This window comes from Agrobacterium sp. D14 (genome assembly GCF_001526505.1).
GTDB classification, from domain to species: Bacteria; Pseudomonadota; Alphaproteobacteria; order Rhizobiales; family Rhizobiaceae; genus Agrobacterium; species Agrobacterium leguminum.
In genome coordinates this window covers 114910-230252 of record NZ_ASXX01000068.1, presented here as the reverse complement: position 1 = coordinate 230252, position 115343 = coordinate 114910, and the positions used below count along the sequence as shown (strand labels likewise).

100 protein-coding genes and 3 pseudogenes (2 of these 103 only partly in view) are annotated in these 115343 nt (G+C 60.8%); 56 read left to right on the top strand and 47 right to left on the bottom strand.

Annotated features, from left to right (window positions below):
- From L901_RS25485 to L901_RS25435, 11 genes and pseudogenes are all read left to right on the top strand, one after another.
- On the top strand, positions 1-352 hold the 3' end of the coding sequence (locus L901_RS25485; protein WP_003521979.1) for an ABC transporter permease. It extends 527 nt beyond the left edge of the window; the window shows 352 of its 879 coding nt (coding positions 528-879); its start codon lies beyond the left edge, outside the window; it ends in the stop codon at positions 350-352.
- 12 nt (positions 353-364) lie between these two features.
- Positions 365-1158: pseudogene (locus L901_RS25480) on the top strand (ABC transporter permease).
- Between the two features lie 144 nt (positions 1159-1302).
- Positions 1303-2700, top strand: coding sequence for an NAD(P)/FAD-dependent oxidoreductase (locus L901_RS25475; protein WP_059761277.1), 1398 nt, complete (start codon positions 1303-1305; stop codon positions 2698-2700).
- Positions 2697-3944, top strand: a complete 1248-nt coding sequence (locus L901_RS25470; RefSeq protein WP_059761159.1) for an NAD(P)/FAD-dependent oxidoreductase — start codon at positions 2697-2699, stop codon at positions 3942-3944. Before L901_RS25475 ends, L901_RS25470 begins: the two co-directional genes overlap by 4 nt.
- Positions 3944-5389, top strand: coding sequence for an FGGY family carbohydrate kinase (locus tag L901_RS25465; protein ID WP_059761157.1), 1446 nt, complete (start codon positions 3944-3946; stop codon positions 5387-5389). Before L901_RS25470 ends, L901_RS25465 begins: the two co-directional genes overlap by 1 nt.
- A 142-nt stretch (positions 5390-5531) precedes the next feature.
- Complete coding sequence (locus L901_RS25460; RefSeq protein WP_059761155.1) at positions 5532-6347, top strand: DUF2189 domain-containing protein; 816 nt, start codon at positions 5532-5534, stop codon at positions 6345-6347.
- Between the two features lie 291 nt (positions 6348-6638).
- Positions 6639-7454 carry a cytochrome c oxidase subunit II gene (locus tag L901_RS25455; protein ID WP_059761154.1) on the top strand — a complete coding sequence of 272 codons (816 nt, stop codon included), beginning with the start codon at positions 6639-6641 and terminating at the stop codon, positions 7452-7454.
- 54 nt (positions 7455-7508) lie between these two features.
- A complete protein-coding gene (locus L901_RS25450; RefSeq protein ID WP_059761152.1) occupies positions 7509-9287 on the top strand; it encodes a cytochrome c oxidase subunit I in 1779 nt (592 codons plus the stop codon).
- Positions 9284-9988 carry a cytochrome c oxidase subunit 3 gene (locus L901_RS25445; RefSeq protein ID WP_059761150.1) on the top strand — a complete coding sequence of 235 codons (705 nt, stop codon included), beginning with the start codon at positions 9284-9286 and terminating at the stop codon, positions 9986-9988. The genes L901_RS25450 and L901_RS25445 overlap by 4 nt, the downstream gene beginning before the upstream one ends.
- Before the next feature lie 12 nt (positions 9989-10000).
- Complete coding sequence (locus L901_RS25440) at positions 10001-10726, top strand: heme-copper oxidase subunit III family protein (protein WP_003521989.1); 726 nt, start codon at positions 10001-10003, stop codon at positions 10724-10726.
- A 14-nt stretch (positions 10727-10740) separates the two neighbouring features.
- Positions 10741-11073 carry a cytochrome C oxidase subunit IV family protein gene (locus tag L901_RS25435; RefSeq protein ID WP_035239099.1) on the top strand — a complete coding sequence of 111 codons (333 nt, stop codon included), beginning with the start codon at positions 10741-10743 and terminating at the stop codon, positions 11071-11073.
- A 29-nt stretch (positions 11074-11102) separates the two neighbouring features.
- On the opposite strand, the gene L901_RS25430 is transcribed toward L901_RS25435, so the two are convergent.
- The 10 genes from L901_RS25430 to L901_RS25385 form a co-directional block, all read right to left on the bottom strand.
- Entirely contained in the window at positions 11103-12101 is a 999-nt protein-coding gene (locus L901_RS25430) for a 4-hydroxyproline epimerase (protein WP_059761148.1), read from the bottom strand.
- A gap of 12 nt (positions 12102-12113) precedes the next feature.
- Complete coding sequence (locus L901_RS25425) at positions 12114-12977, bottom strand: proline/glycine betaine ABC transporter permease (protein ID WP_059761145.1); 864 nt, start codon at positions 12975-12977, stop codon at positions 12114-12116.
- Entirely contained in the window at positions 12974-13822 is an 849-nt protein-coding gene (locus tag L901_RS25420; RefSeq protein WP_059761143.1) for a proline/glycine betaine ABC transporter permease, read from the bottom strand. Before L901_RS25420 ends, L901_RS25425 begins: the two co-directional genes overlap by 4 nt.
- Before the next feature lie 14 nt (positions 13823-13836).
- The gene (locus tag L901_RS25415; RefSeq protein WP_371259727.1) at positions 13837-14916 is read right to left on the bottom strand and encodes a glycine betaine/L-proline ABC transporter ATP-binding protein; all 1080 of its coding nucleotides are present in this window, start codon (positions 14914-14916) and stop codon (positions 13837-13839) included.
- A gap of 97 nt (positions 14917-15013) precedes the next feature.
- A complete protein-coding gene (locus L901_RS25410) occupies positions 15014-15865 on the bottom strand; it encodes a glycine betaine ABC transporter substrate-binding protein (protein ID WP_059761139.1) in 852 nt (283 codons plus the stop codon).
- A gap of 77 nt (positions 15866-15942) precedes the next feature.
- Positions 15943-17289, bottom strand: coding sequence for an FAD-binding oxidoreductase (locus L901_RS25405; RefSeq protein WP_059761137.1), 1347 nt, complete (start codon positions 17287-17289; stop codon positions 15943-15945).
- Positions 17286-18803: an aldehyde dehydrogenase gene (locus L901_RS25400; RefSeq protein ID WP_059761135.1), complete on the bottom strand. Its 1518-nt coding sequence runs from the start codon at positions 18801-18803 to the stop codon at positions 17286-17288. The genes L901_RS25405 and L901_RS25400 overlap by 4 nt, the downstream gene beginning before the upstream one ends.
- Positions 18796-19707: a dihydrodipicolinate synthase family protein gene (locus L901_RS25395; protein WP_059761133.1), complete on the bottom strand. Its 912-nt coding sequence runs from the start codon at positions 19705-19707 to the stop codon at positions 18796-18798. Before L901_RS25395 ends, L901_RS25400 begins: the two co-directional genes overlap by 8 nt.
- A complete protein-coding gene (locus L901_RS25390; RefSeq protein ID WP_059761131.1) occupies positions 19704-20414 on the bottom strand; it encodes a GntR family transcriptional regulator in 711 nt (236 codons plus the stop codon). Before L901_RS25390 ends, L901_RS25395 begins: the two co-directional genes overlap by 4 nt.
- 283 nt (positions 20415-20697) lie before the next feature.
- Positions 20698-21744 carry a GlxA family transcriptional regulator gene (locus tag L901_RS25385; RefSeq protein ID WP_059761275.1) on the bottom strand — a complete coding sequence of 349 codons (1047 nt, stop codon included), beginning with the start codon at positions 21742-21744 and terminating at the stop codon, positions 20698-20700.
- Positions 21745-21829: 85 nt separating this feature from the next.
- Here L901_RS25385 and L901_RS25380 point away from each other — a divergent pair, with 85 nt between their 5' ends.
- The 7 genes from L901_RS25380 to purU are packed head-to-tail and all read left to right on the top strand — an operon-like array spanning position 21830 to position 30556.
- Positions 21830-23083, top strand: a complete 1254-nt coding sequence (locus tag L901_RS25380; protein WP_059761129.1) for a sarcosine oxidase subunit beta family protein — start codon at positions 21830-21832, stop codon at positions 23081-23083.
- A gap of 10 nt (positions 23084-23093) precedes the next feature.
- The gene (locus tag L901_RS25375; protein ID WP_003504489.1) at positions 23094-23414 is read left to right on the top strand and encodes a sarcosine oxidase subunit delta; all 321 of its coding nucleotides are present in this window, start codon (positions 23094-23096) and stop codon (positions 23412-23414) included.
- Positions 23411-26401: a sarcosine oxidase subunit alpha gene (locus L901_RS25370; RefSeq protein WP_059761127.1), complete on the top strand. Its 2991-nt coding sequence runs from the start codon at positions 23411-23413 to the stop codon at positions 26399-26401. Before L901_RS25375 ends, L901_RS25370 begins: the two co-directional genes overlap by 4 nt.
- A 13-nt stretch (positions 26402-26414) precedes the next feature.
- Positions 26415-26969 (top strand): sarcosine oxidase subunit gamma family protein, encoded by a 555-nt coding sequence (soxG, locus tag L901_RS25365; RefSeq protein WP_059761125.1) that lies wholly within the window; start codon positions 26415-26417, stop codon positions 26967-26969.
- 17 nt (positions 26970-26986) lie between these two features.
- Positions 26987-28255 carry a serine hydroxymethyltransferase gene (gene glyA, locus L901_RS25360; protein WP_059761123.1) on the top strand — a complete coding sequence of 423 codons (1269 nt, stop codon included), beginning with the start codon at positions 26987-26989 and terminating at the stop codon, positions 28253-28255.
- Positions 28256-29650 (top strand): L-serine ammonia-lyase, encoded by a 1395-nt coding sequence (locus L901_RS25355; protein ID WP_059761121.1) that lies wholly within the window; start codon positions 28256-28258, stop codon positions 29648-29650.
- 21 nt (positions 29651-29671) lie between these two features.
- Positions 29672-30556, top strand: a complete 885-nt coding sequence (gene purU / locus L901_RS25350) for a formyltetrahydrofolate deformylase (protein ID WP_082710829.1) — start codon at positions 29672-29674, stop codon at positions 30554-30556.
- A 37-nt stretch (positions 30557-30593) separates the two neighbouring features.
- Here purU and L901_RS25345 read toward each other — a convergent pair whose 3' ends face one another.
- From L901_RS25345 to L901_RS25315, 8 genes are all read right to left on the bottom strand, one after another.
- The gene (locus L901_RS25345) at positions 30594-31343 is read right to left on the bottom strand and encodes a siderophore-interacting protein (protein WP_059761118.1); all 750 of its coding nucleotides are present in this window, start codon (positions 31341-31343) and stop codon (positions 30594-30596) included.
- A complete protein-coding gene (fhuB, locus tag L901_RS25340) occupies positions 31340-33310 on the bottom strand; it encodes a Fe(3+)-hydroxamate ABC transporter permease FhuB (protein WP_059761116.1) in 1971 nt (656 codons plus the stop codon). Before fhuB ends, L901_RS25345 begins: the two co-directional genes overlap by 4 nt.
- A complete protein-coding gene (locus L901_RS27785) occupies positions 33307-33540 on the bottom strand; it encodes a hypothetical protein (protein WP_245289695.1) in 234 nt (77 codons plus the stop codon). The genes fhuB and L901_RS27785 overlap by 4 nt, the downstream gene beginning before the upstream one ends.
- A gap of 113 nt (positions 33541-33653) precedes the next feature.
- The gene (locus L901_RS27780; RefSeq protein ID WP_245289694.1) at positions 33654-34196 is read right to left on the bottom strand and encodes an ABC transporter substrate-binding protein; all 543 of its coding nucleotides are present in this window, start codon (positions 34194-34196) and stop codon (positions 33654-33656) included.
- Positions 34196-36616, bottom strand: coding sequence for a TonB-dependent receptor (locus tag L901_RS25330; protein ID WP_082710828.1), 2421 nt, complete (start codon positions 36614-36616; stop codon positions 34196-34198). The genes L901_RS27780 and L901_RS25330 overlap by 1 nt, the downstream gene beginning before the upstream one ends.
- Before the next feature lie 116 nt (positions 36617-36732).
- Entirely contained in the window at positions 36733-37689 is a 957-nt protein-coding gene (locus L901_RS25325) for a FecR family protein (RefSeq protein ID WP_059761114.1), read from the bottom strand.
- Between the two features lie 151 nt (positions 37690-37840).
- Entirely contained in the window at positions 37841-38344 is a 504-nt protein-coding gene (locus L901_RS25320) for an RNA polymerase sigma factor (protein ID WP_020812324.1), read from the bottom strand.
- A gap of 303 nt (positions 38345-38647) precedes the next feature.
- Entirely contained in the window at positions 38648-39874 is a 1227-nt protein-coding gene (locus tag L901_RS25315; protein WP_059761112.1) for an MFS transporter, read from the bottom strand.
- Between the two features lie 121 nt (positions 39875-39995).
- Between L901_RS25315 and L901_RS25310 the strand changes: the two genes are divergently transcribed.
- The 10 genes from L901_RS25310 (at position 39996) to L901_RS25265 (ending at position 50553) form a co-directional block, all read left to right on the top strand.
- Positions 39996-40589 carry a TetR/AcrR family transcriptional regulator gene (locus tag L901_RS25310; protein ID WP_059761108.1) on the top strand — a complete coding sequence of 198 codons (594 nt, stop codon included), beginning with the start codon at positions 39996-39998 and terminating at the stop codon, positions 40587-40589.
- A 129-nt stretch (positions 40590-40718) separates the two neighbouring features.
- Positions 40719-41168, top strand: a complete 450-nt coding sequence (locus L901_RS25305; protein WP_059761106.1) for a DUF1801 domain-containing protein — start codon at positions 40719-40721, stop codon at positions 41166-41168.
- Positions 41169-41429: 261 nt separating this feature from the next.
- On the top strand, positions 41430-42479 hold the full coding sequence (locus L901_RS25300; protein WP_059761103.1) for an NAD(P)-dependent alcohol dehydrogenase: 1050 nt from the start codon (positions 41430-41432) through the stop codon (positions 42477-42479).
- Between the two features lie 389 nt (positions 42480-42868).
- Positions 42869-43753, top strand: coding sequence for an AraC family transcriptional regulator (locus tag L901_RS25295; protein WP_059761270.1), 885 nt, complete (start codon positions 42869-42871; stop codon positions 43751-43753).
- Positions 43754-43850: 97 nt separating this feature from the next.
- A complete protein-coding gene (locus tag L901_RS25290; protein ID WP_080820364.1) occupies positions 43851-44762 on the top strand; it encodes an ABC transporter substrate-binding protein in 912 nt (303 codons plus the stop codon).
- 71 nt (positions 44763-44833) lie between these two features.
- The gene (locus tag L901_RS25285) at positions 44834-46336 is read left to right on the top strand and encodes a sugar ABC transporter ATP-binding protein (RefSeq protein WP_059761101.1); all 1503 of its coding nucleotides are present in this window, start codon (positions 44834-44836) and stop codon (positions 46334-46336) included.
- A complete protein-coding gene (locus L901_RS25280; protein WP_020812316.1) occupies positions 46326-47303 on the top strand; it encodes an ABC transporter permease in 978 nt (325 codons plus the stop codon). Before L901_RS25285 ends, L901_RS25280 begins: the two co-directional genes overlap by 11 nt.
- A 38-nt stretch (positions 47304-47341) precedes the next feature.
- Positions 47342-48073 (top strand): SDR family oxidoreductase, encoded by a 732-nt coding sequence (locus tag L901_RS25275; RefSeq protein WP_059761100.1) that lies wholly within the window; start codon positions 47342-47344, stop codon positions 48071-48073.
- A gap of 89 nt (positions 48074-48162) precedes the next feature.
- Positions 48163-49770 carry an FGGY-family carbohydrate kinase gene (locus L901_RS25270; protein ID WP_059761098.1) on the top strand — a complete coding sequence of 536 codons (1608 nt, stop codon included), beginning with the start codon at positions 48163-48165 and terminating at the stop codon, positions 49768-49770.
- A gap of 57 nt (positions 49771-49827) precedes the next feature.
- A complete protein-coding gene (locus tag L901_RS25265; protein WP_020812313.1) occupies positions 49828-50553 on the top strand; it encodes an SDR family oxidoreductase in 726 nt (241 codons plus the stop codon).
- Between the two features lie 93 nt (positions 50554-50646).
- Here L901_RS25265 and L901_RS25260 read toward each other — a convergent pair whose 3' ends face one another.
- Positions 50647-50943: a PRC-barrel domain-containing protein gene (locus L901_RS25260; RefSeq protein ID WP_003522015.1), complete on the bottom strand. Its 297-nt coding sequence runs from the start codon at positions 50941-50943 to the stop codon at positions 50647-50649.
- A gap of 274 nt (positions 50944-51217) precedes the next feature.
- Here L901_RS25260 and L901_RS25255 point away from each other — a divergent pair, with 274 nt between their 5' ends.
- Positions 51218-52354: a polysaccharide biosynthesis/export family protein gene (locus tag L901_RS25255; protein WP_020812312.1), complete on the top strand. Its 1137-nt coding sequence runs from the start codon at positions 51218-51220 to the stop codon at positions 52352-52354.
- Positions 52355-52365: 11 nt separating this feature from the next.
- On the opposite strand, the gene L901_RS25250 is transcribed toward L901_RS25255, so the two are convergent.
- The 14 genes and pseudogenes from L901_RS25250 to tssA all read right to left on the bottom strand — a co-directional run bounded on the left by L901_RS25250 (position 52366) and on the right by tssA (position 71023).
- Positions 52366-53271 (bottom strand): protein kinase, encoded by a 906-nt coding sequence (locus L901_RS25250; RefSeq protein ID WP_059761096.1) that lies wholly within the window; start codon positions 53269-53271, stop codon positions 52366-52368.
- The gene (gene tagF / locus L901_RS25245) at positions 53258-54652 is read right to left on the bottom strand and encodes a type VI secretion system-associated protein TagF (protein ID WP_059761094.1); all 1395 of its coding nucleotides are present in this window, start codon (positions 54650-54652) and stop codon (positions 53258-53260) included. Before tagF ends, L901_RS25250 begins: the two co-directional genes overlap by 14 nt.
- Positions 54653-54732: 80 nt before the next feature.
- Positions 54733-58212 carry a type VI secretion system membrane subunit TssM gene (tssM, locus tag L901_RS25240; RefSeq protein WP_059761092.1) on the bottom strand — a complete coding sequence of 1160 codons (3480 nt, stop codon included), beginning with the start codon at positions 58210-58212 and terminating at the stop codon, positions 54733-54735.
- Positions 58209-59711, bottom strand: coding sequence for a type VI secretion system protein TssL, long form (tssL, locus tag L901_RS25235; protein WP_059761090.1), 1503 nt, complete (start codon positions 59709-59711; stop codon positions 58209-58211). Before tssL ends, tssM begins: the two co-directional genes overlap by 4 nt.
- A complete protein-coding gene (gene tssK, locus L901_RS25230; RefSeq protein WP_059761087.1) occupies positions 59708-61048 on the bottom strand; it encodes a type VI secretion system baseplate subunit TssK in 1341 nt (446 codons plus the stop codon). Before tssK ends, tssL begins: the two co-directional genes overlap by 4 nt.
- Positions 61038-62243: a type VI secretion system-associated FHA domain protein gene (locus L901_RS25225; RefSeq protein ID WP_059761086.1), complete on the bottom strand. Its 1206-nt coding sequence runs from the start codon at positions 62241-62243 to the stop codon at positions 61038-61040. The genes tssK and L901_RS25225 overlap by 11 nt, the downstream gene beginning before the upstream one ends.
- Before the next feature lie 4 nt (positions 62244-62247).
- Complete coding sequence (gene tssG / locus L901_RS25220; RefSeq protein ID WP_059761085.1) at positions 62248-63252, bottom strand: type VI secretion system baseplate subunit TssG; 1005 nt, start codon at positions 63250-63252, stop codon at positions 62248-62250.
- Between the two features lie 9 nt (positions 63253-63261).
- Complete coding sequence (tssF, locus tag L901_RS25215; protein WP_059761083.1) at positions 63262-65043, bottom strand: type VI secretion system baseplate subunit TssF; 1782 nt, start codon at positions 65041-65043, stop codon at positions 63262-63264.
- The gene (gene tssE, locus L901_RS25210) at positions 65036-65545 is read right to left on the bottom strand and encodes a type VI secretion system baseplate subunit TssE (RefSeq protein ID WP_059761081.1); all 510 of its coding nucleotides are present in this window, start codon (positions 65543-65545) and stop codon (positions 65036-65038) included. Before tssE ends, tssF begins: the two co-directional genes overlap by 8 nt.
- The gene (locus L901_RS25205) at positions 65538-66362 is read right to left on the bottom strand and encodes a type VI secretion system accessory protein TagJ (protein WP_059761079.1); all 825 of its coding nucleotides are present in this window, start codon (positions 66360-66362) and stop codon (positions 65538-65540) included. The genes tssE and L901_RS25205 overlap by 8 nt, the downstream gene beginning before the upstream one ends.
- A pseudogene (tssC, locus tag L901_RS25200) lies at positions 66359-67752 on the bottom strand (type VI secretion system contractile sheath large subunit). Before tssC (L901_RS25200) ends, L901_RS25205 begins: the two are co-directional and overlap by 4 nt.
- A 55-nt stretch (positions 67753-67807) precedes the next feature.
- The gene (gene tssC, locus L901_RS25195) at positions 67808-69289 is read right to left on the bottom strand and encodes a type VI secretion system contractile sheath large subunit (RefSeq protein ID WP_059761077.1); all 1482 of its coding nucleotides are present in this window, start codon (positions 69287-69289) and stop codon (positions 67808-67810) included.
- A gap of 101 nt (positions 69290-69390) precedes the next feature.
- The gene (tssB, locus tag L901_RS25190; protein WP_035263819.1) at positions 69391-69900 is read right to left on the bottom strand and encodes a type VI secretion system contractile sheath small subunit; all 510 of its coding nucleotides are present in this window, start codon (positions 69898-69900) and stop codon (positions 69391-69393) included.
- Between the two features lie 67 nt (positions 69901-69967).
- Positions 69968-71023, bottom strand: coding sequence for a type VI secretion system protein TssA (gene tssA / locus L901_RS25185; protein ID WP_082710827.1), 1056 nt, complete (start codon positions 71021-71023; stop codon positions 69968-69970).
- A gap of 220 nt (positions 71024-71243) precedes the next feature.
- Here tssA and tssH point away from each other — a divergent pair, with 220 nt between their 5' ends.
- The 11 genes from tssH to L901_RS26765 all read left to right on the top strand — a co-directional run bounded on the left by tssH (position 71244) and on the right by L901_RS26765 (position 81476).
- Entirely contained in the window at positions 71244-73898 is a 2655-nt protein-coding gene (gene tssH / locus L901_RS25180) for a type VI secretion system ATPase TssH (protein WP_059761072.1), read from the top strand.
- Positions 73899-73955: 57 nt separating this feature from the next.
- Complete coding sequence (locus L901_RS25175) at positions 73956-74432, top strand: Hcp family type VI secretion system effector (RefSeq protein ID WP_003504561.1); 477 nt, start codon at positions 73956-73958, stop codon at positions 74430-74432.
- A 109-nt stretch (positions 74433-74541) separates the two neighbouring features.
- Entirely contained in the window at positions 74542-74931 is a 390-nt protein-coding gene (locus L901_RS25170) for a Rap1a/Tai family immunity protein (protein ID WP_059761069.1), read from the top strand.
- Between the two features lie 11 nt (positions 74932-74942).
- Positions 74943-75443 carry a type VI secretion system amidase effector protein Tae4 gene (locus L901_RS25165; RefSeq protein WP_059761067.1) on the top strand — a complete coding sequence of 167 codons (501 nt, stop codon included), beginning with the start codon at positions 74943-74945 and terminating at the stop codon, positions 75441-75443.
- Between the two features lie 13 nt (positions 75444-75456).
- A complete protein-coding gene (gene tssI, locus L901_RS25160; RefSeq protein WP_059761065.1) occupies positions 75457-77820 on the top strand; it encodes a type VI secretion system tip protein TssI/VgrG in 2364 nt (787 codons plus the stop codon).
- A gap of 8 nt (positions 77821-77828) precedes the next feature.
- Positions 77829-78425 (top strand): DUF4123 domain-containing protein, encoded by a 597-nt coding sequence (locus tag L901_RS25155; RefSeq protein ID WP_059761063.1) that lies wholly within the window; start codon positions 77829-77831, stop codon positions 78423-78425.
- Positions 78422-78901: a hypothetical protein gene (locus L901_RS25150; protein WP_059761061.1), complete on the top strand. Its 480-nt coding sequence runs from the start codon at positions 78422-78424 to the stop codon at positions 78899-78901. Before L901_RS25155 ends, L901_RS25150 begins: the two co-directional genes overlap by 4 nt.
- Entirely contained in the window at positions 78898-79821 is a 924-nt protein-coding gene (locus L901_RS25145) for an HNH endonuclease (protein WP_059761059.1), read from the top strand. Before L901_RS25150 ends, L901_RS25145 begins: the two co-directional genes overlap by 4 nt.
- A 10-nt stretch (positions 79822-79831) precedes the next feature.
- Positions 79832-80362, top strand: a complete 531-nt coding sequence (locus L901_RS25140; RefSeq protein ID WP_059761057.1) for an SMI1/KNR4 family protein — start codon at positions 79832-79834, stop codon at positions 80360-80362.
- A complete protein-coding gene (locus L901_RS25135) occupies positions 80363-81151 on the top strand; it encodes a hypothetical protein (protein WP_059761051.1) in 789 nt (262 codons plus the stop codon).
- A gap of 22 nt (positions 81152-81173) precedes the next feature.
- Entirely contained in the window at positions 81174-81476 is a 303-nt protein-coding gene (locus tag L901_RS26765; RefSeq protein ID WP_080853669.1) for a PAAR domain-containing protein, read from the top strand.
- Between the two features lie 48 nt (positions 81477-81524).
- On the opposite strand, the gene L901_RS25130 is transcribed toward L901_RS26765, so the two are convergent.
- Complete coding sequence (locus L901_RS25130; RefSeq protein WP_059761049.1) at positions 81525-83498, bottom strand: bifunctional diguanylate cyclase/phosphodiesterase; 1974 nt, start codon at positions 83496-83498, stop codon at positions 81525-81527.
- A 341-nt stretch (positions 83499-83839) separates the two neighbouring features.
- On the opposite strand from L901_RS25130, the gene L901_RS25125 reads away from it, so the two are divergent.
- The 4 genes from L901_RS25125 (at position 83840) to L901_RS25110 (ending at position 88753) form a co-directional block, all read left to right on the top strand.
- Positions 83840-84679: an inositol monophosphatase family protein gene (locus tag L901_RS25125; RefSeq protein ID WP_059761266.1), complete on the top strand. Its 840-nt coding sequence runs from the start codon at positions 83840-83842 to the stop codon at positions 84677-84679.
- A gap of 60 nt (positions 84680-84739) precedes the next feature.
- Entirely contained in the window at positions 84740-85348 is a 609-nt protein-coding gene (locus tag L901_RS25120; protein WP_059761047.1) for a dual specificity protein phosphatase, read from the top strand.
- A complete protein-coding gene (locus tag L901_RS25115) occupies positions 85342-87027 on the top strand; it encodes a metallophosphoesterase (RefSeq protein WP_059761045.1) in 1686 nt (561 codons plus the stop codon). The genes L901_RS25120 and L901_RS25115 overlap by 7 nt, the downstream gene beginning before the upstream one ends.
- Before the next feature lie 82 nt (positions 87028-87109).
- Positions 87110-88753, top strand: a complete 1644-nt coding sequence (locus L901_RS25110; protein WP_059761043.1) for a Na/Pi cotransporter family protein — start codon at positions 87110-87112, stop codon at positions 88751-88753.
- A gap of 48 nt (positions 88754-88801) precedes the next feature.
- Here the strand turns inward: L901_RS25110 and L901_RS25105 are convergent, their stop codons facing one another.
- Positions 88802-89788 carry a LacI family DNA-binding transcriptional regulator gene (locus tag L901_RS25105; RefSeq protein WP_020811113.1) on the bottom strand — a complete coding sequence of 329 codons (987 nt, stop codon included), beginning with the start codon at positions 89786-89788 and terminating at the stop codon, positions 88802-88804.
- Between the two features lie 513 nt (positions 89789-90301).
- Between L901_RS25105 and L901_RS25100 the strand changes: the two genes are divergently transcribed.
- The 7 genes from L901_RS25100 to L901_RS25070 all read left to right on the top strand — a co-directional run bounded on the left by L901_RS25100 (position 90302) and on the right by L901_RS25070 (position 98431).
- On the top strand, positions 90302-92155 hold the full coding sequence (locus L901_RS25100) for an iron ABC transporter permease (RefSeq protein WP_059761041.1): 1854 nt from the start codon (positions 90302-90304) through the stop codon (positions 92153-92155).
- On the top strand, positions 92155-93288 hold the full coding sequence (locus L901_RS25095; protein WP_059761039.1) for an ABC transporter ATP-binding protein: 1134 nt from the start codon (positions 92155-92157) through the stop codon (positions 93286-93288). Before L901_RS25100 ends, L901_RS25095 begins: the two co-directional genes overlap by 1 nt.
- A gap of 33 nt (positions 93289-93321) precedes the next feature.
- Complete coding sequence (locus tag L901_RS25090; RefSeq protein WP_059761037.1) at positions 93322-94446, top strand: ABC transporter substrate-binding protein; 1125 nt, start codon at positions 93322-93324, stop codon at positions 94444-94446.
- Positions 94447-94461: 15 nt separating this feature from the next.
- Positions 94462-95610, top strand: a complete 1149-nt coding sequence (locus tag L901_RS25085; RefSeq protein WP_059761035.1) for an ABC transporter substrate-binding protein — start codon at positions 94462-94464, stop codon at positions 95608-95610.
- Positions 95611-95692: 82 nt separating this feature from the next.
- On the top strand, positions 95693-96781 hold the full coding sequence (locus L901_RS25080; protein ID WP_059761033.1) for an ABC transporter substrate-binding protein: 1089 nt from the start codon (positions 95693-95695) through the stop codon (positions 96779-96781).
- Between the two features lie 61 nt (positions 96782-96842).
- Positions 96843-97757 (top strand): inositol monophosphatase, encoded by a 915-nt coding sequence (locus L901_RS25075; RefSeq protein WP_120356992.1) that lies wholly within the window; start codon positions 96843-96845, stop codon positions 97755-97757.
- Positions 97758-97804: 47 nt separating this feature from the next.
- Positions 97805-98431 (top strand): dual specificity protein phosphatase, encoded by a 627-nt coding sequence (locus L901_RS25070; RefSeq protein WP_003522028.1) that lies wholly within the window; start codon positions 97805-97807, stop codon positions 98429-98431.
- 19 nt (positions 98432-98450) lie between these two features.
- On the opposite strand, the gene L901_RS25065 is transcribed toward L901_RS25070, so the two are convergent.
- From L901_RS25065 to L901_RS25035, 7 genes and pseudogenes are all read right to left on the bottom strand, one after another.
- The gene (locus tag L901_RS25065; RefSeq protein ID WP_059761031.1) at positions 98451-98672 is read right to left on the bottom strand and encodes a hypothetical protein; all 222 of its coding nucleotides are present in this window, start codon (positions 98670-98672) and stop codon (positions 98451-98453) included.
- A gap of 53 nt (positions 98673-98725) precedes the next feature.
- A pseudogene (locus L901_RS25060) lies at positions 98726-99810 on the bottom strand (ABC transporter ATP-binding protein).
- Positions 99807-100634, bottom strand: coding sequence for a carbohydrate ABC transporter permease (locus tag L901_RS25055; RefSeq protein WP_059761029.1), 828 nt, complete (start codon positions 100632-100634; stop codon positions 99807-99809). The pseudogene L901_RS25060 and the gene L901_RS25055 overlap by 4 nt, the downstream one beginning before the upstream one ends.
- The gene (locus L901_RS25050; RefSeq protein ID WP_059761027.1) at positions 100631-101533 is read right to left on the bottom strand and encodes a carbohydrate ABC transporter permease; all 903 of its coding nucleotides are present in this window, start codon (positions 101531-101533) and stop codon (positions 100631-100633) included. The genes L901_RS25055 and L901_RS25050 overlap by 4 nt, the downstream gene beginning before the upstream one ends.
- A 111-nt stretch (positions 101534-101644) precedes the next feature.
- Positions 101645-102877 (bottom strand): sugar ABC transporter substrate-binding protein, encoded by a 1233-nt coding sequence (locus tag L901_RS25045; RefSeq protein ID WP_059761025.1) that lies wholly within the window; start codon positions 102875-102877, stop codon positions 101645-101647.
- 62 nt (positions 102878-102939) lie between these two features.
- Positions 102940-103842: a sugar phosphate isomerase/epimerase gene (locus L901_RS25040; RefSeq protein ID WP_059761023.1), complete on the bottom strand. Its 903-nt coding sequence runs from the start codon at positions 103840-103842 to the stop codon at positions 102940-102942.
- Positions 103843-103853: 11 nt separating this feature from the next.
- Positions 103854-104888, bottom strand: a complete 1035-nt coding sequence (locus tag L901_RS25035) for a Gfo/Idh/MocA family protein (protein WP_059761021.1) — start codon at positions 104886-104888, stop codon at positions 103854-103856.
- Positions 104889-105027: 139 nt separating this feature from the next.
- Here L901_RS25035 and L901_RS25030 point away from each other — a divergent pair, with 139 nt between their 5' ends.
- Positions 105028-106062, top strand: coding sequence for a LacI family DNA-binding transcriptional regulator (locus L901_RS25030; RefSeq protein ID WP_059761019.1), 1035 nt, complete (start codon positions 105028-105030; stop codon positions 106060-106062).
- 19 nt (positions 106063-106081) lie between these two features.
- Here L901_RS25030 and L901_RS25025 read toward each other — a convergent pair whose 3' ends face one another.
- Together L901_RS25025 and L901_RS25020 are read right to left on the bottom strand one after the other, a co-directional pair.
- Positions 106082-106960 carry a hypothetical protein gene (locus L901_RS25025; protein WP_059761017.1) on the bottom strand — a complete coding sequence of 293 codons (879 nt, stop codon included), beginning with the start codon at positions 106958-106960 and terminating at the stop codon, positions 106082-106084.
- Between the two features lie 164 nt (positions 106961-107124).
- The gene (locus L901_RS25020) at positions 107125-107898 is read right to left on the bottom strand and encodes an SDR family oxidoreductase (protein WP_020811096.1); all 774 of its coding nucleotides are present in this window, start codon (positions 107896-107898) and stop codon (positions 107125-107127) included.
- Positions 107899-108035: 137 nt separating this feature from the next.
- Here L901_RS25020 and L901_RS25015 point away from each other — a divergent pair, with 137 nt between their 5' ends.
- The 3 genes from L901_RS25015 to L901_RS25005 all read left to right on the top strand — a co-directional run bounded on the left by L901_RS25015 (position 108036) and on the right by L901_RS25005 (position 110418).
- Positions 108036-108935, top strand: coding sequence for a LysR family transcriptional regulator (locus L901_RS25015; protein ID WP_059761015.1), 900 nt, complete (start codon positions 108036-108038; stop codon positions 108933-108935).
- A gap of 119 nt (positions 108936-109054) precedes the next feature.
- Positions 109055-110017, top strand: coding sequence for an ornithine cyclodeaminase family protein (locus tag L901_RS25010; protein ID WP_059761013.1), 963 nt, complete (start codon positions 109055-109057; stop codon positions 110015-110017).
- Positions 110014-110418: a RidA family protein gene (locus L901_RS25005; protein WP_059761011.1), complete on the top strand. Its 405-nt coding sequence runs from the start codon at positions 110014-110016 to the stop codon at positions 110416-110418. Before L901_RS25010 ends, L901_RS25005 begins: the two co-directional genes overlap by 4 nt.
- Positions 110419-110506: 88 nt before the next feature.
- On the opposite strand, the gene L901_RS25000 is transcribed toward L901_RS25005, so the two are convergent.
- On the bottom strand, positions 110507-111145 hold the full coding sequence (locus L901_RS25000; RefSeq protein WP_059761009.1) for an RraA family protein: 639 nt from the start codon (positions 111143-111145) through the stop codon (positions 110507-110509).
- A 61-nt stretch (positions 111146-111206) separates the two neighbouring features.
- Positions 111207-112523: an MFS transporter gene (locus tag L901_RS24995; protein ID WP_233283611.1), complete on the bottom strand. Its 1317-nt coding sequence runs from the start codon at positions 112521-112523 to the stop codon at positions 111207-111209.
- A gap of 547 nt (positions 112524-113070) precedes the next feature.
- On the opposite strand from L901_RS24995, the gene L901_RS24990 reads away from it, so the two are divergent.
- On the top strand, positions 113071-114321 hold the full coding sequence (locus tag L901_RS24990) for a Zn-dependent hydrolase (RefSeq protein WP_059761007.1): 1251 nt from the start codon (positions 113071-113073) through the stop codon (positions 114319-114321).
- Between the two features lie 143 nt (positions 114322-114464).
- On the opposite strand, the gene L901_RS24985 is transcribed toward L901_RS24990, so the two are convergent.
- A protein-coding gene (locus L901_RS24985; protein ID WP_020811089.1) for a LysR family transcriptional regulator crosses the window boundary here: on the bottom strand, positions 114465-115343 show its 3' portion. The gene runs 81 nt beyond the window's last position; the window shows 879 of its 960 coding nt (coding positions 82-960); the start codon falls outside the window, past its right edge — the gene reads right to left on this strand; its stop codon occupies positions 114465-114467.

Here is a 115343-nt window from a genome sequence, read left to right as displayed (position 1 = left end):
CTATATGATCCTGGCGCTGCTTGCCGGTTTCGGCAGGCTCGATCCGCGTGTCGAAGAGGCGGCGGAAACGCTCGGCGCGTCGCCGTGGAAGGTATTCTGGCGGATCATCGTGCCGCTCACCATGCCCGGCGTCGCCCTCGGTTGCCTGCTTTCCTTCGTTCTCGCCGTCAGTTCGTTCATCACCCCCAAGCTGCTTGGCGGCGGGCGCGTCTTCCTTCTGGCGACGGAAATCTACGATCAGGCCATCGTGACGCTCAACTGGCCGCTCGCAGCGACGCTGTCGATGATCATTCTCGTTATTTTCGGCGCTGCCCTGGTGCTCTATTCCCGGCTTCTGCGGGCCATTCTTTAAAGGAGATCGAAGATGGAAGAACGTCCCGCTCCGCTGGCGCTGAAAATCGTCGCCTTCATCATGTTCCTTTTCCTGCTGGCGCCCGTTGTTCTCGTCGTGCCGATCTCGTTTTCGGCCGACAGCTACATGACCTTTCCGCCCTCCGGCTGGAGCCTGCGCTGGTATGTCGATCTCATGCATAATTCCAAGATGATGGGAGCGCTCGGCACCAGCACCCTTCTCGCCATCATCGTCACCGCGCTCTCCATGCTGATCGCGCTGCCCGCCTCCTATGCCATCGTTCGCATGCGGGTGATCGGTGCGGATGCGCTTCTCGCCTTCTTCACCGCGCCGCTGCTGCTGCCGACCATCGTTCTCGGCCTCGCGATCCTGATCGTCTTCGCCGGTGCGGGCCTGCTCGGCACCTTCACCGGTCTGGTGATCGCCCATCTCATCATCGTGCTGCCCTATGCGCTGCGTGTTCTCACCACCTCGCTTGCCGGCCTGCCGCTGATCTTCGAGGAGGCCGCCTCCACGCTCGGGGCATCGCCGCTCACTATTTTCCGACGCGTGACCATGCCGATGATCGCGCCGGGCGTGGTGGCGACGCGGCACTTTCCTTTCTGGTGTCGTTCGATGAAGCGGTAATTTCGCTGTTCCTTACCGGCCCGCGCATCACCACGCTTCCCGTCGCCATGTATCAGCATGTGGAAACGCAGGCCGATCCGCTCGTTGCGGCCATTTCCGTTCTCTTGATCGTGCTCACCCTTGCCGTCGTCCTCATCGTCGACCGCACGGCGGGCCTGACCAAGACTTTCGTGAAATAAAGTCTCGGGGCCGCCCGCTGGTGCTGGCTGCCCCTACTGGCACAGGCGCGAATTTTACTCCCGTTTATGAACGCCGCTGCTGCATCGGCGCGATCCGTCGCGCCCGTTGATTTCGCTTTGAAAGACGAAGGCAAAGGGAAGCCCATGGCTGAAACCCCCTCCACGGAATTTGATGTCGCCGTCATCGGCGCCGGTGTGGTCGGTTGCGCGGTCGCCCGCCGTTTCGCGCTGGCCGGTGCGAAGGTGGTGGTCATCGAGAAAGGCCCCGATATCCTCTCCGGCGCCTCCAAGGCCAATAGCGCCATCCTCCATACCGGCTTCGATGCGCCGGAAGGCAGTCTGGAACTGGAACTGGTGAAGTCAGGCCGGGAGGAATATCTCTCCATTCATGGGCAGATGGGCCTCAGCCTCGTCGAAACAGGCGCGCTGGTCTGCGCCTGGAACCCGGACGAGGCGGAAAAACTGCAGGCGATCGCCGATCAGGGGCGGCGCAACGGCATCGCCGAGCTTGAGTTCCTTACGGCCGTGCAGGCCCGTGAAACCATGCCCGGCCTGTCCGACCGCCTTGTCGCCGCGCTCGACGTTCCGGGCGAACATATCATCGATCCTTGGTCCGCGCCGCTCGGCTATCTCACGCAGGCGGTGGCGCTCGGCGCGCAGCTGGTGCGCAACGCGGAAGTCCTGTCCGGTGCGTTCGACGGCGCGTGGCGGATCGAGACCACGGCAGGCACAATATTTGCCGCGAGCGTCGTCAACGCCGCCGGGCTGTTCGGCGATATCGTCGATGCGCGTCTGGGGCTTTCGCCCGACTTCGCCATCAAGCCCCGCAAGGGGCAGTTCGTGGTGCTGGACAAGGCTGCCCGCCGGCATGTGCCGCGTATCGTCCTGCCCGTTCCGACCGAAATCACTAAGGGCATCGTGGTTTGCCCCACCGCCTTCGGTAATGTTCTCGTCGGCCCGACGGCGGAAGAGCAGGAAGACCGGGAGCGCGCGACGGTCGAGACGGCGACGCTGGAAGCATTGCTGGAGCGCGGCGCGGAGATCGTTCCGGCGCTTGCTTCCGTTTCCGTGACCGCCGTTTATGCCGGTCTTCGGCCGGCGTCTGAAAAGAAGCATTACCGCATTTCCGCCCGGCCGGACCGACGCGCGATCACGCTCGGCGGCATTCGCTCCACCGGCCTCAGCGCCGCACTCGGTCTGGCGCAACATGCGCTGAGGCTTCACGAAGGTTTCGGCACGCATTTTGTCCCACCGCCCTCAGTTCCCGACGTGACGATGCCCAACCTGACGGAAACCTGCGAGCGGGACTGGCAGCGTGCCGATCACGGCGAAATCGTCTGTCATTGCGAACTCGTCACGCGCCGCGAGATCGAGGCGACCTTTTTAAGCCCGGTGCCGCCGGGCGATTTCGGCGGGCTGCGGCGGCGCACCCGCGCCGGCATGGGCCGCTGCCAAGGTTTTTATTGCAACGCCCGGCTGGCCGCGATGACGGGCGACCGCCTAGCGACCCCGCTTGCCCTTCGCGAGGGAGATAACCAATGAGTGCAGGGGAAGCTTTTCAGCAAAAGAGTGCGGATGTCATCGTGGTCGGCGGCGGCCCGGCGGGTGTGGCGGCGGCGCTGGAGCTGAAAGCGCGCGGCATCGCCCGCGTGATGATCCTTGACCGTGAGCCGGCCCTTGGCGGCGCGACCCGGCATTGCCTGCATTCGCCCTTCGGCATACGTGAATTCGGACGCGTTTATTTCGGTCCGGCCTATGCGCAACGCCTGCAGCGGCAGGCGCAGGATGCGGGTGTCGATATACGCACCGGTCGTTCCGTGGTGGAACTCGGGCAGGATGGCGCGCTGCTGGTGGCATCGGCGCGCGGCGTCGAGACGCTGAAGGCCCGGCGTATCGTGCTTGCCACCGGCGCGCGGGAAAAACCACGCTCCGCGCGACTTCTGCCCGGTGACCGGCCGGTGGGTGTGGTCACCACCGGCACGCTGCAATCCTATGTCGCCTTTCACGGCATCATGCCCTTTCGCCGGCCGCTTATCGTCGGTTCGGAACTGGTTTCCTTTTCCGCGCTTCTGACCTGCCTGACGCATCGCGCCCGGCCGGTGGCAATGATCGAGCCGGAACCGCATCCACTGGCGCGGTCGCCTTTTCAATGGTTTCCGCGATTGGCCGGGGTGCCCTTTCATTGTGGTGCGACACTCACGGATATTCGCGGACGCGGCCGGGTCGAGGAGGCCTATATCCGTCTGGCGGATGGTCGCATCACGACAGTTCAATGCGACGGTGTTCTGCTCACCGGGCGGTTCACGCCGGAGGCAGCGCTTCTCAATGCGTCCCCCGTGGATGTTGCGGCAGGCAGCGCCGGGCCGCTGATCGATCAGGACGGACGGATGCCCAATCCGATATTCTTCGCCGGCGGGAATGTCTTGCGAGCTGCGGAAACGGGCGGCTGGGCGTTTCGCGAAGGCCGTCGGGTTGGCGCGGCGGTGGCTGACGATCTCGCCCGGGAACCATGCGGCGCGCCGGGGGTGCCCGTCACCTTCGCCGATCCGCTCAAGCTGGCGGTTCCCGCCATGTTGCGGCCGGGTGGGCTCGACAGCCCCGCATTTCGCGACTTTCAGCTTCGCTTTACCAGACGCATTCAAGGCCGGCTTTCGCTTCATCTCGATGAAACGGAAGTGTGGAGCAAGACCGGCCGTTGGTGTCCTGAACGCCGTGTACTGGTGCCCATTCCCGGCGCTGCGTTTGAAGCGAGCCAGATTGCTTTTCACTTTCAGGAGACCAATTGATGCGCATTGCCGCAATCGATCAGGGAACGACATCGACCCGGTGCCTTGTGGTGAGCGATGGCGGCACGGCGGAGGTCGTGGCCAGCCGGCGTCACGCGCAATTTTATCCGGCCGCTAGCCATGTGGAACATGATCCGGAAGAACTGCTGGGCAACATCCGCGCGATGCTGGCTGCCGCCGGGCCGGTGGATGCCATCGCCATCGCCAATCAGGGCGAGAGTTGTCTGGCGTGGGATGCCGTGAGCGGCGAGGCGCTGTCGCCGGTCATCGTCTGGCAGGATGCCCGCACCGCCGAAGCGCTGGACGCCCTGCCGCCTTCGGCAACGGATCGTTCGAAAGAGATTTGCGGGCTGCCGCTCGATCCCTATTTTTCGGCCAGTAAACTGGCCTGGCTGGTCAGGCACAATCCAGCGGTGGCACAGGCACGCGCCGCAGGCCGTTTGCGGCTGGGCACCACCGATGCGTTTTTTCTGGACCGGCTGACGGGCTGTTTCCGCACCGACCTTGCAACGGCGTCGCGCACGGGTCTGCTCGATCTCTCAACCGGAGACTGGAGCCCGGAACTCTGCGCGCTTCACGGCGTGCCGCTGGATTGCCTGCCCAAAATCGGCCCTGTCGATGGCGGCTTCGGCGCGGTTGAGGGAACGCCCATCCGCGTTTCCATCGTCGATCAGCAGGCAGCGCTTTATGGGCATGGCTGCCGCAAGGCCGGCGATTGCAAGATAACCTTCGGAACCGGGGCCTTTCTGCTGGCCGTTGCCGGTAACGGGCGGCCTTTGACGGGAGAGCTTCTGCCGACCATTGGCTGGCAAATGCAGGGTGCGACTGCGGTTTTCGCCATCGAAGGCGGGATCTATGATGCCGGCGCGGCGCTTGAATGGGCGAAAAAGATCGGCCTCTATGCTGAAAATACCGAACTCGACGGTTTCGAGGGACCATCGGCCATTCGCCGCGGCCTTGTCTTCGTGCCCGCCCTTTCGGGCCTTGCCGCGCCCTATTGGGACAGGCAGGCCGTGCCGTTGTTCATCGGCATGGACCACGCGACCGAGCGGCGTGACATGGTGCGCGCCGTGCTGGAAGGTATTGCCCTGCTGACGGCGCGGTTGATCGAGGCGGCATCGGCCGTCGCTCCCATAGGCGCCACGATCTCCATCGATGGCGGCTTGTCGAACAGCCGCTATTTCGCTCGCTTTCTGGCCGCTGCCAGCGGCCGAACCATTTGCGTGCCCGCCATGCGCGAGCTGACGGCGCTTGGTCTGGCGGAACTGTGCGGCGTCGATGTTGCGGCCCTGCGAGGCGATGCCGAGATATTCGCCCCCGACGGATCGGTCGATGCCGAAGACCATGCCCGCTTCGCACGCGCCATAGACAGTGCACGGAGCTGGCAACGATCCAAAACCTGCACAAGTGCGGTTCTGTCGACCGTGCCGGCAACGGGTGTCTGATTTCTCCAATTTAAAGAACAGGCGACAAAGGCGACAAAATTTGATAAATTACAAAACAGCCGGTTGCGGTTTGGCGCGTCGATAGAAGTCACCGAGCGTTCCTGTACCGCCAGCCGGATCATGGCGCAGGAGGAGAAGTGCTATGACGGCATTCCATGTCATGGCCGGTGCGAGTGGTGAATTTGCCCGCCCGGAAGTCCGCAAGATTGGCATCCCGGATATTGTGGATGCGTTGAAGCTGGGACTTGAGGACTTTAAAGAAAAGCCGTCCCACTATGTTTTTCTCTGTCTTATGTATCCGATCGCCGGTGTTTTTCTGGTGATGTGGAGTTCCGGCGCCAATCTGCTGCCGGTTATTTATCCGCTGATGTCGGGTTTTGCACTGATTGGTCCGATCGCGGCCATCGGGCTTTATGAAATCAGTCGACGACGCGAGCAGGGATTGGATAGCTCCTGGCGGCATGCACTGGAGGTTCGTCACTCTCCGGCCCTGCCGTCGATCATTGCGGTCGCCGTCATGCTGTTCGTGCTTTTCGTCGTCTGGTTGATTGTTGCGCAGAGCATCTACACTGCGACTTTCGATGCGACCGGTCCGGTTTCGCTCTCCACCTTTCTGTCGGACGTATTGACGACCTCGCAAGGTCTCTCGCTCATCGTCTGGGGTAATCTGGCCGGTTTCGTTTTCGCGGTCGTCGTGCTGGCGACAACGGTGGTGGCGTTCCCGCTGCTGCTCGACCGGGATGTCGGCGCAGTCGCGGCGGTGGATGCGAGCATCCGCGCCACGCTTGCCAACCCGGTTCCGGTGGCGCTTTGGGGATTGATCGTCGCGGCCTTGCTCGTCGTCGGCACGATCCCGGTATTTATCGGCCTCGCGGTCGTCATGCCCATCCTCGGCCACTCGACCTGGCACCTCTATCGGAAACTGATCGTGTCCGATTATCCAAGCCGTACGCCCTGAATTCATAGAGGAAATCTATCCGTAGATCACCCTCCTTGCCGTTGCGGCCCCACTGAGGGGAGCCGCGGCGGTTGGGATGGCCATGGAGAGTGCGGGGATGCCATGTGGTATCGTTTTCTTCCGATCTGTCTGCTTTTCGCGATTGCCTTCCCGATTGAGGCCGTAGCACAGGAAGGGGACGCTGCCGCAGGCGCCACCGTAATTGCTCGCCCGATCAATTTATGAGATAATTCTAATATACTTCGCGATGGAGTTGTAAAAGTATTCGTGGCCGGGTCACGGGAGGAGACGATGGCTGTCGTTGTGATTCTCGTTCTGCTGGTGGTGGGATCGATCGTGTTCCACCTCTTGAGCCCGTGGTGGTGGACGCCGATAGCCTCGAACTGGAGCTATATCGACAATACGATCATCATCACTTTCTGGATCACCGGCTTCGTTTTCTCGGCCGTCGTGCTGTTCGTCGCCTATTGCGTGTTCCGCTTCAGGCACCGCGCCGGAAACCGGGCGGCATACCAGCCCGAAAACAAGCGCCTGGAATGGTGGCTGGCGGGCGGAACCGGCGTTGGGGTGGCTGCAATGCTTCTGCCGGGTCTCTTCGTATGGAACCAGTTCGTGACCGTCCCGGACGGTGCGAGCGAGGTGGAAGTCGTCGGTCAGCAATGGCAATGGAGTTTCCGCCTGCCGGGAGCGGACGGACGGCTCGGGCGGGCGGATACGCGCGCTATTGGACCCGGCAATCCGCTCGGCCTGAACAGGAACGATCCCGCCGGAATGGACGATGTCATCGTTGAAGGCGGCGAGTTGCATCTGCCCGCCGGCAGGCCGGTGAAAATGCTGCTGCGCGCGGTCGATGTCGTGCATGATTTCTACGTGCCGGAGTTCCGGGCCAAGATGGACATGATCCCCGGCTCGGTCACCTATTACTGGTTTACGCCGACCCGGACGGGAACCTTCGAGGTTCTCTGCGCGGAACTGTGCGGTGTGGGCCATCCGCAGATGCGCGGCACCGTCGTCGTCGATACCGAGGCCGATTATCAAGCCTGGCTGCAGCAGCAGCCGACTTTCTCGAAATTGCTGGCTTCAGCGGAAACGTCGGCGGCCAGATAAGCGCCGTGCATATCGGAAGGGAAGACCGCATCGGGGGAACAGGGAGGATGGAACATGGCCGAGATTGGATCCGACGCCGGGCAGGTCATTCAGCCCGCTGAAGTCGAGGACGTCGAGCTTTATCACCCGAAAAGCTGGTGGACGAAATATGTCTTCAGCCAGGATGCCAAGATCATTGCCATTCAATATTTCCTGACAGCCATCGCAATCGGCATGGTGGCGCTGGTGCTCTCCTGGCTGATGCGCCTGCAGCTCGCTTTTCCCGGCTATTTCTCCTTCATCGATGCGGAACATTATTATCAGTTCATCACCATGCATGGCATGATCATGGTGATCTACCTGCTCACCGCGCTGTTTCTCGGCGGTTTCGGCAACTACCTGATCCCGCTGATGCTCGGCGCGCGCGACATGGTGTTCCCCTATGCCAATATGCTGAGCTACTGGCTTTATCTCTCCGCCGTCCTTGTGCTGGTGGCCGGTTTCTTCGCACCCGGCGGGCCGACGGGCGCCGGCTGGACGCTCTATCCGCCGCAGGCGCTTCTTTCTGGAACGCCGGGCGGGCGCGACTGGGGCATCATCCTGATGCTGTCATCGCTGATCCTGTTCATCATCGGCTTTACTTTGGGCGGGCTGAATTACGTCGTCACCGTGTTGCAGGGACGCACGCGGGGCATGACGCTGATGCGCATGCCATTGACGATATGGGGCATATTCACGGCGACCGCCATGGCGCTGCTCGCTTTCCCGGCGCTCTTCGTCGCCGCCGTCATGATGTTGTTCGACCGGCTGCTCGGCACGAGCTTCTTCATGCCGGCCATCGTGGAGATGGGCGAACAATTGAAGCAGGAGGGCGGCAGTCCCATTTTGTTTCAGCACCTGTTCTGGTTCTTCGGCCATCCGGAAGTCTATATCGTCGCACTTCCCGCCTTCGGCATCGTCTCGGATCTGATCAGCACCCATGCGCGCAAGAATATCTTCGGTTACCGCATGATGGTCTGGGCGATCGTCATCATCGCGGCGCTGAGCTTCGTCGTCTGGGCGCATCATATGTATGTCAGCGGCATGAACCCGAATTTCGGGTTCTTTTTCGCAACCACGACGCTGATTATCGCCGTGCCGACGGCGATCAAGGTCTATAACTGGGTGCTGACGCTCTGGCGCGGCGATATCCATCTCACCCTGCCGATGCTGTTTGCGCTCGCCTTCATCGTCACATTCATCAATGGCGGATTGACCGGTCTCTTCCTCGGCAATGTCGTCGTCGATGTGCCGCTTTCGGATACGATGTTCGTGGTCGCCCATTTCCATATGGTGATGGGGGTCGCGCCGATCATGGTGATCTTCGGTGCGATTCACCACTGGTATCCGAAAGTCACAGGCCGGATGCTGAACGAGGCAATGGGGCACGTCCATTTCTGGATCACCTTTCTCGGCGCTTATGCCATCTTCTTCCCGATGCATTATCTCGGGCTGATGGGCGTGCCGCGCCGCTATTACGAGCTGGGCGAAACCGCTTTCATTCCAGATTCGGCGCACACGTTGAACATATTCATCACCGTAGCCGCGCTCATCGTCGGTGCGGCGCAATTGCTGTTCGTGTTCAATCTCGAGTGGAGCCTGCGCTGGGGCAAAAAGGCGGTCGGCAATCCGTGGCGGGCCACGACACTGGAATGGCAGACGCCGCAGACCCCGCCGGTTCATGGCAATTGGGGCAAGGAACTGCCGGTCGTTTATCGCTGGCCGTATGATTATAGCGTGCCCGGTGCGGCTGAGGACTTCCTGCCGCAAAACCAGCCGGCGGCGGCCGGGCCTTCCGAAAGGGCCCTGTCATGAGCGCCATCCTCGTCTTCATGGCCGGGATCGCCGGCATCATCGGCTGGTGGATGGCGCGGCAGCGGCTGGCCTCGAAGCCCTGGCTGGAAGTCGGTCTGGCAGGCGATGCGCCGGAGATGCAGGGATCGTCGGCGACGATTGCGAAAGTCGGACTTGGGATATTTCTGGCGGTTGTCGGCGCGTTGTTCACCTTGCTCATCAGCGCCTATCTCGGCCGCATGGGCGGCGCCGACTGGTGGGGTATCCCGATCCCCGGACTGTTATGGGTGAACACCGCGGCGCTTGCCGCCAGCAGTCTGGCGCTGCAATGGGCGAAAACCGAAACCCGTCCAGATCATCGCGACAGGCTGAACGCGGCTCTTGTGACAGCCTTTGCGACGGCTGTTTTCTTTGTCGCCGGTCAATTCCTGGCGTGGCGGCAACTCATCTCCGCAGGCTATATTCTGGCGGATAACCCATCGAACAGCTTCTTCTACATGATCACCGGCCTGCACGGCCTGCATATATTGGGCGGGCTTTTCGTGCTTGGTCGCACCGCAATCCGTGCCCGGAGCGAGCCCTTGTCGGCGAGGATGCGCCTGAGTGTGGAGCTGTGCGCCATCTACTGGCATTTCATGCTGGTCGTCTGGCTTATCCTTTTTGCGCTTTTCGCCGGCTGGGCGAACAGTTTCGTCGATCTCTGCCGTCAATTGGTCACCTGAGGAGTGTCGATCATGGCCGCATCCATGGAGGAAAGACCGGTAAGTGATCCGCATCTGCGGCCGGCGGGACTGCGCGGCGTCGCCGCCGATCTGTCATCGGACCAGCGGGCGTTCAAGAACGTCTCCTGGGGCAAGGCGATGATGTGGATATTCATCCTGAGCGATATCTTCATTTTCGGCTGTTTCCTGCTGGCCTATATGGCGGCGCGCATGTCGGCCACCGCGGCCTGGCCCAATCCGAGCGAGGTTTTCGCGCTCACGATTGCCGGCAGGCACATTCCGCTGATCCTGATCGCCATCATGACCTTTGTTCTCATCAGCAGCAGCGGCACGATGGCCATGGCCGTCAACTTCGCATATCGCCGCGACCGTCGCAAAACCGCCGCGCTGATGGTGGCGACGGCAGCGCTTGGCGCGACATTCGTGGGAATGCAGGCATTCGAATGGAGCAAGCTGATCGCAGAGGGCGTTCGTCCCTGGGAAAACCCGTGGGGTGCGGCGCAGTTCGGTTCGGCTTTCTTCATGATCACGGGCTTTCACGGCACCCATGTTTCCATCGGCGTCCTGTTTCTTCTCATCGTCGCGCGCAAGGTGTGGCGGGGAGATTTCGATGAGGAAAGGCGGGGGTTCTTCACCAGCCGCAAGGGGCAATACGAGATCGTCGAGATAACCGGGCTTTACTGGCATTTCGTGGACCTGGTGTGGGTCTTTATCTTCGCATTCTTCTATCTGTGGTGAGTGAGGATGGCATCATGGCACAGCAACAGTCACAACAGGGACAGCAGCATCCGATAAGACTTTACATGGTAGTCTGGGGACTGCTTTTCGTCCTCAGCGCCTTCTCCTATATGGTCGATTATCTCGGCATTCAGAGTTATCCGAGATGGTCTCTCATCATCCTGTTCATGATCCTGAAGGCGGGGCTGATCATGGCGATTTTCATGCACATGGCCTGGGAACGGCTGGTCCTGATCTACGCCATCCTGCTTCCGCCGGTTCTCGTGCTCGTCTTCGCAGCCCTGATGGCCTCGGAATCCAACTATACGGCTCTTACCCGGGTGACCTTCATGGGTGCCGGTTCTTGAGACCCATTTGCGCCGGAATGCGCGGGGCCTCAAACGATCTGAAATCCGTGGGCCAGCGGGTCGCGGTCATCCACGAATATCGTGTTGTGCCCGATAATCCGCGCCCAGCCTGAAACGCTCGGGACGATTCCCCTGAAGCCGCCGATTTCCGTGTCCTGCTCTATCCTGCCTTCGAAGATCGTGCCGATCAGGCTTTCCTGACGGAATGTGTCCCCGGTTTTCAGACGACCCTTGCCATGGAGTTGCGCCATGCGGGCCGAGGTGCCGGTGCCGCCGGGCGATCTGTCGATGGCCTTGTCACCGTAAAAGACCGCGCCCCGCCCATCCGCATTGGCGGAAATCGGTTGGTCGCACCAGATGGCGTGATGCACGCCGCTTATTCTGTCATTTTCTGGATGAACCGGATGGCAAAGCTCAGAAAGCGCGGTCCGCAGCTTGCGGCTGAGATCGACGATATCGCTGGCCGACATGCCGTCGAGACCGGGCCAGACGGCTTGCGGCTCGACCACCGCATAATAATTGCCGCCATAGGCGATATCGACAACGAGCCTGCCAAGGCCGGGGACCTCGACCTCCACGTCGGCGGCGTGAAGGTAGCTCGCCACATTGAACATGCGGACGGATTCGACGAATTCTCCGGGCTTCTCATATTCGATATCGACCTTTCCCGCAGGGGTCTCTATCGACAGTCTTCCCGGCACTCTCGGGGTGACGAGACCCTCCTCGATCGCCGCCGTCACAAGACCGATCATGCCGGCGCCGCACATGGGCAGGCAGCCGCTGACCTCGATGAAGATCACGGCGAAATCGCAGTCTTGCCGATGCGCCGGATAGATGATCGCGCCCGACATCACATCGTGCCCGCGTGGTTCGAACATCAAAGCCTGCCGGATCCAGTCATGGTCCCGGACGAATATGTCGCGACGCTCGGCTATGGGGAGATGCGGCAAGAGCGGTCCGCCGCCAGCCAAGAGGCGAACCGGATTGCCGCAGGTGTGGGCATCGATGCAGAAGAAGCTCTTGCGCATGGGGTGTTCTTCCTAGTGCGCGCCGCTTCCTGCAACCGATGTCCGGCGGCCTTGCAACGCCCCTCTGGACAGGCGGTCGAGGAAAATGGCGATGGCGACGATGGCAAGGCCGGCCCTCAGGCCCGGACCCATTTCCATGCGCGTCAAACCGCGCGTGACTTCAGCACCCAGTCCACCGGCTCCGACAAGCCCTGCGAGTACGACCATGGCAAGAGAAAGCAGAATGCACTGGTTGAGGCCGACCAGAAGTGTTGGCGTGGCCGACGGGATTTCGATCTTGAACAGGATGGACCGGGGTGAGGCGCCCGTCGCCTGCCCAAGCTCCAGAAGGTCCTTGGGCACCTGGTTGAAGGCGAGCGTCGTGAGGCGCAGCATGGGCGGGACCCCGTAAACGATGGTCGCGATAATTGCGGGAACACGGCCGAGGCTGAAGATCATGACGGCCGGGATCAGATAGACCCATGGCGGCACGGTCTGCATGATGTCGAGCACCGGGCGAAGGTAGGTTTCGAACCGCTTGTAGCGTGACGCCAGAATGCCAAGCGGGAAGGCGACCGATACCGAAATGGCCACGGCCACGGTCACCAGCGCCAGCGTCTGCATCGACTCCCGCCACAGGCCCGCGAAGAAGCAGAATGGCAGCGCAGACACCGTCACCATCGCGGCCTTGAGGTTGATGGCGAAGAATGCAAGCAGGGTCGCCGCAGCGATCAGGGCAAAGGCGGGCGGATAAAGCAGTGCGGCTTCGATTGCACCGAGAACCGCCTCGACGATATTGGTCACCTCTGCGAAAAACGGGTGGAAATTGGTGTTCAGCCAATCCACTGCGGGCGCGAGATAGGTGCCCGGTGAAAACCGGAAGAGATCGAAGTTCATCTTGCACCTGCCTTGACGCGGCGGGCCGCGCTTTGCGTGAGCCGGTCCAGCACCATGGTCAGAATGACGATGGCGATTGCGGCATTGATGGAGGTGGCGACATCCAGCGTGCGTACTGCCCCATAGATCGTCTCGCCGAGGCCGCCGGAGCCGACGATGCCGGCAATGACGACCATCCCGAAGGCCATCATCAGGCTCTGGTTGATACCGGCCATGACGCTTGGAATGGCGAATGGCAGGCGGATTTTCGTGAACATTTGCCACGGCGTCAGTCCGCTTGCGTGACCCAGTTCGATGAATTCCCGGGGCGTCATGCGGATGCCGAGCGAGGTCAGCCGGATGGCGGGCGGCATGGCGACGATGAAGGTGGCGATGAGCGCGGTCGCCGGCCCATATCCCAGAAGCGCGATTGCGGGCAGAAGGTAGATGTAAGGCGGCATGGTCTGGATCAGGTCGAGGACGGGTTCCAGCACCCTGTCCAGCGATTTGGCGAAGCCCGCGAGGATGCCGACCGGTATTCCGACCAGCAGCGCGAGAATTGTCGCCGTGGCGACGAGCGCCAGCGTGCTCATGGTTTCGGTCCACAGTCCCATGGTCGCGCAGAACAGCAGCGCGACGCCGGCAAGAATGCCGGCCGTCAGGTTGATCAGCCGCCAGCCGAGCAGTGCCGCGACAAGTGCGATGACGACCGGTGGGGCAAGCTGGAGAAACCAGAGGATGCCGTCATAGCTGCCCTCAAGCAACCGGCTGACGAAATCGAACAGCCCTTCGCCGTTATCGCCGATCCAGCCAAGCGCATCCTCCGTCCAGGTGTCGAAACGGTCCGTGATGATCGAGGTGTCCATTACCATCCCCCCGCCTAAGCCGCCGCGAATTCTTCGCCCGGCGTTCCGGCGACGCCGCGCAGCAAGCCGCGTGTCGTGACGACACCAATCACGGCATCGTTCTCGACCACCGCAACAGCATCCTGGTTAGACTGCATGGTCAGGTCGATCAGCGCCCCGATGTCGGCTTCCGGCGAGGCCTTGAGCAGCGTGCCGATATCGCATTGCGGCTGCGAGGCTGCGAATTCGGTGACCGGCTGCATGACCGAATGCGCCTTCACCAGATGAATTCTGGAGATGCCCGCGACGAAGTCGGCGACGTAATCGTCGGCCGGTTTGGTGACGATATCCTCGGCGGTCCCGACCTGCACGATGACGCCGTCTTTCATGATCGCGATGCGGTCGCCGATGCGGATCGCTTCCTCGAGGTCGTGGGTGATGAAGACGGCGGATTTGCCGAGCGATTTCGTCAATTGCCGGAACTCATCCTGCAACTGACGGCGGATGAGGGGATCGAGCGCGCTGAACGGCTCGTCCATGAGAATGATTTCGGGATCGGCGGCCAATGCACGGGCAAGGCCGACACGCTGCTGCATGCCGCCCGACAATTCTGCGGGATAGCGCGACGTCCAGTCAGCCAGCCCGACTTTCTCAAGCGCTTCGCGCGCCACGCGGTTGCGTTCGTCTTTCGCGACACCGCGCACCTCAAGGCTGAAACCGGCATTTTCCAGCACGGTTCGATAGGGCAGCAGCGCCACGCTCTGGAAGACCATGGCGATGTTGCGGGCGCGCAGCTCACGCAGTTCGGCGGCGTTGAGCCTGGCGATATCCTTGCCCTTGACCGTGATTTTGCCGACGCTCGGCTCGATAAGACGGTTGAGAAGACGGATCAGGGTCGACTTGCCGCTGCCTGAAAGCCCCATGATGCAGAAGATTTCGCCACGGCGCACCTGAAGGCTGGCGTCGGAGACGCCGACGACACAGTCGAAATCCTCCAGCACCTGCTTCTTGGACAATCCGCGTTCGGAGACGGCCTTGACGGCGGCCTGAGCACGCGCACCGAAAATCTTCCAGACGTTCTGGCAATCAACCAACACTTCGTTGGAATCATTCATCATAGCATCCATTGCGTTCCCCACGGGCCTGCTCGGGCCGGCCTTCAAGTTTTGGAAATCCGCGTGCGGGCCACCCTGGCGGCCCGCACGTTCAAGGTCATTCGCTCTTGATGTTTTCCCAGCGCTTCAGAAGATCGGCGTGGCTGTCGGTCCAGTCCTTGACCGCCTGATCCATCGTCTTGCCGTCGTTGACCGCGCCGTTGATCGCGGTGATATCGGCGAGCGGCACGTAGACGCTGGCGATCACTTCGCGGGCATGCGGATATTCCGCGGCGAAGCCTTTCTGGCCGATCCAGTAATAGCCCTGTGCCGGCGGGAAAATGCCCTTGGGGTCCTTCAGGAATTTCAGATCGTATTTGTACATCATCCAGGAAGGCTCCCAGATGGCGACGGCGACCCATTCCTTGCGGTCGATCGCCGATTTGAGCGCGGCGGTCATCGCGGCCGTGCTGCCTTCGACGAGGGGCAGTTTCAGACCGTATTCCTTCACGGCGCTGGCCGCATCCCGCATCAGGCCGGAGCCGGGCTCGATGCCGACGATCTTGCCGCCGAATTTTTCGGCATTGTCGTTCAACTGATCGATGGAATCGATCGTCACGTATTTCGGAACCGCAATCGCCTGATAGAGACCGTGCGAAACGGGAGAAATTTTCTCCAGACGCCGCTTGTTCTTGTCCCAGTAGTCCTGGGCGGCATAATCCGTCTGCGAGGCCATGATCTGGATGTCGCCTTTGGTCAGCGCGGCATAGGCGATGCCCCATTCTGAAAAGGAAACGACCTTGACGCTGTAACCCGCGTCTTCCAGTACTTTTTTGGTAATTCCGGTGATGGGTGTGAGATCCTCCCAGGACATCGTACCCATGGTAATGGTCTTTTCTTCCGCGTGAGCGGAGAATGCCGTCATGCCGACCATCGCGGCCGCACAAAGCGCCTTCCATAAAGTCTTCATTTATCTTCTCCTAGTTTTTGTTCCCATTCTTATCGAAGACCTGCCGCCGGCCCGGTCTTCCCATTGCGCGGGAGGGTTCATCCCTCGCGGCCTGCACGCAATTCCTGCAAACGGATCACCGAATTGATTCCCAGCCACGCGAACGGTTCCGGCGGCAGCCGGGACGGCTGAGGGTGATCCATGTATTCCTGAAGACGCCGGGAGGTGTTGCCGGTCGCCAGTTCCGCCGCCATCATGCCGGCGAGTGTGCTTTTCACCGTGCCGAGACCATTTTCGCAGCAGGCGGAAAAAAGCCCTTCCTCGATCTCGCCGAAAGCGGGCACGTGGTTGCGGCTGAGGCAGATGCGCCCGGCCCAGCTATGCTCGAACGCTATGCCCTTGAGACCGGGAAAGCGGGCGTCGAGCGAGCGCCGATGCGCGTCCACCATCTTCGAGAGCCGCTGTTCTCTCAGCGAAAGGGTGGTGTCGTAGGTATATTTCGTGCGGATTGCGATGCGCGACTGGCCGCCGGAGGTGATCTTCCTGACGGTCGCCCCCATGGCGTCGGCGGGAAGCAGCGCCCAATTGTCGTGTCCGGACGTCTTGCGGCCGAAATCCTCCGCAGGAAACGGCGCCGTCATCGAGGCATAGGCGAAGATGTGCATCAGCCGGCCCTGGAAATGGCCGAAATCATCGATGTGCCCGTTGACCCCGAGAACGACCTTTGGGGCGGTGACGCTGCCGCGCGGGCACATGGCGCTCCACACGCCGCCCTCACGTTTCAGGGCGGTCACCGGCGAATGTTCGAACAGGTCCACCCTGCGCGAAAGGCCGGCGGCGAATTCACGGATATAGTCCGCCGGCTGGATCAGCACTGCGCCCGGCGTATATAGCCCGCCGAGATAATAATCCGATCCGGTCAGCGCGCGCATCTGCGCAGCGTCGAGGAAACTGTGCTTCTCGCCGGCGTTTTTCAGCGACAGGCCGAAACTTTCATTGAGCTTCATGCCGCGTGCGGTTGCGGCGGCATTTATCTTTCCGGCCGGATCGAATGTCTGGTGTGACATTCCGTATTCCGCGGCGGCCTCCGCGGCGAATTTTATCGCCGAGCGGTTCTGTTCCATCTCGACTTTGGTGGCATCGGCAGCGCCGCTCGAATATTCACCGGATGCGAGATTATGCGGGACGTCGATCATGAAGCCCGAATTGCGGCCCGAGGTTCCTTTGCCCACCTCGCTCGCATCGAGCACGACGATCCTGTCGCCGGGGCAAAGCTCCAGCAAACGGCGGGCGGCGGAAAGACCGGCAAAGCCCGCGCCGATGATCAACCAGTCCGCCGTGACGTTGCCTTCCAGGCTGCGGACCGGGGACGAACGCTTGCTGATCGCCTCCCAGCCCGAGATGCCGTTTTCGACCGGCAAACGTTTGACGGACCGGCTCGTCATCTGACCGTCTCGTCCACCGAACGATCCGATATGTCGATCCAGATCGTCTTGAGTTCGCAATAATTGTCGTGCGCGAAAATCGACTTGTCGCGCCCGCCGAAACCGGATTCCTTGTAACCGCCGAAGGGCGTCGTGGCGTCGCCCTCGCCGAAGCAGTTGACGGTTACGATGCCGGCGCGGATGTCGCGCGACAGCCGGATCGCCTTGCGCAGGCTTGCGGTATAGACGGAGGCCGCAAGGCCGTAATTGGTGTCGTTGGCAAGAGCCACGGCCTCGGCGAGCGTGTTGAAACTCGTCACCGACAGGATCGGGCCGAAGATTTCTTCCTGGAAAAGACGGCTCGACGGCGTGACGTCATCGACCACCGTGGGTTCGATGAAGATACCCTTTTCGGTCTTGCCGCCGTGAACGATGGAAAGCTTTTCGGTCTTCACGTCGTCGAGGAAGGAATGGACCTTGTCGAAATGAGCCTTGCTGACCAGCGATCCCACACGGTTTTCTGGGTCGAGGGGGTCTCCCATCTTCCATTCGCGCATATAGGCGCCGATCCGCTGGAGCAGCTCGTCCTTGACTTTCGCATCGACGATCAGCCGCGAGGAGGCCGAGCAATTCTCGCCCATGTTCCAGAACGCGCCGTTGACGACCTGTTCGGCAACGAGATCGAGGTCTTCGGCATCGTCCAGCACCACGGCCGGGTTCTTGCCGCCGCATTCGAGCACGACGCGCTTGAGGTTGGAATCGGCGGCATAACGCAGGAACCGTCGGCCGGTCGGTGTCGAGCCGGTGAAGGCCACCATGTCGACATCCATATGCATGCCGATCGGTTCGCCGACTTCTTTGCCACCGCCGGTGACGACATTGAAGACGCCGGCGGGAATGCCCGCCTCATGGGCCAGTTCGGCGACACGCAAAGTCGTCAGTGTCGTTTCCGCAGCCGGCTTGACGATGACCGAGCAGCCGGAGGCAAGTGCGGGGCCAATCTTCCATGCCAGCATCAGCAGCGGGAAGTTCCATGGCAGGACACAGCCGACGACGCCGACGGGTTCGCGCACGATCATGGCAAGTGCATTGCCGGTGACCGGGGCGGTATTGTCGTAGAGCTTGTCGATCAATTCGGCATGCCAGCGAATGGTATGGATAGTATCGGGAATATCGACAGTCTGGCACTCGCGGATCGGCTTGCCGCTGTCGAGGCTTTCCATGACCGCCAGTTCGTGCCGGTTGCGCTCAAGCAGCTTGGCGAATTCCAGCAGGATTTCCTTGCGTTCCGCAGGTGCGAGCTGACGCCAGCGGCCGTCTTTGAAGGCTTCCCGCGCTTTTGCGACTGCGTGGTCGACATCGCTTGCGTCACAGGCTGCGATATCGGCCAGTTTTTCGCCGGTGGCGGGGTTGGTCGAGATAAATGTCTTGCCGGATTTGGCCGGCACGAAAGCGCCGTCGATGAAGGCGTTGGCGGGCAATTGAAGATCGGCGGCAATCGCCCGGTATTCGGCGGCGGTCAAAGGTTCATGCATGATTGGCTCCCGACGTGATCTGGGCAACGGTGCGCTTCAAGGTGGCGACGACAGTCTGGAGAGTGCGTTTTTCCTCGGAATTGAGCGGCCTGAGCGGCGCGCGGACGGGACCTGCCTTCAGGCCGATGATTTCGCAGCCGTGCTTGATGGACTGCACGAATTTTCCGCATTCGAGGAAATCCATCAGCGGCAGCATCGCGGTCATGATCGCGCGGCCCTTGTCGAAATTCTTTTCCAGAACGCAGGCCTCATAGAGCGCCACATGTTCGCGCGGCAGGAAATTCGAGCCCGCACAGACCCAGCTCCGCGCGCCCCAGGCGAAGAACTCCAACGCCTGATCGTCCCAGCCGCAGGAGAGCGCGATATGCGGGAACTTGCGGGCGAGGCGATGCAGATTGCCCATGTCGCCGGAGCTTTCCTTGATGGCGACGACATTTCTCGATTTTCCGACGCGGGCGAAATAGTCCTCGCCCATCATCACACCCATGCGGGCGGGGTAATTGTAGAGCATGATCGGCAGGTTGGCGGCGCGGTCGACGGCAAGGGCGTGGACCGCATTTTCGCGCTCCGTCGGCAGGGCATAGGGCGGGGAGGAGACGAGAATGGCGTCGGCCCCGATGTCCTTTGCGGCCCTGGCATATTCGATGGAATCCTCGGTGCGCGTGGCCCCGGTGCCGACGATCAGCGGCAGCCGTGTGCCGATAACGTCCTTTGCGTAAGCCGCAAGATCGAAGCGCTCCTGCGCCGTCTGCGCGTAATATTCGCCCGTGGAGCCGCCGACGATGATGCCATGCACCTTCGCTTCGATCAGCTGTTCCAGAACGGCTGCAAAACCGTCACGGTCGATCTGCCCTTCCGGCCCGAGCGGCGTGATCGCCGGGGTATATATGCCTTCGAACTTCAAGACGATTTCTCCATCGCTGCAACGGGCACCTCGACGAGGGCATCCGCCTTCATTCCCTGTGGTGCGATGAACATTTCCATGTTCTCGCGCGACAATTCCCAATGTTCGAAGACCAGATCGACGACGGCGTCCTCGTCATGCTTTTCAATCGCGGCGATGAAGCCGTCATGGTGCTCGACGGCGAGTTTCAGGCGCTCGCGCATGTCATCGTTGCGCGGCCGGTAAAAGGTGTGGCCGATGCGGGCGTGATCGATCAGCAGGCGGCCGAGGCTTGCCTGAAGATAGACATTCCCGGACATGTCGCCGATCAGCGCGTGGAAATGGTTGTTTTCCACCACCATCGACGGAGCATCGCCCGTTGCGCTCGCCTTGCGGAACCGTTCCTGCGTGTCCTTCAGTTCACCCAGCTGTTTCGGCCGGAAATTCTGCACGGCGAGGCGGCCGATCGCGGCATAGATCATCGGGGCGACGAGAAAGAAGTGTCGCAGAGTCTGGTGGTTCATCGGAATGACACGCGCACCGCGATTGGCGCGGATATCGATATAACCTTCACCCTCGAGACGGCGGAAGATTTCCCGGACAGGGGTGCGCGACAGGCCGTAGCGCGCGCCGAGGCTTACCTCATCCAGATCCTGGTCGGGGTCGAGTTCCATCGTCAGAATCTGGTGCTTGATATCTTCGTACAAGCCATTCTTGCCGTTCTTCATCCAAACCTCCTGCCCAAACCGGTGCGGGCGCATTCCATTCGTGTCGACGATGAAAAGCTGGCACGGGTCGCCGGATGAGTCAATGAAATTGTATAATTTCGTTATACATTGCTTATAAGAAAATTATTCATTTTGGGAAAATCGCACATCGGGAGACGTGCAATATATTGAATATATTTCGCTTTAAAGAATGTTCGTTGTTTGCGAAAGCTCGATGATCCTGCCCCGTTGCACCCCCTGCCGTGCGGCAGAAGGCTTGTTCACACGGGTGACTGAAGGATGTTCAGGATTGTGGAAGCAGCACGCCGACGGCGAATTCTTCGTCGGTTGCGACGTGGCCGGCCTGAGTCTTGCGATATTCGCTGGGGGTGAAACCGCGCTCGGCTCGTAGCGTGCGGGAAAGGTGCGGCGCATCGCAAAAACCGGTGGCGAGCGCAATCTGGGTGATGCTGTCACGCGTTGTGCGCAGGAGCGACAAAGCGCGATCCAGCCGCAGTTCGAGATAGACCTTCGAAGGCGTTGCGCCCAGGTCGGCGAGGAAACGCCGTTCGAGGCTGCGGCGGCCAAGACCGAGATCATTCGCCAGTTCCAGCACGGTTCTCGGAACCTCGATATTCTGCTGCATCCGCAGGATTGCTTTTTTGACGAGGGGATCGTTGGCTTTGCGCGCGCTCTGCTGGCCGGGTTGAGGCTTTTCGCCGCTCAGCGCGCTGTCGATCATCATGATGTTGAGGCTCTTGATGGCGGCGGACTGGCCGACATGACGCTCGACGAGGAAGGCTGCCAGATGCGCGGCGCCGTGGCCGCCGGAACAGGTCAGCCGGTCGCGGTCGATGACGAAGATCTGGTCGGAGATCATCTGGACGGTATCGAAACGGTCGAGAAAATCCTGATGGTGGAACCAGCTCACGCAGCAGCGATAACCATCGAGCAGGCCCGCTTCGTGCAGGATGAAAACGCCGGTGCACAGCCCGACGATGGGAACGCCCGCCGCCGCCCTTTCTTTCAGGAAGCGCAGCGCCTCCTGCGGCAGGGCGCTGTGATCGCTGATCAAGCCGCCGACAACGACGATGTAGTCGTAATGCCCGGCGTCCATCAGCCGCGTATCCGGCTGCACCTTCACGCCGCAGCTCGACTGCACGCTGCTCATGGTCGCCGAAAGCACCGACCATTCGCACAGGATAGGCCGTGAACGGTCCGCCTCATCGGCCGCAAGGCGCAGCACATCGACGAAATTCGCGAAGGCCGACAGCGTGAAGCGGTCGGCAAGCAGGAAGGCGACGCTGAGGCGTTTTCTGGCGCGGTGTGAGGTCATGACGCAAATATTCATGCAAACAGACGCGATTGTCCAGCCGGCGCGCGGCAAATGCTCCTAGCTTTTGCGACACGAGATTTTCCAACCATCGGGTCCGCTCATGACGCGTTTTAATGCCTTCAATCTTTTGCGGAATGCCCTGACCGGCCACAAGAACTGGGACGAGCAATGGCCCGACAGTCAGCCGAAAGCCGAATATGACGTGGTCATCGTCGGCGCCGGCGGCCATGGTCTGGGCGCTGCCTATTATCTGGCCAGCCAGCACGGCATCACCAATGTCGCTGTCATCGACAAGGGCTGGCTCGGCGGCGGCAATACCGGCCGCAACACCACGATCATCCGCTCGAACTATCTCTATGACGAGAGCGCGCGTCTTTACGATCACGCCGTCGATCTGTGGGAGAACTTGAGCCAGGAGCTGAATTACAACGTCATGTATTCAAGGCGCGGCGTGCTGATGCTGGCGCATAATGTGCATGACGTGCAGAGCTTCAAGCGCCACATCCACTCCAACCGTTTGAACGGCGTCGACAATCGCTGGCTCACCCCGGAAGAGTGCAAGGAATATTGCCCGCCGCTCAGCATCGCGCCGAATGCCCGCTATCCGGTCATGGGCGGCGCGCTTCAGGAACGGGCCGGCACGGCCCGCCATGATGCCGTCGCCTGGGGTTATGCGCGCGGCGCCGCCGCCCGCGGCGTCGATATCATCCAGAACTGCCCGGTCACGGCCATTCGCCGCAACGCCGACGGCTCCGTCGCGGGCGTCGAGACGGCGAGGGGCTTCATCAAGGCGAAGAAGGTCGCGGTTTCGGCCGCCGGCCACACCTCGGTCGTCATGGACACGGCCGGCGTGCGCCTGCCGCTCGAAAGCTATCCGTTGCAGGCGCTGGTGTCGGAGCCGATCAAGCCGATCTTCCCCTGCGTGGTAATGTCGAACGCGGTTCACGCCTATATCAGCCAGTCCGACAAGGGCGAGCTGGTGATCGGTTCGGGTACGGACCAATATACCTCCTATTCGCAGCGCGGCGGCCTGCCGCTGATCGAGCATACCATCGCGGCCATCGTCGAGATTTTCCCGATCTTCAACCGCATGCGGATGCTGCGCAAATGGGGCGGCATCGTCGATGTGACGCCGGATCGCTCGGCCATTCTCGGCAAGACGCCGGTTGACGGGCTTTACGTCAATTGCGGCTGGGGCACGGGCGGCTTCAAGGCCACACCGGGCGCTGCCCATACCTTCGCCTGGACCATCGCCAAAAACGAACCGCACCCGATCAACGCGCCGTTCACGCTGGAGCGCTTCCGTTCCGGCCGCCTGATCGACGAGGCCGCCGCCGCAGCCGTGGCGCACTGAGGATAGAACCATGCTGCTGATCCGCTGCCCCTATTGCAACGAAACACTGCCGGAAGCCGAATTCACCTATGCCGGGCAGGCCCATATTACCCGCGCCGCCGATCCCTCGTCGCAGACCGATGAGCAATGGGAAGAATTCCTGTTCATCCGCGAAAACGTGAAAGGTCCGCATTTCGAGCGCTGGCGGCACCTGCATGGCTGCGGCCGCTTCTTCAACGCCGTGCGTGATACGGTGAGCGACCGTTTCCTCACGACCTATCGGGCCGGCGAGCCGCGTCCTGAACTTTCTTCCCTGACCCGTGCACCAGCCAGTTCCGAGGTGTCGAAATGAACTCCTATCGCGTTTCCGGCCGTGGCCGCGTGGATGCCGCCCGCTCCGTGAGCTTCACCTTCGACGGCAAGACCTATCGCGGCGTGAAGGGCGATACGGTCGCCTCCGCGCTTCTCGCCAATGGTGTGCATCTGATGGGCCGCTCGTTCAAATACCACCGCCCGCGCGGCCCGGTGGCGGCGGGTTCCGAAGAGCCGAATGCGCTGATCGGCACCCGCCGCAGCGCCGGACGTTTCGAACCGAACACCCGCGCCACGGTGCAGGAAATCTGGAACGGGCTGGAAACCACCTCGCAGAACAAATATCCGAGCCTGAAATTCGATATCGGCGCGGTCAACGACATGGCCTATATGCTGTTTTCGGCGGGCTTCTATTACAAGACCTTCATGTGGCCGAAGAGCTTCTGGAACAAGGTCTACGAGCCCTTCATCCGCGCGGCTGCGGGTCTCGGCGTTTCGCCGACGGAGGAGGACCCCGACACCTATGCCTCGCGCAACCTGCATTGCGATGTGCTGATCGTCGGCGCCGGTCCCGCGGGTCTCGCGGCAGCGCGTGCGGCGGCGGTCGATGGTCTGAAGGTCGTGCTGGTCGATGAAAATGCCGAAGCCGGCGGTACGCTTCTGTCCGAGCCGCAGGCGAAGATCGACGGCAAGCCCGCATGGAACTGGCTGGCGGATGAGTTGAAGGCGCTGAAAGAGCGCGGCGTCAGGGTCATGACCCGCACGACGGCGATTGCCTATTACCACCAGAACATGATCGGCCTCTGCGAAAAGCTGACCGACCATCTGGAAACCGTGCCGAAGGATACGCCGCGCGAGCGCCTGTGGCGGGTGCGGGCCCGCCAGGTGGTGCTGGCGCAGGGCGCGCTGGAAAAGCCGCTGGTCTTCCACGGCAACGACCGGCCGGGTGTGATGCTGGCGGGCGCTGCCCAGACCTATCTCAACCGCTACGGCGTCAAGGTCGGCAACCGGCCGGTGGTGGTGACGAGCCATGACAGCGCCTGGTATGCGGCCTTCGATCTTCATGGCGCGGGCGCGCGTGTTCAGGCCATTGTCGATACCCGCGCCAAGGTGCGCGAGGAACTGGTGAGCGAGGCGCGTGCGCTCGGCATTCCGGTCAAGCTGTCGCATACGGTCACGGCGACCTCGGGCCGGCTGCGGGTCAAGTCCGTCCGAGTCAATGCGGTCAATGGCGCGTCGGTCGGTGCGGGACAGGAAATTGCCTGCGACGCGGTGCTGATGTCGGGCGGCTGGACGCCGTCGCTGCATCTCTTTTCCCATACGCAGGGCAAGATCGCCTGGGATGATGAACGGACTACGTTCCTTCCTGCCCTCACCAACGAGGATTGCGTGATTGCCGGGGCCGGGCGAGGGCTGTGGGGCATCGAGGCCGCGCTGAAGGACGGTGCGGAGCGGGGCCGTGAAGTTGCCGCCGCACTCGGCAAGACTGCCAATAGTTCCAGCCATGCGGTGGAACATGACCGTACCGGCAGCGGCGTCTCGCACACGGAACTGCCGAGCGACCGTGATGCCGGCAAGGCCAAGGCTTTCGTGGATTTCCAGAACGACGTGACCGCCAAGGATTTGCGGCTGGCCGTGCGCGAGGGCATGCGCTCCATCGAACATGTCAAGCGCTACACCACCAACGGCATGGCTACCGATCAGGGCAAGATGTCCAACATCAACGGTCTCAACATTGCTGCGGAAGCGCTGGGCAAGCGCCAGCCGCAGGTGGGACTGACCACCTTCCGTCCGCCCTATACGCCAACGACCTTCGGAGCGTTTGCAGGTTATCACCGCGGCGCCCATTTCGAAGTGACGCGCAAGACGCAGATTGACGGGTGGGCTGAGGAGCATGGCGCGGTCTATGAGCCGGTCGGGCAATGGCGTCGCGCCTGGTATTTCCCGAAGCCGGGCGAAGACATGGATGCGGCGGTCAGCCGTGAATGCCGGGCTGTGCGCCAGAGTGTGGGTATTTTCGATGCCTCGACGCTCGGCAAGATCGAGGTTGTCGGTCCCGATGCGGTCGAGTTCATGAACCGCATGTATACCAATCCCTGGACGAAGCTTGCCGCCGGCCGCTGCCGTTATGGCCTGCTGCTCGGCGATGACGGCTTTATCCGCGACGATGGCGTCATCGGCCGCATGACCGAGGACCGTTTCCATGTCACCACCACGACCGGCGGCGCCGCCCGTGTGCTGAACATGATGGAGGATTACCTCCAGACCGAATGGCCCGATCTCAATGTCTGGCTGACCTCGACCACCGAACAATGGTCGACCATTGCGCTGAACGGCCCGAACGCGGCAAAGCTGCTTGCGCCGCTGGTGGAAGGTGTCGAACTGACGGAAGAGACCTTCCCGCATATGTCCTGTGTGGAATGCACCGTGGCCGGCATGCCGGCGCGGCTGTTCCGCGTCAGCTTCACCGGCGAGATCGGCTTCGAGGTCAATGTGCCGGCGCCGCTCGGCCGCAAGCTCTGGGAAATCCTGTGGGAGGCCGGCCAGCAATATGGCATCACGCCTTACGGCACGGAAACCATGCATGTGCTGCGCGCCGAAAAGGGTTACATCATCGTCGGCCAGGACACCGATGGCACGGTTACGCCCTATGATGCGGCGATGGGCTGGGCCGTGGGCAAGAACAAGCCCGATTTCGTCGGCAAGCGCGGCCTTGCCCGCCCCGATCTCGTCGCCAAGGGCCGCCGTCACCTCGTCGGTCTTCTGACTGAAGACCGCTCGAAGCTGGAAGAGGGCGCACAGATCGTCTTCGATCCGAAACAGCCGATCCCGATGAAAATGGTGGGTCACGTCACGTCGTCCTATCACTCGGATGCCGCAGGCCAGCCGATTGCGCTGGCGCTGGTTGAGGGCGCTCATGAGCGGATGGGCGAGACCGTCTATATTCCGATGCTGGACCGCACCATTGCCGCGAAAATCACCGGGATGGTCTTCGTCGATCCCGAAAATACCCGCCTGAAGATTTGACCTGGAGATGACAATGAACATGCGCGTTTCCTCCCCCGTTCCCGGCACGCTGGCCGAGAGCAAAGCAGCCCGGGTCAGCATTCTGGCCGCGCAGGCGCGGCTGTCGCTGCGGGCGCGCGGCGATCTCGCCCCGCTCAACGCCGCCCTCGGACTGACCCTGCCGGACCGGATCGGCCTCCGCGCCGCTTCAGGCGACATCGAGGTCCTGCGCCTTGGCCCCGACGAATGGACCGTGCTTGCACCTATGAGCGCGGTCGACGGGCTGATCTCCGCCTGCGCAGGCGTTTACGCTAGCCATCCGCATAGTCTCGTCGATATTTCCGGACGGGAAGTGACGCTCCTGATCGAAGGTCCGCAGGCCGCCGAATTGCTGACGCTGGGCTGCGCCCGCGACATTGACACGATTGCCGTCGGCGAGGGACGCCGGACGATTTTCGACGGCGTCAGCGTGGTGCTCTGGCGCGATGCGGAAAACCGTTTTCGCATGGATATCTGGAACAGTTTCGTATCGCATCTTGGCCATCTGCTTGAAACCGGCTGCAAGGAACTTGCGGCGGACATCGCCTGATCTGGGAGAAGAAAACAATGCTCAACCGACTGTCGCATAATACCGTTTCGGACACGGTGATCGCCGACGCCATCGCCGAGGAACTCGATCGCCAGAAGACGCAGATCGAGCTGATCGCTTCGGAAAACATCGTTTCTGCCGATGTTCTGGCGGCGCAAGGCTCGGTGCTGACCAACAAATATGCCGAGGGCTATCCCGGCAAGCGCTATTACGGCGGCTGCGAATTCGTCGATAAGGTCGAGGCGGTCGCCATCGACCGGCTGAAGCAGCTCTTCGGCGCGGAATTCGCCAATGTGCAGCCGCATTCCGGCGCGCAGGCCAATCAGGCGGTGTTTCTGGCGCTGCTTCAGCCCGGCGACCGGATCATGGGACTTTCACTGGCCCATGGCGGCCACCTGACGCACGGTTCGCCGGTCACCATGTCCGGCAAATGGTTCGACGTCGTCTCTTATGAGGTCGACGCCGAAACCCATCTGATCGATATGGAGAAGGTGCGGGCACGGGCGCTGGAGACGAAACCGAAGCTGATCGTGGCGGGCGCATCGGCCTATCCGCGTCAGATCGATTTCGCCGGCTTCCGCAGAATAGCCGACGAAGTCGGCGCTTATCTGATGGTCGATATGGCCCATTATGCCGGGCTGATCGCCGGTGGCAAATATCCGAACCCCGTGCCGCACGCCCATGTCGTCACCTCCACCACCCACAAGACCCTTCGCGGTCCGCGCGGCGGCGTTATCCTCACCAACGATGCCGATCTCGCCAAAAAGCTCAATTCGGCGGTATTCCCCGGCAATCAGGGCGGTCCGCTGATGCATGTCATCGCCGCCAAGGCCGTGGCTTTCGGCGAGGCGTTGCGCCCGGACTTCGCGGATTACGCCGGTCAGGTCATCGCCAATGCGCAGGCGCTTGCCGCCGTTCTGACGAAGGGCGGTCTGGGTATCGTCTCGGGCGGAACCGACAGCCATATGGTGCTGGTCGATCTGCGCCCGAAAGGCGTGACCGGCAAGATCGCCGAAATCGCGCTGGAGCGGGCGGGCCTCACCTGCAACAAGAACGCCATCCCCAACGATCCGGAAAAGCCCTTCGTCACTTCGGGTATCCGGCTCGGCAGCTCCGCCGGCACCACGCGCGGCTTTGGCGTCGCCGAATTCGAACAGATCGGTGCGCTGATCCTGCGCGTCATCGATGCGCTGGCGGCGAATGCCGAGGGTGACGCCGCAATCGAGGCCGACGTGCGGGCGCAGGTCGCAGCGCTTTGCGACGCCTTCCCGATCTACGGTTCGTAAATGTTCCTGTCGGTCTTCGATATATTCAAGATCGGCATTGGCCCATCGTCCTCTCATACGATGGGGCCCATGGTCGCTGCCGCCCGGTTTCTTGACGATCTGCGCGGCGGTGACAAGTTCCCGGGGGCCGGAGACCTGTTCGGCCTGCGGGCGAGCCTGCATGGCTCACTCGCCTTCACCGGCACGGGCCATGCGACGGATCGCGCGGTCATTCTCGGCCTGTGCGGGCTGAAGCCCGATACGCTCGATCCCGACCGGGTGGAGGAGATCGAGGCGGAGGTGCGCAGGACCGGCCTCGTCGAGCCCGAGGGGCTGTCGGCGCTGCGGTTCGATCCGGACAGGGATCTGGTCTTCGATTATGGCCCGCCGCTTCCCGGCCATGCCAACGGGCTGGTCCTCATTGCCTGCGATCGTCAGGGCAACACCTATCACCGGGAGGTCTATTATTCGATTGGCGGCGGCTTCGTCGTCACCGAAACGGAGCTGCAAAGGTCGGCCGGGGGATTGAGCGCCGGCAAGCAGCAGCCGGTGCCCTTTCCTTTCAGCACGGCGGCGGAAATGCTGCGCATGGGCCGCGCGTCGGGCAAGACCATCGCTCAGATGAAGCGGGCGAATGAAGAGGTTGTTTACGGGCCGGAACTGGATGCGAGGCTGGACCGCGTCTGGGAGGTGATGGAAAGCTGCATCGAGCGGGGCCTGACGCAGGAGGGAATCCTGCCCGGCGGGTTGAAAGTGAAGCGCCGGGCGAAGGCTATCCATGCGCAATTGCAATCGGAGCGCGGGCTGAACCTCACCCAACCGCATCAGGCCAATGACTGGATGAGCGTCTACGCCATGGCGGTAAACGAGGAAAACGCCGCCGGCGGGCGCGTCGTCACGTCTCCCACCAATGGTGCTGCGGGCGTGGTGCCGGCGGTGGCGCGCTATTATCTCGACCATTGCGTCGGTGCGCACCGCGAAGGCATCCGTGACCTTCTGTTGGTGGCGGCGGCAATCGGCGGTCTCATCAAACACAATGCCTCGATTTCGGGGGCGGAAGTCGGCTGCCAGGGCGAGGTGGGTTCGGCGGCGGCGATGGCGGCGGCCGGGCTTTGCGCGGTTCTGGGCGGCAGCAACGCGCAGGTGGAAAACGCCGCCGAAATCGCACTGGAGCATCATCTCGGCATGACCTGCGATCCGGCGGCCGGGCTCGTTCAGGTTCCCTGCATCGAGCGCAATGCGCTGGGCGCCATCAAGGCCGTTTCTGCGGCCAGCCTTTCGCTGCGCGGCGACGGCACCCATTTCATGCCGTTCGACAATTGCATCACCGTGATGCGCGAGACCGGCCGCGACATGCATGTGAAATATAAGGAAACCTCGCAGGGCGGCATCGCCGTCAATCTGCCGGAGTGCTGATCCATCAAGGGGGAGCAGGATTTGACCACCTATATCATGAAAGTCGCGTGCCCGGCGCGCAGCGGCATCGTCGCCGCCGTATCCGGTTATCTCGCCCGGTCCGGCTGCAACATCAACGACAGTTCGCAATTCACCGACCAGGAGACCGGCCGCTTCTTCATGCGGTTGAGTTTCGTTTCCGAACAGGGATCGGGACGCGATGCACTGCTTGACGGCTTCGGTCCCGTCGCGGCGGACTTCGATATGGATTATGATATTCATGACCTTTCGCGAAAGACGAAAGTCGTCATCATGGTCTCGCGCTTTGGTCATTGCCTGAACGATCTGCTCTATCGTTCCCGCATCGGTGCGCTGCCGGTCGAGATCGTCGCCGTGATCTCCAATCATGTCGATTACCAGAAGCAGGTGGTGAATGAGGATATTCCCTTTCACCACATTCGTGTCACGCCGGAAACGAAGCCCGAGGCGGAAGCGGCGATCCTGCAGGTGGTGCGGGATAACGGGGCGGAACTCGTGGTGCTGGCGCGTTACATGCAGGTTCTGTCGGACTCGTTGTGTCAGGAAATGTCAGGCCGTATCATCAACATCCACCATTCTTTCCTGCCGTCTTTCAAGGGCGCCAATCCCTATAAACAGGCCTATGAGCGTGGCGTGCGGCTGATCGGTGCGACCGCCCACTACGTCACCGCCGATCTCGATGAGGGGCCGATCATCGAGCAGGATACGATCCGCGTGACCCATGCCCAGAGTGCGATGGATTATGTCAGCCTTGGCCGGGATGTGGAAAGCCAGGTTCTTGCGCGGGCCATCCACGCCCATATTCACCACCGGGTCTTCCTGAACGGAAACAGGACGGTCGTTTTTCCCGCGTCTCCCGGAGAACATGTGTCCGAACGTATGGGCTGAATGCGGGTTCTTGCGGAACCGTCATTTGCGTCCTTCCTCAGTGGCTCGTCGTCATGTCGTCCCGCCAGTAACAGGCGTTGAGATAACGTTTCTTGGACAGGACCGACAACTTGTCCCGGAAGTCCTGCCATTGGGAGAACGCATTGGCGAGCCACAGGAAATAATCATTGGTGGAAGCGGCTGTCTCCATCGCCGCCTCGCCAACATGTTCGATGAATTTTGCTGGAGATACCGTCGAGCGCGGCAACCAGCATATTTGCATGCCGGGCGGTGCGACGATGTCATATCGGCAATTCTCGGCCCGAAGGAAAATCTGGCCGTTAACATCCCTGGGCAGGTTCTCGCAGATGCGGGCGATGGCGGGTAAGGCCGTTTCATCCCCTGCCAACAGATAGTTTTTTGCCGGCTTCATTCCCAGCCCGCACGGGCCGGACATGCCGCAAAGCGCGCCGGGACGTGCATTCCGGGCAAAGGAACATCCCGGCCCCGCATCCTCATGCAGAACGAAATCGATATCGATAAAACCGCTATCGGGATCTATCGCCCGGATCGTGTAATAACGGACGTCGAAGGTATCCGCGGGTTCGGCAGCATTTTCCGCGGCGCGCAGATTGCAGTCGAAGCTCTTGTTCTGCTTTGAGAAATAAAGCCTGACATGGAGGTTTTTCAGCGTATTGAAACGGTGAAGCCCGGTGCCGGTAAAGCGCAGGCGCTGCATGAAGGGGGCGAGGTGCTGGCTGTCGACCACTGTCAGAATCCTGAAACTGTCATCCGCGAATATGGTCATGCGCGCCTTCCGATAAGTACAAGCAAAAACGGCCCGCCAACCACCGTCGCCAGGAGGCCCGCGGGTATCTGAAACGGGAAGATAAGGTTGCGCCCCAGCCAGTCGGCGATGAGCAGGATAAGCCCGCCGATCAGCGCCGCCGCCGGCAATTGCGTGCCGGCGCGCTGGAAACCAGCGAGCCGCGCCAGATGCGGTCCCATCAGGCCGGCGAAACTCAAGGGTCCGACGAGGATTGTTGCGCTTGCGGTGAGAATGGCGGAAAGCGAATAGAGACCGTTACGGCTTGCCACGACAGAGACGCCGGTATTTCGGGCGATATCTTCGCCAAGCGGCAGCACTTCCAGCCAGCGGCGAATGAAGGGGGTTAAGGCAAGCCCAACAGAAAGCAGGACCGCCGCCATGATGGCTTCGCCCGGCGCGACGGCATAGGTGGAGCCGGAAAGCCAGGCGAGAAGCTGACCGAGCCTCGGATCCTGCGATGTCATCAATACCGCCATGACGAAACCGGAGACGGAACTGAGCGCAATGCCGATCAGCAGTAGCCGGTCGCCGGAAAAACCCGGCTTGCGCGACAGGGTCAGCATCAGCAGCAAAACCGTCAGCGAACCCGCCGCACCTGCGAGGATTTGCGCGCCACGGGTGGGGGCGGCGAGTGTGAGAAGAACCAGAATGACGCCGAGCATCGCCCCGGAAGAAACGCCCAGCACCTCCGGCGATGCCATGGGATTGCCGGTGACGCGCTGCAGAATGGCGCCGGCAAGCGCCAGCATCGCCCCGCCGCTGAAGGCCGCGAGCGCCCTCGGCCAGCGCCAGCCGAGGCCATGCAGATCGTAAAGTCCCGATAAAAACCAGCCCTCCGTGTTTTTCCCGACTGAGAGTGCGACGCCGGCGGCGACGCAGAGAATGGTGATGAGACCGAGCAAAGCCGGAATGGGCGAGGCAAGGCGCGCTGCCGCCGGCTGCGCGCCCGGCTGCGGCGGGGCCGGCATCTTCAGCCGCCGGATCAGCGCAAACATCAGCGGCGCACCGAGAAGAGCGGTGACGGCGGCGGTCGGGAACAATCGATAGGTGACGGGAAAAAACAGGACGATCTGGTCGGTCAAGGTGAGCAGCAGCGCGCCAAGCGCTGCCGAATAACCGAGCTGCGCCGCCATTCGTCTTGCGCCGCAGGCGCGCGCCAGCGCGGGGGCGGCGAGCCCGATAAAGCTGATGATGCCGACGGAGGCGGTGACCACCGCCGTCAAGGCCGCCGCTACCACCAGCGTTAGCAGGCGGTAGGTGGCAAGCGACAGGCCGAGGCTTTTTGCATTGGCGTCCTCAAGCGTCATGATCGTCAGGGGGCGAAGAAGCAGCGCGACTGCAAGGACGAGCACGGCGAGACGGGGGGCCAGAAAGGAGACGGCGCTCCAGTCCTGCTGATCGAGATATCCCGCGCCCCATAAAAAGATGCTGACGAGAAAATCATGGTTGAACAGCACCAGAACGGCGCTCGCAGCGCCGCAATAAAGGCTGACGATCATGCCTGCCAGCGTGACGGTGACGGGCGATAGGCCTTTGCGCCAGGAGAGTGCGAGGATCGCCAGAAGCGACAGCGCCGCGCCCGCAAAGGCGATCCATTCCCGTGCGCCCATCCATTGCGGGAACCAGAGCGTGGCAACGGCAAGGAGCAGATAGGAACCGGCCGAAATGCCGAGCGTCGCCGGCTCGGCAAGCGGATTGCGCAGAATGTTTTGCAGGATCGCCCCGACAAGGCCGAGCGTCGCACCGGTCATCAGCGCCACCACGATCCTCGGCAGCAAGGTATTGTGCAGCAGCACCTGCGCCGTCATGTTGGGATCGGGAAAAAACAGGGCTGCAAGCGGCGTCCCATCGGGCATGCGCAGGAACAGGTTGAAGCCGGTAAGGCTGGCGCAGACGATGGCGAGCGATGTGATGACGATCGCGGATATGTTCGCCGTCCTCTTCATGGCGATGCCTCACCGGCAAGGGCTTCGGAGACGAGGCGGGCGAAACGTCTTGCCGGCGGCAATCCGCCATAAAACAGCACGTCCCTGATCCGCACCAACCGGTTTTCGCGAATGAAGGGCAAGCTTTTGATGACCGGCGCGCTGAGAAGCGTATCCAGCTTCTCGTTGCTGGTATCGCCGATGCACAGAAGCCGCGCCTGCGGATGGCGGGAAAGCTGGTCGGCCGTCACTGTCGTATGACCGTATTGCGAGGTGTAACCATCCCAGGCGTTCTCGATGCCGAATTGATCGAGAACATTCTGGAAGAGGCTGTTCCTGCCGAAAACCAGCAGTCGCCTGCCATCTATGACCGTCGCCAGCAGCAGAGGCCGTCCGTCATAGGTGGAGACCGTGCTCGTGCCTGCCGCATCTCCGCGTCGAAACTTTCCTGAAACGCGTCAAACCGGCCGGGATCGCCGATCCGCGCGGCGAGCGCGATGAGAGCGTTTCTGCCACTGACTAAATGGTTTTCACCCGCAGTGACGCCGGAATCGAAAAGGTGGGTGGGGGCGATGGCGGCAAGCCGGCCGGCAGCCATGGTGAAATCGTCGCTGTGCAGGATGAGGCTTGGCCGAAGATAGTCCACAAGTTCCAGATTGGGCTCGGACCGCAATCCAAGCTCGGCGACCGAGGGCGACAGCGCCGGTTCGACGACGAGGCTGCCATAACGTTCCAGTTCCGGCATGGCTGCGGGCTGCACGCCAAGCGCCAGCAGGTTCTGCCCGCTCACCCAGTCCATGGCGACGATGCCGCCGGAACGGGCGGCCGATGACGGCCGGTTTGTAAGGAAAAAAGCACCTGTCCCGCAAAGCAGCGCTCTGCGGGACAGGGAACTGCGCAGCATCATCAGAATTTCGCCTGAACCGAGAAGGAGACGGTTCTCGGCGCTCCGAGATAATAGCTGTTCTGCCAGTAGTTCTCATCGGTGATGTTGCTGACATTCAGCCGGAATGTCAGCGGATTGCCGAAGTTTTCGGTGGTGTAACGCAGGCCGAGATCGGCGGTGACATAGGAGGAAAGGCGGTCGTTGTTTTCGGATGTCGCCCATTGTTTGCCGGTGTAATAGAGGCCGCCGGTCAGGAAGAGACCATCGACGGTGGGAACCTCATATTCGGCATAGACCTTGGCGAGAACATTGGCGACATTCATGGGCCGCTTGCCGTCATAGGTTCCGCCTTCGACCTTGGCGTCGAGGAATGTCACGCCGCCGAGAATGGTAAGGTCGTCCGTCACCTTGCCGGTCGCCGTGAACTCGATGCCGCGATGGCGCTGGCGGCCGTCCTGCGTGTAGACATTGGCATCCGTCGTCAGTTCGTAGGCCTTGGAGATGTCGAACAGCGCCGCCGTCAGCAGCATGTCGCCGACATCGCCCTTGATGCCGATTTCCTTCTGCTTGCTGACCATGGGGGCGAGAATCTGCCCGCTATTTGCGGCCGTGTCCGGCGCGACGCCGCCCTGCTCGAGGCCTTCGATATAGCTGCCGTAGAGCGTCACCGCCTCTATCGGCTTGAACAGCAGCGACGCCGAGGGCGAGAGCCTTGCTTCATCGTAATCCGGTGCGGAGCGGGCGCCGCTGCTGTCCAGCGACTGGCTCTGGATCATGCTGTAATTGGCGCCGACGAGGGCCGACCATTGTTCGTCGAATTCGATCTGGTCGCCGACGACGAAGTTATGATTGCGCACATAGCCGGACTTGTAGAGCGTGCCGGTGTTTGGCGGGAAAGTCGGCTCGGCAATATGCCGGGGAGAAGACAGGGGGAAAGACGGCTGCCAGCCGGTATTGGGGTTGTAAGTCGTACCCCAGTCCTTGCCCTGATACATGTAATAGCCGGCGGTCAGCTTGTGGGAGACCGCGCCGGTTTCGAAGGAGACGTCCGCGAAAATATTCGCGGCGTCGAAGACGTTTTTTGTCCTGCCGGAGCGAATTGCGATCTGGGAATATTCCTCCGCGGACTGGACAAGATTCATCGTATGATCCTGAACCGGCCGGTCGATATATTCCCGCATATATCCGCCGCGCAGGGTAATGGCGTCGTTCACATCGTAGGTGAGCTTGGCCGAGTATCGTTTTTTCTCGATTTCGTCGTGAATCCAGGGCTGGCTCCAGTTCCTGCTGGCGTCGGGTGCATCGCCATGCAACACGCCGTCTGCGAAAGCCCAGTAGGAGTTGGCGGCGTCCAGCTTGTATTTGCTGTAGGAAGCATTGAGTTCCAGCTTCAGCCGGTCGGTAATGTTCCAGTCGAAAGCACCGCTTGCCAGAAAGCGGTCGACATTCTGGTCATCGATGGCGGTGTCGCCCGCCGAGCGGACGATATTGAGGCGATAACCCATGTCGCCTTCCGGATCGATGCGGCCGCCGAAATCGCCATGGACGAAGGCCTGCGCGCCGCCGTAATTACCGACCGTCACGCTGTTCAAACGCTCCTGCGTCGGGCGCTTGTAGACATAGTTGATCATGCCCGCGGGCGAGGCCGCGCCATAGAGAAAGCCCGAAAGGCCGGAAAGAACCTCGGTGCGTTCCTTGTCTTCCAGCACCGTCGCGTGGCTGTAGGAGCGGCGGAAGCCGTCTTCGGCGGTGTCATAGGTGGTGAAACCGCGAATATTGGCCATCGGTGCCCAGCCGGACATCTGCGGCGTCTGGCTGCGGATGGTCGGCAGGACGCGGTAGATGTCCTCCGGGGATTGCGCCTGGATATTCTGGATCAGCTCCCTCGGCGCGACGGTGACGGAAAACGGCGTATCGCGAATGGCCGTCTGTCCGAGCAGGCCGAGAGAGGACAGTGTCTCTGTCCGGTAGCCATCCTGCGCCAGTCCGTCCTGCTGCAATGCGGATGCGCCGCGCGTGCCCTGAACGGTAATGGGTGCGAGAAGGGTGGAGTTTCCGGCTGCCGCAGCACTTGCCGCGCTGACCGGCGCGGCGATGACGACGGAGGTGGCGTCGGTGAAGGAATAAACGAGGCCCGTGCCGCGCAGAAGCTCCACGATCGCCTGCTCGCGGGTTGTTGCGCGGCTGACGCCCTGCGAAAGTTTTCCGCGCGCAATCGAGGCATCGTAGGAAATCTGCGTTCCCGACAGTTTTCCGAAGGTTGCCAGCGATTTGTTCAGCGGGCCGGCCGGAACCGAATAAACCGCCTGCGCAAAGGCCGGCTGTGCCGCGATGCCGGCGGCGAGCGTCGTGGTCGTCGCCAGAAAGGCGAAAAACAGCGCGCCACGACCCTTACGACCCCTGTTTGTACCCTTATGAGCCGATGAGAACTCATTCCCCATGTGAAAGCCACTCCATTAAATCTGTCCCCGGAGACCGGCCGGCCTATGCTGGCGACGGGTTCTCTGAGGACAATACGAATGGCGTTCGAAAATTTTCCTCTTTTTCTCAAGTTTTCTTAGATGGAGGAAATAACGGTCAAAAACGGCGTGACTGTCCGCACCTTGCCGCCGAATGGCCGCACCACCGCATCGAGCGCGCGGATGGGGTCGGCAAGATCGAAGACGCCGCTGACGACGTTGTTTTTCAGGGCAGGGGTGGCGATGACCACCTTGCCTTTTTGCCAGCGGGCGATGCGATTGACCACCGCCGCGACCGTCTCCTTTTCGGCAATGAGCATGCCCGTGCGCCATGCCGCAATTTCAAAAGCCTCCCTGACGCCGCGATCCATACGGCGCGATGCCTGATCGTAGGTCAGCCAGTCGCCTGCAGCCAGTTTCTCGCCGCCGGGAGAGGGCAGATCGGGCGATGTGGCCAGAACCAGCCCATGATCGACGGAGACGGAGATGGAGAGATCGTCGCCCGAAACGTCGAAAGCGGTTCCGAGCGCTGTGGCGGTCAATGGTCCGTAGGCGACGGAGAAGGGGCGCGAGGCATCGGGCCGGACATCGAAATATGCCATGCCGGCAAGGAGGTTCACCCGTCTTGCCCGCTCGCCGAAATCGACGGCGATTGCGCTGTCCGGTCCAAGCGTGACCATGCTGCCGTCCTCGAGGGGAATTTCTCTGATCTCGGCCGTCGATGTCAGGTAGTCGGCGCGGGCGCGTAACGTCACATAGGGTGCCAGCACCGAACCGCCAGCCGCCGCACCGAGACAGAGTACGCCGCCGACAAGCAGAAGACGCCGGTTGGGGTCGAAGCCCTTTTGCGAGGAGCGGGCCTCCTCGGCCAGAATCTGGCCGGTCATGCCGTGGATCGCGGCGACCTTCGCCCAGGCGGCGGCATGGGCCGGTCCGCGCTCGACCCAGGCGCGTGCCGTTTCGATGGCGACGGGATTGCCGGGATCGTTCTGCAGGCGAATGGCAATATCCGCAGCTTCACGAAACAGGCGCCGTTCTTCCGACACTTCGTTCATAGGGAGCCTTTCAGGATTGCCGGAGACCGGACAATGTCACAGCCTTTGATATATACGAATGAGAGGCCGCATATTTCCGAATGAAAGAAGTTTAATGCGCAGGCCAGCGATTAAACGGCGATATCTGGGGCAAGACGACGGTTCCCGTCCTCTACAGACCGTTCAGCCGATCCTCTATGTGTTCGTAGGCGTCGCGGATCAAAACCCAGGTGCGGGTGGTGGACATGCCGAGCTTCTGCGCCACTTCGCTGATCGTCAGGCCGCCCATCCGGTGCAGCTGGAAGGCCTCGCGCACCCGCCGCGGCAGTTCCGCAAGCGCCTGTTCCACCAGTTGCAGCCGCTGGCGGTCATAGACGATGGTTTCGGCCGATGGCGACGGATCGATGATGGCATCGAAGGCATTTTGCGGCAGGTCGACACGGCGGAGGCTGCGTTCGCGGCGATAATGATCGATGCTGAGATTGCGCGCCACCGTATAGAGATAGGATTTGGGATTGTGGGAAGCGGCACTTGCCGGCGGCGGCGAGGCAAGCACCTTCAAAAACGCATCCTGCGCCAGATCGGATGCCGTTTCAGGATCGATGCCCCTGCTGCGCAGGGACCTGACAATGCCCTTCGCATATAGCCGGAACAATTCCTGCAGATCCCAACTCAAGAGCCTTGCCTTCCGGTAATCGACCCCGTGCCTGCCCGGTGAACGGACGGTCGGTGTGTCGAACGATGCAGCCGTCGGTCGATTATGTGCAATCGGTGCCGAATTCGAGAATATGCGAAGCGACGGCTTCGATAAGCAGGATCGCCCCGCAGGCATGATATCATCGGCCGTTGATGTTGCCGGTATCATGCTTGCGGGGCGACGGTAAAGTAAAACAGTCGCTGTACTATGGATTAGTCTGTGACCTTTTCTGCGTATATATCAATTGCCGCGACGAACGATGCGGACTGCGAGTAAAGGTTGTTATTCGGCGGGCTGCGCCACGGCTTCCATATCCGACCGTCCGCGATCTCCGGAGAGGCTGCGCTGGCCGAGCGCGATGATGGCGACTGTCGAAAGGCTTGCGGCGACGGACACCCAGAAACCGTTATCCGGGCCGAAATTGTCGATCACCCAGCCGGAGACGAAGGCGCCGAGCGCCATGCCGATACCGATGCCGGTCATCACCCAGGTCACGCCTTCCGTCAGCATCGATTCCGGCACGCGACGTTCGATCAGGCCGAATGAGGTGATGAAGATCGGCGAGATTGCAACGCCGCTGAGGAAAACGGCGAAAGCGAGAAGTGCTACCGAGGTGTTGGCGACAAGCAGCGGCAGGGCGGTGAGTGCAAGCACGCTGACGGCGATAAGCAATTGCCGTTGCAGCGGCATTTTGGGGTTGAGCGCGCCGAGGATGAGGCCGACCACGAAGGAGCCGATGGCATAGACGCCGATGACGAGGCTGGCGGCTTCCGGTTGACCAAGCGCCTTGGTGATTGCGACGGCACTTACCTCGGCCGTGGCGAAAGTGGAGCCGACGAAGATCAGCGCAAGCGTGATGATCTGGACCGGTCGCAGGAAGATGGCCGAACGCTGCCGGCGGCCGCTTTCAACCGGCCGCACCTTGGGCTCGGTCGCGCGTTGCAGGAGGAAGGCAAAGGTGCCGAGCGCCAGGAAGGTGGTGCTGATCATCATGCCCGCTTCCGGAAAGAGCGAAACCGCAAGACCAACGGAAAGCGAGGCGCCGGAGATATAGACAAGTTCGTCGGCGGCGGATTCGAAGGCGAAGGCGGTGTTCAGCTCCGGCCGGTCGCGGAAGATTTCCGTCCAGCGGGCGCGCATCATGGCGGGAATGCTCGGCATGGTGGCGGCGAGGAAGGCGGAAAGGAACAGCGTCCAGGCGGGCCATCTCTGATTTGTCGCGATAATCAGCGCCGCAAAGGCGATGACCGAGACGATGGTGGCGGGGATGAGGACCTTGCTCTGCCCCTTGCGGTCCACCAGCCGGGAGATTTGCGGGGAGAGGGCGGCATTGGTCAATGCGAAGGTTGCCGAGACGGCGCCGGCCAGCCAATATTCACCGTGAGTCTGGGAAAGCATGGCGACGATGCCGATCGGGGCCATGGCAATGGGAAGACGGGCGAAAAAACCGGCGGCGGAAAAGCCTTTTGCGCCTGGAGCCCTGAAAATTTCTCTGTATGGATTAGACATCGGGATGCACCTTGTTCTAAGGGTGTCCACCACATACATACGTGGCGTATGTGAATGAGATAATTGCATACGACACGTATGTCAACTAATATACGCGTCGTATGTAAAAAATGGAGAAGAAATGCGCAAACCTCGCAGCGAAATGATTGCCGAGACGCGGGCGAAGCTTCTGGCTGCCGGCCGAAAGGCCTTTGGCAGCATCGGTTATGCGGAAGCGTCGATGGACGACTTCACCGCTGAAGCCGGTCTCACCCGTGGCGCGCTCTATCACCATTTCGGCGACAAGAAAGGCCTGTTGCTGGCGGTTGTGGCCGAGATCGATGCGGAGATGACGAAGAGGCTCTGCGACATCTCGTCAAGGGCCGCGACCCGGTGGGAGGGTTTCGTCGAGGAGAATGTCGGTTATGTGCGCATGGCTCTCGAACCGGAAATCCAGCGGATCATCTTTCGCGACGGACCGGCCGTGCTCGGCGATCCGTCGCGCTGGCCCAATGCCAATGGCTGTATCTCGGCTGTCGCCCGAAGCCTGGATGCGCTCCGGGAAGAAGGCACCATCGGCGACATCGATCCGGAGGCATGCGCCCGCTTCATCAATGCGGCGAGCAGCAGCGCCGCCCAATGGATAGCCAATTCCGACGATCCCGAAACGACCTCGAAACGGGCTGTCGGCAGTTTCCGGACCTTTCTGGAGGGATTGCGGGTCAGGAAAGACTGACCCGCATAGCTGCCTATCTGTTATTCCGGGTCGGCTAGGCGATCATCACGGAAAATGTGTAGAGATATCTGGAATAGATACAGATCATGTTATTGGTAACACCTGTTTGACACCTCTGAGGTCAAGGTTATGGTCGACAAGCCGTCGCAAAAAGCGTCCGGAAGCGCGCCATCGGATCAATCGCCAAAGCTTCTTTCGGGCGGGAATCCCCAGATTGCAAAAGGATATGGCGACGCGCCGGTGCGGGCCTATATTGCCGCCATGCCGGGTTGGAAAAGTGCGGTCGGTGGCCGTATCGACAGGCTGATCGAAGGTGTCGTGCCCGGCGTGCGCAAGGCTGTGAAGTGGAATTCGCCTTTCTACGGCATGGAGGACGATATCTGGTTCCTCAGCCTTCACTGCTTTACGAAATACATCAAGGTGACCTTCCTTAACGGCGTATCCTTGCAGCCTTTGCCGCCCGGCACTTCCAAACATCCGAAAGTCCGCTACCTCGATATCCACGAGGATGCGTTTGACGAAGCGCAGTTCGTGGAGTGGGTGAGGCAGGCAAGCGTGTTGCCCGGCGAAAAAATGTGAGCGACCGGGTTTATCGGTGCCACAGGCTTTTAGGCACGCGATGATCGCGAAATGGGCCGGCGAATCATGCCGGTTTTCCTGCCTCTTAAGGATCGTGTCGCGCTGCGGATGATGAGAAATCGCGGGCTGTCCGATACAGTTTTTCCGGAGTGAAGAAAAACCGGCCGATCCGGCCGATTTCTGTTTACTTTTGCCGGGGTTGCACGCCATCACGCTTCACTGAATTCGCTGCCAGGCGTATCGCAAACCACGGAGGATGAGATGAAGGCATTGGTGCTGGAAGAAAAAGGCAAGCTCTCGCTCAGGGATTTTGACATTCCCGGTGGAGCAGGATCCGCTGAACTCGGGCCCAGGGATGTGCGCATCCGCACCCATACGGTCGGCATCTGCGGCTCGGATGTCCATTATTACACCCATGGCAAGATCGGTCATTTCGTCGTCAACGCGCCGATGGTGCTCGGCCATGAAGCGTCTGGAACGGTGATCGAAACCGGCGCCGAGGTGACGCATCTGAAGGTGGGTGACCGCGTCTGCATGGAGCCCGGCATTCCCGATCCCACATCGCGCGCCTCCAAGCTCGGCATCTACAATGTCGATCCGGCTGTCCGCTTCTGGGCGACGCCGCCCATTCATGGTTGCCTGACGCCTGAGGTCATTCATCCCGCCGCCTTCACTTACAAGCTGCCCGACAATGTGTCCTTCGCCGAAGGCGCCATGGTCGAACCCTTCGCCATCGGCATGCAGGCGGCGCTCCGGGCGCGTATCCAGCCGGGCGATATCGCTGTCGTCACCGGGGCAGGTCCGATAGGCATGATGGTGGCACTGGCGGCGCTTGCCGGCGGTTGCGCCAAGGTCATCGTTGCCGATCTCGCCCAGCCGAAGCTCGATATCATCGGTGCCTATGATGGCATCGAAACCGTCAACATCCGCGAACGCAATCTCGCCGAGGCCGTCTCGGCGGCGACCGACGGCTGGGGCTGCGATATCGTCTTCGAATGCTCGGGTGCAGCACCTGCCGTGCTCGGCATGGCGAAGCTGGCGCGGCCGGGCGGCGCGATCGTGCTGGTCGGCATGCCTGTCGATCCGGTTCCGGTCGATATTGTCGGCCTGCAGGCCAAGGAACTGCGGGTCGAAACGGTTTTCCGTTACGCCAATGTTTACGACCGGGCAGTTGCACTCATCGCCTCCGGCAAGGTCGACCTGAAGCCGCTGATTTCCGCGACCATTCCCTTCGAAGACAGCATCGCCGGCTTCGACCGTGCGGTGGAGGCGCGGGAAACGGACGTGAAACTTCAGATCGTGATGCCGTAGTAAAAGATCGCGTGCCGACCGCCGATGCCTGCCACCGATGATTGAGTGGCAGAGATGCTGCGGAAAAGTATGAGTGCGGCCTGCCGTTGTCCGGCGGTCCGCACTCCAAAAATTTACCGGATATCGCCTTCGGGTGAGCATTGTTTGAGCGGATCACGCCGAATTGTGCAAAAAAATCGGCGCGGCCGCCGAGTTTCTGGCCATCCCCATCCGGCGACTATTCAATTCCCGACAAAAAAGAGTCAAAAAAGTATCGGTAATTTCTTCGGCGTGATGTGGAAGCACAGATAGCGCACGCCATATGCTCCTCATCAACGCCTGGGACGAGCCATAAAGAGGAATGGCTCTGCTCCGCAAATGCGGCGGACGTGTCGATGGGAGGAACTATGATGCAGCCCGATCTGGAACTGGTGCACATCCGCAAGGGCGAATCCTTCGCCGCCTGGCGGCATGGCTATCCGTTCCGCACCGTGCGCTGGCATTATCATCCCGAATACGAAATCCATCTTGTCGTCGCCACGTCAGGCACGTTTTATATCGGCGATTTCGTCGGCCGTTTCGGCCCCGGTCAGCTCATCATGACCGGTCCCAATCTCCCCCAGAACTGGATCAGCGAGATCGAGCCGGACGAGATCGTGCCGACACGCTCTCTCGTGATCCAGTTTCCGGAGGCTTTTATCGAGGATGCCTGCGCTTCCATGTCGGAGATGGAGGTGGTGCGTGCGCTGCTGGACCGCAGCCGCCGCGGCATTCTGTTCGACGATGAAACAAGCGATCGCGTTCGTCCGCTGATCCTCCGGCTGATCGAGGCGCAGGGGCTGACGAGGCTCGCGCTTTTCTGGGAAATTCTCGATCTGCTGGTCAACGCGCCGTCTTCCGAGGTGCTGGCAAGCCTGAGCTACGAGCTGGACCTGACCGGCATCGGCGACAGCGGCATCAACCGCGCGCTGTCGCATCTGCGCCAGCACCTGACCGAGCAGGTCGAGGAAATCGACCTCGCCGAGATGGTGGGCCAGAGCCAGAGCGCCTTTTCCCGCGCCTTCAAGCGTCACACGGGAACGACGCTGGTGCGGTATCGCAATCAGTTACGCATCGATCTTGCCTGCCAGATGCTGCTGGCGGATCAGGAGGTCAAGGTGGCGGAGGTCTGCTATGATGTGGGCTTCTCCAATCTTTCGAATTTCAACCGGCATTTCCTGAAATTGAAGGGAATGTCGCCGTCGAGGTTCCGCACAATATTCGCAGCCCAGAAGGCAGCGGTCATGGCGGATTAAACCAGCGACACATCGCCGATTTTTTAGAATTCGGGCAGAGGGCTGTCCGGAAACGGGGTCTTGTTGCCCCAATTTTCCAACCGGGAGGAAGAGTGAGATGAAAATGAAGTCCAAGTTTCTGATGGCGACAGCCGCAATTGCAATGATGGCCGCTCCGGCGCTGGCGCAGGAAAAGCTGAAGATCGGCATGACCTTCCAGGAGCTGAACAACCCCTATTTCGTGTCGATGCAGGAAGCGCTGAAGGAAGCCGCCGCAAGCATCGGCGCCGACGTTGTCGTGACTGATGCCGGCCACGATGTGGCAAAGCAGATTTCCGACGTCGAAGACATGCTGCAGCAGAAGATCGACATCCTGCTTCTGAACCCCACCGACAGCGCAGGCATCGAAGCCGCCGTTCACGCTGCCAAGGCTGCCGGCGTAATCGTCGTTGCTGTTGACGCCAACGCCAACGGCCCGGTCGACACCTTCGTGGGCTCGAAGAACCGTGACGCGGGTTACAAGTCGTGCAAGCATCTCGGTGACGCGCTCGGCGGCAAGGGTGAAGTCGCCATTCTCGACGGCATTCCGGTCGTTCCGATCCTGCAGCGTGTCGAAGGCTGCAAGGCAGCTCTCGCCGAATTCGCCGACATCAAGCTGGTCGATACGCAGAACGGCCGTCAGGACCGCTCCGTTGCTCTCGGCGTCGTTGAAAACATGATCCAGTCGCGTCCGAACCTCGCGGGTATCTTCTCGGTGAACGATGGCGGTGCGATGGGCGCTCTGGCTGCTATTCAGGGTTCCGGCAAGGACATCAAGCTGACCTCGGTCGACGGTGCTCCGGAAGCGGTGAAGGCGATTGCCGAGGGTGGTCCTTTCATTGAAACCACCGCGCAGTTCCCGCGTGACCAGGTTCGCGTTGGCCTTGCCATGGCGCTCGCCCAGAAGTGGGGCGCTCGCGTCGTGCCGAAGGAAGTCCCGATCGACGTTATGGTCGTCGACAGCAAGAACGCCGGCGAGTTCAGCTGGTAAGAACTCCTCCCAGGCCCCGTCCCCTTCTCGTATGGGGGCGGGGTTAAATCCCGACCATTGAGGAGGGTGAAATGCTGGAACTGAATGGAATAAGAAAAAGCTTTGGCAAGATCGAAGTCCTGCGCGGCGTCGACCTTGAGGCGCGCGCCGGTGAGGTGCATGCGCTTCTGGGAGAAAACGGCGCTGGCAAGTCGACGCTGATGAAAATCCTGTGCGGCATTTTGCAGCCATCGGAGGGAACGATCCGCATTGACGGCAAGGATCGCCGCTTCGCCAATTACGATGAGGCGATTGCCGCCGGCATCGGCATCGTGTTTCAGGAATTCAGCCTGATCCCCTATCTCAATGCCGTGGAAAACATGTTTCTTGCCCGCGAGATCCGCGGGCCGCTGCGCCTTTTGAACAAGGGCGCGATGCGCAAGCGCGCGGCCGAGATCATGAGCCGGCTGGCGGTGGATGTACCGCTTGATGTGCCGGTGCATCGTCTTTCCGTTGCCCAGCAGCAATTCGCCGAAATCGCCAAAGCGCTGTCGCTGGATGCCCGTATCCTGGTGCTCGATGAGCCGACAGCGACGCTCACCCCATCCGAGACGGAACACCTGTTCAAGGTCATGCGCGAGCTGCGGCGTCAGGGCGTGGCGATCATCTTCATTTCGCATCACCTCGAAGAAATATTCGAGATTTGCGACCGCATCACCGTTCTGCGCGATGGCGAGTTGATCGGCTCCTGCCTGACGTCGGAGGTCGATAACGATCGTCTGGTCGAGATGATGGTCGGCCGGCGCATCGAAGCCAGTTTCCCGCCGAAGCCGCAGCTCGATCCTGCCGCCGCAAGCGTGATCGAAGTCGAAGAGCTGCAATTGAAGAAAGGCGGTCCCGTTTCGCGCTTTGCGTTGCGCAAGGGCGAAATCCTCGGCTTTGCCGGGCTTGTCGGCTCGGGCCGTACGGAAACGGTTCTCGCCATGCTCGGCGCGCATTCCGCCTCGCGCCGCAAGATCAGGGTTGACGGCGTGGACACGCGTTTTTCTGGCCCTGATGAGGCGCTGATGCGCGGCATCGGCCTGCTGCCGGAAAGCCGCAAGGAGGAGGGGCTGATTACCAGCTTCTCCATCCTGCAGAATATTTCGCTGAACAATTACCGCAAATACCGCAAGGCCCACTGGTTCCTCGATCTCAAAAAGGAACTGGAGCACACGACGAAGGCCATGGCGCAGGTGCAGGTCAAGGCGCAGGGACCCTTTGCCCGCGTCGATACGCTATCGGGCGGCAACCAGCAGAAGATCGTCATCGCCCGCTGGCTGAACCATGACATGCGCGTGCTGATCTTCGACGAGCCGACACGCGGCATCGATGTCGGCGCAAAGGCGGAAATCTACTCGCTGATGCGCGAATTCGCCGCCAAGGGCCATTCGATCATCATGATCTCCTCGGAGCTGCCGGAAGTGATCGGCATGTCCGACAGGGTCTGCGTCTTCCGTTCCGGCGGCATCGTCGCCACGGTCGAGGGGGAAGATATCAATTCAGAAACAATAATGACAAACGCCACCACCGGGAGAGTTGAACATGTCGCTTGATGCAAACACCGGCACTGCCGCGAAAACGGGCGGCTTCAGTCTCAGCGCCATGCTGCGTTCGCCGCTTGCCCTGCCTCTGGCGGGCCTGATTGTCGTATCGATCCTGATGGGGCTTGCGAGCGACAATTTCTTCAGCCTCAACAACATCATGAACGTGCTGCGGCAGGTTTCCGTCGTTGGCATTCTCGCCGTCGGCATGACCTTCGTTATCCTCACCGGCGGCATCGACCTGTCGGTCGGCGCGGTCATGGCGCTTGTCGGCACATTATCCGCCGGCCTGATGGTGAATTCGGGCCTGCCTGCCTCGGTTGCCCTGCCGGCCGGTCTCTTCATCGGTCTCGGCATTGGCATCTTCAACGGGGCGCTTGTCGCCTGGGGCAAGATGCCGGCCATCATCGTCACGCTTGCCACCATGGGCATGGCGCGCGGTCTCGGCCTCATTTATTCCGGCGGTTATCCGGTCAGCGGCATTCCGAGCTGGATTTCCTGGTTCGGCGTCGGTCGTATCGGCGTCGTTCCGGTGCCGGTCGTCATCATGGTGGTGATCTATGCCATCGCCTGGGTGCTGTTGCAGCGCACGGCTTTCGGCCGCCATGTATATGCACTTGGCGGAAACGAACTGGCGGCTCGTCTTTCGGGTGTGAAGACGCAGCGCGTCAAGCTCGCCGTCTACGGCATTTCGGGTGTCACCGCAGCGCTTGCGGCCCTCATCCTTACCGGCCGCCTGATGAGCGGTCAGCCGAATGCCGGCGTCGGCTTCGAACTGGACGCCATCGCGGCGGTCGTTCTCGGCGGCACGGCGATTGCTGGCGGCAGGGGTCTCATTCTCGGCACGCTGATTGGTGCGGTGCTGCTCGGCATTCTCAATAACGGCCTCAACCTGATGGGCATCAACCCCTATCTGCAGGATGTCATCAAGGGCGGCATCATCCTGCTGGCCATCTATATCGGGCGCGAATGGCGCTGAGCCGGCCCGGAAACATCTTCATAACGCAGGAGAATTAAATGTCTGAATCGCTGCAAGGCAAGATCGCGGTCATCACCGGCGCCGCATCCGGCATCGGGCTTGCCACCACCGAAGCGCTGCTGGAACAGGGCGCAACCGTGGTCATGGTCGACTGGAACGAGAAAGCCTTGAATGAACTCGCTACCAAGCTTGGCGACCGCGCCATTCCGCAGGTGACGAACCTTCTGGATGCCGACAGCTGCAACGCCATGATCCCCGAAATCCTCGGGAAGGTCGATCATATCGACATTCTCTATTGCAATGCCGGCACCTATATCGGCGGCGATCTCACCGAAACGACGCCTGAAGCCATCGACAAGATGCTGAACCTCAACGTCAACGCCGTCATGAAGAACGTCCATGCCGTCGTGCCGCATATGTCGGAGCGCAAGACCGGCGATATCGTCGTCACCTGCTCGATCGCCGGCCATTTCCCGACCTATTGGGAGCCGGTCTATTCGGGCTCGAAATGGGCGATCACCAGCTTCGTGCAGGGCATGCGCCGCCAGATGATCCCGCACGGCGTGCGCGTCGCGCAGGTGTCTCCCGGCCCGGTCGTTTCCGCACTTCTCGCCGACTGGCCGGAGGAAAATCTCCGCAAGGCCAAGGAGTCCGGCAGCCTCATCGATGCGAGCGAAGTGGCCGATGCCGTTGTCTACATGCTGACGCGCAAGCGCACGGTTACCATCCGCGACATGCTGGTCTTGCCGACCAACTTCGACCGCGTTTAAAAATCTCCGGAGCGGCGGAAAGACCGGAAACGGTCCCGCCGCTCGCCCCTGTTCAAGCACCGGATGATCCGCTCCGAGGAGTATCGCAAATGGCTTCCTATCTGATTGGCGTCGATGTCGGGACCGGCTCGGCGCGCGCCGGTGTCTTCGATGTCGCGGGAAAGCTTCTCGCCACCGCCAAACGCCCGATCGGCATGCATCGCGAGGACGGCGGCATTGCCGAACAATCGAGCGGCGAAGTATGGCAGGCCGTTTGCGACAGCGTCCGGGAAAGCGTTTCCCGCGCCGGCATCGATCCCGCCGAGGTCGCCGGCATCGGTTTCGATGCCACCTGCTCGCTGGTGGTGCGTGGACCGGACGATGAGACCCTGCCGGTGGGCGCACCGGATCATCCCGAGCGCGACATCATCGTCTGGATGGATCACCGCGCCGTCGAACAGGCGGAGCGCATCAATGCCGGCGAACACGCCGTGCTGAAATATGTCGGCGGCCGTATTTCCCCGGAAATGCAGACGCCGAAACTGCTGTGGCTCAGCGAAAACAAGCCGGACATCTATGCCCGGGCCGAGCACTTCTTCGACCTCACGGACTTTCTGACATGGAAGGCTTCGGGCGCGCTGGATCGCTCCGCCTGCACGGTGACCTGCAAATGGACCTATCTGGCCCATGAAAACCGTTGGGATGCGGAGTATTTCACTCGTATCGGACTTGGCGATCTCGCCGAGCAGGGTTTTCGCCGCATCGGTGAAAGCGTCGTCCATCCCGGCACGGCGCTGGGTAACGGTTTGACGGAAGACGCGGCAGAAGCCATGGGTCTGGTTGCGGGCACTGCGGTTGCGGCAGGTCTGATTGACGCCCATGCCGGCGGCGTCGGCACGGTGGCTGCGGGCGGCGATGCGTCGCGATGCCTCGGTTATGTTTTCGGCACCTCATCCTGCACGATGACGACCACCACCGAACCCGCCTTCGTGCCCGGCGTCTGGGGACCCTATTATTCGGCCATGGTTCCTGGCGCGTGGCTCAATGAAGGCGGCCAGTCTGCCGCCGGCGCGGCCATCGATTACCTGGTGCAGCTGCACCCGGCCTATGCCGAGGCGAAAGCTCTTGCCGCTAAGGAAGATAAAGCCTTGCCGGTATGGCTCGCTGACCGGGCGCTCAATCTTGCCGCATCCGCTTCCGCTGCCGCAAAGATCGCCGAGGATTTTCACGTGGTGCCGGAATTTCTCGGTAACCGCGCGCCGTTTGCCGATCCCCATGCCCGCGCCGTCATCGCCGGTTACGGTACCGAGACGGGCGTGGATTCCCTTGTGGCGCTTTATGTGGCCGGCCTTCTCGGCCTCGGTTATGGACTTCGCCAGATCATCGAAACGCAGGCCCGCAACGGTGCGCCGGTGGAAACCATCAGCGTCAGCGGCGGGGCGGGTGCGCATCCGCTTGCCCGGCAGCTGCTGGCGGACGCGACGGGGCTTCCCGTGGAACTGACTGAATGCGAGGAGCCGGTGCTTCTCGGCTCGGCCATGCTCGGTGCGGTTGCCGCAGGGACCTATCCGGACCTGATGGTCGCCATGCCCGCGATGTCGCGTGTCGGTAGCTGTGCTACGCCCGATCCAGATTTTCAGAAGATTCATCAGGCGCGGTACGACGCGTTTCTGGCGCTGCAAAATGCGGCGCGCGCCATTCGTGCCGCCAGCCATTGAACCACGTCACAAACTCATATCGTCCGGCCGTCATGGCCGCAAACTAAAGAGGATTCCATGCAGTTTTCCGGAAAATCCGTCATCATCACCGGCGCAGGAAAGGGCATCGGCCGCGCCTGCGCTCGCCTGATGGCCGCGCGCGGTGCGGAAGTGGTGGCGATCAGTCGCACCCAGTCCGATCTCGACAGCCTGAAAAGCGAAATCGGCGGCCGTTCGATCCGCGTCGATCTTGCCGATGTCGCCGCCACCCGCGCCGCCATGAAGGAAGCCGGCCCTTGCGATTTCCTCATCAACAGCGCCGGCATCAACGTGCTCGAAAGCGTGCTGGATATGAGCGATGCCGGTTATGAAGCCGTTCTCGGCATCAATCTGCGCGCGGCTTTGGTCGCATGTCAGGAATTTGCCCGCGCCCGCGTGGCGAAGGGCGGCGGCGGCGCCATCGTCAACATCACTTCCATCGCCGGTCACCGCGGTTTCCAGGATCACCTCTGCTACGCGGCCTCCAAGGCCGGGCTGGAAGGGGCGACCCGCGTTCTTGCCAAGGAGCTTGGCCCGCACGGCATCCGCGTCAACGCGGTTGCGCCCACCATCACCCTCACCGAACTGGCCGCGGAAGCATGGAACGATCCGGCGAAAAGCCAGCCGATGATGGTTCGCCATCCGCTCAACCGGTTCGCCGAAGCGGAAGAGGTGGCTCAGAGCATCGCGTTGCTCCTGTCGGATGACAGCCGCATGATTTCCGGAGCCGTATTGCCGGTCGATGGCGGTTTCCTCGCCGTTTGATGTCTTAGGGAAGTCTCAGGCGCAGGCGCCTGCCCGAAATAAAAGAACGCCCGGCAAACAGCCGGGCGCTCATCTTGATGAATGACAATGCTGTTAATGACGATGCTCGGGCATGTCCTTTAGCTGGTCCTTGGTCCATGAAGTGACCGCGTGGACATCGCCGTCCTCATCCCGCATGAAATCAAGATCGCTGAGCGGTACTGCGACCGGCTTTGCGCCGATACCAAGAAAGCCGCCGACATCGATGATGGCGGTGCTGCCGGCCCCGACGCCGTGGACATGATCGACCTTGCCGACCTTGTGATCGTCTGCACCATAAACGGTGGCGCCTTCAAGAACGGACGGCGTCAGTTCCGTTTCAACCAGGCGTACGTGATTGGTGTGATCCATTGTTCTTGCTCCTGTCTTGGTTTGCAGAAAACAAACTCCTCGACTGCAAAACCGTTCCATCGAACGTCGCTGGCCGGCGCCAGTCGGTGAGGACTGGTGATTTCTCATCGGTACATTGTTGGGGTTTGCGGCAGGCGGTTCCGAAAAGGTTGCGGAATGGTCACACCTTTTCTCCGGAAGACAAGTTTTCGCTAAATTGCAACCGCTAAAGTTGTTGCGATGACGTGTCTGGATGTTATCTCTGCGTCAGGTTGAATCATCAAGGGGATGAGGGATGAAAAAGTTGGGGGCGGTTTTGCTGGTGGCTCTTTTGAGCGCATGTGCAAAGCCATCTGACGGACCGACCGCAGGCAATATCCGATCTGCGACTTTCCCTCGAACCAACGAAAAAATCCCCGTCATCGAGCTGGCGAATGCGCCGGCGGCCACGGTTTCCGCCGGAAGCCTGCAGAATGCCTCCGGCCCCGGCCTCACAGCGCTTCGCAACACCGGTTACAACGCCCAGAGATTGCGTCGCGGCGACGTGATCGACATCACCGTGCTCGATACGGGCGAAGACGGGCTTTTCTCCCCGACGCAAAGCAAGACGCTCAATCTCGGACGCTTTACGGTGGACCAGAGCGGATCGGTGAATATCCCCTTCGTCGGCAAACAGAGGGTGGTGGATTCGACGCCCGAGGGGCTGCAATCGCAGGTCGTTGCCGGGCTCAAGGGATCGGCCGTGAACCCGCAGGCCGTCGTCACCGTCGTGGACAAGCCGACGAGCGCCGTCATGCTCAGCGGTGCGGTGAAAAACCCCGGAAAAATAACGCTCACCGCCCGTCAGGAGCGGGTGCTCGACGCGCTCAATCAGGCCGGCGGCCCGACCGTCGCTCCGGGCGCTGCCACGGTCACCGTCGTTCGCGGCTCGCACAGGGCCAGCGCGCCGCTTGACCGCGTGATGCGGGAAGACCGCCAGAATATCCGGCTGTCGCCGGACGATCAGATCATGATCGATGGCGATGCAGCGAGCTACACCGCGCTCGGCGCTTTCAAGAGCGCCGGCGAATTCCAGTTCGAAGCCGGAAAACTGACCCTCGCGCAGGCTGTTGGCCGCGCCGGCGGATTGCTGGATGACCGTGCGGACGCGCGCAATGTCTATGTCTTCCGCAACGAGATCATTCAGGTGCCATCGGCAACCGCATCGGGCGCGAAAGGCCCGGTTGCGACGGCCACGACCATGCGGCCGGTGATTTATCACGTCAACATGCGCGATGCTTCCAGCATTGCCCTCATGCAGCTCTTCCAGATGCAGAAGGGCGATGTGCTCTATGCCAGCAACGCACCGCTGGTGGATTCGGCCAAGCTCCTGACCGTGTTCCAGAAGAGTGTGCCGACGGCGGCAGCACCGCTTCCCGGCAGCGGCAACTGACCAATGAGGCGCTACAGAAGCTGTAGCGCTTCCATCGCGGATTGCGGTCGCGACGCGGGTTCGTCCTGGCAACAGGCGTCCGCAAAATCCGCCAGCCTTTGCGTTGTTCGAATCTCACTCGTAGCGAAAAGCCGCCGGGCGAGCCGCCCCACGGAGAATATATCCTGATCCGGCTTTGCGGTTGCGTCCCGCATCCGTTCCGGTGCTGCAAATTCGTGCGAGGCGGCAAAGCTCATGCCCCGGTCCGCGTGTTTTTGGCCGATCTCCAGCGCAATGCCGAAATCGCCAAGTCTGCCCGTTTCGAAATCGCCGTCCTCCAGTAGAATATTGGCTGGCGTGACATCGCAGTGGACATATCCCCTTGCATGCATGGCGCTCAGCCCTTCCAGCAGGCGGCGAAGGATTGTGATCGCCTGCGGTGCGCTAACCGGCGGCTGCGATGCAAGCGAGGCCAATGACCGCGGGAACCATGGCTGCAACAGGCCCGGCCGGCCATCGGCCAGTCTCAGCAGCGCCGATGTTTCCACCAGACACGGATGGCGCAATGTCAGGCCGAGCTGCGCCTCCTCGCGTAATCTTTGCAGCAGCGCCGCGTCGTTTCTCAACGCCGGCGGCGTGGTTTTCAGGGCGTGAAGGGAGCCGAGATCGCGGTGCCGCACCTGCAGCAGCAGCGTGTTTTCGCTTTCGTAGGCAATCCGTTCAAGGGCAAAGCTGTCGGCGATCCAGTCGGGTTTCGCGTCGGAAAAATGCGAGACTTTCCGGTCCAGCGCATTTCTGACCTGATCGATCAGGTCTTTCTGTTCTTCGGTGGGCCTTTCCCGCGTGCCGTCATGGCGGATGGTTTGCCACAGATCGGAAAAGCGCTCGGCGACCTGCGGGTAGGCAGGCCCATCGCCCGGTTGTTTACCCTTGCTCAAGCCGGTTTCCAATCACGATGGCGCTGACATTCTCGCGTGCGTCCTCGATCAGCGCTTCCTGGATCAGGGCGCTGGCGCAATCCTTGATCGGGGTGTTGCCGACAATCTCGGCAATGGCCCGCTCCTTCAGGATTTGTACCAGCGGATAGCTGCACAGGAGCAGCCTGTCCTGCGCCCCCCAGTCTTCCCCGACGATATCCGGCCGGAACTGCTGGGAAAGGCCGACACATTGCGAGAGCTGCCTTTTCATGCCGACAACGACGTGATCGCGCGAAAGCTGATGCATGGTTCCATTTTTCAGGAAATAGGCGCGCGCGTCGCCGGACCACAGGACACTCAACCTGCGGCCGATAATGGAGGCAATGATGACGCTTGCCATCGGCCTGCCGTCGGCGCCCATGGTTTGCCGGGACAGAAGCAGGCTGTTGACGGTGCCGAGCTTTCCCCTGATCTGCTGCGCCATCACCTCGGGGTTTTCGGCATCGGGCGTTTCGGCAAGAATATTTGTGGCCAGACGTGCAGCTTCCACGGCGCTGTGCGTGTCGCCCTGTCCATCTGCTATGGCGAAGAGGGCAGGGGTCTGGGAAACGAAAAGCGAATCCGCGTTCAGGGAAAGCCGTGTTCCGGGGTGCGTGGCATAGCTGTAGACGACCGATGACGGCTGTTCGGTTGCCGGCGCGGGCGCGGGCGGAGTTTTGTGTTTTGCACTTTCCTGCGCCTGTACGGGTATCGAGCCGTCCTCATCGCCCTTGCTTGCCATGTCGCTGAAGAGGCGCAGGAAATCGGAAGCTTTCGGTTTGCCGTCGAATTTGAGACCGCGGGCGCGGCGGCTGACGGGATCGATGCGCCACCAGAGGCTGGTCGGTGCACGGCTGCGCACCATTTCCGGCGCGTCATCCTCTTCCCGAGGTTTCGGCAGGCGCAGTTTTTTTACGGAGGTGTTAAACCGGGACATATCGAAATCGCCCGTCATGGATGTTTCGGCCAGCGCCTCGGCGGCCATGAACCAGGTGTCGTCGAGATAGAGGGTTCTCGGATGTTTCCGGAAGCTATTGAGCTGGGCAATTATGGCAAGAGGATATTTGCGTCCCACCCGGTCTGCACTGGGCACCAGCACGCCGGCATAGGCGCAGTTTCCCCATATGCCGCTTTCGATGATGAAGCGTATGGGCGGCGATGACGTAAATATTTCGGGCCATCGGCCCGAAAACAGGTCCGCGCAGGCATGCAGGCCGGATCGCATCCAGTCGTCAAATGTCCCGATCAGCTCCCGTTCAAGCCCATCGGAGATGAAGTCGCCATGGCTGGGGACCTTGCCGAAGAAACCGATGCGGTCGCTTTCCGCTGCGGTTTCCGCGGGCCTCGATGCCTGAGTGGCCATCAGTCGTTATTGACCGCGGTGCTTTTCGTCGTTGCTTTCATCATAGATCCCCTCCTTAAAAACGGTGCGCCGCCCCGCCGCTAAAATTGCGCGGGGCAGGCAAAGCCGGCGATGGCGTCCAGCTTGAACGGGTTGAGAACCGAGCCGAACTGAATATCGAATTCGGCAGCCTGAGCGCCATTCGCAAACCGCACCCGCAGCAGATCACCCGACTGGTTTTCGATGTCGGCGCCATCGAACAGCCGGAATGGCGACCAGTCGCCGTTTTCGGTTTTCGCCTGCTGCCAGCCGCCCGGCTGGAAAGCGATGCGCGACAGGCTCGCCGTGTTTTCACGCGATGGCCAGGTGATCGATTTTGCCTGAATGGGGCCGTGATAATAAACCACCCGCTCGCCTTCGATTTCCAGCATCACCGCGCTGGAGGCATTGGTGAGCGAAACGGGTTTGACATTGATCGACACCGCCGGCGTCTCGCTGCCATTCGGGAAAAAGGCGCGCGAAATCTTGTCGGCATTTTCGAACTGGGCGACGGCGCTGCTGGGAATGCCGGCGGCGCCGAAAGTGCCTTTCCAGCTCCAGGGGTTGGTCGTCCTGTCGACAAAGGCTTCCATTCGCTGTTTGAAGAAGGACTGGAAAACCCCGGTCGGCCCGAAGAGACGGGTGAAATCCGCGATGGCGACATCGCGGGAAGACGACCTGTCGAAAGGATAACGCCCGGTCACGATGGAAGAGCACAGGGATGCCGCATCGGCCGCCCAGAGTTCGGCAATGCGGCTGCGGGCGGATTTGACCGCAAGCGAGCCGACATCCGCCGCCACACCCGCCACCCACACATCGAGGGGTGCCGGCAACTCACGGGCCTGCTGCAACAGATCCTGATTGGCCTTGGTGAGCTGGCTGTCCACGTCGAACACCTTGGCGACCTCGTCGGAGGTGGTTGCCGAGCGGGCAAGCTGCTCGTTCAGCATCTTGAAATGCGCGAGCAACTGTTCCGATGGCGAGCCTCCGGCCTTGCCGCCATTGGCCTGCTCGCCCGTTGTGGCCGCGCCTTTCGCCGCCAGCATGTCCCGCAGTCTCGCATAGGGATCGGTTGCGTTCACCGTGGCGGCCAGAACGGCTGCGGTCGCGTCGCCTTCAGCGGCGGAGGCGAGGGCGGCGGGGTTTGCTCCGGGGCGCAGATCGGTCGCCTCCGCGATCGATCTGGCAGCCTCCACCACGATATTGCGTTCATTGGCAAGCGCGCGGGTTGTTTCCACCGCGTCGCCAAGGGTCTGGGACGGCTTGACCCGAAGGTCGGCCAGCGTATCGGCCCATTTTTTCTCGAAACGGTCGAAATAGATTTGCAGCGCGGCCTGCGCCACCTGCTCGACCGTTGCGCCACGGAGCGCATCATCGGAACCGCGCACCCACCCTTCGGAAAGTGCGATGCGCGCCGCATGGGCGACCTGCGGAATGACGACGCTGCGATATCCCTCCGCCGTGAAAAGACCTTCGATGCCTTCCGCCATCGGCGCTTTGCTGCGCCGCTCGAAGGCACGCTCTCCCAGCGGGCCGAAGGCCGTGGCGGGTGTCCATTCCATCAGTTCCCGCGCCTGCGGAAGGCCGGCGAGAATATCATAGGCGCGCGTGCCGACAGCCTGATTGCGGATGGTTTCACGGGCAGTGGCGATGAGCCGCGCATCGAGCTCAATCGGGGCGAGCACGCCGTCCGCGAGCGCTTTTGCATGCTGGTCGAGCGCTTCTCTGGCCGCCGCCCTTCCATCGCCGGGATAGAGGGATGCGAACATCTGGTGCGTCTGCACGGTCAGGAAATCGGGGTCCAGCGCACCCATGCCACCCAGCATTCCATAGAGCTTCAGCGAATTGAAGGTGCGCGTGATATCCTTTTCGTCCTTGAGCTGTTTCTGGAGCTGCACGATCATGCGCGGCAGGAGCAGGGCGTTGAGTGCGCGCTGATAGGCGTCACGCTGCCGTCCGGCGATCTTGTCTTCCTGATCGAGCCCGAAGCTGACATTCCACACTCTCTCGCGGGCAAAGCCGGAATTGACATCGCGCAGATTGTCGAGCGCCGGAAGGATGCGGAGAAAATCGGCGTCTGAAACATCGCGCACGGGAATGCCTTGAACGAGTTGTTCATAAGCGCCAAGTTTGCGATCCGCTTCGGCAAGCGCCTGCGTATTGGCGAAATAGGTGAAAATCCAGCCGGTGAAGACGATGGCGACTGCGGCGGCCGAAACACCATAGGCGATGCGCCGCACCAGCAATTGCCGTCCGGAAAGGCGCTTGTCGCGCATCACCAGCGCGGCTTCGGGGAAGATGACATCCTTGAACAGCCGCGACAGGAAGTAGCTTCGGCGAGTTCTGGCCGCTGCGGGAGACCTTTCCGTTTCCGGCTGCGTTCCCGAAGCGAGATAAACACCCCGCAAAAGCGGCGCTTCGATCAGCGGAGACCGTGCGCAAAGTTCGGTCAGGGCCTCATGGAGCCGGTCTTTCAACCGCGCAAGTTCGGCGGGGAAGCGGAAGATGCGGCCGCGCGTCTCGGCATTCTGCTCCTGCTGCAGGCGCTCGATCAGCATCGCATCGACCCGCTGTTGCAGCAGTTCGAACTCTTCCGTCAGGCGTTGCGGCAGGTTCTCGGCGGTATGGCTCTCATCCAGCTTGAAGGTCGTGCCCCACACCTGCTGGCGATCGGTCTTGTTGAAACCGTCGAAAAACTCCACGAAACCATGCAGCAGATCGGCCTTGGTCAGCACGATATAGACGGGAACGCGGGCATGCAGATATTCGTCCAGTTCCGAAAGCCGCTGACGTATGGAGCGCAGTTCCTGCCGTTGTTCCTCGGGATCGCGGGTGAGAAGATCGGGGATGGACAATGTCACCAGCGCGCCGTTGATCGGCTGCGAGCGGCGATAGCGTCTCAGAAGGCCGAGGAACCCTTCCCAGCCGGCTTTGGATGAGCCATCGAGGTCATCCTGTGTGGTGTAACGGCCGGCGGTGTCGATCAATATCGCCTCGTCGGCGAACCACCAGTTGCAGTTGCGCGTGCCGCCGATGCCCTTTACCGCGTTTTCGCCGAGCGCATCGCCAAGCGGAAATTGCAGGCCGGAATTGGTGAGTGCCGTCGTCTTGCCGGAGCCGGGGGCGCCGAAGATCACGTACCAGGGAAGGTCGTAAATATAACCGAAACGCTTTTTCGTGACCCGCCGCAGCAGCGCCAGCGCTTCCTTGAGACGCATCTGGATCTCGCCGACTTCGGCCTGGCGGTTGGCCAGGGCTTCGCGCTCGATACTGTCGACGAGTTCCTTGTCCTGCTTGCGCCCGCGATAAATGGTGACGGCGATATAGATCAGCCATATGGCGAGAACGATGCCTATGGCGATGAGCCGGGCCTGCGTCGTTCCCAATGGCTTGAAATCGCCCAGCGCGACCAGATAGCCGTAAAACCAGATGACGATGCAGAGCGCGACCACCCATAATAGCGACAGGAAACGGCGGCCGATGAGAGCGGCATAGCTCTCGACATAGGATCGGATCGTATAAAAATAGCTCAATGGATTCATGGCTGTGCCTCTTGCGGCTGCTGTCCCGAACTGTTCTGGATGGTCGGCGAGAGAATGCCGGCGTCGCTCAGTTTTTCATCGGGATTGGTCAGGACCATGATTTCCGTTCTGCGGTTGATCTGGCGGCCTTCCTCCGTTTTGTTGTCGGCGATCGGGTCGCTGTCGGCACGGCCTTCCGTCAGGATCGCTTCCGGGCCGGTGAATTGTGAAAGAATGTCCCCGACCGCCTTGGCGCGGGCTTCGGAAAGGTGCCAGTTGGACGGAAACTCCACCGTCTTGATCGGCACGGTATCGGTATAGCCGATGACGACGGCGCGGAATTTTTCAGCCGCAAGCGCGCCGCCGATACGCTGGATGAGATCGCGGAACTGCGGGCTGACATCGGCGCTGCCGGTGGAGAACAGGCCCGAATTGTTGATGCGAATGCGCAGCCGCCCGTTTACATCCGCCAGCGTGACAAGTTTCTTTTCGACTTCCGGCTGAAGGAAGGCCATCAGCTTTTCAAGCCGGGAGGGTTGCCTTGGCTCGACCGGCTTCGGCGGTTCCACGACCTTCGGCGTTTCGACCTGCGCCGGCGGCTGGGGCGGGCTTGCGATCAGCACGCTCGGTGTCTCGTTCGGCGGCAGATGGGCGAGCCTTTCGAAAGTGACATCGGATGCGTTGTTGAGCGACAGCGTGAAGAAGAGATAACCAAGCGCGAAGGCAAGCGCCATCAGGGACAGCAGGGTCCACAGCGCAGCCATCGTCCGCAATGGCGTATGACGGGCTTCCACGCCTTTCCAGTGCGGCGAAAGCTCCCGTTCGAAGGTGCCGTATTGGCCGATCAGCGTCTTGTAGAGGCTGTCGCGGATGCGCGAAAGCTCCAGCGCACCCTTTGGCGAAACGCGGGTGCGCCCTTCGAAAGCCAGCGACAGGCACAGATAGATCAACAGCAGCAGATCCTTGCTGGCGCCGGGCGACTGATGGAAATGGTCGAGAATGTCGAAAACCCGGTCGCCGCCGGTGACATCGTTGTGGAAGGTGGAGACAAGGCCGGAGCGCGCCCAGCCTGCCCGCACGCCCCAGGGTTTGCTCAGAACCACATCATCCACCGTGGCGCAGACGACATAATGCGCCGCCCTTGCCCGCTCGGGGCTGATGCGGGCGGAGGCGAGATCGCGCTCGTAGCGGGTGATCGCCTCAATGCAGGCGCGGCGAAGCTGATCGGGATCCGGTTCGGCATCGCTGAAGCGCAGGAGATGCGCGAGGTTGAGAAGGGGAGCGGCCGATTGCACGAGCGTCGGCACATCGCCGCCGCCGAAATGGAAACCGGAGAGCAGCTGATCGACCGGCATGGCGGCCGCGCCTGCCTTCGGTCGCCCGGCGGGGGCGTCGGTCTCGACAATGTCTTCGAGGATCGCCGCCATGTTGCGGGCGTTCTGGTTGCGTCTGCGGCTTTCCTCGGTGATTTCAACCACCGTCGGCAAATCCTGCCAGGAAGAGGGGTTTTCCTTGCTCATTCGCGTAACGCCCACATTTCCATCTCAAGCCCGGGGAACTCGCCCGCCAGATGCAGGGCAATCGCGCCGGAGGTCTCAAGCTGCTTCCAGAGGGGTGATTGCGTGTCGATCTCGAAATAGACGGTGCCGGACCGATAGGGCAATTGCCGTGGCAGGACCGGCAGGGAGCGCACGGGAATGCCGGGCAGCGCCACATTGACCAGTTCGGAAATCCGCTCCACCGGCCCGACCTTGATCTGTGCCGGCAGGCGGCGGCGAATGTCTTCGGCGGCCATATCCGCGCGCACGGCAAGCACGAAGCCGGCATCGCGCAGCAGCGTGCGGTCGTGGATGGTGCCGACGCGGACGCCGTGGCGGCGCTCCACCAGCTCGATCGCAACCGCTGCCTGTTCCAGAACCGCTGACAGCGATGTGCGCAGATCGTCGAAAACCGCCCCGAAGGTGGCTTTCAAGTCCTCGTGCCGATAGGGCGGGAAATCCGTCGCCCGCTTTTTGTCCGTGGTGAAGGTTGCAAGCTCGCCGGCAAGCTGGATGCAGTCTTCGTAAAAACGGATGGGATGAAAACGCGTGGCGTTGGCGCAGCGATGCGCCAGCAGCGGATCGGCCCGGTTGAGGATTTGCAGCAGGAAATAATCGCCCACTTCCGCCGTTCCCCGGATCGTCGGATCGCCGATGCGTTCGGCAATCGCCTGGGCGCGGTGGCGCACGATCCCCAGAAGCTCCGTCAGCAATTCGTTGAGGCGGGGCGCCGCCGCGCAGCTGAGGCTCGGAGGAATGAAATCCGGGTCCAGAATGACCGCGCGGTCGGAACGGACCTCAATGACCCTTGCAAGACCGATGAGATCGTAACCGGAAAGATCGTCGCCGGTTTTCAGGAATTTCAGGCTGAGACGACCGACATCGATGGGGGCCACGAAATCCGTCTCGATATTGGTGTCGGAGACCTCATAGCTGGAGGCCGTGAAGCGCACATTGTTCGCATCGTTGCGGCCGCTGGCGGACATGTCGGCCTTGCCCGGCTGCCGGGCCGGCAGGGCGAGATAGATAACGGCGTTCTTGACGCTTTCGTCGAGATCGAGCGGCGGCGGCAGGTCGGAATCCTCCGGTGCCTCGAAAGGCGTCCCATCGGGAAGAACGCCGCGCAGGTTCGACAGGGCGAATTGCCCTATCGACAGCGCGCTGCGGTCCACGCCGATTTCGGCGATGCCCCACGGGTAAGGCGAGAGGTTGCGCGTGGTGTTGCGCACCAGCCGTTCTGTCCAGCGGTCGGATTGCTGAAAATGCTGGACGCGAAGAAACATGCCCTCGCTCCAGGCAACACGGTTCTCATGTCTCATCGTGGTTGTTTACCCCCTTTGAATCGGCCGTTATCGCGTCAGGTTCCTGCGTGGGCGCGGCCTCACCGCGCGCTGCCCGCTGCAGGAACTGCCTGACCGGCAATGGATGGCCGTTTTCCTCAAATTGCTTTTTGTAAGTGGACCAGTAGTCGGTCTTCATGATCAGCCCCTGCCAGTCGCGGCGCTCGATTTTGGCACGAAGATCGTTGCCGGCATCGACGGAGGCTTCGAGAAGCCTCGGCTCGAGTTTTTGCGTGCAGCCGTGGATCAGGGTTTCAAGAGAGGCGGCGAGCCGCCGCTGCTGGCGGATGAGCGTTTCCACCCGCTCGCTCAGGGAGGCTGGCGAACCGTGGCCGGCGCGCTCACCTTCGATGTCGAGAATGGCCAGACAATCGGCGCTTTCCTGCTCCAGCGCGGTCAGAAGATCGCCGATCTCCAGCGCGGTCGAAGCATCGGCAGTTGATGTGTTCTCCAGGGTCAGGTCTTCGCCTGCTTCCGGGAAAACGCTGTCGAAATCCTCGTTACCTGAGGCCGAAACCGGGCGAGAGATCATGACTGGCGTGTTCAGTGCGTCGGTATGTTCGTGCTCGCTGCTTGCAACCGGCTCCTCGTCCCAGTTATCAGGCAGAACGGCGCCTATTCCGCGCGCCGCGGGCGGTTCGCTCCAGCCGATCTCGACATTTCGCGAAATGGATTTTGCCTTCCGCTTCGCGCCCTCGCGCCATGTTTCGGACCAGTCGTCGGCGGAGGCGGTGTTGCCCATCACGCCGCCGGCCGAACGGCCATTCGGAGCGATGTCGGCAAGGATCGCTGAAATGGTCAGCGGCTCGTCACTCATGCGCAGGGATGCGTCGGGATCGGAAAAATCCAGCTCGGCATCGCCGCTGATGGCGACCTGAAAAACCTGCCCGCCAATGTTGATTTGCGAACCGTCGCGGAGACGCGCGCTTTCGCCTTCCAGCAGCAAGCGGCCATCGACCAGCGTGCCGTTCGCGCTCTGGTCAAGGATCGTAAAACCTTCGCCATCGCGGCTGAGCGTGCAGTGCAGTTTGGAAACGCGCCGCTCATTGTCGTCGATCTGCCAGTCGCAATCGCGAGACCGGCCGATGACGCGGCGGCCGCGCTCGAAGCTCCACTGACTGGCTCTTGCGGCTCCGATATTTCGTGTGTCCTTGAGTGCAAGCTTCATATCCATGCCCTCACGCGGAAATCGCCGAGCCTTCCCGCTCGGTCACCACAGCATCGGCGCTGTCTTTTTCTGCGGGCGCCACGCGAGCCCAGCTATTCCAGCCGAGGCGGGCGGGGGCATCGGACTGGCCGAGGCGGCAAAAGGGAATGTCCTCCTTTTTCAGGATCACCTGCACATCGAAATGCAAGGCGCTTCCGACGAACAGGCGTGTCAGCGAAAATATCTCCGCAAGCCGCTTCGATCCGGGCGTCAGAGCCAGATAATCCGCGTAGGCGACGGGACCGATCACGATCCGGAAACCACCGCTCATATCTTCGACAGCGCTTCCCGCCGTCGTGTTCTGTCCGAGCCTCAGCCCGGATGCCTGTCCGAGCTGGCTTTGTTCGTGAAGCGGCAAAGCCACCCATCGCCGGCGAAACTGTTCGACATTCACCGGAAGTCCCGTGAATTCGCAAAGCATCGAGGTGAGGGCCGAGACATTGCGGTTGCGGCCGGCCAGAAGGCCGCTGAACCGCAGGAGCGCATCTTCGCTCACGCCTGCCTTTTCCACCAGACCGGCTGTGCGGAACCCGGTGAGTGCAAGCAGGGTTTTGCGAAAACCGTTCTCCCGCTGCTCGGCCGACCAGCGCAATCCCCTCGCGAGGCGGTATTTTTCCGTCGCGGATACGAACAGTTCGCTGAACCTTGCCGCGAACAGATTGAAGAAACTCGCCAGCGCGCCGGAGCGATTGCGCTCTTCCCGCTGCAGCAATTCGCCATAGGCCGGCGGCAGCGAACCTAGCGGCCCGACAATCGGCGCGAAGGCGGATTTCAGTTCAGCCTGCCCGCGTTTGCGGTTGAAACCGCTGATCGCCAGCGGGGTCGGCTGTGTTCCGCCATGAGCGCCGACGACAATCCCGTCATCCGCCGAAACCAGCTGGGCGACGCGAAACGCGGTGGCGGGCTCAAAACGGCCGGGATCGTCGCTGAGAAGCGCCGCCTGCCGGTCTTTCATGGTTGGCGTCTGCTGTTCCATCCCGGTCTCCTAGAGCAGCGGCCGGTCGGCCGCGCGGGCAGGCCAGCGGGCAATCGGTTTGGAGTGGCCGCGCATCGTCGCCGTCAGCCGCGTGAAGCTGTTGATCGAGGTGTAGAGCCCGAAGAAATGATTGAGGACATTGGCGAAAACAAATGCGGCAGGCCGCGCGATCAGCGCGGGGTCGAACTCCACGGTGATATCCGTTCCCGGTACCATCGCCGAGCCGATCCGGGCGTGGGAATTCTGCGCCTCGACATTGCTGATCGCCTCCACGAGCTGCCGGGTTTCCGGGCTGTCCCTGAAGGAATAGAGCGACAGAATGTCCTTCAGCGGCGCGCCGCCGCTGTCGGTGAGGGAGAGGTGGTTAAGGAGGAGATGTGAGATCAGCCGCCATTCACGCGCGGAGCGTTCGTTGACGCGGATCGCCGCCGTCGGCGGTATCAGCGCATGGATGGATTTCACCGCCTCGTTGCCGGTCGAAAGCTGCAGGAAGGGGTGGCCGCCGCCAAAGGGAAGCTGGCTTGGCAATTCGCGATTGATGCACAGCGTATCGATGCTCGCCACCATGTCGAGCGGTCCAAGCGGTCCGCGCTTCTGATCGACGAAGGCGATGTCCGTATCGGAAGAACCGTCGTCGTCGAAACGGCGCTGTATCTGCCAGAAAACGTTCGCGCCGTTATTGCGCTGGGTGCGGCCGAAAAACGGGGAGGTCTTTTCCGTCTGCCCGGAACGGCTGGTCAGTTGAACATTCTCGACGGCATAGATTTCACGGGTCCGCTGCCGTCGTGCATCCGGTAGCAGCCGGTATTCCGTGCGCGTGCCATCGAGGCTGAGCGGTTCGCAGCTTTGTTTGAACAGGTTGATGACCGGCGAGGCGTTCAACACGAAATCCCGGACCGACACCATGCGCTCAAGCTGCGTGTCCGCCGCATCCAGATAGATGTAGAGTTCGCAATCGCCGCTGCTCCATCTGCCCAGCCCGTCGATATCGAGGAAGAGAAATTTCTGCGGCAGCGCGAAGAATTCGGTGAGAAGCCGGTATCCGTCAAAACTGTTGGCCGGATAGGGCAACATGGCCTGATCGCGCGTATAACCCGATGGCGTGAGATTGCCGGCGGGCAGGAAAACGGCTTCCTTGTCCTCGGCGTGCCGCGCAAGCGCCATGCCCACGCAATGGTTGGTCAAAAGCTCGTAAAGCGCCGTGGCCTGCTGCCAGGCGGCAGACAGAAAAATCTGAAGCTTCGTCAGGCCCATTTCCGGGAAAGTGCCGCCGCGCGGCGCCGTGCTGCGCAGCGAAAGCCGCAGGCAGCTGGCGGCGCCGGTAAACGAGGCCGAAAAAGGCGCGTCGATCGGCTGGCCGGACAGCGTTGCGGCTGCGATTTGCAGCGGCGCGATTTCCACCGCCTGCGTGGTGCGAAAACGGCAGCTTTCACCACCCACCGGCTCGGCAAGGATTTCACTGTGCCGGGGAAGTGTCTGCACGGTTGCGAGCGCCGTGCTTGGGGTGAACTGAACCACGCTCATGGACGGGATCGGCGCAAGATAATGCGGGTAGAGCGTTTCCAAGAGGCTGTCCGACAGTTCGGGAAACTCGTCGTCCAGCTTCTGGCGCACACGGGCGGCGGAATAGGCGAAGCTCTGGATCAACCGCTCGACATGCGGATCGTCGGCGACATCGCCCGTCATGCGCAGCCTGCCGGCGATCTTCGGAAACGCCGCCGCAAAACGCGAGGCGCGTTTTCGGAGCGCGAAAAGCTCGTCATTGTATTTTTCGAGAAAGCCGTCAGCCATTCGTCGCCTCCACCAGGAAACGCTGTGTGGACGGATCGATCCGGGATTCGAAGCTGATCGGCGGCATGCCTTCCTGAAGGCGGAAACTTGCCTGTATGCGCATGCGAAGCGCCCGGTCGCCATCCGTGCGGTTTTTCAGGATCGTCACATGCACATCGCCAAGGCGGGTTTCGAACAAGGAAATTCGCCGCTCGATGCTGCGTGCGAGCCGCGCCTTGGAGGCATCCGTCACCAGATTGGCCGAAAGAATGCCGTCCACGCCATAGCTCACCAGCGCATCGGTAAGCTCTTTCAGCGCCGCCGGCGGACCGGCGGGGTTACGGCGGGTATTGAGCAATGCCTCGAGATCGCGGCGGATCACCTCGCGCATCTCGCGCGCCTGATCCTTCAGGCTGACGAGCATATCCGTTTCCGCATCCGGCGCGTCATCGAGCAGCCGGTCCAGAACGGAGCGCGACAGCGTTCTCTGCCGCGCGCGATATTGCTCGAGCGGATCAACCACGGGCGATCTGCCTTTCATCGTCGGAGGCGGCGGAAAGGGAACCGATCTCGTGGAACGGCACCACATCGTCGCCAATCAGCAGGCAGCGCTGGCCTTGCCCGGTTGCGAGAGGCTGGTCTTCCTCGCTCCATCGGGTTTCCCGGCCGAGGAGGAGGCTGACATCGTCCTTGGCACCGTGATAGATCGCCGGAAGCAGCACGGATGCGACCGCGCCGTCGCGCAACGTCAGCTCAGCCCCACGAAAAGCAAGATCGCGCGGGCGGCTCATCGGGTCGATGGTGAGGCTTTCTATACGACCGTAATCGATCCACAGGTAGCGGCCGCCATTGGTCAGCACCTCCAGCGCATGCGGAATCCGGTCGTCCAGATCGCGAATATCGCCGGCGCTCTTGCCGTTGCGGCCGATTGGTACATTGCCGCGTTTTTCATCGAGTTCAGCCAGTGCGGTTCTGGCGGCATCCGCATCGCCGCTGCGTGCAGTGATATTCGCCCGGATAGCCAGCTGATCGAGTTCGGACGGACCGCCGGGGAAATCCGGCACCGCGCCGGTTTCGAACCACGCATTGCGTGCGGCCATGGCGCGCAGCTGATGGCGAAAGAGAGAAAAGCCGACGCTTTCCTGCGGCGAGAATGTTGCGGCCAGATTGCATTGCGCATCGGCCTTCTCATAGTCGCCGGCAAGGACCAGCAGGTCGATATAGAAATGGCGGCCATCCTTATCGGTTGGCTTCGTTTTGACGTGTTCGCGCGCAAGCCCGATCGCGTCCTGCAGCCGGTCATCGTCGAGAAGGCGGGAAATATCGTCGCGCAGCGTCATGCGGGTATCCTTTGCGGCTCGGCCTGAGACCGGGATGCGGCGGCGGGCGGCATCATGGTTTCGGCAATGAGATGGAAGCTCGTGGAGACGTCATCAGCTGGAAATGCGGCTGAAGGCGCACGGTGCAGGAGAATGTTCCGGGCTTGCCGGGAACCTCGAAGACGTTGATCCCGGCGGAGCGCAGCGGGTAGCGCGTGCGCAGCGCCGCTTCCGCATCGTCATTGCCGAGCGTGTAGGAGGAAAGCCAGCCTTCCAGCTTGCGCTCTATCGTCGAGGCATCGCTCAGCTGGCCGATATCGTCGCGCATGATGACCTTGAGGTAATGCGAGAACCGGGAGGCGCACAGCACATATTGCAGCATGGCCGCGAGGCGGGCGTTCTGTCTTGCCGCTTCGCTGGAATAATGGCCGGGCGCATGCAGGGACTGGTTGGCGTTGAAGATCGCCATGCCGGAGAGATAGGTGGTGGAGACAGGCACGATGCCGAGATCGGAAAATTGCTGTTCCTGTCCGGTCGTCAGCTGCACCTCGACGGGCGGCTGCGCGGAAAGGCCGTTGCTCTCGATGCCGAGATCGAGCGGCGGCAATTGCCGGGAAGAGAGCATGCCGCCATCCACGGCATCCTGCGTCACACCGCGCAGATCCGCAAACCAGCCGGAATCGACGAAATTGCGCACCACCACCGTTGCAAAGGCAAAGGCGGCATTGCCCCACAGCAGGGTCTCGCCGCTTTCCGCCACATGCTCGCGGAATGGAAATCCGTCATCGCGCCCCCGCGCATAGGGCCTGTAGGGTGAGCGCAGCAAAACGCGCGGCGCGACAAGGCCGACGAAGCGGGAATCGTCGCGTGCGCGTAGCGCATTCCACCGCAGCCGCGATTTATCCTGCTTCAGCGAGGAAAAGTCGTGAACTCGGCTGAGTTCGGCGAAGTCCTGCAGGCCGACGGCGGAAGGTGCGGCCGCCGCGACGAAGGGGCAGAAGGCGGCCGCAGCCACCATGCCGATCTGCGACAGCGTGGTGATGGAATCGGCGCCCTGAAGATCGTCAGGGGAAAAGGCGTAGTCGCCGATCAACAGGCCGACCGGCTCGCCGCCCGGCATGCCGAATTCACGATTATAGACGACTTCGAAAAGATGGCTCTGGTCGAAGTCGGTGGCGCGTTCCGTGTTGCGGGCAAGATCGCGCCAGCTGGCATTCAGCATCTTCACCTTGACGTCGGCGCCGCGACCAGCCTCGCGAACGACCATGGCAAGCCCGCGCCATCTCGCTTCCATCGCCTGAAAATCAGGGTGATGGAGAATGGCGTTCACCTGGCCGGTCAGCGCATCGTCGATGAGGGCGATGAGCTGGTCGGCGAAAATGCGGGCGTCCGGAAAGGACTGATGCGCCATGAGCGGGCTCCGGGTGAAGAACGGGGCCGGGGTGGCGGACCACCCCGGTCCGGGTTCAGTTCTTGGACGGAATACGGGCGACCATGCGCAGCGAGGTCGTCAGTTCTTCCATCTGCAACCAGGGCCGCATCCATGCGACCGCATTGTAGGCGCCGGGTTTGCCCGGCACTTCCTGCACGGTCACCTTGGCGTCGCGCAGCGGATATTTCGCCCGGCTTTCTTCGCCCGCTTCGTCATTGGCGTTGACGTAGTTGGCGATCCAGCGGTTGAGCCAGACTTCGCAATCCGACGCTTCCATGAAGGAGCCGATCTTGTCACGGCCCATCACTTTGAGGTAATGCGCGAAGCGCGACGTGGCCATGATGTAGGGCAGGCGGGCCGAAACGGCGGCGTTGGCCGTGGCTTCCGGCTTGTCGTAAAGCTTCGGCTTGTGCGCGGTCTGGGCACCGAAGAACACCGCATAATCCGTGTTCTTGTAGTGGCAGAGCGGCAGGAAGCCGAGCTTGCCGAGTTCCGCGTCGCGGCGGTCGGTAATGCCCACTTCCGTCGGGCATTTCAGATCGAGATCGCCGTCATCGCTGGAGAAGACGTGCATGGGCAGATTTTCCACCCGGCCGCCATTTTCCGCACCGCGGATCGCCGTGCACCAGCCGCTTTTCGCAAAAGCGTCGGTCAGCTTCGTTCCCATGACATAGGCGGCGTTCATCCAGCAATATTCGTCATGCTGCAGGTCGCCATTCACCGCCCCCCTGGTTTCGTCATAGGCGAAATCGTCGATCGGGTTGGTTTTCGGGCCATAGGGCATGCGCGCCAGAACACGCGGCAGAGCGAGCGTGACGAAACGGGAATCGTCGCTTTCGCGGAAGCTGCGCCACTTGGCGTATTCCACCGTATCGAAAATCTTCTCGAGATCGCGCGGACGGGCGAGATCGCGATAATCCTCGAAGCCGAACATCTGCGGGCTTGCCGCCGAGATGAACGGTGCGAAAGCCGCCGCCGCAATCGATGAGACGCCCTGCAGCAACTGCACGTCATCGAAGGAATTGTCGAATTCGTAATCGCCGATGATCGCGCCGAGCGGTTCGCCGCCGGGTGTGCCGAATTCGTCTTCGTAGATCGCCTTGAAGAGGCGCGACTGATCGAATTCCACGGCCTTTTCCAGATCGCGCGCCAGTTCCCGCTTGCCGGCGTTCATGACGCGGATCTTCAGGTTGACGCTCGTTTCGGAATTCTTGACGAGATAGTTGAGCCCGCGCCAGGTGCCTTCGAGCTTGGCGAATTCCGGCGCCTGCATGATGGCGGCGAGCTGTTCGGAAATCGTCCGATCCAGTTCGGCAATCGCATGGTTGAGGGTGACGGTGAGGTTGCGGTCGTATTTGACCGTTCCCTTCAGCGCCTGATCTGTCAGCGTGCGCAGAAGATTTTGCGCGCGGTCCGGTTCGGTCTGGCGGGTTGCGGCAACCACCTTGGACAGCAGTCCCTGATCTTCGGCGGTCGTTGCCTGTGCTTCGTTTTTCAGCAGGCTTTCAGCGCTCATGTTTCAGTCCTTCCACATGCGGCTTTGAAAAAAAATGCCGCTTGAACAGTTGAAGCCCCGCAATCGGGGCCGTTCGGGGAGGTTTTCCTCCGCACAGGCGATTATTTGCTCGCGCCGTTCTTTTCCTTGAGTTCGGAAACTAGCGTTGCGAGATCGGTCTTGTTCTGCAGAATATCTTCCAGCATCCGCTCCAGATCTTCCGAACGGTCGGCCTTGGAAAGCAGGTCGCGCAGCTCGTTGCGGGCGTCGAGAAGCGCCTTGAGGGCGGGAACCTGCTGCACGACGGCGCCGGGTTCGAAATCGTCCATGCTTTCGAACTTCAGGTTGACCTGCATGTCCGTGCCGTCTTTCTGCAGCGTGTTGGCAACGGCAATGTTGAGGCCAGGCGTCATGCGGCGCATCACCTCATCGAAATTGTCGCGGTCGATCTGAACGAATTTGCGTTCGCCGAACGGCTTCAGCGGCTGGGTCGGATTGCCCGAGAAATCGCCGAGAACGCCGACGACGAAGGGCAGTTCCTTGACCACCATCGCGCCTTCGGTTTCGACTTCGTATTTGATGTGGACGCGGGGCTTGCGAACCCGTTCCAGCTTTTCGTGTACACTTGCCATTTCAACCTCCTTGATGCCCCTTGGCATGGCTGACTGTTACGGGACGGCGTTTCCGTCCCTTGCCTCGTTATTTTCCGTTGTTGTCTCCGCCGGGCTTGATCCCGGCGGCCGTTAGAACTGCATTGCGGGCCTGTGCCTCGGGCAGAAGCTCCGCCAGCAGTTCGGAAAAATCCATGCGCCCCCTGCGAACCAGCGTTTCGATGGAAAGAGAGATCGGCGAATGCGGTTCGGTTCGGCGAAAGTAACGCGCAACCGAAAGAAGAGTTTCAAACGCTTCGTCGCGCGACGATATGCCTTCCGGTGACGTCGTGGGTGTTCGTACCGCCGGTTGCCCGCTGTCGTTTGTTCCAGGAACCGCGGCTGCCGCCTGCTCGACCGGTGCCGGCTCCTGCTCGCGCCCGCCCAGCGTGCGGATGGCCGCAGCAGCTTCGATGAGCGTGTTGCGGATGTTGGAGCTGGGTGGCGCGGACTGGCCGCAGCGTTCGGAAAGAACCGCCATGATGGCATCGAAGCTGGAGAGACAGGCGTTGACCTCGGCCAGATGGGAAGACATGGCGGCAACGCCTGCTTCGGATGCCAGCCGATACAGTTCTTCGCGCCGTTTGCTCTCGTTCGGTCGCTGCGCCAGCTGGAAATCCCAGAGGCTGTGCTCTCCAAATTTTCCCCCGGGGATCAGCGGCGCAAGCCGGAGCGGCTGCACAAGCGTTCCCTCGGTGCCGATGCCGTTCAATCCCGCAAAAGGTGCAAATTTTTCCTCATCATTATCATCGCTGATGGAGCGCAATGAGTCCCAGTGGTTGTAAAAAAGATCGCCACAAAGCTCATAGATTTCTCGCAGTCCAGGAAAGCCGCGCAGCCGCAGGCTTGCTTCGGCAAGCCACGCCAATATTTCTATGTCCTTGCTTTCAGAATATATAATCTGCAATCCAAGATTGCTGACACTGTCCCAGCTACTGGAGATCTTTAAGTTATCCTGTGGGGACGCGGCGCGCTCTTCTGTGCGTGCCTGGTTTCTTTCATCCTTAATTCTATAGTATATTTCACGCGTTCTTGAATCGATGCGGATGTTTTCTCCGCAATCTCCAAAAAACTCTATATCTCTTTTAACATGCGGCGCGTTCAAGAGCAGTCTATCCCCAGAAAATAGTAATGGATTTTTTGTAGTTACTTCCCTTACGTAAGGTTATTCCTCAGACAGACTTATTCAAAATGTGTCTAAATTGTGGCGTCTACTGCCTAATCTAACCCGATAAAAAATAAACTTCGGGGTGGACAACCCGGTTTCATCATCATAGTTATTCCACGTCACGTTGTGGAATGAACCCGGGCAGGAGGCTCATTGCATGTCGCATATCGATCTCAATCGCCTCGTTGAAGCGCTTGAGCCTGACCTGCGCGTCACCCTTGAAGCTGCGGCTTCCGTTGCGGTGCGTATGGGGCACAGGTACGTGGATATCCCGCATTGGCTGCTGGCGGTTGTAGATGCCGGCATCTATGCGAAAACATTCGAGGAATTAAAAATTCCACTTCCGGTATTGCAGGCGGAAATCGGCCGCAGCCTGGAAGAGGCCGTTATCGGCGATGGCGAGGCATTGTCGCTCTCCCAGAACATTCTGACGGCGGGCCGCGAGGCATGGGTTCTCGCGTCGCTGGAGGCCGGGCGCGACCGCGTGACGCTTTGCGACCTGCTTCTGGCGATGGACGAGGAAACCTCGCTCCGCTCTTTCGTCCGCTCGGCATTTCCGTCGCTGAAGGCGATGGATCGCACGGCTCTCGAACGCCTTCGCAGTTCGGTTGAAGACAGCAGCGGAAGAGAGATCCCTTCCGCGGCGGCGGGTGCCGCGCCGGCCGCCGGCCAGAACGATTTTCTGCGCCTTTACACCCAGGACATGACAGCCGACGCCCGGAACGGCAAGGTCGATCCGGTGATCGGGCGCGATGATGAATTGCGCCAACTCGTTGATATTCTTACGCGCCGTCGTCAGAACAATCCCATTCTGGTGGGTGAGGCCGGTGTCGGCAAAACGGCGGTCGCGGAAGCGCTGGCGTTGGAAATCGCTTCCGGAAATGTGCCGGAAAAATTGCGCAACGTCCGTCTGCTCAACCTCGATATTTCGCTGCTGCAGGCCGGTGCCGGCGTGAAGGGCGAGTTCGAGCGCCGTCTTCATGGCGTGATCGATGCGGTAAAACGCTCGGCCGAGCCGGTCATCCTGTTCATCGACGAGGCGCATGGCCTTGTCGGCGCAGGCGGTGCGGCCGGACAGGGCGATGCGGCCAATATTCTCAAGCCCGCTCTCGCGCGCGGCGAAGTGCGCACCGTCGCGGCCACGACCTGGAGCGAATACAAGAAATACTTCGAAAAGGATGCGGCGCTGACGCGTCGTTTCCAGCCCGTGCATGTGCGCGAGCCGGATGAGACGACCGCGATCCGTATGTTGCGCGGTGTCGCCGACAGCTTCGTCAGCCATCATAACGTTATCGTCCGTGACGAGGCGATTGTGGCGGCGGTGCAATTATCGGCGCGTTACATGCCGGCACGGCAATTGCCGGACAAGGCCGTCAGCCTTCTCGATACGGCCGCGGCCGCCGTTTCGCTGGCGCGGCAAACCCTGCCGGAACGGCTGCGCGCCATGGAAAGCGAGCGGCGTCTTCTGACCGATGAGTTGAACTGGCTTCTGCGTGAACCGCAGGATGACGAGATGCAAAGCCGTATCCAGTCGATACGCGACGAAGTCGAGAAGCTCGAGAGTGGGATCGACGATCTGCGCGGCCGTTACGATGCGGAAATGGCTGAATTCGGCGAAGAGCAGCCCGTTGAAACCGGCGCGTCGAATGTGTCGCGCCTGCGGCCTGCGGCTGAGACCAAACCGGCAAATGCCGAAAGACTTGTGCCGACGGTGGTCGATCGTGAAGCGATTGCATCCGTCGTATCGCGCTGGACCGGAATTCCGCTCGGTAAGCTTCTGGCCGACCAGATCGAAAGCGCGCGCACATTGGATGCGCGCATGCGCCAGCGGGTCGTGGGGCAGGATGCTGCAATTACCCGCATTGCCGATGCCATGCGCACCGCCCGTGCCGGATTGTCCGATCCGCGTCGCCCGCCCGCCGTGTTCTTCCTCGTCGGCATGTCCGGAACGGGAAAGACCGAGACGGCGCTGTCGCTCGCCGATCTGCTCTATGGCGGCAACAGCCATCTGACGACGATCAACATGTCGGAGTTCAAGGAGGAGCACAAGGTTTCGCTGCTTCTCGGTTCGCCGCCCGGTTATGTCGGTTTCGGCGAAGGTGGCGTGTTGACGGAAGCGGTGCGCCGCCGGCCGTTCGGCGTTCTCCTTCTCGATGAGATCGACAAGGCCCATCCCGGCGTCCAGGATATTTTCTATCAGGTGTTCGACAAGGGCGTGCTCCGCGATGGCGAAGGCCGCGATGTTGATTTCAAGAACACCACGATCTTCATGACGGCCAATACCGGTTCGGAACTGCTGGCCGCGCTCTCTGCCGATCCGGATACGATGCCGGAAGGCGAGGCGCTGGAAGCGCTGCTGATGCCGGAGCTGACCAGACAGTTCAAGCCCGCATTCCTCGGGCGCACGATCATCCTGCCTTTCATGCCGCTCGGTGCGGAAGAGCTCGCAGGGATCGTGGATATGCAGATCGGCAAGATCAGGGAGCGTGTTCTCGCAACATATGGCGCCGACCTGACCCTTTCCGATGCCGCGCGCGACGCGCTGGTGGCGCGCGCCGGTGCAAGTGAAATTGGCGCACGCGCCATCGAAATCATGATCGGCAAGGATCTCCTGCCGCCTCTTTCCAGCTTTTTCCTCGAGAAAGTCATCGCGGGAGAACGCGTGGGCAAGATCGTTGTCGATTTTGGTGAAAACAGGTTCGGCATTCGTGCCGAAGCGGCTGGGGAAATAGATGAATTCGCCGCGTCCGAAGAGGGTGGGGTGGATAAAGTTGCCGCGTCGGATGGGGCTACCCGACGCATGCGGCATTAAACGAAGGGTAACGCGGCCTCGAAGCAAGAGGTCATTTCAGCTACAGGAGCTTACAGCATGCCAATTTATCTGCAGATTGACGGTATCCAGGGCGACGCCACGCATGAGGAACACCGCAAGTGGATGGACATCGAAGCCATTCACTGGAACGTAGCGCGCAACATGAACACGTCTGCCGGTTCTGCTGCAAACCGCGAAGCATCCGAACCGACCATTTCGGAAGTCATTCTGACCAAGGTTAGCGATTCTTCTTCCACCAAGCTTTTCCAGGAAGCCTGCGCCGGCCGCACTGGCAAGCTGGCAACCATCCATCTGGTGACCACGGGCAATCCGGGCAACACCTATATCGAGTATCTGCTGACGAACACGCTCATCGCCAGCTACTCGGTGGATTCCAGCGGTGACCGTCCGGTGGAAACCATCAAGCTCAACTTCACCAAGATGGAAGTGAAGTACACGCCGTTCGACGACAACAACTCGCCGCAGTCTCCGATGATCGCCTCTTACGATCTGGCGACGACGAAGGCCGCTTGATAGCGACGCGACCCGGTGCCGGCATTTGCCGGCACCGGAACGTTTTCATTGCAGTTTTGCAGCTCACGTCGTGATGTTTCTCATCCACGTTGGACGAGGCGGGTTTTTGATGCGCTCCCTATATGCGTTTTTTGTTTCCGTGCCGGTTGTTCTGGCTCTGTCCGGTCTTTCGCCGGCGGGTGCCGAGGAACGGACATGGATATTTTCCGGTGCCGAACTCAAGCAGGCCATCGAGGGCAAACTTGCCCCGGAAGTGTCTGATCCGGAAATGCGGCGGCTGGTTTCCGTCGCAAAATCGAGCGCCTATATCGCCGGTGTGGCCGATCTGACAAGCGGATCGGACTGGTGCGGTGCGGGTGCCGTGGCGCCCCATGAACTCACCGACCGGATCTACACCTATCTCGGCGATCTTCCTGCGGAAAAACTGGATGAACAGGCAGCCACTCTCGTGCGGGAGGCGCTCAAGGTCTCCTTTCCCTGTGAGCAGAAAAGTAACTAGTGGGACGAACCATGCGTGTTAACTTTGACACTCTCTATAAGAATTATCCGAGCAGCGACCCGTCGCATCCGAACTATCTCAGCCAGCGTGATCTGTTCACGGAAATCGGCTGGGACGATTTCATCGGCAATCCGAACTATCACAATACCTGCGCCATTCGCGTCAGCATCGCTTTCGTGAAGTCGGGCATCAACATCGTGCCCGCCTCGCACCGCATCCAGAAGGGCCCCTATGCCGGTAAGGGCATAGAGGTGAACATGCGCCGCCTTGCCAGCCTGATGAAGCGGACGAGCTATCTTGGCGAACCCGAGCCTTTCACCCCCGCGACGGCGCGAAACGGCATCGGCGCGCGCAATGGCGTCGTGGCGTTCAACAATATCCCCGGCTACACCGGCGGCGGTCATATCGATCTGGTGCGGGGCGGCTCCGAAGCCACCCAATGCGCTTCGGCCTGCTACTACAATTCGGAAACGATCTGGTTCTGGCCTCTGCAGTCCAGCCGCGGGTCCTGATTAGGAGTATCCCATGAACGACCAGCCGTCTTTTTCCGATTTCGTTCAGGCGAGCCGCGTTCTGAAGGTGTCTTCGCCACTCGGCGAAGACCAGCTTCTGCCAGAGCGCCTGTCCGTCGAGGAGGGCGTATCGCAGCTCTTCGACATTCGCCTGACCGTGCGGGCCAAGAAGGAAGCGGTCAAGCCCGAAGAACTGATCGGACGGCTGGTCGATATCTCCATCGAAATAAGCCAGGGCGATGGCGATGGCGGCGGTGTTCGCCGCCCCTTCAACGGCCTGGTGACGGAGCTGCATGAAGGCCCGCCGATCACACGCGGCATGCGCTCCTATGCGCTGACCATCCGCCCGCAAATGTGGCTGCTGTCGCGCCGGTCGGATTGCCGTATCTGGATGGACAAGACGGCGGTCGAGATCGTCGAGACGCTGTTTTCCGAACACGGCATTCCCGCCCCCGATACATCGGGCATCATTTCGCCGCCGCCTGCACAGCACTACAGCGTGCAATGGAACGAGACCGATCTCGATTATCTCACCCGCCGTTTCGAAGAGGACGGCCTGTTTTACTGGTTCAGCCATGAGGATGGTTCCCACAAGCTGCATGTGGCCGATAGCGCCAGCGGCTGGCTTGGGCCGTCGCCGGCCGCCCAGGGGGAGGGGACGGTGCGCCTGGCGCAGGGATCGTCGGATCGCAACCACATCAACGACTGGGCACGGCGTTTTTCCTATGTCTCGGGCCAGCGTGCGGGTGCCGACTGGAATTTCGAGACGCCGGGCATGGTGCCGGGCACGATGACGCCGTCGCTGGTGCAGATGCCGGATGCGACGAAGCGCGAGCTTTACGAATATCCGGCCCGCATCAAGACGGTGGAAGAGGCCGAGCGGGCGCAAAAACTGCGCACCCAGTCCATCGAAGCCGATCACGACCGGGTTTTCGGTTCGTCGACCTCGCGCATTCTGGAAGCCGGCCGCCGCTTCACGCCTTACGAGGTTGCCCATCCCGAACACGCCTATGAAGAGCATGTGATCATCAGGGCAAGCCACAATATCGTCGACCTCTCCTATGAGACCAATGGCAACGAGCCGGAATATCGCAACATCTTCGAGGCGATCCCAGCCCGTGTGCCGCTGACGCCGCACCGGTCAACAAAACGCCCGCGCATCGAAGGCACCCAGGTGGCGATCGTCGCCGGCCCTGAAGGCGAAGAAATCCATCCTGACCAATATGGCCGCATCAAGCTGTGGTTCCCGTGGGACCGCAAAGCGAAGAAGGATGGCACGGATACGTGCTGGGTGCGGGTCAGCCAGGCATGGGGCGGCGGCACATGGGGTGCGCAGGTCATTCCGCGCATCGGCATGGAGGTGATGGTCGCCTTTGTCGATGGCGACCCGGATAAGCCGCTGGTCATCGGCGTGGTCAACAACCCGGCCAATTCCGTGCCTTACGACCTGCCGGCCAACAAGACACGCATGGTGCTGCGTTCCAACAGCCACAAGGGCGACGGTTTCAACGAAATCACCTTCGAGGATGAGGCCGGCAAGGAGAACCAGTTCTTCCACGCCCAGAAGGACCAGACGACGCGGGTTCTGAATGACCGGACCAAGCGCATCGACCGGCATGAGGTCGCCTCGGTCGGCGGCAACCGCGCGGTGGAAGTTTCCGGCAACCAGAAACACGAGATCGGCGGCTCGGTAAACACCGTCGTCGGCGGAACGGGGCCGATGGCGATGATGGCCATGGCGGGCGTGCAGGCGCTCTCCGGGCAGACGGCCGGCCTTCTTTCGCAGGCCGCCCAGATCGCCGGCGGCGGTGGCCCCGGTGTCGCGGCCTTCGCCACCACGCTCGCCTCATCCGCACTCGGCTTCCTCGGCGCAGGCGGTCTTTCCTCGCGTGAGGGTGTCGTTTCCGGCTCAAGCCCGCGTGCGGATGCCGGTACGGCGCTTGCCGGCTCCGGCTCGGGCGTCGGTTCCGATGCTTCGGGATTGTTTCCGCTGCCGGGCATCATGAACACGATCGTCAGCACGTTCAAATCCGATAGCGTCGGTGTGGCGCGGGCTGAGCAGATCGGGGTCAGCAAGGTTACGAATGTAGGCCAGACGTCGCTGGAGAGCGTCGGAAAGACAAAGAAGACAACCGTTGGAGAGCGTTACGAAATAAACGTTGGCAAAGCCATTTTTACGCAAACTGAAAATCACACGGTGATCGTTAGCGACAAGATAGTGCTTGCGGCGCCCGGTGGCGTCATCGAGATCAACAAAAACGGGGTGTTTATCAAGGCAACCAAGTTCGAGGTCAAAGCAAATGCTGTGAACTTCAAGCGGGGCAGCGCCGGCAAAAGCACGAACAAACCTTTTGCTGAAGACTGCTCGAAGAAGTAGGGGTTGGCGTGGAACTCAATAGCGAGAAGAGGCAGGAAGTTCTTTCCAAACTTCGGGAGGAGCAGGGGAGTGGGGGAACTACTCGCCTTTATGCCGTTGTCGATGCGTCCCGGGCGCCCATGATTATTCCACCAGCACTTCAAGCCATGACGGACAAGGTCGCATGTCTTTACAGAGGCAACGCGCTTGAGGAGTTTGGAGACGATACGGCTTGGGTCGCAGAAATGACATCTGACGAAAGCGTATTGCAGTGGCTTATCGACAATGGCTTTGGCAAACGCTGGTCAATTTTTCTGCGAACGTCGCATGCATTGGAGGATGTTATTCGGCATTTGAGGAAATTTACGATGGTCAAAGATAGTGAGGGGACTATTCACTTCTTTCGTTATTACGACCCACGAACGCTGCGCCAATATCTGCCAGTCCTAACATCGGAGCAGGCCGCTGTTTTTTTCAACGGAATTGAGTGTTTTTATTGTGAAAACGACCTGAAGGCGGGAGAATTCCTCAAGTTCCGCTTTGGAAATGGCATTGTACATCGTGAGATCGTTTTGCCTTCCGGAGGCACAGGTCAGGCAAAGGCAGTTGAGAGGGCATTATCATGATCATTGAATTCGATCCGCGTCAGATGAATGCGATGCTGCACGATGACGACGATTTTACGAGTTATTTCACCAGAGAAGTGATGCCAAAGCATCTACCCAGTTTCGCTGATATGGCGGGGTCGCCCCAGGCTACCGAAATGACACGCTGGGGCAGACGCTATGCGGAGCATTTCGGCTTTTCCGACCCAGTTTATCAAATTCACTTTGTCGTTTTGATGTGGCGGATCGGCCCGGATTTCTTTCTCTTCGAACCTTATAAATCCATCCTTGCCGATCAAAACCAGACTGAGGAACAACGCATCGAGCGTTGTAACCTTGAACCGACCATGAGCCAGGAAGGGAACGCGATCGCGCGGAGCGACAATGCCTTCTGGTTCCCGCAATATATGAAGAACAACATTCTCGGCGTCCCTTATGACGACATCGAGGAGGAGTTCGAGCGTGAGCGTGCCGCCAAGGCGAGAGACGTTCAATGAGCCAGCACCTCGATGACCTCGTCAATGTTCCTGACACGCGCGAGCTTGAACTGGCCCGTCGTGATCTGGACATGCTGAACCAGCGCTACACCGAAATCGCGAAAGAAGCAGGTTGGCTGGCTGCTTCGTCCGTTCCCGTCGTGGGAGGTGTCGTGGATGTTGCGAGCGCCATTGGAAACGCCTGGACCGGCAACTGGGCAGATGCCGGGCTTGATCTGGTCGGTCTTATTCCTGTCTGGGGTGACGGGGCCAAGGCCGCTGCCAAAGGCACCAAGATTGCGCGGTATGCCGAAAAACTGATGAGTCAGGTTGCTGCCGCCCAGCGCAAGGTCAAGGCGCTCGAAGACCATGTACGAAAGTCGGCGGCGGCATCGAAATATTGGGCTTCCAAGCGCGGCGAAGCCTACCGGAAGCTTCAGGAAGATTTGAGAAAATGCAATACGAAGGCATGCCGTCAGAAAAAGATCGACGAATATAAGAACGGCGGCAAATACAAGAACATTCCACGGGAGGGGAAGTGGTCTGGAGAGCCGGGCAACAGCAAGTGGTCCCCTGAACCGGGGACACCGGCCGATAAGGCGCTGAAAGAATATGGACAGGATGGCGTTCAATACCGAAATGGTAAGCCCGATTTCTCGCCCTTCAGCCAAAAAGGCCCGGACGGCAAGCCCATCGAAGCACGAATCCCTGATATGCAGGGTAACCACGCCGCGCGAAATGGCGATTTCGGGCAAGCGAGAACAGCGATGAAAGAAAGGTATGGCAGCTGGAACGCCTCCAAAATGGAGGATGGTTACACATGGCACCACAATGAAGATACATCAACGATGCAGCTTGTTGATGAACGAATCCATGCCGTAAAGTCGGGCGGGGGTGCACATACCGGTGGCGCTTCAGCAGTAAAAGACCCTGCCTATTGAGGAAAATATTATGAGCGTTACTTTGGATGAAGCAATCGCCAGAATGCAGAAAACGGGCGATTGGTCTTTTGAGGAAGACTCTCTCTGGTCTGCCCAAGATATTCACGAATTTGAGGACTACACCTCATTGTCAGTGCCGGAGCAGCTTGTTGCAGTTCTCATGCGCTATGGCTGGAATGGCTTCGAACAACCCGATATCTACGCAAATTTTATTGTGACATATGAGGATGGCACGCGTTCTGCGCACGAAGTTCAAGTCCTGGTTTCTGGCAAGAAGCGGTTTTATGATCGACACGACATGTTCATAAGCAACTCCACGTGGCCCGACCAGTTCACCTTGCCAATGATATTCTTCGGCACCGCTGACGGTGGGAATTCGTATTTGTTGATGAATGGTCGGGATAAGACCGATAACCGAGTATGGCTGTGGGAACAAGCGTCGGATCCCTTCGGCACGGGAAATAACACGCGCGGCCTGGGTCTCGCAGCCCCGTCTCTTTATGAGTTTTTCTACAATCTTAAAAAGGCCGACGAGATATAAATGCTTGGTCTGCACGAAAAATGGCGAGCAACCTTCATCGAATCCTGGCCGGACGAAGTGTGCGAGTTGGGATTGCCCTTCGAGCAGTTGCTTATTTCGGAGCGGGATCGCGCCGCGATAGGAAGTAGAACTGCGGCTTTCCGCGAGCTGTTCGACATAGATGAACTCACTCAGCTATCAGATGAATTTCGCATAGGCATAGATGCCAAAACGGCGGTTTTCAAAGACGGCGCTCATTTTCGTCTCGGAGGATGCAGTTTCAAGCAGCCGGGACGTTATCAGGCGAGACCGATCTTCAACAGCGCCCAACTCATGTCTCATATATTGCGGGATAACCCCCGTGTGGCGGGACTTCTTGCCAGTTCACTTCAAGATAAATTTGACGTCTGCATGTTCATACGGCCTTGGAAAGACATTCCGAAATGGTCTGAGTTCAGGCTCTTCATGAAAAACCGGGAATTCCTCGGCGCTTCGCAGTATTTTCATACGGCTTTTTTTCCTGAGATAGAGGCAAATGCCAAATCCATCGCGGCAGCTCTGGTCGATTTTGCGGATCGTTTCAGGGAGGTCTCTCATATTGATGATGCTATCGTCGATATTTACCTGAAACCCGGCGATGTCGCCGGATTTGAAGCTGTGCTTCTGGATATTAACCCGCTCATCGTGCGGTCCGACCCGTGCCTTTTTCAATGGAGAAACGGGGGGGATTTTGACAGGGGGCTACGCTTCCGGGGCGGGAATAACCGAGTGCTCGCCATAGCACCGTTGCCTTTTGCACGTGCGGCTTGATTTAGTTGAGAAGGAGGAGCCAATGACCGCCAGCCCAGTCTCCCTTAAAGGCCACATGCATGTCTGCCCCAAGGTCGATCCCGGCCCAAGACCGCATGTTGGTGGTCCCGTCATCTCCACCCAACAGAGTTTTGTTACGGTTGAAGGAACGCCGGTCGCAACTGTCGGTGATACCTGTTTGTGCACGGGAGTTCCGACGACCGATACAATTACTGCCGGCTCGTCCTTTGCCGTTATTGATGGAAAGAAGATAGTGCGGCAGGGGGATGCATGCGCGCATGGTGGAAGATTGGTGCAGGGAACCTCCTGGATTACGTTCGAGTAATCTGAAATACGGTGCCGTGACGACAATCTGCCTCATGCAATGGTTTGACTAGCGGAGCCTGTTTCTGCGTTTGCCCATGGAAGCTCCGCTTCTAGTCGCCTGTCCCGAAAGAAACGCACCGACATCCTCTTCCCGAAGCGGCGGTGCATAGATGTAGCCCTGCACCAGCGTGGCGCCGAGGCCTTCGAGTGCGGTGAGCTCGGCTGGTGTTTCCACCCCTTCCACCACGCATTCCAGTCCCATGTCGCGGCTGAGGGTGAGAAGGGATTTCACGATTTTGTAGCTGGCTGGTTTTTCGTGCAGGTCCGTGACGAAGCTGCGGTCGATCTTGATTTTGGTTAGCGGCAGGGCATGCAGTCGCGTCAGGCTGGAATAGCCGGTGCCGAAATCGTCCAGCGATATGCCGCAGCCGAGACGGCGCAGCATTTCGACCGATTGCCTGACCTGTTCGAAATCATGGGCAAAAGCTGTCTCGGTAATTTCAAGGTCCAGCCGTCGTGCATCGAAACCGCTGTTTTCGATAATGCCGAGCAGGGAAAGCACGCCCTCATGGGAATTGAGGTCCTGGGCCGAAAGGTTGAACGACAGGCGCAGGGACGGTTCCCACTTGGCGGCGGAGGCGAGCGCCATCTTGAGAAGCGGCCGCGTCAGCGAACCGACGATGCCGGCCCGTTCCGCGATGGGGAAGAACTGGCAAGGCGGCACATGTCCGAGAACCGGGCTGTGCCAGCGCGCCAGCGCTTCAAACCCTGCCGTCCTTCCGTTGCGTATATCGACGATCGGCTGGAATACGACCGAAAGCTCGTTTTCCATATCCCGCTGTTTGAGCAGGTGCTCGACGCGGGCTTCGATATTGATCTGCTTTTCGTGCTCCGCATCGAACAGAACGGCATCGCCACGCCGGGTTTTCTTGGCGTGGTAAAGGGCATAATCCGCCCTGTCGAAAAGCTGTTCAAGCGTGGAGGCGAGGTTCGGAAACACGGCAATTCCCATGGAAGCGGAAACATGCACGGTGCCCTCCGGCATATGGTAAGGCGCCCTCAACTGCTCGGAGATCGCATTGGCATTTGCGACGAGTTGCGCGTCATCCGGTATGATCGGGGCGACGATGGCGAATTCGTCACCGCCCAGCCGAAAGGCCCTGCTGGCTTTCAGATTGGCGGTGAGGCGTTTGCTGACATTGACAAGCAGCCTGTCTCCCACGGAGTGTCCGTAAAGATCGTTGACGGGCTTGAACCCGTCCAGATCGATGACACCCAGCGCCAGCCGGGTTCCGTTTGCCCTGGCCTTTTCGAGCTCGGCCTCAAGATGGGCGAAAAAGGCGCGGCGGTTGGGCAGTTCCGTCAGGCTGTCGATATTGGCAAGCAGCAGGTTTTCGTTGCTGAGCGCTTCCGTGCGCTGTTGTGAAATGACCATGCGCTCGAAATTGCGGTAGTTGGTCAGCAGAATGGACATCATGCCGGTGCAGACCAGCAAAACGTTGATGGCGATGGCAACAAATGTCGGTTGCTGCGACGCCAGAAAGAAGGCGATGAAGGCGCCATTGACGATGAGCGTCACCATGAAGGCGGCCGAACGCACATACATCAGACAGAAAATGCAGGAAATGACGGTGATCGCCATATAGAAGGCGACGTGGGATTGCGTATAGGCATCCCCATAGGGCACCAGCAGGAAAGACCAGAGCGTGAATGCCATGGCGATGCCGGCAGCGAGGCGATTCGTGCGCCGAAGGGCTGCATGCGCCACCCGCGGTTCGGGATCCATGCCGCGCGTCCTCCACCAGAAGGCGACCCTGAGCGTGCAGCCGAGTGTGAAGAGGGCGGGAACTCCAACGGTGAGCCAAGGCGGCGCCAATCGCATATGCGTCACGGCAAGCGCCCATGTGCTTGAAAGCAGGATGAAATACATCATCGGCATCTGTCGGGTGAAAGCGCGGTACTGTGCTTTCAGCAGATCAGGATTGTCGGACCGGACGGACATGAAGTCCTGCAGTTTTTGTGTGGCGGTCAGTATTTTCATTCATGGCTCTTCAAGTACAGAGCGGCATTCGTAACATAATTCCCGTTACATCATTGGAAATACACAGGGTTAACCGACAGACAACTACATCAACCGCAAGATGCAGGCGCTGCGTTTCGCAACATTCCAATGTTTTCAGTATTAAATGTTTCCTGCGGGGATATTCCTGATGAGGGAGGAAGCCCTTTGCTTCATGCCACGTGTTGCGGCGAATCCATTGAATTGGCATGATCGGCCCGCCCGCTTCCAATGTTCATCAGCTCCGTTTCAACGCCCTTGAAAAGTTTGAACGCGCGTGCAATATGAACGCGTGTTCAAACTTTGAGAAATGGTTCTTGCGCATGGATTCGATCCACTATCCCGATACATTGGCGGCGCGTGCCGAATTGTGCCGCAGCGTTATTCTTTCCGCCGGGGAGCTGGTGCTGAAAGGTTTTCAGGGCGAGGCGACGCGCAGCTTTTCGATGAAGGGGCCGCAGGATTTTCTGACGGTGACGGATGCTGCCTCCGAAGCGCATATTCGCGGCGCGATCATGGCCGCTTTCCCGGAAGACAGTTTTTTCGGGGAAGAGGGCGGCGGCGAGATCGGTGAGCGCGTCTGGGTCGTGGATCCCATCGACGGCACCGCCAATTTTGCCCGTGGCATTCCGCATTTCTGCATCTCCATCGCCTATGTCGAAAACGGCCAGACCGAAATCGGGGCGATCTATAGTCCTGCCCTAGGCGAGCTTTATTTCGCCCGCCGCGGCGAGGGAGCGACGCGCAACGGGCAACCGATCCGGACTGCGGAAACGGAGCGCTTCGATGCCGCTTCGATCGAGATGGGGTGGTCCACTCGCATCGCGAATGCGACTTATCTCGATGTCGTCAGGAACCTGCTCGATATGGGCGCCAATGTCCGCCGCGCCGGCTCCGGTGCGCTGGCGCTTGCCTATGTGGCTGATGGCCGTTCCGATGGCTATCTCGAATTGCACATGAATTCATGGGATTGTCTTGCGGGGCTGCTACTCGTCAGCGAAGCTGGCGGCAATGTGTGCCCTTTTCTGGAGATCGGCAGTCTTCGGGAGGGCGGGCCGGTGCTGGCCGCAGCCGCCGGTGTTGCCAAAGGCGTCAGCCAGGCATCGAATATAGCTCTCGCCGCGCGGCAGCTGTCGGATCGTCCGCGGGCGGTATCGGCGTGATTTATGGCGGAGGCCCTTTCGCTGAGGGGGCCTCGTGCTTCATGCATGTGGAGGAATGAAATGGATGGACCCGTTTATGCCCGGCCCGCAATCAGCCTGATTGCGGAAGGGCTCGGCCCGCACAATGCTGCGCTTTACATTGGCGGCAGCGATGGTGCGAGCGATCTCGGGCTCCTGCGCCGGCATGGCATCACCACTGTCGTCAATTGCGCCGTCAATCTGGATATCAATCTCGTGCAGGCGGCGGAGGAAGAGGGCGACAGGCGCGCCGTGGGTTATGGCGATATCCGTTATTACAAGCTCGGCCTTATCGATGGTGAGGGCAGTCCCGACACCATGATGCTGGGCGCCTATTACATTCTCGACGGCGCGCTTCGCCAGACCATGCCGAAGCGGGAAACCTATCCCTTTGCAGATGGCGGCAATGTGCTCGTCAATTGCCGCAGCGGCCGCAGCCGTTCCGTCTCACTGGTGGCGCTTTTCCTGCACAAGCAGCAGCCGGATCTCTATCCGACCCTCGACGATGCGCTGGCCGTGATCCGCACGAAACGGGAATTGCGGCCTGACGAATGGTTCGAGACGCCGAAACCGATACTTTACGCCGCCGCCCGCCGTGCTTCCGACTGGATCGACATGGTCGAGGGCAGAAAGACCGCTCAACCATGCTGACACGCACGCTTCCCTCCGTTGCCGTCATCGCAGACGCGCATTTCCATGACACGGCAGCCGATTTCGGATTTCCCGGCATCGAAATCGACGGTCAGCGCCTCACCATGCGCAGCTGGTCGGATACGCGTGAATCCACCCGAGTTTTCAACGAAAGCGCCGATGCATTGCATGCGGCGCTGGAAGAGGTGCGGCAGCGCGGCATTCGCCACGTGGTACTGCTTGGCGACTATACCGATGATGGCCAACGAGTGACGACCGAAACGCTGAAGGGCATCCTGCAACGCCACAGCGACGCCCACGGCACGGCCTTCTACGCATTGCCCGGAAACCACGATATTTTCGGCCCGCGCGGCCGGCACCATACCAAGGAGTTCCTGACGGAAAACGGCAAATGCCTTTCCGTTTCAAGCGATGCGCGGCGGGCCGGTGAGCGCGTCGTCGTGAGCGACGGGATGTATTGCGAAGGCTATCCTGCAGGCCTTGGCCCGATGGCGGCTTTCGGCTATTTCCGCCAGCCGGATTATCTGCATTGGGAAACCCCTTTCGGTGTTTCCGATGCGCCGGAGGACCGGCTGTATGCGGTGCGCTCACCCGATGGGCGCAATGTCTACCGCCTGATGGATGCCTCCTATCTGGTCGAGCCGGAGCCGGGTCTGTGGCTGCTGATGATCGACGCCAATATTTTCGAGCCGCTCGATGGTGAGTTCGAAGCGGGCGAGGAGATGGCTTTCATCGACAGCACCTCCGGTGGCTGGAATGCGCTTTTGCGCTGCAAGCCCTTCCTCATCGACTGGATCGCCGATGTGCGCCGCAGGGCGGAGCTGCACGGCAAGACATTGCTCGGCTTTTCCCACTATCCGGCGCTCGATCCTTTCGATGGCGCAAGCGGTGCGGAAGGCGCCCTGTTCGGTGAAACCAATGTCGTGCGCCGCACGCCTCGCAAGGCGGTGGAGGATACGCTGTTACAGGCCGGGCTTGCCGTTCATTTCAGCGGGCACCTGCATGTGGAAGGCGTGACCCGGCGCGGGGAAGGCGAAAACTCGCTCACCAATATCGCCGTGCCGTCGCTCGTCGCCTTTCCGCCCGCCTTCAAGGTCGTCCACCCGTCGCGGCAGGAAATCCTTGTCGAGACGGTGGAGATGGCCGCGCTGCCGGTCAATGGCCGCATTTGCGATGGTTACGCGCAGGAGACAGCACTGGCGGGCGAGGCGAACGACCTGGCTTTTGCCGCCGGCAATTACGGTGAATTTCTGCTGGGCCACAAGCGGGCGCTGATCAGGCACCGTTATTTCCCCAAGGAATGGCCGGCCGAGGTCGTCACGGCAATCGCCGGCAAAAGCGTTCGGGAGGTTCTCGATCTGTTTGGAGGGGAAGGCCAATCTTCGTCTGATGCTGCTGTCCTGTCCTTGGACCTGCCGATGTTCGAACTGATTGCCGACTGGTATTGCCTGCGCCAGGGCGCAGGTCTGGCGCTGCCGCACATCGCGCCGCAACGGCTTTCCCTTTATCGAATGCTGGCGGAGCGCTTCGGTCGCGAGCCGGATCGTCACGATGGTTCGGTCGAAAGCTTTCTCGAAATCTTCTTCGGAGCCCTCGGCCTGTTTCTCGAGCGTGCCGAAGGCAGCCCACGCGATCTGGAGCTTGGGCTTGTACCGCAGCGTGAACGGATTGCGGTTTGACCTGAGGTGTTTGCAACAAGCGCGGCCGTCATGGTGGGGCTGAACCCGGACCGGCGGCGAGGATGACAAGCGGGGTGATCCGATGGAATCTGTCGTGGTCAGCATCAATCTGTTCGGCGCAGTGGCGCTGCTGCTTTTCGGCCTTGGGCAAATCAAGGACGGAATGTCGCGCGCCTTCGGCGCCCGGCTTCGCACCGGCCTTGCGGCCGGCACGCGGGGTGGATTTCGTTCTTTCATCGCCGGCCTCGTGGCGACAATCGCCCTGCAGAGTTCGACCGCTACGGCGTTGATGGTTGCCTCCTTCGTCGAAAAGGACCTCATCGCGCCGGCCATGGCGCAGATCGTGTTGCTCGGGGCCAATGTCGGCACGGCGATGACCGCCTGGATTGTGGCGCTTGGGCTTGGCTGGCTGTCGCCGATGCTCATCCTTGCCGGTGTTGTCCTGTCACGCGGAAAATCGGTGCAACGGCAGGGGGGCGGTGCGGCCCTCGCCGGTGTCGGCCTGATGCTGCTTTCGCTGCATCTTCTTTCGGCTGCGACAGATCCCATAAGGCAATCGCCGGCGCTCGGTCTCTTCATCGGCATGCTCGGCAATGCCTGGCCGGTGGCGCTGATCTTCTCCGCCGTATTGGCCGCGCTCGCCTCCTCCAGTCTTGCGATTGTCGTTCTTATCCTGTCGCTTGCCGCAAGCGGCGGGGTTGAAACGAGCCTCGTGATCGTTCTGGTGCTCGGCGCCAATCTCGGCGGCGCGGTGCCGCCGGTGCTGGCGACGCTGAAAGCGCCGGTTACAGCGCGCCGGGTGGCCGTCGGCAACCTCATCGTCAGGGCAATCGGCTGTCTCGCGGCGCTGCCTCTTGCCGGATATGGCGCTGCGCTGCTGGAGATGTCGCCTTTTTCTCACGCCAATCTCGCGGTCGATGCGCATCTTTTCTTCAACCTGGCCGTCGCCGCCATCGCCTGGCCGCTCTCACCGCTGTTGCTGCGGGTAACGACGGCGCTGCTTCCGGAAAAAGAGAAAAGCGAAAGCTATCGCAGCTATCTCGACAGCCACGATCTCGATCAGCCGGTTGCCGCCCTTGCCGGCGCGAGCCGCGAGGTTCTTCTGGTCGGCGATCTGATCGAGCGCATGCTGCGGCAGGCGGGCGAAGCCATGCGTGACAGCGACGTTGCGAAACTCAATGATATCAGCGCGCTGGAAGGCCGGGTCGACCGGATACAGCACGACATAAAGGTCTATGTCTCGAAGGTGGGGCAGGACGGCTTGAGCGGGAAAGACCAGAGGCGTGCGATGGATATCGTCGAATATGCCATCAATCTCGAACATATCGGCGATATCATCGAGAAAGGCATCCGCCCGGAAATCGCCAAGAAGATCGATCTCGGACTGCGGTTTTCCGATGATGGCAAGAGCGAGCTTGAGCGTCTTTTTACTGTCACTCTCGACAATATCCGCATGGCGCAATCCGTCTTCGCAACCCGCAATGCCGCGCTTGCACGCCGGCTGGTGGAGGTGAAGGAAGATGTGCGGCGCCTCGAAAAGCAGTCGTCGGAGCGCCATCTCCAGCGCCTGCGCGACGGGCGGGCTGACAGCATTCAGACCAGCTCGGTGCATCTCGACATGTTGCGCGATCTGAAACGCATCAACGCCCATATTGCCGCCGTCGCCCATCCGATCCTCGATGAAAGCGGCCTTCTTATCGAAAGCCGCATCAAGCAGGTCGGTTAGGGGATATGGTAAAGCCGCGTGACGGCTTATGCCCGGAATGCATTTGTTCTAGCGCGCGGTGATACGCTCGACCATGGAAACGGGTACGACCTGAAGCCGGGTTTCCGGCTCATCGCTATCGAGCGCGGTTAAAACCTTCTCGGTCAATGCGTCGAAGGATTGGGCAACGGTGGTCAGCTGGTAGCTTTTCCAGCCCGCCTGCGGAATATCGTCGAAGCCGACAATCGAGAGATCTTCCGGCACCCGGCGGCCCATTTCCAGCCGCGCGGCGTCCATGAAACCGAGCGCCAGCAGATCGGTCACGCAGAAAGCGCCGTCTATCGTCTTGTCGGATAGCAACTCGCAGCCGGCCTGATAACCGCTGTCATAGCTCGTCGGCCCGCCGGACCATGGAACGACCTCGATGCCTTCAATGGTCATGCGCTGGGTAAAGGCGGCGGCGCGGCGCAACTGTGCCGGCGTCTGGCTGCCGCTGGAAATGACCGCGACCTTTTTGCATTTCGCTTCCACAAGCCGCATGGCGGCAAGATCGGCGCCGCGGGAATCGTCGCTCAGCACCATATTCGTATCGGTGCGATCAAGACGCTGATTGATGAGAATGAGGCGTACGCCATTGGCGATGCATTCATCGACGATCGAGGCCGGCGGTTCGCCGGAGAGAACGACGATGGCCTGCGCACGGAATTCGAAGAGAAGCTCGATCAGCGGCGCAATGTCCTTGCGGGCATCCGCCGCATTCAGCAGCAGGCATTGCAGGCCACGACGCAGAAGGCCGATGCTGAGGAGATCGAGCTGCTTTGAAATGAAGGGGGAGCTGAGGTTGGCGCCGACGACCCCGATGAGGTTGGAGCGGTCATTGTTGAGGCCCTGCGCCAGCCGGTTGACGCGGTAGCCGAGTTCCTGCGCGGCTTTCAGTACCTTGCGCCGGACGGCCTTCGATACGCTGCCGCCGGGTGTGAAGGTACGCGAGACGGCGGAGCGCGAAACCCCGGCCTTTTTCGCCACTTCTTCGGCCGTCACGAACCCTCTCGCCATTCAACTCCCCCGTTGCGAAATCCTATGCCTGATATCACAGGCCATATGATGTCGGCTATTCCAATTGAAATTTTTCACCTGTGCTCGGCCACGCTGAGAAAAGGCCGCCCGCATTCCAGGAAAATGTCTCATCCGTTCCATTGTCGCCATGCAGGGAAAAAACATTTCCCACGCAAGCTCGTTCAAAAATTACAGTTTTGTGACAAAAAACCATTTTAAAACAAATAAATAAGTTAGTGATCACGTGTGCATTTTTTCATTGACAAAATGTCTTTTAAGACGGATCATGCATTCCAAGGTTAAGGAAGATATGGAATTTTTATTCTACATCGGCCTTGCCGGCGATGTTTTCGGGAGGAGCTGGATCATCGTTATTTGTGGGCTGGACGCCCGCTTGTGAAGCATTGACGCATTGCTGAAGGTCAACGCACGCGCCGCCTGTTCTGCTGGTCGCGCGAAGGCGGGTGCTTGCCGGCGTGTGGCGGCAATTGCGTGGCCATATGGGGAGAGATAATGGCTCTTTTAAGCGAATCGACGAAGGCGGAGGCGCTGGGAAGTCCCCCGGCGACCGCGCCTTCGGCATGGCAGGCCTGGCGGTATCGTCTCAAGGTCGCGCTCAGGGAACCGACGACGCTGATCGGCGTCCTGACGGCGCTGCTTTTCACCTATCTGATCGTCGTTCCGATCATTTCGATCATTCTCGACGCCGTCCGCGTCCAGTTCGGCCACGAACGGCGTCTCGGCAAGGATGTCGGCGGTCTCACGCTTTATTATCTCGACAGGGCGTTTTTTTCGCCTGTCGCATCGGATCTTTTCTGGCGTCCGCTCTTCAATACGCTGACCGTGGCATTCGGGGCGATTGCGCTTTCGCTCGTCATCGGCACCGTGCTTGCCTGGCTTATCAGCCGGACGGACATGTTCGGCCGTCGCTGGTTCGCCACCGCCTTGATCGTGCCCTATATGCTGCCGGCCTGGACCTTTGCGCTTGCCTGGACGACGCTGTTTAAAAATCGCACCGTTGGCGGTCAGCCCGGCTGGTTCGAGGCGATAGGGCTCACTCCGCCGGATTGGGTGGCTTATGGGCGTTTCCCGATCACCATTATCCTTGCCTTGCACTACACGCCTTTCGTCATCCTGCTGTTCGGTTCGGCGCTTCGCCGCTTCGACTCGCAGCTTGAAGATTCCGCCCGCATTCTCGGCGCCCATCGTTATCAGGTGGCGTTGCAGGTCATCCTGCCGCTGATGCGCCCGGCGCTGCTTTCTTCCATGGTGCTGATCTTTGCGAAGTGCCTCGGTGAGTTCGGCGTACCCTATGTTCTCGGGCTGCCCGTGAAGTTCGAAGTCCTGTCGACCTCGCTGTTTCGCAGCATCGCCTCGCGCCAGACCGGCGTTGCCGGCGTCGTTGCGGCCTCGATCATGCTCATCGGCATCATTACGCTCATGATCGACGCCCGGCTCGTTCGCGAAGCCCGCCGTTTCGTGACCATCGGTTCGAAGGGTTCGATGAACCGGCAGAGCCGCCTCGGCAAGATGCGGCTTCCGGCAACCGGCTTTGCGGCCGCCATCTTCATCCTCAGTGTCGGCTTGCCGCTTCTGACCCTGGCGCTTTCGACCGTCATGAAAATGCCAGCCCGCTTCACGTTCGACAACTTCACCCTCGATTACTGGATCGGCAGCAATCTCAACACCGTGGCTTTGCAGACCGGCGTGCTCCTGAGCCCCGATCTGTGGGCAGCCGCGAAAAACACGATGATGATCGTCGGTCTTGCCTCGCTCACATCGGGTATTCTCGGCCTGCTTGTCGGTTATGTCGTCATCCGCACACCGGTGCGGGCCCTGTCGGTCTATCTGCGACAGGTGACGTTCCTGCCTTATCTCGTGCCCGGCATCGCTTTTGCCGCCGCCTATCTGTCGCTCTTTGCCGTTCCGCGCGGGCCGATGCCGGCGCTTTATGGCACGGTGACGATCCTCATCCTCGCGTTGATTGCCGACCAGATGCCCTATGCCTCGCGCGCCGGCATTTCGGCCATGACGCAACTTGGAAAGGATCCCGAAGAGGCGGCCCAGATCGCCGGTGCGGGCTGGTTCCGCCGCATGATCTCCATCGTCATTCCGATCCAGAAGGGATCGCTGGTGACCGGGGTTCTCCTGCCCTTCATTTCGGGCATCAAGGGCTTAAGCCTCTTCGTGATCCTCGCCGTGCCGAGCACGGATGTTCTGACCACCTATTCACTGCGGCTGGTCGACTACCACTACACGCAGGCCGCCAACGCCGTGGTGCTGATCATCGCCGCCATCGCTTATTTCGGCACGCTGTTGGCCCAGAAGCTGACCCGCACAAATCTTGCAGAAGGACTTGGAAGCTGATGCCTACCATCAACCTGCGCGGTGCGCAGAAAAACTACGGTGTGAATTCCGCAAATGCGGTTTCCGATCTCGATCTCGAAATTCGCGACGGCGAGTTCATGTGTCTGCTCGGCCCTTCCGGCTGCGGCAAGACCACGACGCTGCGGATGATCGCCGGCCTTGAAAACCTCTCCGGCGGGGAAATCCGCGTCGGCGACCGGGTGATCGATTCCGTTACCGAAGGCATCTTCGTGCCGCCGGAAAAGCGTGAAATGGGTCTGGTCTTCCAGAGCTACGCTTTGTGGCCGCATCTGACCATCGAGCGCAACACGGATTTCGGCCTGCGCCTGCGCAAGCTGCCGAAAGCGGAGCGCGAAGCGCGGGTGGAGCGCGTCATGCAGGCGCTCGATATCGCCAAATATCGCGACCGCTATCCGTCGCAGCTTTCCGGCGGCCAGCAGCAGCGCGTGGCGCTCGCCCGCATGCTTGCGGTCAATCCGGGCGTTCTGCTTCTCGATGAGCCGCTCTCCAATCTGGATGCCCGGCTGCGGCTGGAAATGCGCGCCGAGCTGAAGCGGCTGCACAAGGAGTTCAAGACCACCATCGTCTTCGTGACGCATGACCAGTGGGAAGCCATGACGCTTGCCACCACCATCGCCGTCATGAACGAAGGCACGCTGCAGCAGATGGGCACGCCGAACGATATCTATGACCGTCCGGCCAATCGTTTCGTCGCCGAATTCGTAGGAAGCCCGCCGATCAACATCTTGACCTTCGGCCAGCCCGGCGTGTCGGATATAGCCGACAGGGCGGAAGCCTATTTCGCAACGCGTTATCCGCAACTGCGCGGCATCGCCTCGATCGGCATGAGGCCGGAGGCGATGGGTTATGCGATGAAGCCCGAGGATGTGCCGCAGGGCAGCTTCTCCGGCGAGATGACGGTGACCGGCGTGCTGCCGACCGGCGGCAGCTGGATTCTCGAACTCAGAAGCGAGAACCACACGTTGTTCCTGACCACCCATTCCCTGCCGCGTACCGACAGCGGCGACCGCGTGTTTTTCCACGTGCCGCCCGAGGCCCTGCACGCCTTTGACGTGAGGGGTCAGCGCATCACCGAGGCGGACGCCGTTCTGCGCAACAGCACCTACAACTGAAAACGCCGCCGAGACGGCTGAAGGAGAAGCAGTATGAAGCGGACAATGACGGGCCTGAGCCAGCTGTTATGCGCAACGGCGATCGCCGCAACGCTTGGCGGCGCGGCGAAGGCGGGAGAACCTTTCGACCTCAATGCCCTGATCGAGGCGGCGAAAAAGGAAAAGCCGATCACCGTCTATGACAGCACGGGAAAGATCGTCGAAATGGCGAAGAACTTCGCGGCAAAATATGGTGTCGGCGCAGAGGGCGCGAAGGTGAAGGCCTCGGCCCAGCTGGAGATGATCATCCGCGAGGCGCGCGCCAACAATATTCAGGGCGATGTCTCGATCATCAGCGACGCGCCTGCGGCGATGGCGCAGCTTATTCCGCTCGGTTTCGTCGAAAGCTGGCTGCCGCCGGATATGGCCGGCAATATTCCCCCGGAATATCAGGACCCGCTTACCGTCGTCACCAGCGCCAATGTCTGGGCCTATAACAGTGAGCTTTTCGACAAATGCCCCGTTTCCAACATCTGGGAACTGACCGACCCGAAGTGGAAGGGCAAGGTGGCGATGCAGGATCCGCTGGGCAAGGCCTCCTATGTCGACTGGTTCAACCAGATGGCCAGCCACGGCGACGGCGAGGTGAAGGCGGCCTATAAGGCGCTTTACGGCAAGAACCTCGAAACCGGGGAAAAGAGCGCGACTGCGGCCTGGGTGAAGGCGCTTGCCGCCAACGCTCCGCTGCTGACCGACGCCGATGCGGCCGCCGCCGAAGCCGTAGGCGCTCCCGGCCAGAAGGAGCCCTTCATGGGCCTCATCAGCTCGGCGAAGTTCCGCGACAATGCCGAGAAGGGCATGAAACTCGGCCTCTGCAAGGAGCTGAAACCCTGGGTCGGCTGGCTCTATCCGGGTGTCGGGCTGATCACCAAGGGCACGAACAGCCCGAACGCGGCGAAGCTCTTCATTCATTACATCATGACCGCCGAAGGCATCGCGCCGCAGGCGATCGACGGCAAGATGTCGACCAACAAAGAGGTGAGCCTGCCTGCGGATGAGCCGTCGGGTATCGGCGCCGTTCTCGATGACATTCTGCCCTACAGCATGGCGACCAGCCTTGACGACTGGGACGCGCGTGAAACCTGGCAGGACTTCTGGCGTGTGAACTACAAAAAATAACGGGGGGACCATCTGGTGACGATCACTACTCAGAACAAGAATGGCAATGAGCGCAGGTGGCGGAGGACCGCCTCCGCACTTTGCCTCGGCTTTTCGCTGGCGCTCAGCGGGGCCGCCCATGCGCAGGATGCCTTCAATCTCGATGCGCTCATCGACGCCGCGAAGAAGGAAAAGCCGATCACGGTTTATGCGGTGACCGGCAAGATCGTCGATACGGCACAGGCCTTCACCGCCAAATACGGCGTGCAGGCGAGCGGCAAGAAGGTGAACGAGGCAACGCAGGTCGAGTTGATGATCCGCGAACATCGGGCGGGCAATGTCGTCGGCGATGTCAGCGTGGCAACCGATGTCGCCTCCGCCATGGGCGAGCTTCTGCCGGAAGGCATCGCCACCAGCTGGACGCCGCCGGATCTCGAAGGCGATATTCCGCAAAAGCTGCGCGATCCGCTCGTGGTCGTCTCGGACCCGCATGTCTGGACCTACAATACCGAGAAATACGACACATGCCCGGTCACCAACATCTGGCAGCTGACGGAGCCAAAGTGGAAGGGCAAGCTCGCCATGCTCGATCTCTTCGACAAGCCGCTTTATGCCGATTGGTTCAACCAGATCGAAACCCATCACGATGCCGATGTCGCCAGGGCCTATGAGGACCTTTACGGCAAGAAGCTGGAGACGGGCGAAAAAAGCGCAACGGCGGCCTGGGTGAAAGCCTTTGCCGAAAATGCACCGCTGCTGACGGATTCGAGTTCGGTGGCGGATGCGGCCGGTGCGCCGGGGCAGGCCGATCCCTTCTTCGTCATCACTTCGGTAGCGAAGTATCGTGACAACGAGGCCAAGGGGCTGAAGCTCGGTCTTTGCAGCGGCGTAAAGCCCTTTTCCGGCTTTCTTTATCCCGGTTTCGGGCTGATTGCCGGGCAAACAAAAAGCCCGAATGCGGCGAAGCTTTTCCTGCATTACCTGATGACGGAAGAAGGCATCGCGCCGCAGACCGCTGACGGCAAGCTCTCCGGCAATATGAAAATAGCCCTGCCGGCGGATGAGCCCTCGAAGGTCGCCAATCATCTCGATGAGCTGATGGCTTTCGACGCCGCAACGGCGGCCGACGATCTCGACAAGCGCGAAGGCTGGCAGGATTTCTGGCGTGTGAACTACAAAAAATAAACGGAAGGCGGGTGCGAGCCCGCCTGTCTTTTCCTTGGGAGGGGAAACGATGCGAAGAACCAATTTGAGGACCGCTTCGGCCATGGTCGCAGCTGCAGCGATTATGGGCGTTTCCGTACTGACCGCGGCGGCTGAAGAGACTTTCGATCTCGAGGCTGTTCTTGCGGCTGCGAAGCAGGAGAAGCCGATCAACATCTATGACAGCACCGGCAAGATCGTTGAGATGGCCGATAAATTCAGCGCCAAATACGGGCTGAAGGCGACGGGAGTGAAGGTTTCCGCCAATAGCCAGCTGGAGATGATTATCCGCGAAAGCCAGTCGAACAATGTGCAGGGCGATGTGGTGCTGATCACCGATGCGCCTTCGGCGCTCGCCCAGCTTCTGCCGGCAGGTTTCGTCGAGAATTATCTGCCGGGCGACATGGCCTCGAAAATCCCGGCGCAGTTTCAAAACCCGCTGGCCATTTCCACCAATGCCAATGTCTGGGCCTATAATACCGAAGTCTATGACAAATGCCCGGTGACGAATATCTGGGAACTGACCGAGCCGAAATGGAAAGGCAAGGTCGCCATGGTCGATCCGCTCAGCAAGAGCACCTATACGGACTGGTTCAACCAGCTTGAAGCCCACGGCAATGAAAAGGTGGCGGCAGCCTACAAGGCCCATTCCGGCAAGCAGATGGAGGAAAAGGGCGCGGCAGCCGCCTGGATCAAGGCGCTGGCCGCGAATGGTCCGCTCGCCACGGATGGCGACGACCCGGTGGCGGAGGCGGTGGGCGCCCCCGGCCAGAAGCAGCCCTTCTTCGGCCTGCTGAGTTCGGCCAAATTTCGCGACAATGCCGACAAGGGCTACAAGCTCGGCCTCTGCACCGATCTCGATCCCTGGGTCGGCTGGACCTATATCAAGCTCGGCCTGATGGCCTCCAAGACCAGAAGCCCGAACACGGCCAAGCTCTTTATCCATTACGTCCTGACGGAAGAGGGCATCGCCCCGCAGATGAAGGACGGCAAGCTGCCGACCAATACCGACATCAAGATGCCGGATGACGAGCCTTCGGGGCTGATGAAGGTCGCCGACCGGCTGATGGGCTACGATTCCGCCACCGGTCTCGATGATTTCGACCGCCGCGAGGAATGGCAGGATTTCTGGCGCGTCAACTATACGAAATAACCCCGGCTGGCGCGGCCCGTGCCGCGCCGCCTCCTCCTTTTTGCGAACGAACGGACTGGACATGCCGATGCAGACCTCATTGAGCGAACGGAAACCTGGAGACGAGGATGCGTTTTCCCGCTCTGTGCGGTTGATGAAGATCGCTGAAACAGCGGTGCGTGCCGTGCGCGATCCGCTGCTGGCGGCGTTTCGGTCGGATATGGCGGTGGACTACAAGGTCGATCTCCACGATATCGTGACCATCCATGACAAGCGCGCCGAGGCTGCCATCCGCGCCGTCATTCTCGAACGGGAGCCCAATTCGGCGATCATGGGCGAGGAGGGCGGCCAGATCGGTAGCGGTGAGGTGCAATGGTATGTCGACCCCATCGACGGCACGGCAAATTTCGCCCGCGGCCTTGCTTTCTGGTGCGTGTCCATTGCTGCCGTCATAGGCGGAGAAGCCGTCGCCGGCGTGGTTTACGATCCCGTGGCGGACCAGATGTTCTCCGCCGATCTCAAAACCTCCTATCTTGATGGCGAAAGGCTGCATTCCCGCAGCGTTGCAGATGAGACGCGGGCGACGCTCATCACCGGCTATCCCGTCTCGCGCGATTTCCGGCTGGATGGGCGGGAAGCGGCGCTCGCCAATTTCGGCACTCTTGCCGAGACCTTTTCGACATTGCGCCGGCCCGGCAGCGCTGCGCTCAGTATTGCCCATGTCGCGGCCGGCTGGACGGATGCGGCCGCCGGTTTCGGCGTCAATGCGTGGGATGTGGCCGCCGCCATTCTCATTCTCAAAAACGCCGGCGGAACCTATGAGCCGCTGACCCTCGGAAAGGTGGCGGAAGGTTCCGCCGATTTCCTTTGCCCGGGCTATATCGCCACGGGTAAGGGGGCCAGCTATTCGACATTGCAGCGGGTGGCGCGATCCATATCCGAAAGCCGCATCGCCAATGCGGCGATCCGACTGAACCAGTCGGCCGCGAAGGCCTGAAGACGCAATAGATGACGGCGGCCGTATAACGCCGATGGAGACATGACATGCCGCAATCGCAACCGACCCCATTCCGAGAGCAGGAAACAGGCGAGCTGCCGAAGCTCAGCCGCATCTATGAGCAGCATCCGCTTTACGGCGTCGATCTCTTCATTTCCGGCAAGGAGGGGGCGAGCGACCTCAATCTTCTACGCCAAAACGGCATTACCACCGTCGTCAATTGCGCCGTCAATCTGGATTTCAATTTCGTGGAGCAGTCACAGGTCGTTTCCGATCATGAAGGCAGCGTCTATGGGCCGGGCGAAATCCGCTACTACAAGATCGGCCTGATCGACGGGAGCGGAAATCCCGATACCCAGATGGTTGCGGCCCATTATATCCTGCGAGCGGCGCTGGAGCAGATATTGCCCGACAAGCCCTCCTATCCCCGGCGGGAGCGTGGCAACGTGCTCATCAATTGCCGGGGCGGACGTTCGCGTTCCGTCGCCGTCGTTGCGCTTTTCCTGCATCTCACGCTGCCAATGGAGTTTCCGACGCTGGATGACGCCATCGGCTTCGTTCGCCTGAAACGCGAATTGCCGGAGAACGAATGGTACAAGGCGCCGAAACCGGTGCTTGCGGATGCTGCCCGCCGGGCCGCAGGCTGGATTGCCATGATCGACGCCGCGCATTGAAAGGCGGAAGACTGTCTGGTCAGTTTTGCGGTTCCAGCGCGCTTGCCGCGGCCTCGGCACGCGCGGCTGCCTCTTTTGCTTCCCGCTCGGTGCGGGAGGCCGCTTCCGGGTTGCTCGAACCGTCATAGTCTCCCATGGCGCGTTCCCCGATGGCGATGTGGACATCCTTGAGCTGGACGATGACGACACCGGCGAGGATAGCCGCGCCGATAAGGAATGCTGTTTTCCCGTTTATGGTCATTCGACTCCACGCTTCGTGTTTGTCGGGGAGGAAACAGCCGGCAAAACCGCCGCTCAGCGGGTCAGGAGGCCGACGCCTGTTTCCGCATCGAACAAATGCATATCGGAAGGGTCGATGTCGAGGCCGATCGTTTCACCGGCTTTGACTGCGCTGCGTCCCTGCACCGCGATGACCAGTTCGGTGGAGGTTCCCGTGGTGAGGAAGGTGGCCGAGCCGGTCGTTTCCACGGCGGAAACCGGCAGCGTCAATGCCGCCCCGCCTGCTGCGGCCGGCCGGATATGTTCCGGCCTGATGCCGACGATCACATCTTTGCCGGGCGGCAGGGAGGCCGGATTCCCGATCGATTGCTGCGATTCGCCTTCGCCGAAGCTGAGCTGAAGCGACGCGCCATCCGGGCTGACGGTCGCCGGAATGAAATTCATGGCCGGCGAGCCGATGAAGCCCGCAACGAAACGATTGACCGGGCGGTCGTATAGTTCCAGCGGTGTGCCCTGCTGCTCGATCACGCCATCGCGCATGACGACGACGTGATCGGCCATGGTCACGCTTCGATCTGGTCGTGGGTGACATAGACCGAAGTTGCATGCAGGCGATCGTGCAGCGCGCGGATTTCCTTGCGCATGTGGACGCGTAGCGCCGCATCGAGATTGGAAAGCGGCTCATCGAACAGGAAGGCCTGCGGATTGCGGATGATCGCCCGGCTCATGGCCACGCGCTGGCGCTGGCCGCCGGAGAGTTCGCGCGGATAACGCTTCATCAGCTTTGAAAGACCTGTTGTGGCCGCAACTTCTTCCGCCGCCTTGCGGGCCTCGGCCTTGGCGACGCCGCGCATTCGCAGCGAATAGGTGAGATTTTCCTCCACGGTCATATGCGGGTAGAGCGCATAGGACTGGAACACCATGGCCACATCGCGCTTGCGCGGCGGCACGCCGTTCATGAGCGTGCCGGCAATGCGCATGTCGCCGGCCGATATGGTTTCCAGCCCGGCAAGCGAGCGCAGAAGCGTGGATTTGCCGCAGCCCGACGGACCGACAAGCGCGACGAAGGTGCCCTTCTCGATGGAAAGGTTGATGTTCTTCAACGCATGAAAGGCGCCGTAATATTTGTTGACGCCGGAAAGTTCGATCTGAAGGGTCATTTGAGCGCTCCCGATGTCAGGCCGGATACGATGCGGCGCTGCAAGAGAATGAAGAGGGCAAGAATGGGCGTCACATACATGGTCGCATAGGCCATGATGTTGTTCCATTCGCTGGTATTGGGGCCCATGAAGGAATTGAGGCCGACGCTCGCCGGCTGCAATTCGGCCGCCTGGATCATCGATTTCGAATAGACGAACTCGCCGAAGGCCTGCATGAAGATGAGGATGGCGCTGACGAGAATGCCGTTTCTGGCAAGCGGCAGCACGATGTTGAAGAAGGCGCCGACCCGGGAATTACCGTCCACCAGCGCCGCCTCTTCCAGTTCCTGCGGCACGGCCATGAAAGTGGCGCGCACAAGCACCACGAAGAAGGGCATGCTTTTCGCCGCAATGGCGAGGATGACCGACAGGCGCGGATAATCCAGAAGCCCGAATTGCGAGAAACCGACGAAGATCGGCGTGATCATCAGCGATGCCGGCAGAACCTGCAGCATGAGGATGAGGAACAGGCCGATATCCACCCAGACATTGCGATAGCGCGCCAGCACATAGGCGCAGCCGACGCCGAGAATGGTGATCAGCAGCACCGCGCTCGAAGCGATCAGCACCGAATTCCAAAGGTATCGGCCCATGTTGCGGCTGTTCCAGACATAGGCATAGGTCTGCCACTGCGGGTCCGTGGGCCAGAAGGCGGGCGGATTGGCGAACATTTCCGAGCCGCTTTTAAGCGAGGTCAGATACATCCAGTAAAGCGGGAAAAGGTAGATGATGGCGAGCAGGATGGCGATGGCCAGCATCAGACGGTTGCGGGTCGTGATGTTCATCCGCGCACCTCATGCCGTGTGGAGCGCACATAAACGATGGAGGCCAGCATGACGAAAACGATCATGATGACGGAGATCGTGGCGCCCTTGCCGAAATCATATTGCCGGAAGGACAGGTCCCAGGCCCAATATTGCGCCACGTTGGAGCTGTTGTTCGGTCCGCCATCGGTGATGGCGGCGAAAAGATCGAATTGCTGCAGCGTGAAGATCAGCCCGAGCGAAACGATCGCACCGATGGTGGAGCGCATCATCGGCAGGGTGATGGTGTAGAAGCGCTGCCAGGCATTGGCGCCGTCCAGTTCCGCGGCCTCATAGAGATCGCCGGGGATGGAGGCGAGACCGACCGAAAGCAGGATCATGTTGAAGGAGGTGCCGAGCCAGATATTGGCGATGACAACGGCCCAGAGCGAAAAATTCGCATCGGAGCGCCAGAAGATATTGCCCGATATCAGGCCGCTTTCCCGCAGGAAGAAATTCAACACGCCGAAATCGCCGGAGAGGATCCAGTTCCAGATTGCGCCCACCACGAGGCCAGGCATGACCCAGGACACGAGAAAAAGGCCGCGCAGCCAGGTTGCACCGGGGAAATTGACCCAGAAGAACAGCGCCAGGCCGAAGCCGATGGCGAATTGCCCGGCAATCGAGGCCACGACAAAGGTGACGGTGTTGAAAAGGATCGGCAATGTTTCCGGCTGCCGGAACAGATCGATGTAATTCTTGAAGCCGACGAAGGGGCGCACGAAGGTGCCCAGACTGAACATGTCGACTTCCTGAAAGCTCATGACGATGTTGTAGATGAGCGGCAGCCCAGCCATGAGGAACAGGAAGCCCAAAGGAAAGGCGACAAGGACGATATCGAAACCGCGACCGTCACTGAGGCTGGAAAACAGTTTTTTCATGAAACATCCTCGCAAGCTCCAGTCGGGGCCGCCGCCGCTTGTCGCGGCAGGCAGCCCCACCGGGAGGAACCCCTTGGGTGGAGGCCGGAGAAACCCGGCCGCCCGCCCGGATCAGCCTTCGACCAGCTTTATCTTTTCAGCGGCCTGATCAAGCGCAGCTTTCGGCGTCATCTGTCCCGAAAGCGCACCCTGAATGGCATCCTGAATCGCCTTGGAAATCTTAGGCCATTCGGGCGAGGGGCCGCGCGGCTGCGCATATTTCAGCTGTTCCACGAAGGTCTTCAGCGCCTCATCCTTCAACGCATTGCCGGTCGGCGGAACCGGAATATCCGAGCGCGCCGGCAACTGGCCGAAGTTCTTGAACATGTCCTTGTCCTTAGAGGCGAAGAACTCGATTGCCTTGAAGGCCTCTTCCGGATGTTTCGTCTTGGAGAAGATCGCCCAGTTATAGTCACCCATGGCCGAAGACCGGGGGGCGTCGGGCGTGGGCACCGGCAGCAAAGCAACACCCCAGTCGAACTTGGCGTCCTTCAGCATGCGGTCGATTTCCCATGGGCCGGAAATGACCATGGCGGCGTTGCCGGCGTTGAAGGTGGCGGTGGAGTCCCACTGGCTGCGCGTCAGCGTATCCGGCGATGCCAGCTTTTCATCCAGCATTAGCTTCCACGTTTCGAGTGCTTTGACGGCACCCTCGGTATTGATGTTTTTGTAGGTCGCGCCTGCCATCTGCGCCCAGGGCAGGAACTGGAAGGTGCCTTCCTCATTCGCCTTGGCGCTGAAGCTGATGCCGTAAATATTCTTCGAGGGGTCGGTCAGCTTGCGGGCCGCTTCCACCAGCTCGTCCCAGGTCTGCGGCGCTTTTGCTGCATCGAGCCCTGCGGCCTTGAACAGGTCCTTGTTGTAATAAAGCGCAATCGTATTCGTCGCCTTCGGCACGCCGAAATATTTGCCGTCCCACATCACCGATTTCAGCGGTCCCGGAAAATAATTCTCCGTCTTGATGACATCCGACTTGGCGATCATATCGGTCACATCGAGAAAGGCGCCGCGTGCGGCGAACATGGCGTGGTTAGGGTTGTCTATGGCGATGATGTCGGGCGCATTGCCGGTGGAATAGGCGCGCATGGATTCGCTTACCACATCATCGAACTGCAATTGCCGGTATTCGATCTTGATGCCGTTGTTGAGCGCGTTGAACTCTTTGATAAGGTTCGGCGCGGGCTGGATATCGCGATCCAGCGACCAGAGGGTCAACGTCACATCTTCTGCCTGCGCCGCAATAGCGCCGGCGGACACGCCCGCCAGCAGAAATGCGCCGGCCATCATGCATTTCGCGATACCCATAATCTCCTCCTCTTGGTTATCGTCTCTGCAATTTTCGTAAACCTTCTCCCAAAAGGTTTCCGTTATGTCGGATCGACGACGAAATCGCCGCCGCGGCATTTCTTCAGATAGTTGAGACCATGCACCTGGCCCGTCATTTCCAGCGCGTCGCGATAGACGGGGTCATGCCAGCCTTCGATGTCGATGGAGCCGGACCAGCTGGCGAGGCGCAGTTCGGAAATAATGTCCGTCCAGTTGCTGTCGCCGAAACCCGGTGTGCGCATGAAGACGAATTTTTCCTTGCCGAAAATGCCGTGCTCGCGAATGACATCCCAGCGGATGGTCGCGTCCTTGCCGTGCACATGAAAAATCTTGTCCGCCCATTTGCGGATCTGCGGCAGCGGATCGATCAGATAGACCATCTGATGGCAGGGTTCCCATTCGATGCCGATATGCTCGTCCGGCGTTTCGTTGAAGATCAGTTCCCATGCGTCGGGATTGTGCGCGATGTTCCAGTCGCCGGTCTGCCAGTTGCCGTCCATGGCGCAGTTTTCAAAGGCGATCTTCACGCCCTTGTCGGCGGCGCGTTTTGCAAGCTCGCTCCAGATTTGCCTGTATCGGGGAAGGCTTTCCGGCAGCGGCCTGCCGCGCAGCCGGCCGGTAAACCCCGCAACGCAGGTCGCGCCGAAATGGTGGGCATTGTCGATGCAGTCTTTCCAGCCCTGCAATGTCTCAAGGTCGATGTCGGTTTCTTCCAGCGGATTGCCGAACATGCCGAGCGTGCTGATGGTGATATCGCGCTCACCGATCGCCTCGCGGCAGCGCTTGCCGAGTTCGGCAAGGTCCTGACCGTTGGTGGTCTGCCAGAAGAACGGCTCGAAGCTTTCAAAGCCGAGATCGGTGATCTGGCCGATGCGTTCGGCCGCCTGTCCCTTGGTGGCGCTGACCATGGTGCCGATGCGGATGGATGTTGCCGGATTGCTCACGTCTTCAGTCCTTATGCTGCAATGGAAACACGCTGGCCGAGGCGGGCGCTTTCAATCGCGCCGATCACCATGGCAAGGCTGTTGATGTTGTCGAAGGAGGCCGTTTCCGGCATCTCACCCGTGCGGATGGACTGAAGGAACGAGAGAATGACGCTGGCATGGCCGCGCGTGTCCTTCTCGGAAATGGCTTCGGAAACGTTTACGGTCCTAAAGCCACGCAGAAGCCCCTGTTCGTCGCCGGCCACCGAGGCGGAGAAATTGTCTTCCCCGTCCCAGAGGATCATGCCCTTGGAGCCGATCAGCCGCCAGCGCGCTTCCCAGCTAGTCCGCTCCCCTTCGGCGCACCATGAACCGCGATAGGTGAAAACGACATCATTCGAGAACTCGAAAATGGCGTTGGCGCTTGCGCCATGGGCATACCATGAGCCGGCCGGGTTCTTTTCCACGCAGAAGACGGAGAGGGGTTTTTCATTGGCGACGAAACGGGCCGCATCGAAGGTATGGATCGCCATGTCGAGAAGCAGGACGTTCTTCATCTCCTCGCGGAAGCCGCCGAAATGCGGCCCAAGGAAGAAATCGCAATGGATGGCCGTCAAATCGCCGATGACGCCGTCTTCCAGCGCGCGGCGCAGCCGCCGGATTCCCGCCACAAATCGCCGGTTTTGCACCACGGCATGAATTTTTCCGGCTTTTTTTGCCAGTTCAACCAGCGTGCCGGCTTCCTCCATCGAGCCGGCAAGCGGCTTTTCGCTGAGCACATGGCACCCGGCCTCGAGACCGGCCTCAACCACGGCGAAGCGCGCCTGCGGGATGACGATATCAAAAAGGATGTCGGCTTTCGTTTTAGCGAGAACCTCGCGCAGATCCGTGCCGATGACCGCGTCGGTAAGGGCGAATTCTTCGGCAAGCGCGCGGGCCGTGTTCTCGTTCAGATCGACCAGACCGGCGATCCTGATCGCGCCGGCGATTTCCGGCGTGGACTGAATGGCGCGCAGCCAGCCTTTGGCCATGGCTCCGCACCCGCATAAAACGGCATTGAAAGTCATCTCATCTCCCCGGACTCTTTCGCAAACTCCTCTTTGCGCAGAGTGTCGTAAACGTTTACGAGACTATGCCGATGATGTTAGATATGTCAAGACCGTTAAGGGGCGCGTCGATTGCGCGCCGGGCCTGGGAGGGGAGTGCATGAAAGGAATTCGTCAGCTTGCCGATTATCTGGAGATATCGATAGGCACTGTTTCCCGTGCCCTGAACGGCAAGCCGGATGTGAACGAAGAAACGCGGCGGCGTGTTCTGGAAGCGGCGGAAAAGCTGGGTTATGTCGCCAACCAGTCCGGCCGCAGCCTCAGGCAGGGAACCACCAATGTCATCGGCCTGATGACCGGCAGCGACGCGCAGACCGTGGAGAACTCCGACAACTTCTTCCTCGGTGTGACGGACGGTCTGCAAAGCGTGTTTTCCGGACATAATCTCGATCTCATCGTTCTGCCCTGTCCGGGGGAAGAGGATCCGGATGAATATCTGAAGCGCATGGTGGCGCGCCGCATGGTGGATGCGATGATCATTTCCGCGACGCGGCGGATCGACAAACGTGTGGACTTCCTGAAGCAGACCCGGCTGCCTTTCGTGGCGCTCGGACGGACCGCTTCCAGCGACACTCACGCCTGGATCGACCTCGATTTCGAGGGAGTCGCGAAAAATGCGGTCGACCGCCTTGCGGCTGCCGGTCATCGTTCGATTGCGGTTGCGGTGCCCGACAGCGATATCAATCTCGGTTATGTTTTTCTGGAAGGATACAGGCGCGCGCTGGAAGACAATGGCATCGCCTACGATTCCTCGCTGGTCATCCGCGCGAAATCGAGCGAGCAGGGCGGTTATCACGCCGCCAGCGAATGGCTGCAGATGCGGCCCCGGCCAACGGCGATTGTGCTGATCTACGAATTGATGGCGGTCGGGCTTTATCGCCGGCTTGCGGAAGTGGGGCTGAAACCGGGGCGCGATCTCGCCGTCATCGGCTTCCGCGATGGCCCGCGTGGCCAGTTTCTGGAACCGCGGCTGACCAGTTTCCGCATGTCCCTGCATGATCTTGGCGTGACGGTGGCCCAGACGCTGTTATCGACCATGCCGGCCTATGCGCCCTTTTACCCCGATCAGGCCCGCCATTGCGTGTGGCCCATGCTTCTGGTGGCCGGCGAGAGCGACCCGGCCCCCGCCCCATAGCTGCCGCTGCGCGGGAACGTCAAAGCTTGAAGCCGTCAATGCTCACGACGCCGAAAGGATTGAATTTATATTCGTCTTCCTCATACCGTTCGTCGTCGGTGAGGGTGGCGCGACGGTCCTTCAGGGCGGCTTCAACGCCTTCACGCGCCATTTGCTCGGCGACATCATCCATCAATGCGGCGATCTTTAACTGTTCGGCGTTCGTCGATGGCTGGTCTTCGTCTTTTTTGATGAAGCGAACCCGCACATCGGGCAAGCCGATCAGGTGAAACCCGATGCTCGTCATGCCTTCGGCATCGTCTCCTATGGGGCGGCGTGCGAAAGCCAGACGGCAGGTTCTGGCAAGCGCCATCCCGTCATTAGCGGCCGCTTCGCCACGCGACTGCTCGTAAAGCTGCTTCCAGCGCCTTGCGCCATGGGCGACGCCCGCACTTTCACCCTTCACGGCGACAGCGCCGTGATCGAGCATGTGCTGTACGAATCTGAGGGCCTTTGCGGATGTCTTCACGGCCGTTTCGGCATCCATGGACGGGCCGAGCACATAAAGAACCGAGCCGTGCGCGGCGACGGCTGCCTCATCCTCTGGCTCGTATGCATCGGGGTCGACGCGATCCCAGCAGACATTGAACGAGCGTTCCATCCGGTCGTCCGGCTCATCCTGTGAATAGTCTTCATCCAGGCTGAAATCCGGCGCAAAATCATCGACTGCGGCGCTTGCGCTCTTCTGAAGCGCCGCCAGGCCATTTTCCGCGCCGAGAAAACAAAGGACATGTCGTGGCTTGTAACTGGAGCGGGATGCGGCAAAGGCTGGGGGCTGGCTCGATGCCGCGCTGAGAGACGGCCTTGCCAGCACGAGGCCGCCCAGAAATGCGAGAACTCCACGACGCTCTGAATTCATCCGACACCCCCGGCTTCCATCAACAGGATGACAGGGTTTTACACCGGTGCGTGTAATTCAGGCCAGATGATGTTCGATATTTTTTGGTACTGCGGTTCCGGGACCCGTCTCATGCCAGGCGGCATCCAGCCGCCGGCCTGATCCGGTGTGCCGTCCGACGGCGACTATTTCGTGGTGTAACCGCCATTGACGAGAATGGTCTGGCCCGTCATCCACCAGCCGTCGGTGACAAGGAAGCGGATATAGGGAACGATGTCCTCGATATCGGTGAGACCGGTTTTCGAGAAGCCGGAAAGAGCGGCGGCGCTCTTGTGATAGGCCTGCGCCTCCGGCGTTTCCTGACCGTAGAAGAATGGCGTGTCCATCGGTCCGGGGCCGATTGCCGTCACGGATATGCCGCGTTCGCCAAACTCCTTGGCGGCCGCACGGGTGAAGTGTTCCACCGGGGCCTTGGTGCCGGCATAGCTGGCGTAAAACGGCGTGAAGGCGCCCAGGAGCGATGTCACGAGGGTGCAGATCTTGCCGTTATCGCTGACGTGGCGTCCGGCCTGCTGGAGGAAAAAGAAGGCCGACTTGGCGTTAACGGCAGTCATTTCGTCATATTCGGCTTCCGACGTGTCGAGGATCGGCTTTTTCAGCACCTTGCCGACGGTGTTGATGGCAATATCCGGGCGGCCGATGGCGGCGACTGTATCGGCAAACAGCTTTTCGACCGCACCTGCCGTGGTGAGATCGGCCTGAAGGGCGACGGCCTCAGCGCCGGCCGCCTTCACTGCGGCCACGGTTGCCTCGGCGTCGGCCCTGGTTGCGGCGCTGTTGTAATGGATGGCGATGGCGCGGGCGCCCTGACCGGCAAAATCGCGGGCAATCAATCCACCGAGATTTTTCGCGCCGCCGGCGATGATGACGGTTTTGCCCTTGAGGGAATGGTCTGTCATGGGTCGGCCTCCTTTTGCCGTGCTCGGCCACGCTGGTGGCCGCTTTCGTTGCAGCAGGATATCGTCTAGCTTTGCGCGATAAAGGCGCTTATTCTGACATTACTTGTCAGAAAAGCCGCACAATATGGTGTTTCCGGTTGGACCGTATCGACCTGTTCCGCATCTTCACACGCGTCGTTGACTGCGCGAGTTTCACGCGGGCCGCCGATACGCTCGGCATACCGCGCTCTTCGGTTTCGGCGGCGGTGCAGGAACTGGAAGGGCGTGTCGGTGCGCGGTTGCTGAACCGCACGACGCGCAAGGTCTCGCCAACCGAGGATGGTTCGGCCTTTTACGAGCGCTGCCAGCGGCTGATCGCCGATGTCGAAGATGCGGAAAATCTCTTCCGGCAGACGGCGGCGCAGCCTTCGGGCCGGTTGCGGATCGACGTGCCGGGCCGGATCGGGCGGCTGGTCATCGCACCGGCGCTGCCGGAATTTCTCGACCTTTATCCGCAGATCGACGTAGCTCTCGGCGTTACCGACCGCGCCGTCGATCTGGTAGAAGACAATATCGATTGCGTGCTGCGCGTCGGACCGCTCAGCGATTCCGGCCTGATCGCGCGGCCGATAGGCAAGCTGCCGCTGATCAATGTCGCAAGCCCCTCCTATCTGGCACGTCATGGAACGCCGAAAACGCCCCACGATCTTTCCTGCCACTGGGCGATCAATTACGCGTCGCCCTCCAGCGGGCGGGTGGAAAACTGGGAATGGGTCGAAGGCGAGACGCTGCATTCGCTTTCCATGCGCGGCCGCGTCACCGTCAACAATGCCGAGGCCTATATCGCCTGTTGTCTTGCCGGTCTCGGCCTGATCCAGATACCGGCTTACGACGTCAGGCCGCATCTGGAGAGCGGCGAACTCATCGAGGTCATGCCGGCCCATCGGGCCGAGCCGATGCCGATGACGTTGCTTTATCCCCATCGACAGCATCTGTCGCGGCGGCTGCAGGTGTTTGCGGAATGGCTGGAAGCCCTGCTGCGGCGACGGCTTCTGTAGCCCAACATGCCTGCTGTGGCGATGCTCCAGCCTATTTTTATCATAGCGAGATTCGGCGTTATAAAGTGCAGCCGCTTGCGCCATTTTGACCTCCGCCAGAAATCTGAAGGGAGGCGCATATGCTCACGATCAATTCACAGGAAACAGCCGGGTTTTTGCCGTTTGACGGGCTTATCAAGGCCCTTGCCGCCGCCTTTGCGGAAGGCTGCGAGATGCCTGTGCGGCACCACCACACGATCGATGTGCCAAATGAAGCCGCCGCGACACTGCTATTGATGCCCGCCTGGCACGGAACACGGCAGTCCACAGGTTATCTTGGGATCAAGATCGTCACCGTCTTTCCCGGAAACGCCGGCAGAAACCTGCCGGGATTGACCTCGACCTATATGCTTTACGATGCGCAGACAGGCATTCAGCTGGCCACGCTGGACGGTAATGTCATTACCGGCCGCCGGACTGTTGCGGCGTCGGCGCTTGCAGCGGATTATCTTGCGCGCAAGGATGCCAGCCGGCTTCTGGTGCTGGGCGCCGGCCGTGTCGCGAGCCTCATTCCCGACGCCTATCGGGCCATCAGACCGCTCGAGCAGGTGGCCGTCTGGGATATCGATCGTGGCAATGCCGAGCGGCTGGCGCAAAGCATCGAGGCGTCGGGACTTGCGGCCACGGTGGTCGATGATCTGGAAAGGGCGGTTGCCGAGGCCGATATCGTCAGCGCCGCGACGCTCGCCACCACCCCGCTCATCCGTGGCGCGTGGCTGCGCCCCGGCACGCATGTCGATCTCATCGGCGGCTTCACGCCCGGCATGCGCGAGGCGGATGACGAAGCCATAGGCCGTGCCTCGGTCTTTATCGATACGGAGGAAGCGCTGCACGAAGCGGGCGATCTCGTTCAGCCGATCGAAGCGGGCCTGTTTTCGGAGGAGAGCGTCAGGTCAACGCTTGCCGGACTTTGCAGTGCAAACCGGTTTGCGCGCAGTAGCGATGATGAGATCACGCTCTATAAGGCTGTCGGAACCGCGCTCGCCGATCTTGCGGCGGCCACCCTGGTTTATGAAGCTGCGACGCTGAACGGAAAAGGATGACAGACATGGCCAAACGCGAAATCCTTGAAGTGCCGGTGGTTTCAGAGGCGATCCGCCGGCTGGGCGCACCGACCTCGGCGCTTGTCCGCTCCGGCAACATCGTCGCCACCTGCGGCATGCCGCCCGTCGATCTTGAGACGGGCGACATCGTCAGGGGCGATATCGCCGCCCAGACACGGGCCTCGCTGGAAGCCCTGCGGGTGACACTGGCCGTAGCGGGTGCCACCTTCGAAGATGTGATCAAGACCACCGTGTATGTCACCGATGCAGCATTGATGGGAACAGTGAACGACATATACCGCGAATATTTCGCAGCCGGTTTTCCGGCGCGCACCTCGGCAACCATCAAACCCTGGTCCTTACCTTTCGATATCGAAATCGAGTGCCTTGCTGTCCTCTGAGGGCAGGCGGGCATAAAAAAGGGCGCGTCGGCCGGATCGGCTGACGCGCCCACACGCATTTCTTGGGGCGCAAGATTGCGGGCCGGTTTTACGTGGACTGCTCCAGCGGTGAAAGTCCATAAACTGCCACGATATCTTCCCCCTTTTCGAGCCTTGCGACGATGCCGGGCTCCTTTTCCTGAATGGCGAGAGCCTGCCGTGCTATTGCCAATGCCTCGCCCGGGGGCAGGATGCAGACACCGTTTTCGTCGGCCAGCACGATATCGCCGTTCTGAACCCTGACCCCGCCGCAGACGACCGGCCCCGCGACACTTCCCCGTCCTCCGAGCTTGGTGGTGATGGGCGAGCGTCCCCGGCACCAGACCGGCAAGCCGGCGCTGCGGATCGAGCCGATATCGGTGACATAACCATCGAGGATGACTGCAGTGACACCGCGCGCGAGCGCTGCGGCGGTCATGACCGCGCCCCAGCAGGCGTGCCGGTCGTCGCTCAGTCGCTCGATGACGAGGATATCGCCGGGCATGGCGCGGGAAAGGGCATGCGGAAGCGCCGTTCCGTCGTCTCCCGGCAGGCTGACGGTCAATGCGCGACCGGCGATGCGAACGCCGTCGATCACGCATTGCATCGCCGGATCCATAAATCCATCCGATCTGAAATGGCCGATCGTCGCTGTCTCGACGCTCCGGAGCAGTTCGAGCGCCTCGTTGATTGTGTCGGGACTTTCCATGGGTGTCTCCAAAAGAAAGACGCCGGCGCGGGGGCCGGCGTCTGTGATATGGCAATATGGATCAGTTGGTCTTGGCCAGATCGCGTTTCACGGTCTCGGTCAGCGCCAGCAGGGCGACGGCCGAGAGCAGGGCGGAGCCGATCATGTACCAGGCGACGGATGCGCCGCTGCCGGTGGCGGAAAGCAGCCAGGTGGTGATGACGGGAGTAAGCGCGCTGCCCAGAACCCCTGAGAGCATATAGGCGATGGACAGGCCGGAATAGCGGACTTTGGTGCCGAAAAGTTCGGCGAGGAAGGTGGCGATCGGGCCGTAATTGGCGGCAAAGGCCGTCATCATCAGCAGGTAGCCCGCAAGTGCGCCGGCAAAGGTGGCGGTATCCATCAACCAGAACATCGGGAAAGCGACGAGCGCTTCGGCCAGAATGCCGCCGAGAATGACCGGCCGGCGGCCGACCTTGTCGGAAAGCAGGCCGAAGAGCGGCAAAAGGAAAATACACGCCATGCAGGAAATCAATACGATCACCAGCATCTCGTTGCGGGAGATGTTGAGCGCCTGCGTGCCATAGCTCAGGCCGAAGGCGACGATGAGGTTGAAGGACGATCCGGTGGACATGGTGGCGATGCCGCCGAGAAGAACCGTTTTCCAGGATTTGGAAAGCAGTTCGAAGAAGGGCACGCGCACGGTCGCCTCTTCCGTCTTCACCTTGGCGAAGGACGGCGTTTCGGCGGTGTTGAGCCGAACATAGGCGCCAACGGCGACCAGAAGAATGCTGACGAGGAACGGAATGCGCCAGCCCCAGGAAATCAGGTCCTCGGGCGCCATGGTGAAACCGATGGCAAGGAAAGCGAGGTTGGCGATCAATGTGCCGGCCGGAACGCCGATCTGCACCCAGGAGCCATAAAGGCCGCGCCGGTTCTGCGGCGCATGTTCCACCGCCATCAGCACCGCGCCGCCCCATTCGCCGCCGAGCGCGAGACCCTGCACGACGCGCAGCGCCAGAAGCAGGATGGGTGCCCAGACACCGATCTGTTCGTAATTCGGCAGAAGGCCGATGGCGAAGGTTGCCACCCCCATCATGACCAGCGAGACGAGCAGCATCGACTTGCGGCCGATCCTGTCGCCGAAATGGCCGAAAAGCGCTGCCCCGACGATGCGGGCGAGATAGGCCGAGGCGAAGGTGCCGAAGGCCAGAAGCGTGCCGACGAGCGCATCGAAACTCGGAAAGAAGACCTTGTTGAAGACCAGCGCCGAAGCGGTGGCGAAGACGAAAAGATCGTACCATTCGACGGTGGTGCCGATGACGCTTGCGACGGCGATCCGCCGAACGCCAACCGGCTGTTTCTCGACGGAGCCCACGAGTGCGGTTTCCCCTTGCATGAACATTCCCCTTTATGTTGCTGTGAAGGAAAACGGGGAAACGACGAAGCGGAGCGGCCCCACGCCGAAGGCATGAGATGACGATAGCCATTTCCGGCGGAGCAACCGTTTTCGGTTCTCTCCGTCAGTCCGACATGCTGCGATGTTCCCCTGTTTTGCGCAATGATGGGAAAGCGGGAGGCTCCCGACAAATAGATAATGCAGATTTCTTCCATAGGGCCGCGCTATAGACCAAATCCTGGGCATTTTCGGGCATCTCGGCGCCGTCTATGGATTTTGAAATAGATAATAAAATCATGGCAATATCGCAGGCGCTGTTTTTCTTTGCCGCTCGGCTGCGCAGTCCCTGCCTGTCTTTTGACCGGCTGAAATTTCTTTTTCGGCCGCAAAGACCGCCGCTCTTATTCTAAGTATCGAATCTATCTATTTTTGAATTTTCCGGTTTGGTCTTATCCCCTTTGTCATTCCACGGACTGAAAAGAGGTCGTCTGCGGGCTGCCGGCTACGCCGGGGCATTGCTGCCGCGAGACCATAACAGGGGACCGAAATGAAGAGATTGAGCAATATCCGGCCGGACATGTCACGCCTTTGGGCGACGCTGATGCGTTCCGCCGAAATCGGCGCGACCGAAAAGGGCGGCCTGAAGCGGCTGGCGCTTTCCGACGAGGATGCGGCGATGCGGCACCAGTTCATTCACTGGTGCGAGGAGGCGGGCCTGACGGTCAGGATCGACGCGGTGGGCAATATCTTCGCCGAACGGGCAGGAACCGATGCGGATGCGAAGCCCGTGCTGGTCGGCAGCCATCTCGACACGCAGGTTCATGGCGGCCGCTTCGACGGTATTCTTGGTGTGCTGGCCGGGCTGGAACTCGTGCGCACGCTGAACGACCATGCGACTGCCACACGCCGGCCGATCACCCTTGTGAACTGGACCAATGAGGAGGGCGCGCGTTTCGAGCCGCCGATGATCGGCTCGGCAGTTTTTACCGGCGCCAAGGCGGCGGAATTCGCCTATTCCCGCAGGGATCGCGATGGCTTTACGCTTGGCGGCGAGTTGGAGCGCATCGGCTTCAAGGGTAAAGACGCGATTTCGGCGGAGGCTTTCGACAGTCTGTTCGAGCTGCATATCGAACAGGGGCCGCGATTGGAGGCAGCGGCCAAACAACTCGGCATCGTCACCGGCGCTTTCGGCGTGCGCGGTTTCGTGGTGGAAGTGCACGGCGAGACCGGCCATGTCGGCCCGACGCCGATGCCGGCGCGCAAGAATGCGCTGGTGGGTGCCGCTGAGGTGACGCTGGCGATCAATGAGATCGGCTGGGCCAATCACGAGACCGGCGGCAAGTCCACGACGATGCGCATCAGGGCGGAACCCAATCTCCTCGGTGCGCTGCCGAATTTCGTGGAAATGACCTGCGACATGCGCCACCCCGACGATGCCGTTGTCAGCACCATGTTCGAAGCCTTCAAGGCGAGGCTTCCCGAGCTGGAAGAGCGCTCGCGCTGCAGAATCGTCGTCAAGGAAGGCTGGGCCTATGGCGGCATGCACTTCGACGCCCGCTGCATCGAACTCATCCGCAATGCCACCTATGCTTTCGGTTATTCCTCGATGGACCTCCTTACCGAGGCCGGGCATGACGCCATGCATGTCGCCGAATATCTGCCGACGGCGATGATCTTCACGCCGTGCGAGGGCGGTCTTTCCCATAACGAGGCGGAAAACGTCACGATCGCCGACATCGAACCCGGTGTTAACGTGCTGGTTCAGGCCGTTCTGGAGCGCGCGAACCGCGCGGACTGAAGCTGGAGCGCTTTCGCTTTTCTGCGAAGCGCGAAAAGGCTCCAACACTCTGTTTTAGCGTATTCCCGGCCGGCAGTGCCGGGGTCCGCTTTGGCTGGATTTAGAGGGAACGGCGAAAAGTGCGACCGCTTTTCGCCGTTTTCCTATTCACTCCCCGTTTCCACAAGGGCAGCCGCCGCCTGGGCATCGAAAAGCTCGTTTTCGAAAATAGTCAGGAATGCCCGCTCGGCGCCGCCGAGGTCCATATCGGGGTTGCGGAGGAAATAGGCGTCGGCTCCGAGCGAATCCTGAAGCAGCGGGATCTGCCAAAGCTCGTCTTCCTCAAAGCCGCGCGCCGCATCCAGCGGCAGGATTCCCACGCCGATGCCGGCGATGATCATTCGCCGGACTTCTTCCATATGCGGGCTGGAGCCGACCGTCCATTTGCCGAGCCCCACGCCGTCGCGAAGGGCGATCATCGGTTCCAGCGCGCCGCCTTCCTGGCTGCAGGTGAAGGCCACGAAGGCTTCCTGCCGCAATTCCTCCATGGTGATGTCGCCACGACCGTAAAAGGGATGGGAAGCACCGCAATAAATGCCGAATGTTTCCCTGAGCAGGAATTTGCAGTCCATTCCAGCGAGCGGTTTCGGCAGCAGGCAAATGCCGAATGGGGCCTGTTTCTGGCCGATGGCGCGAACGATATCCTGCGTATTGGCGACATCGATGCGGATGGTGACTGATGGATGACGCCGCCGCAACTGGCGCAGCGCCTGATCGAGCTGTGGAAGCACGAGATTGGTGACAATGAGGACACGCACCTGACCCGTGAGGTCATCCGCCTCGGTCGACAGTTTTTCGCCGATACGCTCGACCCGCAGGAAAATTTCAGCACATTCCTGACGAAGCATTTCGCCCTGAACCGTCAGCACGAAACGGCGGCTGTCGCGCTGGATCAACTGGCACCCCAGCGTTTCCTCAAGCTTTTGCAGCGCGGCGGTTACCGAGGGCTGGCGCACGAAAAGCCGGTTGGCCGCCCGCGTGAT

What these genes read in the sequence shown, in the direction of transcription:
- L901_RS25475 (WP_059761277.1), top strand. Translation starts at nt 1,303, where the DNA reads ATGGCTGAAACCCCCTCCACGGAATTTGATGTCGCCGTCATCGGCGCC.
- L901_RS25470 (WP_059761159.1), top strand. Translation starts at nt 2,697, where the DNA reads ATGAGTGCAGGGGAAGCTTTTCAGCAAAAGAGTGCGGATGTCATCGTG.
- L901_RS25465 (WP_059761157.1), top strand. Translation starts at nt 3,944, where the DNA reads ATGCGCATTGCCGCAATCGATCAGGGAACGACATCGACCCGGTGCCTT.
- L901_RS25460 (WP_059761155.1), top strand. Translation starts at nt 5,532, where the DNA reads ATGACGGCATTCCATGTCATGGCCGGTGCGAGTGGTGAATTTGCCCGC.
- L901_RS25455 (WP_059761154.1), top strand. Translation starts at nt 6,639, where the DNA reads ATGGCTGTCGTTGTGATTCTCGTTCTGCTGGTGGTGGGATCGATCGTG.
- L901_RS25450 (WP_059761152.1), top strand. Translation starts at nt 7,509, where the DNA reads ATGGCCGAGATTGGATCCGACGCCGGGCAGGTCATTCAGCCCGCTGAA.
- L901_RS25445 (WP_059761150.1), top strand. Translation starts at nt 9,284, where the DNA reads ATGAGCGCCATCCTCGTCTTCATGGCCGGGATCGCCGGCATCATCGGC.
- L901_RS25440 (WP_003521989.1), top strand. Translation starts at nt 10,001, where the DNA reads ATGGCCGCATCCATGGAGGAAAGACCGGTAAGTGATCCGCATCTGCGG.
- L901_RS25435 (WP_035239099.1), top strand. Translation starts at nt 10,741, where the DNA reads ATGGCACAGCAACAGTCACAACAGGGACAGCAGCATCCGATAAGACTT.
- L901_RS25430 (WP_059761148.1), bottom strand. Translation starts at nt 12,101, where the DNA reads ATGCGCAAGAGCTTCTTCTGCATCGATGCCCACACCTGCGGCAATCCG.
- L901_RS25425 (WP_059761145.1), bottom strand. Translation starts at nt 12,977, where the DNA reads ATGAACTTCGATCTCTTCCGGTTTTCACCGGGCACCTATCTCGCGCCC.
- L901_RS25420 (WP_059761143.1), bottom strand. Translation starts at nt 13,822, where the DNA reads ATGGACACCTCGATCATCACGGACCGTTTCGACACCTGGACGGAGGAT.
- L901_RS25415 (WP_371259727.1), bottom strand. Translation starts at nt 14,916, where the DNA reads ATGAATGATTCCAACGAAGTGTTGGTTGATTGCCAGAACGTCTGGAAG.
- L901_RS25410 (WP_059761139.1), bottom strand. Translation starts at nt 15,865, where the DNA reads ATGAAGACTTTATGGAAGGCGCTTTGTGCGGCCGCGATGGTCGGCATG.
- L901_RS25405 (WP_059761137.1), bottom strand. Translation starts at nt 17,289, where the DNA reads ATGACGAGCCGGTCCGTCAAACGTTTGCCGGTCGAAAACGGCATCTCG.
- L901_RS25400 (WP_059761135.1), bottom strand. Translation starts at nt 18,803, where the DNA reads ATGCATGAACCTTTGACCGCCGCCGAATACCGGGCGATTGCCGCCGAT.
- L901_RS25390 (WP_059761131.1), bottom strand. Translation starts at nt 20,414, where the DNA reads ATGAAGAACGGCAAGAATGGCTTGTACGAAGATATCAAGCACCAGATT.
- L901_RS25385 (WP_059761275.1), bottom strand. Translation starts at nt 21,744, where the DNA reads ATGAATATTTGCGTCATGACCTCACACCGCGCCAGAAAACGCCTCAGC.
- L901_RS25380 (WP_059761129.1), top strand. Translation starts at nt 21,830, where the DNA reads ATGACGCGTTTTAATGCCTTCAATCTTTTGCGGAATGCCCTGACCGGC.
- L901_RS25375 (WP_003504489.1), top strand. Translation starts at nt 23,094, where the DNA reads ATGCTGCTGATCCGCTGCCCCTATTGCAACGAAACACTGCCGGAAGCC.
- L901_RS25370 (WP_059761127.1), top strand. Translation starts at nt 23,411, where the DNA reads ATGAACTCCTATCGCGTTTCCGGCCGTGGCCGCGTGGATGCCGCCCGC.
- soxG (WP_059761125.1), top strand. Translation starts at nt 26,415, where the DNA reads ATGAACATGCGCGTTTCCTCCCCCGTTCCCGGCACGCTGGCCGAGAGC.
- glyA (WP_059761123.1), top strand. Translation starts at nt 26,987, where the DNA reads ATGCTCAACCGACTGTCGCATAATACCGTTTCGGACACGGTGATCGCC.
- L901_RS25355 (WP_059761121.1), top strand. Translation starts at nt 28,256, where the DNA reads ATGTTCCTGTCGGTCTTCGATATATTCAAGATCGGCATTGGCCCATCG.
- L901_RS25345 (WP_059761118.1), bottom strand. Translation starts at nt 31,343, where the DNA reads ATGACCATATTCGCGGATGACAGTTTCAGGATTCTGACAGTGGTCGAC.
- fhuB (WP_059761116.1), bottom strand. Translation starts at nt 33,310, where the DNA reads ATGAAGAGGACGGCGAACATATCCGCGATCGTCATCACATCGCTCGCC.
- L901_RS27780 (WP_245289694.1), bottom strand. Translation starts at nt 34,196, where the DNA reads ATGATGCTGCGCAGTTCCCTGTCCCGCAGAGCGCTGCTTTGCGGGACA.
- L901_RS25330 (WP_082710828.1), bottom strand. Translation starts at nt 36,616, where the DNA reads ATGGGGAATGAGTTCTCATCGGCTCATAAGGGTACAAACAGGGGTCGT.
- L901_RS25325 (WP_059761114.1), bottom strand. Translation starts at nt 37,689, where the DNA reads ATGAACGAAGTGTCGGAAGAACGGCGCCTGTTTCGTGAAGCTGCGGAT.
- L901_RS25315 (WP_059761112.1), bottom strand. Translation starts at nt 39,874, where the DNA reads ATGTCTAATCCATACAGAGAAATTTTCAGGGCTCCAGGCGCAAAAGGC.
- L901_RS25310 (WP_059761108.1), top strand. Translation starts at nt 39,996, where the DNA reads ATGCGCAAACCTCGCAGCGAAATGATTGCCGAGACGCGGGCGAAGCTT.
- L901_RS25305 (WP_059761106.1), top strand. Translation starts at nt 40,719, where the DNA reads ATGGTCGACAAGCCGTCGCAAAAAGCGTCCGGAAGCGCGCCATCGGAT.
- L901_RS25300 (WP_059761103.1), top strand. Translation starts at nt 41,430, where the DNA reads ATGAAGGCATTGGTGCTGGAAGAAAAAGGCAAGCTCTCGCTCAGGGAT.
- L901_RS25295 (WP_059761270.1), top strand. Translation starts at nt 42,869, where the DNA reads ATGCAGCCCGATCTGGAACTGGTGCACATCCGCAAGGGCGAATCCTTC.
- L901_RS25290 (WP_080820364.1), top strand. Translation starts at nt 43,851, where the DNA reads ATGAAAATGAAGTCCAAGTTTCTGATGGCGACAGCCGCAATTGCAATG.
- L901_RS25285 (WP_059761101.1), top strand. Translation starts at nt 44,834, where the DNA reads ATGCTGGAACTGAATGGAATAAGAAAAAGCTTTGGCAAGATCGAAGTC.
- L901_RS25280 (WP_020812316.1), top strand. Translation starts at nt 46,326, where the DNA reads ATGTCGCTTGATGCAAACACCGGCACTGCCGCGAAAACGGGCGGCTTC.
- L901_RS25275 (WP_059761100.1), top strand. Translation starts at nt 47,342, where the DNA reads ATGTCTGAATCGCTGCAAGGCAAGATCGCGGTCATCACCGGCGCCGCA.
- L901_RS25270 (WP_059761098.1), top strand. Translation starts at nt 48,163, where the DNA reads ATGGCTTCCTATCTGATTGGCGTCGATGTCGGGACCGGCTCGGCGCGC.
- L901_RS25265 (WP_020812313.1), top strand. Translation starts at nt 49,828, where the DNA reads ATGCAGTTTTCCGGAAAATCCGTCATCATCACCGGCGCAGGAAAGGGC.
- L901_RS25260 (WP_003522015.1), bottom strand. Translation starts at nt 50,943, where the DNA reads ATGGATCACACCAATCACGTACGCCTGGTTGAAACGGAACTGACGCCG.
- L901_RS25255 (WP_020812312.1), top strand. Translation starts at nt 51,218, where the DNA reads ATGAAAAAGTTGGGGGCGGTTTTGCTGGTGGCTCTTTTGAGCGCATGT.
- tagF (WP_059761094.1), bottom strand. Translation starts at nt 54,652, where the DNA reads ATGGCCACTCAGGCATCGAGGCCCGCGGAAACCGCAGCGGAAAGCGAC.
- tssM (WP_059761092.1), bottom strand. Translation starts at nt 58,212, where the DNA reads ATGAATCCATTGAGCTATTTTTATACGATCCGATCCTATGTCGAGAGC.
- tssL (WP_059761090.1), bottom strand. Translation starts at nt 59,711, where the DNA reads ATGAGCAAGGAAAACCCCTCTTCCTGGCAGGATTTGCCGACGGTGGTT.
- tssK (WP_059761087.1), bottom strand. Translation starts at nt 61,048, where the DNA reads ATGAGACATGAGAACCGTGTTGCCTGGAGCGAGGGCATGTTTCTTCGC.
- L901_RS25225 (WP_059761086.1), bottom strand. Translation starts at nt 62,243, where the DNA reads ATGGATATGAAGCTTGCACTCAAGGACACACGAAATATCGGAGCCGCA.
- tssG (WP_059761085.1), bottom strand. Translation starts at nt 63,252, where the DNA reads ATGGAACAGCAGACGCCAACCATGAAAGACCGGCAGGCGGCGCTTCTC.
- tssF (WP_059761083.1), bottom strand. Translation starts at nt 65,043, where the DNA reads ATGGCTGACGGCTTTCTCGAAAAATACAATGACGAGCTTTTCGCGCTC.
- L901_RS25205 (WP_059761079.1), bottom strand. Translation starts at nt 66,362, where the DNA reads ATGACGCTGCGCGACGATATTTCCCGCCTTCTCGACGATGACCGGCTG.
- tssC (WP_059761077.1), bottom strand. Translation starts at nt 69,289, where the DNA reads ATGAGCGCTGAAAGCCTGCTGAAAAACGAAGCACAGGCAACGACCGCC.
- tssB (WP_035263819.1), bottom strand. Translation starts at nt 69,900, where the DNA reads ATGGCAAGTGTACACGAAAAGCTGGAACGGGTTCGCAAGCCCCGCGTC.
- tssH (WP_059761072.1), top strand. Translation starts at nt 71,244, where the DNA reads ATGTCGCATATCGATCTCAATCGCCTCGTTGAAGCGCTTGAGCCTGAC.
- L901_RS25175 (WP_003504561.1), top strand. Translation starts at nt 73,956, where the DNA reads ATGCCAATTTATCTGCAGATTGACGGTATCCAGGGCGACGCCACGCAT.
- L901_RS25170 (WP_059761069.1), top strand. Translation starts at nt 74,542, where the DNA reads ATGCGCTCCCTATATGCGTTTTTTGTTTCCGTGCCGGTTGTTCTGGCT.
- L901_RS25165 (WP_059761067.1), top strand. Translation starts at nt 74,943, where the DNA reads ATGCGTGTTAACTTTGACACTCTCTATAAGAATTATCCGAGCAGCGAC.
- tssI (WP_059761065.1), top strand. Translation starts at nt 75,457, where the DNA reads ATGAACGACCAGCCGTCTTTTTCCGATTTCGTTCAGGCGAGCCGCGTT.
- L901_RS25150 (WP_059761061.1), top strand. Translation starts at nt 78,422, where the DNA reads ATGATCATTGAATTCGATCCGCGTCAGATGAATGCGATGCTGCACGAT.
- L901_RS25145 (WP_059761059.1), top strand. Translation starts at nt 78,898, where the DNA reads ATGAGCCAGCACCTCGATGACCTCGTCAATGTTCCTGACACGCGCGAG.
- L901_RS25140 (WP_059761057.1), top strand. Translation starts at nt 79,832, where the DNA reads ATGAGCGTTACTTTGGATGAAGCAATCGCCAGAATGCAGAAAACGGGC.
- L901_RS25135 (WP_059761051.1), top strand. Translation starts at nt 80,363, where the DNA reads ATGCTTGGTCTGCACGAAAAATGGCGAGCAACCTTCATCGAATCCTGG.
- L901_RS26765 (WP_080853669.1), top strand. Translation starts at nt 81,174, where the DNA reads ATGACCGCCAGCCCAGTCTCCCTTAAAGGCCACATGCATGTCTGCCCC.
- L901_RS25130 (WP_059761049.1), bottom strand. Translation starts at nt 83,498, where the DNA reads ATGAAAATACTGACCGCCACACAAAAACTGCAGGACTTCATGTCCGTC.
- L901_RS25125 (WP_059761266.1), top strand. Translation starts at nt 83,840, where the DNA reads ATGGATTCGATCCACTATCCCGATACATTGGCGGCGCGTGCCGAATTG.
- L901_RS25120 (WP_059761047.1), top strand. Translation starts at nt 84,740, where the DNA reads ATGGATGGACCCGTTTATGCCCGGCCCGCAATCAGCCTGATTGCGGAA.
- L901_RS25115 (WP_059761045.1), top strand. Translation starts at nt 85,342, where the DNA reads ATGCTGACACGCACGCTTCCCTCCGTTGCCGTCATCGCAGACGCGCAT.
- L901_RS25110 (WP_059761043.1), top strand. Translation starts at nt 87,110, where the DNA reads ATGGAATCTGTCGTGGTCAGCATCAATCTGTTCGGCGCAGTGGCGCTG.
- L901_RS25105 (WP_020811113.1), bottom strand. Translation starts at nt 89,788, where the DNA reads ATGGCGAGAGGGTTCGTGACGGCCGAAGAAGTGGCGAAAAAGGCCGGG.
- L901_RS25100 (WP_059761041.1), top strand. Translation starts at nt 90,302, where the DNA reads ATGGCTCTTTTAAGCGAATCGACGAAGGCGGAGGCGCTGGGAAGTCCC.
- L901_RS25095 (WP_059761039.1), top strand. Translation starts at nt 92,155, where the DNA reads ATGCCTACCATCAACCTGCGCGGTGCGCAGAAAAACTACGGTGTGAAT.
- L901_RS25090 (WP_059761037.1), top strand. Translation starts at nt 93,322, where the DNA reads ATGAAGCGGACAATGACGGGCCTGAGCCAGCTGTTATGCGCAACGGCG.
- L901_RS25080 (WP_059761033.1), top strand. Translation starts at nt 95,693, where the DNA reads ATGGTCGCAGCTGCAGCGATTATGGGCGTTTCCGTACTGACCGCGGCG.
- L901_RS25075 (WP_120356992.1), top strand. Translation starts at nt 96,843, where the DNA reads ATGCCGATGCAGACCTCATTGAGCGAACGGAAACCTGGAGACGAGGAT.
- L901_RS25070 (WP_003522028.1), top strand. Translation starts at nt 97,805, where the DNA reads ATGCCGCAATCGCAACCGACCCCATTCCGAGAGCAGGAAACAGGCGAG.
- L901_RS25065 (WP_059761031.1), bottom strand. Translation starts at nt 98,672, where the DNA reads ATGACCATAAACGGGAAAACAGCATTCCTTATCGGCGCGGCTATCCTC.
- L901_RS25055 (WP_059761029.1), bottom strand. Translation starts at nt 100,634, where the DNA reads ATGAACATCACGACCCGCAACCGTCTGATGCTGGCCATCGCCATCCTG.
- L901_RS25050 (WP_059761027.1), bottom strand. Translation starts at nt 101,533, where the DNA reads ATGAAAAAACTGTTTTCCAGCCTCAGTGACGGTCGCGGTTTCGATATC.
- L901_RS25045 (WP_059761025.1), bottom strand. Translation starts at nt 102,877, where the DNA reads ATGGGTATCGCGAAATGCATGATGGCCGGCGCATTTCTGCTGGCGGGC.
- L901_RS25035 (WP_059761021.1), bottom strand. Translation starts at nt 104,888, where the DNA reads ATGACTTTCAATGCCGTTTTATGCGGGTGCGGAGCCATGGCCAAAGGC.
- L901_RS25030 (WP_059761019.1), top strand. Translation starts at nt 105,028, where the DNA reads ATGAAAGGAATTCGTCAGCTTGCCGATTATCTGGAGATATCGATAGGC.
- L901_RS25025 (WP_059761017.1), bottom strand. Translation starts at nt 106,960, where the DNA reads ATGAATTCAGAGCGTCGTGGAGTTCTCGCATTTCTGGGCGGCCTCGTG.
- L901_RS25020 (WP_020811096.1), bottom strand. Translation starts at nt 107,898, where the DNA reads ATGACAGACCATTCCCTCAAGGGCAAAACCGTCATCATCGCCGGCGGC.
- L901_RS25010 (WP_059761013.1), top strand. Translation starts at nt 109,055, where the DNA reads ATGCTCACGATCAATTCACAGGAAACAGCCGGGTTTTTGCCGTTTGAC.
- L901_RS25005 (WP_059761011.1), top strand. Translation starts at nt 110,014, where the DNA reads ATGACAGACATGGCCAAACGCGAAATCCTTGAAGTGCCGGTGGTTTCA.
- L901_RS25000 (WP_059761009.1), bottom strand. Translation starts at nt 111,145, where the DNA reads ATGGAAAGTCCCGACACAATCAACGAGGCGCTCGAACTGCTCCGGAGC.
- L901_RS24995 (WP_233283611.1), bottom strand. Translation starts at nt 112,523, where the DNA reads ATGCAAGGGGAAACCGCACTCGTGGGCTCCGTCGAGAAACAGCCGGTT.
- L901_RS24990 (WP_059761007.1), top strand. Translation starts at nt 113,071, where the DNA reads ATGAAGAGATTGAGCAATATCCGGCCGGACATGTCACGCCTTTGGGCG.